We start from the raw sequence: 115343 nt of genomic DNA, 5'->3' as shown, positions 1-115343 counted from the left end.
GCCCCGGACCTGCGGCCCGGAGGCTGGTTCGACACCGGCGACCTGGGGGAGCTGGACGACACGGGACGGCTCGCCGTCGCGGGCCGCGTCAACGACACGATCATCGTCTCCGGCTTCAATGTCGACCCCCGCGAGGTCGAGGCCGTGCTGCGGGAGCACTCCCGGGTCGCCGACGCCGCCGTGGTCGGGGTGCACGACCCGCGCTCGGGCCAGCGGCTCCTGGCCTGCGTGATCCCGACGGGCGACCCGCCCCGGAGTGCGGACCTGGCCGCGCACGTCCGGGCCCGGCTCACGCCGTACAAGGTGCCGGGCGACTACGTCGTGCTCGACGAGCTGCCGCGGACCCGCACCGGCAAGCTGTCCCGCGCCGCCCTGCGCCAGATGGTCGAGGAGAGGCCGGTGGGCACCACGTGCGGCTGACCCGCCCTGACGAGGAGATCCAAATGAGTCCCACCACCCGCCGTACCGCCCTGGTCACCGGAGCGAGCCGGGGGATCGGCCGGCAGACCGCGCTGGCCCTGGCCCGGGCCGGCTTCGACGTCGCATTCACGGCGCGCACGGTCCACGAGGGCGAGGGCACGGTCCCGCCGCGCACCCAGCGCGAGGGCGACCGGGCGATCCCGGTCCCCGGCAGCCTGGACCGCACCGCCGCCGAGGTCCGGGAGTACGGCGTGCGCGCGCTGCCCGTCCCGATGGACCTGACCGACCTCGCGAGCGTCCGCGCCGCCGCCCGCACCGTGCTCGAGGACTGGGGCCGGGTCGACGTGCTCGTCAACAACGCGGTGCTGCACCTGCCGCACGCCCGGGTCCTGGAGCTCGAGCTCGACACCTTCGCCCGCAGCCTGGAGGCCAATGTCCTGCACCAGCTCGCGCTGGTTCAGGAGGTGCTGCCGCACATGGTCGAGAACGGCGGCGGCACCATCGTCGACCTGTGGTCCGGCTCGATCGTCAACGACCCGCCGGCGCCTCCGGGCGAGGGCGGCTGGGGCCTGAACTACTCCGCCGCCAAGGCGGCGTTCGGCCGGATCGCCGGGTCGGTGAACGCCGAGTACGCCGCAGCCGGCGTACGCGCGTTCAACGTCGACCCCGGCTTCGTGGTCACCGAGGCCGCCGCCGCTCGCGGTGGCACCGAGCAGATCGCCGCGCACGGTGTCCCGACCGTGGCCGACGACGCCGCCGGCCGGGCGATCGTGTGGCTCGCCACCGATCCCGACGCGCACCGTCACCTCGGGACGGTGGTCCGGGCCGGGCGACTGGTGAGCGAGCTGGGACTCGCCTGACCCGCGGGTCCGGTCCCGCAGGGTGGGAACGCAGGTGACCCGGGTCACAGGTCCGGCCAGGGTGTCGCCATGGTCCTCCACATCGCAGATCTCGTCGAGCACGCCGTGGACGTGGTCCCCGACCGCACCGCCGTCGTCCTGGGTGACACGCGGCTGACGTACGCCGACCTCGAGGCCCGGGCCAACGCCTTCGCCCACCACCTGCAGGACACCGGGGTCGGTGCCGGCGACCGGGTCGGTCTGCTGGCGCGCAACGTGCCCGAGCACGTCGTGGCCATGCTGGCCGTCTTCAAGGTGCGCGGGACGCCGATCAACCTCAACTACCGCTACGTGGAGGCCGAGCTCGACCACGTGCTGGGCGACGCCGGCGTCACCGCGCTGGTCCACGAGCGCCAGTTCTCCGGCGCGCTCGGCGATCTCGTCGGGCGGCACGGGATCGAGGCGGTGACGGTCATCGAGGACGGATCCACGGTGCAGCCGGCCCACCCGGCCGTCACCTGGGAGGACGCCGTCGCCGGCCGCTCCGTCGAGCGCGACTTCGCCCAGCGCAGCGCCGACGACCTCTTCATCGTCTACACCGGCGGCACCACCGGCTACCCGAAGGGCGTGATGTGGCGCCACGAGGACATCTGGCGCACGCTCGGCGGGGGCATCGACTTCGTCACCTACCTGCCCATCGAGGAGTACGACCAGTCGCGGGCGGCCCGGACGTCCGAGCCGATCGTCGCGGTCCAGCTCGGCCCGATCATGCACGCGAACGGGCAGTGGGGGATGCTGCTGCGCCTGTTCGGCGGCAACACCCTGGTGATGTTCCCGAGCTTCGATCCGGTGCAGATCTGGCAGGCGGTCGAGGCCGAGCGCGCGACCGGGATCTCCGTGATCGGCGACGCGATGGCCCGGCCGCTGATCGAGGAGTTCGAGCGGGCCCTCGCCGCCGGGACGCCGTACGACGCGAGCTCGCTGCGGACCGTCAACAGTGCGGCGGCGATCTTCTCGGCCGAGGTCAAGGGGCGCTGGCTCGACGCTTTCCCCGACGTGATGCTCACCGACATCATCGGCGCCTCGGAGACGGGGTTCACGGGCAACGGGCGGATCGATCGCGACAACCTCGCCGACAAGGGCAGCGTCGTGCGGATCGGCCCCGAGACCGTGGTCCTCGACGAGGACCACCGGCTGATGGATGTCGACGGCGAGGTCGGCAGCGTGGGCCTGATGGCGCGCCGCGGCAGCATCCCGCTCGGGTACCTCAACGACCCGGAGAAGACCGCGCGGACCTTCGTGACCGTCGACGGGGTGCGGTACGCCGTTCCCGGCGACTGGGTGCAGATCGAGCCGGACCGCCGGCTCACGCTGCTCGGCCGCGGCTCCAGCTGCATCAACACCGGGGGCGAGAAGGTCTACCCCGAGGAGGTCGAGGTCGCGCTCAAGTCCCACCCCGCCGTCTTCGACGCGTTGGTCCTCGGGCTGCCCGACCCGCGCTACGGGCAGCAGGTCGCCGCCCTCCTCGAGCCGCGCCCCGGCGTCGAGCTCGACGTCGACGACGTCCTGGCCCACCTGAGGACCCGGATCTCGGGCTACAAGGTGCCCCGGACCGTCCGGGTGGTGGGCCAGATGCCCCGCCACGTCACCGGCAAGGCCGACTACCGGAGCGCGCGGGAGCTGATCGACCCGAGCGAGGACCTGGCGGCGGCGGCGGGCGGGAGCTCTCGATGACCGACTTCGTGCTGGTCGAACGTCCGGTCCCGGAGGTCGCCGTGGTCACCCTGAACCGGCCGGAGCGGATGAACGCCATGGCGTTCGACGTGATGGTCCCGTTCCGGGACACCCTGGTCGAGCTGGGTCACGACAACACGATCCGGGCGATCGTGCTGACCGGTGCCGGGCGCGGCTTCTGCTCCGGCGCGGACCAGGAGTCGGCCGGCCGACCGCCGCACGTCGATGGACTCACGCGGCCGACGTACGCGCTGCGCTCGCTGGAGCTGCTGGAGGACGTCGTCCTCACCATCCGGCGGTTGCACCAGCCGGTGATCGCCGCCGTCAACGGCGCCGCGATCGGCGGCGGGCTCTGCCTGGCGCTGGCCTGCGACCTCCGGGTGGCCTCGCAGGACGCCTACTTCCGCGCCGCCGGCATCAACAACGGGCTCACCGCGAGCGAGCTCGGGCTGAGCTACCTGCTGCCCCGGGCGGTGGGGGCCACGCACGCCGCCGACATCATGCTGACCGGCCGCGACGTCGGCGCCGACGAGGCGCACCGGATCGGCCTGGTCTCCCGGCTCGCCGACCCGGTGGTGGACGCCGCGGTGGAGATCGGGCGCGGCATCGGCCGGTTCTCCCAGCCCGGCGTCGAGCTGACGAAGCGCTCCCTGCAGGCCGGGATCGCCGCCTCCTCGCTGCCCGACCACATGACCTCGGAGGGGATCGGCCAGCTGTACCTGAGGCTGCTCACCGACAACTTCGAGGAGGCCACCCGGGCCCGCCGCGAGGGCCGCCCCGCCGTCTTCCGCGACACCCGCGACTGACCCCCGCCGACCCGTCACTTTCTCGGCACTTTTCGCGGCGTGTCGTCGGGTCGTGCCGCGACCGGGCATCGGCGACCGGCACGCACCGACCGGGTGCCGGGACTCCAGGGCCGTGCCCGGACGTCCGCGCTCGCCTGAAGCGGCCCGGAAGAACCCTCCATCGGCATTGGACGAATCGACGCCGCCGGTACATGTACTCGGCGTACGGTCCACCGAGCAAAGGGTAAGAACATGACCTCCTTCGATGACCAGCTCGCCGTCTCGGCGCCGCCGGCTCCCGTCCAGACACCGGCCCTCGAGCGCGAGCTCGCGTCCGTCGTCGCCGAAGCCGAGCGGCAGGCCCGGCACCAGAAGCCGCACCGCCGGGCCAGCCTGATCGTCGGGGGCCTGGCCGCCGCCGGCCTGCTCGGCATCGGCTCGGCGGCCGCAGCGGGGATCCTGCCGTGGTTCGAGGACGCGCCGGCCCGAGACGCGGTCTCCACGTCGACGGGCTCGGAGTGCGAGCTGACCTTCGACGTCAAGGGCATCGAGGATCCCGGCAACCCGGTCGACAGCACCACCCGGGCCCAGGCCCTCGCGGCCGCGGAGGAGTTCCTCAGCAACCTCGACCTGTCGAGCATCGACATCGTCGCCGCCACCGAGGGACTGCCGCCGCGCGCCCTCGTCGACTCCGAGGCCGGCCCGGCCCAGAGCATCGAGGAGTACGAGACCTACGCGGTGATGAGCGTGGTCGAGCAGCGTGTCGAGGCAGACCTTCGGCGCCAGGGTCTTCCCACGGCGGCCGTCAGCGTCATGATGGCGAGCTCGTGCGGCGGCGAGTAGTGGGTGCCCAGCACACCGCCGCGGCCCGAACTGCCCTGCGCGAGGCCTCCAACGACCTTCTGGCCTACTTCGTGCGTCGGGTGCCGTCGCGAGAGGACGCCGCGGACCTGTACGGCGAGACGATGCTGACGGCGTGGAAGCGGATCGACAAGCTTCCCGACGAGCCCGAGCGCCAGCGGATGTGGCTGTTCGTGATCGCGTCCCACACCCTGAGCAACCACCGGCGCACGGCACACCGGCGCCTCGACCTCACCGCCCGTCTTCGCGACCTGATCGCCACCGCCCCGAGCGCTCCGGACCCCGAAGGCGCCTACGCGGTGCGCGACGCGGTGCTGCGCCTGCCCCAGCCGCAACGCGAGCTGGTGATGCTCGTGCACTGGGACGGCTTCACCATCACCGAGGCGGCCGAGCTGGCCGGCGTCAATCCCTCCACCGCCCGCAGCCGGTACGCCGCCGCCCGGGTGGCCCTCCGCGATGCGCTCGTCGACGCGGAGAGCTGAGCCCCGCCGGGCTCGCGTCGGAGCAGTCAGGCGTGGTGGCAGGCCACCAGCACGCCGGCACGCGGCTGCGGCTCCGGGGCGCTGTCGAGGCACAGCGACGTCGCGGCCGGGCACCGGGGCGCGAAGGTGCAGCCCGGCAGGTCGGCCCAGGGGGTCACCGGCTCGCCCGTGACGGGGACCCTGGGGCGGCGCTCGCCGGGGGAGAAGGCCGGGACCGCGCTGATCAGCATCTGGGTGTAGGGGTGTCGCGGACGGGTGACGATCTCCTCCGCCGGTCCCTCCTCGACGATCCGGCCGAGGTACATCACGCCGATCCGGTCCGCGACGCTGCTGACGACGGCCAGGTCGTGGGCGATCAGCAGGGCACCGAAGCCACGCTCGGCCTGCAGGTCGGAGAGCAGGTTGAGCACCTGCGCCTGCACCGACACGTCGAGGGACGCCACCGGCTCGTCGAGCACGAGGAGCTGCGGCTCGAGCGCCAGGGCGCGGGCGATCACCACCCGCTGGCGCTGGCCACCACTGAGCTCGCGCGGCAACCGGTCCGCCATCGAGCGGTCGAGTCCGACCGCGTCGAGCAGCTCGTCGGCGGCCCGGTCGCGATCCCGGCCCTGGATGCGCAACGGCTCCGTCAGGATCTCGCCGATCCGCATCCGCGGTGAGAGTGCGGCGGCCGGATCCTGGAAGACCAGCTGCGTGTGCGGGCGACGGGTGCGGAGCTGCCGTCGAGGCAGGCCCGAGACGAGCTCGCCCGACCAGCGCACCTCGCCCTCGTCCAGCGGCGCGAGCATCGCCGCGGCGCGGGCCAGCGTCGACTTCCCGCAGCCGCTCTCGCCCACGAGCGCGACGATCTCGCCGCCGTTGACGCTCAAGGTGACGTCGTCGACCGCGACCAGTCGACTGCGTCGGCGGCCGTGCGTCGCGTCGTACGTCTTGCGGGCGTTGCGGACCTCGAGCACGGTGCCGGTCATCGAGCCTCCTCCAGTGCTGCGTCGGTGCCGGGCAGCCAGCAGCGGCTCCAGCCGTCCTGGGTCCGATGCACCGGCGGCTCCACGCCGCACTGGGCCGTGGCGTGCGGGCAGCGCGCGGTGAACGAGCAGCCCTCGGGCCATCGACCCGGCTCCGGCGGGCGACCGGGCATCGCCGTCAGTCGGCGTCGTCCGGCGGCGAGGGTCGGCCGGCTGGCCAGCAGGCCCCTCGTGTAGGGGTGTCGCGGGTCCGTGAAGATCTGGTCGACGGGCCCCTCCTCGACGATCTGGCCCGCGTACATCACCGCCACCCGGTCGGCGATCTCCGCGACGAGGCCGAAGTCGTGGGTGACGATCAGGGCGGACCGCCCCTGCGCACGGGTCGCGGCTCGGATCACCTCGAGCACCTGGGCCTGCACCGTCACGTCGAGCGCGGTGGTGGGTTCGTCCGCCACCAGGAGCGCCGGCTCGTTGGCGAGCGCGATGGCGATCGCGACCCGCTGCCGCAACCCGCCGGAGAGCTGGTGCGGGTAGGCACGCATGCGCTGCTCGGGTCCCGGTACGCCGACCGACGCCAGCAGCTCGAGCACCCGCGACCGGTGCTGGGACGCGCGGCCGCCTCGGTGCAGCGTGAGGGTCTCCGCGATCTGGGTGCCGATCCGTTGCAGCGGGTTGAGCGAGCTGAGCGGATCCTGGAAGACGGTGCCGACCACCCCACCACGCACCTGGGCGAGCGTGGCGGCGTCCGCGCCCACGAGCTCGGTGTCGAGCATCCGGACCGACCCGCGGGTGATCCGCACCCCGGATCCGGCCAGTCCGAGCGCGGACATGCAGGTGACGGTCTTGCCCGAACCCGACTCGCCGACCAGGCCGACCACACTGCCGCGGGGAGCGGTCAGGGAGGCGCCGCGGACGAGCACCTGGGGACGCTCGGGGCTGCCGGCCTCGATCCAGAGGTCTTCGATGACGAGGGTGTGGCTCACTTCAGCACCTCCGGGTCGAGGCCGACGCCGCTGAGGCGGAGGCGCAGGGCGGTGCCGAGGGTGTTGGCACAGAGCACGGTCAGCGCGATCATGAGCGACGGCCAGGTGAGGATCCACCAGGCGGTCTCGAGATAGACGGTGCCGTCGGAGATGAGGTTCCCCCACGACGGCGTGGGTGGTCGTACCCCGAGACCCAGGAACGAGAGCGAGCTCTCGATCACCACCAGCGTGCCCACCGTGAAGGACCAGACGACCAGGGTGACCGGCAGCACCTGCGGCAGCAGGTGCTTGAAGACGACATAGCCGTCGGACGCGCCGGCGCCGGTCGCCGCGACGACGAAGTCCTCGCCGCGCAGCCGCTGCACGATCGTGCGGGTGACCCGGGTGGGGAGCACCCAGCCGCCCAGGGTGAGCAGCGCGATCAGCACCGGGATGTCCGAGCCGACGACGGCGACCGCAGCGAGCGCGAGCACCAGGAACGGGAAGGCGAGCCAGACGTCGGCCAGGGTCATGATCGCCCGGTCGACGCGACCGCCGCGGTAGCCGGCGAGCAGGCCGAGCAGGACACCGAGCACGACGGCCCCGGTGGCGGCGCCGAAGCCGACCGCGAGGGACACCCGACCTCCGGCCAGGGTGCGGGCGAGCAGGTCCCGGCCGAACGGGTCGGTGCCGAGCAGCCCGCCGCTGCCCCCCAGCCAGTCGGGTGCCTCGAGCCGGTTGCCCAGGTCCTGGGCGATCGGGTCGGCGTCCACGATGAGCGGCCCGAGCAGACAGCCGAGCACGACGAGCGTCAGGACAGCCAGTGGCGTCCAGAGCCTCAGATCCGGCGTTCTCATGCCGCGGCCCTTCCCGTGCGAGGATCGAGGATGCGGAGCAGGACGTCACCGAGCACGTTGACCACGACCACCACCAGGCCGATCACGAAGACGGCTGCCTGCACGACGGGGTAGTCGCGGGCGAAGATCGCATCGACCAGGCGCTTGCCGATGCCGTCGTAGGCGAAGAGGACCTCGACGACCACGGCCCCGCTGAGCAGGTAGGAGAGCTCGACGACCAACGCCGCGGCGACGGCCGGGAAGGCGTTGGGCAGGGCGTGACGCCACACCACACGTCGGCTCGACGCGCCCTTGGCGGCAGCGGTGCGCAGGAAGTCCTGGTGGTCGACGAGGTCGAGCTCGGCGTCGACCATCCGGGCGGTACGCGCTATCGCGAAGAGCGACAGCGTGATCGTCGGCATCACCAACGTGTCGAGGGTGCCGCTGCCGAACGACGGCAGCAGACCCAGGCGTACGGCGAGCAGCGCGATCAGCCCGACGCCGATGACGAAGGTCGGCACGGCCTGGGCCAGGGTCAGCAGACCGCCCAGCAGGGCCCGGACGGGTCGCGGACCGTGGTGCAGGGCGATTCCGGCCGGCACTCCGACCACCACCGAGAGGACCATGGTCGCCACGATCAGGAGCAGGGTCGCGGGCAGGGCCCCCAGCACGGTGCCGAGTGCGGGCTGTCCGCTGAAGACCGACGAGCCGAAGTCCAGGCGGGCGGCGTCGCCGACGAACTCCAGGTACTGGACGACCAGCGGTCGATCCAGGCCGTACGCCGAGCGGATCGCGTCGAGCTGCTCGGGCGTGGCCGACGGGCCGGCCAACACCCCGGCCGGGTCGCCCTTGAGTCGGACCAGGAAGAAGAGCAGGGTCAGCAGGCCGAGCAGCGTGAGCACCGTCCGGACCAGCAGTCCGAGCACCAGCCGGACCGGCACGGGCAGCCGGGTCGGGCGAGAGGATGAGGCGGCCCCCCGCCGCGGGGCGGCGGGGGAGCGCGCTTCGTCGACGGTGCTCACTCGGTGAGGACCATCTCCTCGATCCGGATCAGGCTGTCGCCGGTCAGCGGCAGCTCCTCGACCCGGGACGCGGCGGTGTAGAGGTTGTCCGGCCAGGCCAGCAGGAGTACGCCGGCCTCCTCGTTCATGATCTGGGCCATCTCCTGGATGAGCGTGGCGCGGGCGTCCTCGTCCAGCTCCTGGGACTGCTGCTTGAACAGCGCCTGGTACTCGGTGCTGTCGAAGTGCACCTGCTGTCCGGGTGCGGGGGGACCGAAGCGGGTCACCGCGGCGATGTCGCGCAGGTCGTAGTAGTCGGTCTGCCAGTACAGCAGCGGCGTGGTGCTCTTCTGCAGCAGCGAGCCGATGAACGCGGAGAGGTCCTCGATGACGACCTCGCTCTTGAAGCCGACGGCGTTCAGGAACCCGGTCACCGACTCGGCCTGGGTCTTGAACAGGGCGGTGGTCGCGATCGGCAGCTCCAGACCCTCCGCCCCGGCGTCCTTGATCAGCTGCTTGGCCTTCTCGGGGTCGTACTCGTAGCTGGGCAGGTCCGCGTCGTACCCCAGGAAGCCCTCCTGGAGGAACTGGCTGCCGTTCGGCGTGCCGAAGCCGCCCAGGGTGCCTTCGACGAAGGCCTCCCGGTCGATCGCGTAGTTGATGGCCTGGCGCACCCGGACGTCGGCCAGCTTGGGCTCGACGTCGGCGATCAGGCTGGTGATGGCCGCGGAGCCGGCCGACTTGTTGACCGAGGTGAAGCCCTTGGCCTCCAGCTGCAGCGAGACGTCGGCCGGCAGCCCGAACGCCACGTCGACCTCTCCGGTCTGCAGTGCGCTGGCCATCGTGGTGGCGCTCGGGATCGCCTGGAAGGTCACCTCGGCGACGTTGTCCGTCGCCCGCCACGAGTCGTCGAAGCGCTCGAGCTCGATGCTCGTGCCCTCCTGGTACTCGGTGACCTGGAACGGGCCGGTGCCCGCCGGGCGCTCGGTCTCGAAGGTGGCCGGGTCGACGATGTCGAGCAGCGTCAGCCGGTTGAGCAGGATCGGGTCCGGGCCGGTGGTGACCACCTGGACCTCGGTGGGGGAGACGGCGACAGCCTTCTCGATCGTGCCGACCTTCGCGGCGACCGTCGAGTAGGCGGGGTTGCCGGAGAGCACGCGCTCGACGTTCGCGACCACGGCGTCGGCGTCGAACGCCGCGCCGGAGGAGAAGGTCACGCCCGCGCGCAGGGTGAACGTCATGGTGGTGTCGTCGACCCGCGTCCAGCTGTCGGCGAGCGCCGGGCTGAGCGCACCGTCCTCGTCGAAGCTGACCAGCTGGTCGAAGACCTGCTTGGTGTAGCTGCGACCGACGGAGGAGAGGGCAGCGGCCGGGTCGAGGCTGCTGGTGATCGCGGTGCTGGCGATCGTCACGTGGGCATCGGTGACGGACTTGCCCCCGTCGCCGCTGTCGCCGTCACCGCTGGTGCCACCGCAGGCAGTCAGGGCAGCGGTCAGCGCGAGGGCCGTCGTACCTGTGAGGACGCGCCGCAGGCTGCGACTCGGGCTGGGGAGTGGGTGGAGCGACATGGACACCGCCAATTCGTCTAGGGCCGCGGAAGCAAGAATCCGCTTCAATATACGATATAGGTCGGCGACGAGATGGGTAGGTGCGAATCCAGAAACCCATCGACGTCCCCGTCCCGCTGACCGCCGAGGACGGATACCGGTGGCTCACCGATGTCCGGGCGGTTCGCGGCGAAGGCACCGGACGCCCTGATAGCCGGGCCGCGGCGGCGGACGGGCGTTTCGCGACCTCCGGTCACGGGCATCCTGATTGCGTGGGGGGGCGAAGTGGTGTGCTCGTGGCTGGCGCCGTGGCTACTGCCTTGGTCATCGGGATCCTCGTCGCGTTGGACGACCGGAGCCCGACCGCCACCCCGCCTTCGGCGCAGCACAGCAGCGAGCGTGCGCCCGTGCGCTCGCCGCACATCAGTGAGCGTGCGCCCGCGCGGTTGCCGGCGCTCGGAGTGCAGTTCCACGCGACCTGGTCGCACTACACGAGACGCGAGCGCAACGCGGTCCTGGACCGCATCGAGGCCTCCGGCGCGCGATGGGTCCGCGTCGACGTCGGCTGGGCGATGCTGCAGCCCGAGCCCGGTCGGTTCGACCACCAGTGGGCGGTGCCCAAGGTCGACGGGGTGATCAGGGACCTGCGCCGCCGGGGCCTGAAGGTCGTCGTGATGTTCTGGCTCACGCCGGCGTGGGCGACGGCGGAGACCGACCCGGTGCTGGCGCCGTACACCTCGCCCGACGACCCGCAGGACTACGCCGACGCGCTCGGCTGGGCGGTACGACGGTGGGGGCACGTCGTCGACGCGTGGGAGATCTGGAACGAGCCCAACCTCGAGGAGTTCTACGTCGGCACCGACCCGCGGACCTACGCGAGGCTCCTGTGCCGCTCCGCCGAGGCGGTCCGGCGACGGGACCGGGACGCCCGCGTGGTCCTCGGCGGGCTGATGTACAACGACGACCGGTGGCTCGAACGCGCCTATCGGGCCGGGATCGGCGGGTGCTTCGACGTGATGGCCGTGCACGCCTACCAGGCTCCCGCCGACGCGCCGCCCAGCGCGTCCGACGACGGGGAGGTGTGGAACCTGACCCACCTCGACGCCGTCCGGGAGACCATGCTGGCCAACGGCGACCGGCTGCCGGTCTGGGTGACCGAGTTCGGGTGGAGCGTGCACGAGAACGACGACGACACCGAGTCCTGGCGCCGCGGGGTCGACGAGCGGCAGCAGGCGGCGTACGCCCGTCGGGCCCTGGTCCTGATGGGGCGGGAGTACCGCTACGTCAGGGCCGCGTTCTGGTACAAGGACGCGGTCGACGACACGAGCACCGACGAGCATCAGGAGGGCTACGCCATGCTCGACGAGGACCTCCGTCCGCGACGGGTGTTCCGCACCTTCGCCAAGATGTACGGCCGACCGTGACCGCCACCCCGCACCTGGCCCCGACCGTCGCCCTCCGGGTCCTGGGCCGCGCCCTGAGGTTCCGCTGGCCGGTCATCGTGGCGGTGCTGCTGCCCGCCGTCGTCCTCGGAGTGGGAGCGGTGGAGATCCGGTCGAGCCCGGCCGTCGCGGTGAGCGTCGTCGGCGTGGGCCCGGAGGACCCCGAGCTGACGAACGCCGACACGGTCCGGCTCGCGCTCGGTCGCTACTCCGTGCTGATCGGCTCGGCCGAGACGCTCTCCGGAGTGGCGTCGGCGACGGGCGTCCCGGTCCGCACCCTCGAGACGGCTGTCGAGATCGTGGTGTCGCAGGATGCCGGCAACCTGGCCGTCCGGGTCACGCTGCCGACCGAGGAGAAGGCCCGCGAGGTGGCGCAGGAGGTCGCCGAGCGTGCCGTCGCGATCAGTGCCGAGGACAACCTGGCCGACGCCGCGGTGCTGTCGGCCGCGCGGGTCGAACGGCCCGGACTGCTGGGCTCGAAGCGTGCGCTGCAGGCCGTCCTCCTGCTCGTCGCCCTGGTCGTGGCGGTGGGGGCGGCCTACGTGCTGGAGCTGACCCGGGGTCGGATCCGCACCGGGGGCGACGCCGCTGAGGCGGCGGGCGGTCCGTTGCTGGGCAACCTGCCGGGGCTGACCCGCTCCCGGTTCGGGCGCGGGGAGATCGCCTCCGACGACGCGATCCTCGACTCAGCTCGGTCGCTGCGCAGCGGTTGGGCCGCGGCTGACAGGTCGGCGCCGCCGGGTCCGGTCCTCGTCGTCGGCACGGAGCCGGAGGCGGGCGCGACCACGGTGGCCTATCTGCTGGCCCGCACGCTCTCGGACCGGGGAGCGTCCGCCATCGTGCTGGACCTCGACCTCGACCGGGCCGGCCTCAGCCGCCGCGTCGGCGAGAGCGACGCGCTCCGGCTGACCGACGTGCTGTCCGGACACTGCACGCTCGCCGAGGCGGTGCACCACGAGGGCGGGGTCGCCGTCCTGCGGACCGAGCCGCTGTCCGACGCCGGCGACCTCCTCGACCGCCGGCTGCCGGACGTCCTGGCCGAGGCCGCCCAGGGCTGGGACGTCGTCCTCTGCGACACGACCCCGCTCGGCGCGGGGGAGATCTCGGAGATCGTCGCGCCTCATGCCGCCTCCGCGGTCGTCGTCGTACGACTCGGCTCGACGCGCGCGGACGCGGAGCGTACGGCGGCGCGCCTCACGCGGCTGGGCCTGCCGATCCGAGGCGTCGTGCTCAACGGCGCCACCCGCGCGGCGGCCGAGACCCCGGGCCTGGTCGGGGCGGGGGACGCGCGTGGCTGAGAGACCTCCCGCGACGGGGCCCCGGATGCCGGTCCTCCCGCGGGAGCCGGTCGTGCTGATGTACCACGGCTTCTGTCGCGGCCGGCTCCCGAACGACCCCGAGAACCTCTTCGTCGACGTGGACCGGTTCGAGCAGCAGCTCCGATGGCTGCTGGACCAGGGCTGGCGGGCGCTGGACCTCGACGAGTACCTCGCCCGGCGCCGCGGCGGTCGGCGGCTGGGCCCGCGCTCGTTCCTGGTGACGATCGACGACGGCTACACCTCGGTCCTCGACCTCGCGGTGCCGGTGCTGGAGCGGCTGGGCGTCCCCGCCCTGCTCTACGTGCCCTCCGACCTCGTGGGCCGGACCGCGCGCTGGCTGTCGAGCCCCGCGGACGAGCCGCTCCTCGACGCCGACGCGCTGCGTCACCTGCACGGACTGCCCCTCGTGGAGCTCGGGGTGCACGGGGCCGACCACAGCGACCTGCGGCGCCGTCCGCCCGGGGAGCTCGCCCACCAGGTCCGGCAGGCCCACGACGTCCTCGCCGACCTCGTCGGTGCCGGCGTCCGCTCGTTCGCCTACCCCTACGGCACTCACGACCCGGCGGCCCGGGCCGCCGTCGCGGCGGCCGGCTTCGACGTCGCCTTCTCGGTCTTCGACGACGCCGGGCCGTACGCCGTCAGCCGGATCGACGTCAACGCGACCGACACCCTCGCGTCGTTCCGGCTGAAGGTGCAGCTGCCGCACTACCGGCTCTGGTGGTCGGCTCTGGACCGCGCCCCCGTGATCCGCCGGCAGGTGCGGGCCCTGGCCACCCGGGGCGCCGGGCGGCCCCGGTGACCGTCCTCGCGCGGCCGGTCGAGTTCGACGGCCCGCGCGGCGTCCGACCGTCCCGCCGCGTGCTGACGCTCGGTGCGGGCACCCTCTTCGGTGCGCTGGCCGGGCTGGTCCTGGCCGCGGCGGGTCTCGTTCTCGGCCCGTGGGGGCCGGTGGCGCTGGTGGCGCTGCCGGCGGTCGCGGTCGCGGCCTGGCGGGCACCGCACCTGGTCGTCGTGGGCGTGATCCTCCTGCTGCCGCTCGGGAACGTCGTCGTGGGGCCGCTCGAGCTGGTGCAGCTGGGCACGGCGGTCGCTGCGGTGGCCGTGCTGGCCCCCGCCGCGGCCCGTCTCGACTGGCGGCTGCCCCCGTGGCCCGTCGCTGTCCCGCTGGGTGCCTTCGCGATCGTCGCCGCTCTGGCGAGCGCCGGTGCCGCCAGTGCCGCCGCGGCCCTCCGGCTGGACGTCCAGCTGCTGCTCGTGCTGCTCCTGACCGTGGCCGTCACGACGGCGCTGCGGACCCCGGCCCAGGTGCGCCTGGCTGTGGTCGCGCTGGTCGTCGCCGGGGGCCTGGCCTCCCTGCCGGCGGTCCTCGGTTCGGGACCCACGGAGAGCCACTACGGGGGCGGGGTCGTCACCGGGCGGGCCGAGGGTGTCTTCGCCCAGCCCAACGAGCTGGGCCTGTTCAGTGCCCTGCTCCTGGTGGCCGCCGTGGGCGTGGGCCTGACCGCGACGACGACGCGGCTGCGCGTGACGTGCCTCGCGAGCGGGGGTCTGCTGCTGACGACCCTGGCGCTCTCGCTGTCGCGCGGGGCGTGGCTCGGGGCGGTCGCCGGCCTGGTCGCGCTCGCGGTGCTGGTGCCGGAGTCACGACGGGCCCTGGCGGTCCTCGGGAGTGCCCTGCTGGCCGTCGGGGCGGTCCTCGCGGCCTTCGGGGTCGGCCCGATCGCCGCGGTCGTCACCCGAGCCACGTCGGTCGCCGAGAGCGGGGCGAACCCGTACGACCAGCGGCCGTTGATCTGGGAGGAGGCCCTGCGGCTGTACGCCGAGGCGCCGATCCTCGGCCACGGGCCCGGTGCCTTCTCGCAGGAGGCGAGCAGCGACGCGCTGCGACTCGGCGCGTTCTTGGACGTCGACCACGCCCACCACCTGCTGCTGAACGTGGCGGTGGAGTTCGGGGCCGCGGGCCTGTTGGCCCTCCTCGGGCTGATGGTCGGGCTCCTCGTGCTCGTCCGACGCGGGCGGGCCGCGGGCTCCTCGCTGCCCGCCGTCCTGGCGGCCGCGTCGGTCGTGGTGGTCGCCCACGGCATGGTCGACTACCCGCTGCGCAACCCGCTCGTCCTGACGACGGTGTGGGTGGTGCTCGGCCTGCTGGTGGCCGCGGCCGCGGCCGCGACGGCGACCTCGGCCGACGGGTCAGGGGAGTCGCGGTGACTCCTCCGCTGGCTGCGCTCCGCCTGCTCGTGGTGACGCCGAGCGGCGTACTCGGCGGCTCCGAGCGGTGGCTCCTGGACCTGCTCGACGCGGCCGGCCACCGGCTCCGGCCGGAGGTCTGGCTGCTCGAGGACGGTCCGTTGAGGGCGGAGCTCGAGGCCCGCGGGACACCGGTCACGGTGCTGCCCACCGGACGCCGGGCCGCGTCCCTCGCGGCCCGCGGCCTCGACCTGCGGCGCCGGCTGCGCGCGAGTGACGCGGAGGTCGTCCTGGCCAACGGCGTCAAGGCCGCCGCGGCGGTGGTCCCGGCGGCCCGGGTGGTGGGGGTGCCGGTCTGCTGGGCCAAGCACGACTTCTCCTGGGACCGCGAGCTGGCCCGGCCGCTCGGGCGGCTCGCCGACGAGGTGCTGGCGATGTCGGCCTCGGTCGCCGAGCCCACAGGCCGGACGGACGCCGTGGTGGTGCCGCCCCCCAGGTCCGGGGACGCACCCGCGGACCGCGGTGTCGCGGAGTCCTTCTGGACCGGGCACGGCCTGCCGCCGGCGACCGGTCCGACGGTCGCGATGATCGGCCGGCTGGTCGGCTACAAGGGCGTCGACACCGCGGTCCGGGCGCTCGCCGAGCCCGCGGCCGGCGAGTGGCGCCTGGTGGTGGTGGGCGCCGAGGACCCGACCGAGCCCGACGAGGCCCGGCGGCTGTCGGCTCTCGCGGAAGAGCTCGGCGTCGCCGACCGGGTGCACCTGCTGAAGTCCGTCGAGGGTGCCGGCCACTACCTGGCGGCGTTCGACGCGGTCGCGGTGCTGACCCGGCGCGCGGGACGCCGCTTCGGTCGCGAGGGCTACTCGCTCGTCGCCCTCGAGGCGCTGGCGGCGGGGGTGCCGCTCGTGGGTGCCGCCGGCAACCCGGAGGTCGAGCGGATGGCGCGGACCGCGGGCCGGGTGGTGCCGCCCGAGGACCCCGGCGCGGTGGCCGCGGCACTCGGTGAGCTCCGCGGCCCGGAGGTCGCCGGGCGCTGCGGCACGGCCGGGCGGGCGGTCGTCGCCACGCACCCGGACCGGCGCTCCTGGGCCGAGCGCGTCGTCGCCGTGCTGGCGCGGGCCGCCCGGCGACCCGGTGCCGGTCTCGCCGGTCCGCCGATGACGGTGCTGACCTGCTTCAAGGACGAGCAGGGGAACGTCGACGACGTGGCGTCGCGGGTGCTGGCCCAGCTCGGACCCGACGACGAGTACCTCGCGATCGACGACGGATCGACCGACGGCACGGGCGCCGAGCTCGCCCGGTGGTCGGCTCGCGACTCCCGGATCCGGGTGCTGGCCGGGCCCGCGGTCAACCTCTCCTCGGCCCGCAACGCCGGGTTCGCCGTCGCTCGCCACGACCACGTCGCCTGCACCGACGCCGGGTGTGTGCCGGGGGAGGACTGGCTGGCCGGTCTGCGAGCGCCGTTCGCGGAGCCCGACCCGGTCGACCTCGTGGTGGGGGTGTACGACGTCGACGGCGGCGATCCCGTCCGCGACGCCGCCCGGGTCGCGCTGTTCCCCTCGCTCCGCGAGGCCCGGCGTCCGAGCGCCGCCTCGCAGGTGCTCGGACGGGTGACGGGCCGCCGCTTCTCGGCCCGCCGGCTCGACGGGCGGTCGATGGCCTGCACCGTCGACGCGTGGCGCCGGGCCGGCGGGTTCGACCCGGCACTCGACAGCTCCGAGGACGCGGTGTTCGGGGAGGCGGTGCTGGCGACCGGCGGCAGGAGCGCGCTGGCCCTGGACGCCCGGGTGACCTGGGCGCAGGCCGGACGCCTGCGCGACATGGCGCGGATGTACGCCCGGTACGGCGAGTGGGGCGGCCGGTCGGGCTCGTGGCCGTTGGTCAGCCGGGATCTGGTGCGCGGGGCGGCGTACCTCGTCGGCCCGGTCGGGTACGCCGTGGGCGGGCCGCGCACCCGCGCGCTGGTCGCGACCGCGGCGACGGGCTACCTGGCCGCGACCGTCGCCCGCGCGCAGGACGAGCCGGTCGCCCCCGGGACCTGGCCGCTGGTGCCGGTGCTGGTCGCGCTCAAGGACGTCGCCAAGGCGGCCGGGTGCCTGCGCGGGCTGCTCGGACGGCGTACCCCCGAGCGTGCGAACCCGGCGGCGTCGGGTGACTGAGGAGACGACGGTCGGAGAGGTCACCCATCGCGCGGCCCGGAACGCCGCCGTGCGGGCCGTCGCCGAGGTGCTCGGGAAGGTGGCCACCCTCGCGTGGACGGTCGCGGCCGCCCGGATGCTCAGCACCGAGGACTTCGGGATGGTGTCCTACGCGCTGACGATCATGCTGGTGCTCAGCTCGCTGGCCGCCTGGGGCTTCGACCCGGCGATCACCCGTCGGGGCAGCGCCGACCCGGACGCGCTGCCGCGCCTCTACCTGGCCACCCAGGTGTGGAAGACGCTGATCGCGGCGCCCGTGTTCCTGGTCCCGTGGTTCCTGCTGGTCGGCTCGCCGTCGCTGGGGTCGGGCCTGGTGCTGGGCTGCCTGCTGCTGGCCGGCTTCCCCGAGCTGTGGAGCCACACGGCCCGCTCCGCGGCCGCCGCCCGCCAGGTGTCGGCCGGGGTGTCCACCGCCCTCGTCGTCCAGCGGCTCGTCACCGCGCTCGCCGTCCTGCTCGCGCTCGAGGCCGACCTGGGCGTCGAGGGTGTGGCCCTCGGCTTCCTGCTCGGCACCGTCGTCGGCTGGGGCGCCCACGTGATGGCGGTCCGCCGCCTCGAGCTGCGCCTGCCCCTGCGTGACCTGCGCGGCGCCGACCTGGGCGCCGGCATCCGCGGCACCTTCCTCATCGGGTTGAGCAGCCTGGTGCTGATGCTGCTCTTCCGGTTGGACGTGCTGATCCTCGGCCACCTCCAGGGTCCCGACGAGGTCGCTGTCTACTCGGTCGCCTACCGCTTGCTGGAGACCGTGCTCTTCGTGACGTACGCGGTCAACTACGCCGTGCTGCCGGTGCTGAGCGCGACGGCGGACCGGGGTCGGCGCCGGCTGGGCTACGAGCGGGCCCTGGCGGTCGCCGGCTTCGTCTACCTGCCCTTCGCCGTGGTGTGCGTCGTCGACGGGGGCTCGGTGCTGAGCCTGCTGTTCGGCGCGTCGTACGCCGACGCGGCGGCGCCGGTGCTCGCCTGGCTGGCGCCGGCGCCGCTGTTCGTCGCCGCCGCGACCTTCGCGAGCTCGGTGCTGCTGGCGCTCGGGCGCTCCCGGGAGCTGCTCCTCGGGTCGACCTGCTCGCTCCTCGTCAACCTGGTCCTCAACCTGGTGCTCATCCCGCCGTACGGCGCGAGCGGCGCGGCGGCCGCCACCGCGGTGGCCTACGTCGTGCAGGCGGCCGTGGTGCTCGGCGGACTGCGCCGCCTCGGCGAGCGGCTCTCGCTGCTGCGCCCGCTGGCGTGCGCCGCGGCGGCCTCGCTGGTCCTGCTCGTGGTGCTCGTGGTCACTCCGCTGCCCCTGCTCGTGGAGCTGGTGGTCGGCGGCGCGGCGTACCTCGGTGCCTGGCTGGTGCTCATCCGCCGCTTCGAGCCCGAGCAGCAGCAGGTCGTGCTCGGGCTGCTGACGAGGCAGCGCGCCCCCGACCACCGATAACGCGGGGCCGTCAGCTCGCCGGCACGACGTCCGGACGACTGCGCCGGCGCGCCGCCATGGCCACCGCGACTCGGCCGCGGACCCCCAGCGGGACCGCGACCGTGGCGATCCCCGCGTCGTGCGTGGCGAAGCGGTGCTTGTAGTCCTCGTCGCCGCGCAGGAAGCGGAACTCGGCGGCACCCGATTCGATGGCGTCGCGCACGACGTGGGTCAGCAGCACGAAGCCGACCGACTCCCGCTCCAGGGCGGGGTCGCGCCCGAACTGGTAGCAGTAGAAGTCCGGCCCGAAGCGGAAGCCCAGCAGCGCGGCGACGCAGCGCCCGTCCAGGCTCATCGTCCACAGCCGCAGCCAGTCCTGCTCGAGCGCGGCGGCCGCGAACGCCGAGGTGAACCGGCGCTGCCGGGGCTCGGTCAGCGGGCTCTCGCCCTGCCACCGAGCGTCGTGGAGGGTGAACAGGGCGGCGAGATCGTCGTCGAAGGTCTCGGCCGTGGCCAGCCGGAAGGACACCTCGTGGCCCCGCTCCAGGACGGCGCGCTTCTTGGTGACCTGGTAGCGGAAGTTCTTGCTCTTCTCGGCGAGCCACTGCGGCCAGTCCTGACCCGGGGTGAACCGGACCACCGGGCACCCCTCGGTGCTGACCGGACGGGTCTCCAGCTCCTGCCACCAGGGCGCCGCGACCGGGCCGTCCTGGAGCAGGACGACATCGGTGCGCAGGTCACCTGCTGCCAACGCCTTCCGGAGCAGCGGCGCCGCCAGGCCGAGGTCCTCCGGGGCGCACACCGGTCCCAGCAGGTCCGCCGGGCCGTGGCCGATCCAGCGGACCTGGCGCAGCAGCCGGCCGGTCGCCTGGAGGGGGAGCACGATGCGCGGTCGCACGGGGTCGTCGTACAGGACGTGCGGTACGGCGCCGGCGCCGTACTCGTCCCACCACGTGCTCGCCCAGGTGTGGGTGGCGAAGACGTTGCGGGCCTGCAGGGCCAGGGCGTTCCAGGTTGCCGGAGGTGGGCCGGGAAGTGCCGTCACCCTGCTACGACACGTACTTCACGGTGAAGGAGCGCCGCGGCTTCCCGTCGCGGTCGCGACAGGTGAAGCGGAACCCGTCCCCGGCGCGCAGGGTGCACCGGAATCCCTGGAAGCGGAACGTCCGCAGGCCGAGCTCCTTCGTGTGGGCGGCCGTCTCCACGGCGCTCGGGTAGATGCCCCGTGCCCGCTTGCAGCTCAGCTTCCCCCTGACGACCAGGGACTTCTTCGGTGTCGCGTCAGGCAGGCACTGGCGGGCGGACTTCGCCGCGGCCCGGGGCGACTCCTGGCTCTGGGCCTGGGCGGGGGCGGGTCCCGCGAAGGCGAGGGTGGCGACGAGCAGCACGCCGAGGATGCGGGCCGGGACCGCGCAGCGGCGAGGGGAGGGGAGCATGCGCGGGAGGGTACCCGCGGTGGTGGGGTGCGAACCCTGACTCGCCGGCAGCCGGGGTGCTGTGCTCCGCAGCCTGCCAGTACCGCGGGCGCGACGACCGCCCGATCCTGGCGTAGGGCACGCTCAGCGCGAGCCGCCTCTTCTTGACCTGCTTGTCGATCGTGCACACCTGGCTCCTCCTGTCCTTCGCCTCGGGGGTCCTGATGGAGAGGTGGTGGTCGGTGTGGTCAGCGTTCGAGACCATCGTGATCGTGAACCTGTCGGCGGCCAGTTGGGCGGTGGATGCTCTCCCGCTCGCGTCGTTGACGGAGAGGACGTCGTACGCCCCGTGCGCGTTGCCATGGGTGACTTGGTCGGCTCGCGGGTTATGGTCCGAACGTAGGCAACCTCGGGACCGCTCGCCTGGACGACCAGCCGGATGATCGTGGTGCCTCAATCGAAGGCAACTCCATGAGCCGTAGCGCCCGCCTCGCCCGTCAGAGCTCCACCAGATCCGGGATGGCGGGGGTGGGAGTCGCGGTCTGTGGGCTGCTGCTCGCCGGCCAGCTCGCGGCTCCGCCCGCAGTCGCGGCGGACCCGCCGACGGGCGCGTTCGTGAGCCTGGGCTCCGCCGCCGCCTACTCGGTCCTGGCCGGCGCCGGCGTCTCGAACACCGGCACCGCCACGGTCCTCGACGGCCACCTCGGCCTCAGCCCCACCGGAGTGATCGCCGGCTTCCCACCCGGGACGACGAAGGGCGTCATCCACGACAAGGACGCCGCTGCGGAACAGGCGCAGGCCGACCGTCAGGACGCGTACGACGCCGCAGCCGCCCAGACGAGCACGGACACGTTCGCCGGCGACCAGGCTGGGAAGACCATCAAGCCGGGCGTCCACAGCACGGCTGCGGCGTTCACGAACACGGGCACCATGACCCTCGACGCGGACGGCGACTCGAGCGCGGTCTTCGTCTTCCAGATCGGTGCGGCGTTCAGCTCCGCTGCCGCGACCAAGGTCGTCCTGACCGACGGCGCCCTGGCGAACAACGTCTACTGGCAGGTCCTCGGCGCCGTGTCCTTCGGTGCCGGCGCGAAGCTCGTCGGGACGTTCCTCGGTGCCGGTGTGATCTCGTTCGGCGAGGGGGCCTCCCTGAAGGGCCGCGCCCTCACCTCGAGCACGGTTGCCCTGGCCAACAGTCCGGTCACCGAGCCCATCGACGACCTGACTGCCCCGGTGGTGACCATCGCCGGGGGATCGGGACGCTCCACGAGCGACACCACCCCTGCGATCGCCGGTACGACGGACGAGGCGCCCGGCCGACGCGTCACGGTCTCGGTCGCGGGCCAGACTCTCGCCGCCACCGTCGGCGCCGGCGGGGCGTGGAGTGTGTCCGCGAACGCACTGAGCGAGGGGACGCACACCGTCGTCGCGTCCAGCACCGACGGGTCGCAGAACACGGGCAGCGCGGAGCAGGCCCTGACCGTCGACGTGTCTGCGCCGAGCTTGAACATCGACGGTGGCGACGCCGGCGCGACGAAGGACACGACGCCGACGATCACCGGATCGACGACGGAGCCGGCGGGGTCCGAGGTCCGGGTCACCGTCGGGGGACAGACGTTGGCGGCGGTGGTCGGGGCCGGTGGCCTGTGGGCCGTCATCGCGTCGCCGCTGACCGAGGATGCTCATGCGGTGGTGGCGTCCGGCGACGACGCGGCCGGGAACCAGGGGTCCGCGGTCCAGGTCCTCACGGTGGACCTGACCGTCCCGGTGGTGAGCATCGACGGTGGCGCCGCGACGTCGACCGTCGACACGTCGCCGTGGATCGCGGGCTCCAGCGCCGAGCGGGCCGGGACGACGGTGCGGGTGACGGTCGCTGGTCAGGACCTCACCGCGGTCGTCCAGCCCGGCGGCCGTTGGAGCGTCAGCGCGACCACGCTCCCCGTCGGGGCCCATCCGGTGGTCGCCGCCGTGACCGACGCGGCGCAGAACACCGGCACCGCCACCCAGACCCTGACCGTGACCCCGGTCGGCGGACCCGGTCCTGGCCCGGCCCCCGGCCCCGGCCCCGCACCCGGCCCGGGTCCCGGCCCGGTGCCGCCCGTGACGCAGGGTCGGCCCGACGCGGCCGTGCGAACTCCGGGCGGGAGGTTCGTGGGCGACGGTCGTTACGCGCTCTCGAGCCAGCGAGTGATCGAGAAGCTGACCGGCCGGGACCGGCGTGCCACGTTCGAGGTCCGGATCACGAACCGGGGCAACGTCGCGGATCGGCTGGTCCTGCGGGGCATGCCGAAGAACCGCAAGTTCAAGGTGACCTACCTGGTCGGCGGCCGGAACGTCACCAAGGCGGTCGTCGCCGGCCGCTACCGCACCGGCGCCCTGCGGCCGGGCGCTTCGACGCTCCTGACCGTCAAGGTCACGAGGACGGCCTTGGCCAGGGCGGGCAGCAGCCGGACGTTCGAGGTCCGGGTGGCGTCGTCGGTCTCCGCGTCCGAGCGAGACGCGGTGGCGGGCGTCGTACGCGTGCGTCGCTGAGGGACGAGCCGGCCAGGCACTCACGCTGCACCGCCGGTGGGTCGGAACCTGGCGCTTTCGACTACGACCGGAGGTAGCCCAGCCACAGTCCGTCTCGGGCCCGCGTCATGCCGACGTACAGCTCCCGCCGGAGTCGCTCGCAGCGCTCGGCGTACGAGTCGCTCGTCTCCCCGGGAGACATCTCGGGCGGCCCGGTGCGGAGTCCGGGCATCAGGACGTACTTGAAGTCGAGTCCCTTCGCCCGCTTGAAGGTGCCGAGCTTGACCTCGTCCGTCGTCCGGCCGTCGTACTCCCTGAGGTCGACGTGGGGGATGCCGGCGTTGCGGAGCGTCCGCTCGTAGCGGCGGACGTCCCACCGGCGTTCGACCAGGACGGCGAGGTCACCCCAGGGCACGCCCATCGCGTGAGTGCGCGTCAGCTGCAGGCGCAGGGCCGAGTCGAGTCCCGCCTGGCGTTCGGCCATCCACCGGACCGGCTGGTAGCCACGGCGCGGGACCTCGGCGTCGCGACGTCCCGGCTCGGGCAGCCCGTCGAGGTCCTCGAAGGTGTCGGTCGAGACGAGTCGCGCGGCCTCCTCGAGGATCTCGCGGGTGTTGCGGTAGTTGACGCGCAGCACCGTGCCGCGACCGGCGACGCTGATGCCTGCCTCGCTCAGGGTGAACCCGCCTGGATAGACCGACTGCTGGCCGTCGCCGATGATCAGGAGGCGGTCCGGGCCGTCCCCGGCGAGGGCCGCGAGGAACCGGAACGCCGCCAGGTTGAGGTCCTGGACCTCGTCGACGATGACCGCGCTGTAGGTGAAGAGGTCGGGATAGGTGTCGACGGCCGCCTTGGCCCGAATCAGCAGGTCGTTGAAGTCCTGGATGCCCTGCTCGGCGAGCTCGGCCTCGTACGCGGAGTAGAGGTCCCAGACGTGCGCTCGGTCAGCGGCCTGCAGGGGAGTCTTGCGGCCGACGCGACGCAGCTCGCGATAGTCGCCGAACTCGGTGAGGCCCCGCCCCTTGATGACGCAGTCGATCTCCTCCTTCCAGTACGACGCTCGTTCGTCGACGGCACCAAGCTTGGTGGCCGCGTCCGTGCGTCGCCAGGCCTCCTGGAAGGCTCGGTCGGCGCCCTTCTGGTCGAGCCGGATCTTCTGTCCCGTCCGCTCAAGAGCGCGGAACGCCAGGGCATGCACGCCGACGAACTCGATCCTCTCGGCGGCGTTGGGGGACAGCCGTGTGGCCAACGACGAGAGCACGACGGGGAGGGTCTTCACGAAGGACGTGACCAGCACGGGACGGTCGGTCCGCTCGGCGAGATAGACGGCACGGTGGAGACCCACGACCGTCTTGCCGGTACCCGCCGGTCCTCGGATCCGTGCCGGCCCGTTCCAGTGGGAACGGACCAGCTTGTTCTGGTCGGGGTGCAGGAACGTCATCCAGTCCTCGATCGGCCCCGCCAGTGCGCTCTCCAGCAACGACTGGGTGATCGCCTCGACATCGATCAGTGCGGGGGATGGCTCCGCGAGTCGCCGGGGCTGGACCTTCACCGGGGCGGGCGTCGGACGTAACGGATCGCCGTCGATCTCCGGGCACGCCCGGGCGATGGCAGCGGCCACGACGGTGACCTGGTCCCCGGTGAAGCGCTGACGCAACCCCGCCAGCCAGGCGACCACCTGCCCCGCCCCAACGACCGTGACCGGCCCGACCGCGGTGGCCCGCACGGCGTGACTGGTGAACACCATCGCCGCGCTGACGGCGGCTGCGGCCAGGCCGGTGTCCGCGATGGACTCCACGATGCTGCCGACGAGCCGAGCCAGCTTCGCGACCTCGTCATCCTCGCGAGCGTCACCCCGAAAGACGACCCCGTTGCGGATCTCCAGCTCGGCCCAGTGCTTTGCGTCGAGTACGACGACCCCGCCGGGCCCGACGAGGAGGAAGTCGACGTTCGCCCGCTTCGATCCGGGCCACCGCCGGTCCTCCAGGACAGTCCAGCCCAGCACCGAGAGCGGGCGCACGATCTCGGCCAACTCCTGCTCCGAATGACAAGCCGCCGCGAAGTTGTGCGCGAGCTGGCGCTTCTGCTGGACCAGGTCGAAGAGAGCGTCCGCCTCTCCGTTCAGCTCCGTGCTTCGACGCAGCGCAGACTCGCCTGCCCCCATCTCGACCTCCAGCTCAGGTGACTCCACGCGGGTGACACCCGTGCGTTGGTCTCAGAGGTTTCGGCATCGCGACCATCCGGGTTGAGGCCTGGAGCAGTGTCCTGAGACGCCAGGGGGAGAAGGCTCGGTCAGCGTGTCGTCGCGGCCGAGCTGAACTTCGGCGTCCTCGTCGCCAAGACCACTGACGTGCGAGCGGAGCGACTGAGGCGTCTGGGCCTTCTGCAGCAGCGCTTCGACGCGCTGCCGGTCGATGAGTCGGTGTCGGCCAGCTACGGCCGTCTCGCCGCTGCGACGGTTGGCGAACGCTCGGCTACCGCCGGTCCGGAGTGGGACAACGACCCGACGTGGACGCGGAACCACTGGCTACATATTGGCCACCGACCAGGAATGAAGAAGGCCCCGAACCCGCATTTCGCAGGTCAGGGGCCGATAGTGCTGGTGGGCGATACTGGGTTTGAACCAGTGACCTCTTCCGTGTCAAGGAAGCGCGCTACCACTGCGCCAATCGCCCGAGGTGGAGACGGGATTTGAACCCGTGTAGACGGATTTGCAGTCCGTTGCCTCGCCTCTCGGCCACTCCACCAATAGGAGGTCAAACCAAGAGAGAGACCTCTCCGAGCGGACAACGAGACTCGAACTCGCGACCTCAACCTTGGCAAGGTTGCGCTCTACCAACTGAGCTATGTCCGCCTGCTCCCTGGGCCGTGGCCCTGAGTGCGTGAGAACATTAACCCACGGCCTGGGGCGTGCCAAATCCGGGTGTCGGCGTGTTGCCCGCCCGATGAACCCAGGTTTGTGGGGCCCACGACTCCTAGGGTGACGGTGTGAAAGCGCAGGTCGCAGCGGGCGACGGGGTCTTCGAGGCGGTCAAGGTCGTCGAGGGGCGGCCGTTCGCGCTCGACCTCCACCTCGCGCGGCTCGCGCACGGAGCGGCGGCGGTCGGGCTGCCGCCGCTCGACGAGGACGGCGTACGACGCCAGGTGGCCGACGCACTTGCTGGTGAGCACCTGCCGCTGGGCCGGCTCCGGATCACCTGCACCGGTCCCGGGGTCGTCACGGTGACGGCCTCGGCGATGGCCGCGCACCCGGAGACGACAACGGTCGCAACCGCGCCCTGGCCGCGCAACGAGCGAGCGGCGCTGGCCGGGCTGAAGGCGACGGCGTACGCCGAGAACGTCCTCGCGCTCGCCCACGCCCGCGGCGCGGGGGAGGCGGTCTTCGCCAACCTGGCCGGCGACCTCTGCGAGGGCACCACCACCAACGTCTTCTACGTCGTCGACGGCGAGCTGCGCACCCCGACCCTGGCGAGTGGCTGCCTGCCGGGCGTCACCCGCGCGCTCGTCCTGGAGTGGTACGGCGGCCGCGAGGTCGACGAGCCGATCGCGACGGTGCGGGAGCGGGCCGACGAGGTGTTCCTGGTCAGCACCACCCGCGACGTCCAGGGGGTCATTCGCTGGGACGAGCGTGAGCTCCCGGCGCCCGGCCCGGTGACCCGCGAGGTGGCCGCGACCTGGCGGCGCCGCGAGGCGGAGCTACTCGGTCCCTGAGGCGAGCAGCGCGACCAGCAGCTCGTCGGCATCGACCCGCTCACCGCCCAGCGCAAGCACGTCGAGGGTCGCGGCCAGAAAGGCCCCGAGCTCGGTCCGGGGGAGCGCGGTGACCAGGCAGCCGGTGGGGGAGCGGAACCGGATCTCGATCGCCTCCCAGGAACGCCGGGGCCGGACCAGTATGTCGCCCTCGCCCACGGCCACCTCCAGTCCGGCGATCAGCAGCTCCCGGTCGACCAGCCACGCGACGTCGTCCCGCGGACCGTGGAAGACCACGCGAACGGCGTACGGATCCAGGTCGGCGTACGCCAGCGTCGCCGAGAGCGTCGTACGACGCCCGGACGGGGTCCGGCAGCGCAGCAGGACGGCGTGGCTGACGGTGCCGGAGATGCCCATGCTCGTACGACGCAGACGGCCGCCGATCGGTTCGGATCAAGCGGGGTTTCTCCCCATTTGGGCGCCCCCGCGGGCCATGGGCTAGAGTTTCGGCCGCACCACAGGGGCGATTGGCGCAGTGGTAGCGCGCTTCGTTCACACCGAAGAGGTCACTGGTTCGAACCCAGTATCGCCCACCCCGTTTCCGCAGGTCAGAGGCATGTTTTTCAGGTCGCGCCGCTGACGGGGAACATCCAGGGAATAGTAGGAGCCGTTCTGTCGGGCTTCCCCAGGTGTTCCCTAGGCCGCAAGGCGGCCGCCCGTGACCATCTGTCGGCGACGGTTGAACTGTTCGCCTGACCGCTCGGCGCCGGGGTCACTAGGCTGCCCGGACACGCTGATGAAGGGTCGAGAGGACGCCGCTCGGGTTCGAGAACAAGGTTGCCTTCGTGTGGAAGGGTCGCTTACAAGCTGCCGGCTGAGCGCTGGTCACGTCAGATCAGAGGAGCATTGGATATATCGAGGCCGATAACAATTTCGCTATCATGGTCCGGTGAACATTCGCGAAGCGCGACGGGCGGCCGGCCTAACCCAGTCACAGCTCGCCTGTGCCGCGCGAGTGTCGCAGCCCAACCTGTCGGCGTACGAGAACGGTCGTCGGACGCCGTCACTAGAGGTGCTTGAGCGGATCGGCCGTGCGCTTGCTGGGCGGCCGTCGGTGCGAGTTGCGGCGCACCGAGAGTCCATCCGTGACCTCGTCGCCAAGTTCCACGCCTCTGACCCTCGGGTGTTCGGATCAGTGGCCCGCGGAGACGACGAGCCCGGGTCTGACGTCGACATCGTCGTCGACTTCACTGCCGACGCGTCGCTGCTCGACGAGGTCGGGCTGCGTCTGGCGCTGCGTGACCTGCTGCAGGTCGAGGTCGACGTTGTCGCCTCCGACGGCCTGCGTGGCGCGTTCCGCGAACGCGTTCTCAGCGAAGCCGTCCCGGTGTGACTGCCGACAAGGCGCGCGACGCGGCGGAGCGCGTGGTGGCCGTGTGTGACGTCCTTGCGGAGATCATTGGCGACGACCCCGCGGCGTTCGAGTCCGACGTCCGCACGCAGTGGGCGGTGGAGATGGGGTTGATCCGGATCGGCGAGGGCGTCAACCGAATCCCGGATGAGGTGTTGGCGCGCTTTCCCGACCAGCCCTGGCGGCAGATCGTCGCGATGCGCAACTTCGCGGCCCACCAGTACGACGACCTCGTCCCGCGCCGCGTCTGGCGCACTGTCACCCAGGCCGTACCTGTCTTGCGGCGCTACCTGTCGGACACTGTCATTCCGGGACTTGAAGACCGATAGTCAGCCGACGCAGACCAGCTGTCACCAATCCGTGCAACAGGTCCCTCGAGGAGCCATGGCTGGCCTACGGTCAATACCGTTCACGCACCAGAGAGGTCCCGTTGGCTACCTGCAAGACCGTCCCGCCGGACATCCGCCTGACGCCTGAACCCCTCCCATACGCGGCGAGGCGAGCCCTCGTGCTCCTCGGCCTAGCACTTGTTCTCGTAGCCCTCACGAGTTGCTCCTACCTCTCCGCCACCCCGTCGTCCGAGACGAGGCCCCAAGAGTCCGTGGCGATGCACACTGCCGAAGAGCCGGGTAAGTCGGGGTCGCTCGAGCCGCTGGCCGGAGAGCAGGTCAGGTCGACGCTGGCAGAGGCCGTCGAGGCGCTGCCCGGCGCACCGGAGGTACGGGAAGGTTACGAACGCGACCTGTTCAGCCACTGGTCTGATGTCGACGGCAACGGGTGCGACACCCGCGCGGAAGTGTTGATCAGCCAGAACAGGTCGGCAAGCGCCGGCCTCACCCGCTCGTGCGACGTCCTCGACGGCGAGTGGCTCTCCTACTACGACCAGGTGACCACCCACCACGCCTCCGACGTCGAGATCGATCATCTCGTGCCGCTCGCCGAGGCCTGGGACTCCGGAGCGTCAACCTGGTCATCGCATCGTCGCGAGGCCTTTGCCAACGACCTGGGCGACCGGCGCTCCCTCGTCGCGGTCTCGAGCGCCTCCAACCAGTCCAAGTCCGACGGTGACCCGGCAGACTGGATGCCTGCCTTCAAGACGTGCGTCTACATCTCCTCGTGGGTCGCGGTGAAGACCCGCTGGCAGCTCAGCGTCGACGACCGAGAACGAGACGCGCTACGCGAGTACGCCAGCGCCTGCGGTGACCGCCGTACGACCGTCGTCATCGCCCAGCCCACCGGCGACGGCAGCACCCGAGACGCTCGCCCGTCCGACGCCGCCTCCCTGCCCGCGGCTGACGAGGCACCTCCCCCCGGTTCCCCGGCGCCTGCGGAGAACACAGTGGCAGGGGAGAGCGAGGGTCCGGCCGACAGCGCGGGCATTGATCCGCGATTCGACTACTGCACCGGCGTGCTGGACGCCGGGCTCGGGCCGTACGAACGAGGAACCGACCGGGAGTACGCCTGGTACACAGACGGAGACGGCGACGGAATCGTCTGCGAAAGTTGACGGTGCAGGTCCCCGACTCGACCCGACGACTCAGCTCAGATGCGATGTCGTAGTCCGATTCGTCACCCTGACGCGCCCAGGTTTGATGCCGCTCCTCTTGAGTCCAAAAGGGACACGCCACTAGCGAACCTCAGAATCTTGTCGCCGGGATGACGACTGTCGGAGACAGCTCAGAGCTCTCGGTGATCGACCTAACCACGAGGCAACTATGGGCTTCTAACGTCCACAGCATGATGCCGAGCGAGGCGCTCATCGAGACTGAGAGGGCAGGATGAGGCAACGCTTCTGCCTGTTCAGGCTCCGCCTGGTCCGGAATCCTGGGCGGATCGGGCTACACGGGGTCCCGAATCTAGCTGCGACGATTGTTGGCGCAATCATATGACTGCCATTCCGATCATGGCTTAGTCTGAGACGCATGCACTTCAACCAGCCCTTCGGTGGGGTCATGCCGGGTGCTCGTGGCGCGGTACTCGCGGTCTTGCTGCGCAATGGTGAGCCGCTGACGGGCCGGCAGATTCACCGCATCGTCAGTGACGAGCACAGCCTGTGGTCAGTTCAGGAGTCGTTGAAGGCACTCACCGACCTCGGGCTGGTCACGTCCCGCACGGTGGGTAGGGCCGGCATCCACGAGATCAACGAGGCGCACGCGTCGGTGGCGCCATTGCGGGCCCTCCTTGATCCGATGACATCGCTACGTGCGGCTGTCTCCGATGCGGTTGGCTCGGACGTGGACGCAGTGCTGCTTTTCGGTTCCATCGCCCGCGGGGAAGCCACGGAGGCGAGTGACGTCGACCTTGCGGTTATCGCCGCTGCCGGCTGGGGCGGACGGGTCGAGCTCGAGGACATCGTGCGAGCGCGGCTGGGCAATGAGTGCGACGTCCTCGTGTTTACCCCGGCCGAGTTCGTAGAGAGGGCGCAGGAGGCGGAGCCCGTGGTAGTCGACATCGTCCGCGAGGGCGTTGCCTTGGTGTCGGAAGCCGGTCCTCAGCCGAGGCGCCGCCTGATGGCGACCGCTGAGCAGCGCAACCACGCCAGGAACTACCTGAAGAAGGCGGAGGAGTACGTCGCGTCCGCGGCGGCCAATCTCGCGGCCGGGCGGAACACGCCAACTGCGGGTGACTCGATCCACGCTGGCATCTGCGCGAAGGATGCCATCGTCACGGTGCTGACCGGCTCCACTCGCAAGGGCGCCGACCACGCCACCTGCAGCCAAGGAGCTACGACGAGCGCTGGGTGCCCGACCCGCCGCAACGACTGCTAAGCGCGCCGTACGCGAGATGCTCGCGGTCAAGGGTGACGTCGAGTACGGCACCAACCTCATCACCGGCGCCAAGGCCGAGCCGCTGGTACGGAGACCGACTCGTTGGTCGAGCTGGCGACCGAGGTCGTCCGGCTCGGCGGATAGAAGAACCACGTCATCGCAAGCTCGCGGACGACGAGTTCTCCGTTCATCCGGACTCTGGGCAGCGCGAGTAGTTCCGGTGAGTCGGCGGGCCGCCCGCGTGCAGTCGCGGATTGCCCTCGTCCATCACGGTCACCGCCGAGCTGAGGGGATTCGGCGCAGTGCGGATTCGAGTTCGTCGAGTCGTAGCCGGATGGAGCGGCGCCCGCATTGGTAGGCGGGGATGGTGCCGTCGCTGATGCGACGGCGGATGGTCCGGGTGGACAGGGACATGATCTCGGCGGCTTCGTCGAGGCTGACGTAGACGGGGAGTTCTCGCTTTCTAGCCACGGGGCTTCTCCTGGCCGGGCGTGTGGATCGAGCGGCTGCTCGTGGTGGCGGAGCTGAGGAGCCGGCGGGTTTCGGCGACGGTGATGTAGAGGCGGCCGCAGCCGTTGAAGCGGGCCCAGCGGGGACCGACGCCGCGTCGGCGCCAGTCGCGGACGGTGCGTTGGGGGGTGCGGATGAGGTCGCAGAACTCTTCGACGGTGATGAGTCCTCCGTCGTCCCAGTCGTCGGGGACCTGGATGGGGACGGCGCGCGGGCCGTAACCGGGGCGGAGAACGCGCCATGTCAGCAGGGTCGCTTTCGGCACGCCGAGATGGCCGCAGGCGTCGTCAGTGTTCAGGAACGGGTCTCGGACCATCGAGACGACGGTGTCTGACGTGCTCATGTCGGTGGACATTTGCTCTCCCTCGGTCGGCATCACTGCCTAGGTACACGGGCCCCGCCGGCGCGAGCCGGTGGTCCGCGGTCAGATGTTCGGGACTTCGACAGCCCGTCCTTTGGTCGGGCGATGGATCAGCGCGGAGTGCAGGTCGACTCGCGTCGGTCCCGGGGTGGCCTCGGGCGGGTCGTCCTTGGGGCGCAGTCGCTCGCGCACGGTCTTCACCACTGCGAGATCGGTCGCCGACGTGATCGGGACGAAGCGTTCACGAACCGGGTGGACCAGTTGCCCGCCCCCGCCCACAATTCGCGGAAGAGTCACGCGCTTGAAGAAGGCACCACGCTCGACCCCGTCCTCGATGACGTCGGCGATGCGGTCGTCGAGGCGGTGGAACAGCAATTGGAACCCCGAGAGGACACGTGGCTCAAGGATGGTGTCCTTGGGGAGGGCTTTCAGTCGCGTGACGGCATTCGCACCTTCGGCCACGGCCAGTCCGCCCCTTCCGAGAAGGCCACCGACCTCGCGTAGCTGCTTCTGCATGACCGAGTAGGTCTCGGCGCGCGCGGTCCATCGCTCGGCGAGACGTTCGTCGATGCGGGCGGCGTACGGCGCGAGGTGCGCAGAGACGAGGCGCTGGGAATCGACGACCAGTCGAAGGTTGGTCGCGTTGGGCACTGACCTCATCCGGACCACGAGGTTGTGCTGTGCCTGCAGTACGCCGAGGACCCCGGGACGGGCTGTGCCGGTGATGACCTTCGTCTTCGGTCGCCAGCCGAGGTGATCGACGGCGTAGTCAGGTTGGCCGAGATTCACGTCCAGCGCTGCGGCCAGCGAAGCCCAGCCGAGGCGGGCACTCTGGGAGAGCGGCTCCCAACCGGGTGTGTTCTTGTATCGCTGGTCAAGGACGACCAGTGCCTGGGTCAGCGCGGCGGCGTCGCCGACCAGAGCCTGGGCCTGGGGTGTGGTCATCTGCGCGGACACGCGCTCGCTGGTGTCGTGTTCCGCCAGAGCCGCGGCACGGGCAGCGAGACGCCAGTGGTCCACCATCGGGTTGGCGTTCGGCGTGGCCAGCGCATCCGTTGACGCGGGGCTCGCGGTCGACTGCTGCTTTGCGAGGTCGATCGCCCGCGCCAGCTCGCCGGCCGCGGTCAGATGCGAACCCGGTGCGCCGACCGACCGGAACGGATTCCGCTGTGGCGGCGGCATGTTGGAGAACGCCAGCGGGCTGGCGGCGCGCATCGCCTGACCCAGCCAGACGAGCACGGTCTGCCGGTACGCCCGGATCAGTCCGCCGAGGACCTCCCGATCCTCGGACGTCGGCCCAACCAGCCGCTGCTGAACTCTGTGTTGCCGGAGAAGCGCTGCGAACTCTTCCCGCATCACCGCGCCGGTCTCCCCGTACATCAGGTGCCGTCCAACGCGTGTGCGTCATCGAGCATGGCGATGATGAGTTCGACGGTGAGCGGGTCGACGCCGTACTGCTCCAGCTCCTCCAGCGCTGACGTCGCGACAGCCAGCAGAATGGCGCGGTCTTCAGCGGTGTCGGCCGATGGGCATTCGTCCCCGTGGAGGCGATCGAGCTCGATGAGGACGTGCTCATACGCAGAGGAGGCGTCGATGGTCGATGCCTGATCCGCGAGCGCAGCGAGGCACGAGCGCGCTTGCGCCAAGGTCAGTGCGTGGGGGAGTAGCACGATCAACTCCTTTCCTGGTGGAGTGCCACCGTCGCCAGTGCATCGAGTCGCGTCGATGGAGTCGCGAAGCCTGTGGGATCCAGGTGCGGGGCCGTGCCCATGGGGCGGATCCGGCTCAGCCGGGCAAGGACCGCCGGGCAACGGCCTCGGCGGACTTCCGCCTGAGTACGTCGGCGCGAACGACCTGATCGAAGTCGTGGCGGCGGTCGGCGATGGAGATCTCGCCGCCGAGCTCCACGCCCTTCTCGCCGGGCCAGACGGTCTGGCGGGTCGGGCGGTCCCGGTCGAGGCGGGTGCCGCAGATCGCGACCCAGTCGCGTAGCCGGTTGCGTGCGTCCGCGAAGTCACGCATCCACGCGATCGGCGCCGACGGACTCGCTGTCTCGTGGTAGCAACTGAGCCAGTGTGTGTGGAGGGCGGAGAGTTCCCAGACGAGCTCGTCGTGGCGGTGCCAGTACGGCGGAACGATCGACGGTGGGAGCCCGAAGGTCACCTTCAGCCAGGTCACCCAGGCGTCCAGGTCGTGCCACTCGCGGTCAGCGTCCTCGGGGTGGAGGAGGTTCCAGTTGATCGCCTCCGGCGGACGCTCGAGGAGTTCGGTCACTCCGCGGTAGTCGTCGTCGGGGTCGTCGTATATGCCCATGGTCGACAGTGGCTCAGATCGCTATGGGCGGCGGCTCGGGCACCGGCGTCGGCGAGTTCTCCGGTGCCGTACGGCGGCCGCGCTGCACGAGGTAGTCGGTCTTGTTGACGTTGTGGCCGATCTTCCTGGCGACGAACTCCTCCTTGATCACGCTCGCGCCTTCGTGGTTCTCGACCTCGTACTCGTATTCGTGGACATAGCCGCTCGCGACGAACGAGTCGCCCTTGCGGAACCGCGCGTACGTCTCCCGGGCCGTGCCCTCGAACGCGACCATGTCGTGGAAGGTCGGGTCGAGCTTGGCAAAGCTCCCGTCGACCTCCTTGCGCCACTGCTCAACACCGACGCGCAGCCGGCAGCACTCGGCGCCGTGCTTGGTGAAATGGAGGTCGGGCGCTGACGCGACGAAACCGACCAGGCTCATCTGGGTGGGGATGGACATTTCAACTCCTGAGTGGGGCAGATCATGCGAGCCGCGTTCAGGAGTTAGGTGCGAGCGGGAGGACAAGGCCGTTGGGCAGGGCACATTCGCGGGGCAGTGACGCGGGACGTCGGCGCAGAAGAAGGCTTGTCCCAACTGTCGCCTAGCCTCGACATGTGACCACTCAGCACATCGGCGCGGCTGGCGAGCTGCTCGTGCAGTATCGCTTGCTGAAGGGCGGCATCGACAGCGCCCGTCTGACCACGGACGCGGGCATCGATCTTGTCGTCTACGCGCCAGGAAGCGCCAAAGCCACGACCGTCCAGGTAAAGACCAACCTCGCTGCCAAGCCTGCTGGCGGAAAGGGGCAACTGAGTAGAGGCTGGGACTTCCCCGACGCATGTCCCGCCCAACTCTTGGCGCTGGTCGCCCTCGATTCGGATCGCGTGTGGCTGTTGACGATCACCGAAGCGCGTGAGCTCGCGCAGCAGCATTCGCCCAAGGGGATCCGCAAGCTCTACTGGTTCGTCGAGCCGCCGTGCGGACGTGCCACCGGAGCCCGACACGAGGGACAGATGGCTCAGTACCTGCTCGAAAGCCGAGCTCCGCAGCTCTTCCCGCACTGACCGCCCCTGACGCGGGGGAAAGAGGCACTTCTCGCGGCATGGGAGCGCTAACCCGCCAAGCTCTCAACTGTGCGACGGCTCGGCTCCATTCCATCTTTGAGGGTGCCTCCGGAGTTGCAACCGACGCTGTAACACTGAGCCTCAAGTGCATCGCGTGCCATGCCGATAAGGGGGCGTGGCCTCGCAAAACGACAGCTTGCTCCAGCTCCGCTCTGGGAGTCTGGCCTGCCCCCTCTGCCGCGGTGACGTGGTGACGACGTCCTCGGGGTGCCTGCCGTGCCACCTGCCGATGCGCGACGTTCTGCGCCACCAGCCGCGCCGATCGCGTTCGCACGCCGTGCGGGTCCGGCTGACCGGACTCGTCCTCTACAGCGCCGTCGTCGCCTGGTGCGCCTACCAACTGCCCGATTCGCTGCTGTTCGTCGTCCCCGGCGCAGTGCTTGGAGGCGGGGGGCTGCACGTCTGGCGCGGCCGACCCTGGCTGGGCCTGGTGGTGTTCGCCATCATCGTGGTCGCGGTTCCCATGCTGTTGTGGCCATCGATGCTTACGGGCACCTATGCCGACCTGCGAGACGGGTTCTGAGGGATCTATCAAGTGATGGTCGAGCCCGTGCGCCGACGTCGACGCGCACGGGCTGGGCCCACCTATCACATGGCACTGCTGTCTCCCACGGTCCGATGGCCGCGACCGAGGCGGCGTCAGACTCGCTGGCGGAGTCTGACCCCGACAAAGCGCCTGTCATCCATACGAGAGTGCGCTTCGGGGCACGCCGACAAGCGGGGGAATGGGTCACCACGCGATGACCGCCTGCAAGAACGGCTGATCGGTCAGTGCCCCGTCACTCGGCTAGCCAGCAAGTTCAGTGTCGAACGACCCGCCACGTCTTCTACGCGCCTTGTCGGGGGTATTTGAGATGATGGCGTCCACGGCGCAACGTCACAGAAAATAGTTTCGGGAAAGTTGGGGGGTAGGGCCTATGTCGGCACTTAAGAGGGGACATCTGCGAGCTTGCTCGTAGACGTCGCCGACAGATTGAGGAGACGTTATGGCCTCCGAGCCAGAGCGCGAGCCGGGAGCTCCCGGCGCCTCAGTCGAGCCCGTACAACGTGATTCAGATGCCAACGCTGTGCCTCTGGACTGGCTCCGGGAGCCCGAGCACATTGCCCTGGCCGAGACGATCGACCGCATGGCCGGCGATGTCGACCTGGTAACGGTGCTGGCGCTGCAGAACTACGAGGGTCCGGACTACGACTATTTCGCGACCGAGATGGCCAAGTATGGGATGGCTGTCTTCGGCGCCTGGATTTTCCACAAGACGGTTTTCGAGAAGTGTCGCGCCCGGGGCTACGGCCTCCCGGCACTCGACCGGCCCTTCACGTCTGACGAGATTGACGAGCTGAAGGGCGAGACTGTCGCCAAGGCCCTCCACCACTTCAGGGTGGACGTGCTGATGAAGAGGAAGTGGGACAGCACCAAGGGTGCGACCCTCCGTACCTACTTCATCGGTCAGTGCATCATCCGCTTCGCCAACATCTACCGGCAGTGGTACGGCAACGAGGCCCGCTTCAAGAACGGGAGCAGGGTCGACGACGACCAGTTCCTGATCGATGTTTTGGGTGCCGGGACCGCCAACACGGCGAAGGCGGCGATCGACCGGTCCGTCATCGAACAGGCCCTGGCCCAGGTCAAGGACCCGCGAGTCAAGCGCGCCATGTTGCTGACGGCGAACGGCCGGAGTCAGGCCGAGATCGCTGCCGAGCTGAACATCACGGTCAAGGCCGTCGAGCGAATGCTGGCCAACGAGAGGATGCGACAGAGGGGAAGGTGGGCAGGTTGAGCAAGAACATCAGGGCATCTGTCGAGCGGAGCTCGCTCGGCACGAAGAAGGCTGCCGCTGCACGGCGGACGGTCACGACGAACGCTGCATCGCAGGTGGTGGCTCGCGCTGCCGCCCAGGGGAGATTCACTCAAACTTCTCGGAAGAAAGCTGGGGGATAGGTCGGCTGGCGCCACCTATACATAGATGTCCGAAGCTCCAACGGAGCAACGGATGGAGCCCCACAAACAGTGCGGCTCCCCAACCCGCAGAAGCGAATCGAAGAGCCGTCACGCCTAGAGAACGCGAAGACTACTCGATGAAGCTGATGCACGAGGACCGGAGGGTCCGAAAAATGGCACGAGGCAGCAGCAAGGGAAGCGCCCGCAGCGCGATCAGCGGTCGCTACGTCACCAAGGTTGCGGCGGCGCGGCACCCCCGCACCACCGTGGTCAACAGCGGGAGCAACAAGGGTTCGGGTACGGCGTACCGCTCCGCGATCAGCGGCAAGTTCGTCACCAAGGGCACCGCCCAGCGACACCCGAACACGACCGTCACCGAGAACGGCTGACGATCACTCTGACTGTGGGCGGCAATCTTCGGGTTGCCGCCCACAGTCGTTTCCTAGATCAACCCCCTGGGGTCCGTTGCTCCCATCATCCAGAGGTTCGGCTTAGGCGACATGCCGCGTTATCCGGTCGATCATGCGCTTTGATCGACCGAATCAACGACTGGAGCGCGGAGAGGATGCCGGTGTCGGTGTTCTCGCGGCTGCGTTCGTTCTAGCAATATGCGCTAGTCGCCTTGCGGGGAATAGACGCACCTGGGTTGCCTACGAGTCGTGGGCGACTCGAGGCGGCTCCGGCGAGGGGTGAGAGCATTTCCGTCATGTCAGAGTCTTGGTCGAAGATCGCGCGCCTCTATGACGGCCTCGGGCAGTGGGAGGTTCGTTGGAGGTCGGTCACGGACGGCTTCGGTTCAAGGCGTATGCCTTTGACAGCGCGTTGAAGGGTCGCGAGGTCGATTTCTCGTGAACGGGGCCAAAGGTGTGCTTCAAGCGCTTGCTCGCGATGCGCGCGACGCCCGTCTTGGTGACGACAAGCGCTGCTGCCAAACTGCGCCCATGATGGGAACCTGCGATGACCAGCTAGGTATGTTTTTGCTACGACCCCACCCAGGGTCAAGCATCGCCGATGCGAGAAGAGCTCAAGGAGCTGAGGGACTTCTACAGCTGCCCTTCCATTGCGACGCTTCGGCGGCTCTACCCAACTAAGTACGTCGACCCGGACGTCGAAGCGTTCCTTGCGGTGGTCCAACACGACGAGTTCGTTCACTCGCTAACCATCGAGACGGAGCAGGTGTACCGGATGCGCGACGAGACCAGAGCAGCGCGAGCAAAGAAGGCGAAGGCGCACCAGGACTTCACGAGCGCTGACCTCCTTCGCGTCATCGTTGATTGCAGCACGACCAGCGGTTAGCGGCCAAAGCAGGCGCATTGAGGACTAGGGCAACTGCTGCCATTCGTCGCTGATGCGGCCCTCGTAGTATCGGCGGCCATCAGATTTTCTGGCGACAGGGAGGTTCGTTACCGAGGACAGAGGTGCATCGGGCCCGCCGTCGAAGGCCACCGTGTTGACGGGACTGGGATCCCCTCGCCCTCCACACCCAGCGCCTCGAACGCGTGGAGGACAAGCTGGCGGTCGCCGTTGAGCGGTCCGTCTGCGCGAGAAGTCACCACGGTCACAAGTCGCCCCCTCGGTCTCCAATCCGGACGAACCAAAGCACGCTGTGGGCGTCCGGCCGAGCCTCGATCACATCGGCGGCGGCGACTCCGCGTACGAACCAGGGTGTGTCGTCGAGTCTGTAGAACCCGCCTTCGGCTGGTTCCGCCCACAGCCCTCGGACTCGGCGGGTGGCCATCCGACCTGATCCCGCTCACTGGCGAATCGAACCTTCACCGGTGTGCTCACGGAAACATCCTCCCCGATGAACAAGGAGCGACTGCTCATGTACGCGACCCGCATCTCGGCGTAGATCCGGGCGAGCGTAGCCGCGTTCAACGCGGCTGAGCAGGCGTTGCACAGAGCTAGTCGGCGGCGGCTCACCGCGCGATACGTAGCAATCGCTCGTAGTACGGACGGGCTTCCACCGGGAACGCATCGAGCGACCGGGTGATTCAGGTCGGCGCCGATGGGCGCGGGATTGACGCTCAGTTCGGGACAACTCGCGGGCGCGACGCCCTCTGGTTCTTGATAGGCGGTCCATCTTCCACTCGGATGCCCGTCGCGCGATGGTCTACGCGGGTCTCAACTTTCTGTCCCAGTAGAGCACTCACGGGCTCTTTTGCCGCCATCATGGCTCGGACACAGGCTCCAGGGCCCGACCCGTTGCAATCACTACCCAAACCACGCGCCCCGAGAGACGGAGACGAAGTGCGTTCATCAGAGTTCAAAATCTTGGTGATCGATGACGATGAAAAAATGCTCAGCGACCTCAGCGAGCGCCTGATTGGCCTGCGCGTGGAAGCAGGGCGGCGTCGCGCCTTGCCAATCGTGGACGGCCTGTTGGTGCAGGTCGATGAAAACGACTCCGAACGTCAATTCAGCGAAATCACCTTGAACGAAGTGCTTGCCTTGTCATCTCGTCGGTACGACTACATCATACTCGACTATTCCTATGCATCGCGCACGAAGCAGGCGACTCAATGGAACGAGTCTGGGAAACCTCCAGAAACGTCGCCCAGCAATGCACACCTGTTGACGATTGCCGATCTCACGGCTCAAGCCAGGTCTCACGCTGCTCGCCGTGACGACCGAAGTGCGAGAAGTGTTGGTCGCTTCTTCTCCCAGCACTCCCGGATCTTGCTTCGGAGTTTTCAGCATGATCGGGCAAACGACACACTCGGAACATATGAGAATCGCCTCCAAGTGACTCGTGGAGTTTTTCGCGGTTGCGACGTTATTGACCCATTGAACGGTTTCGCAATGGTTTACAATTCTGACCCGGATCTACGCGAGACGATGTATCACACCCAGACCCGAGGGCGAGAACTATATCGTGTGGTCGCGATGACAATGACGACTCAGTTGGTACTAACCGCAATGATGCAGAAACTTGCAAATCAAGCTGGTCGATTGAGGTTGTTTCGAAGTTCTCGGTCGATTGCACTTCTAGTCACCTTTGTGGCGGCGCTCGCCACCTTTGTAGAATCAATGGCTGGGCCGCTCGGGACCGCCGTCCGGGACGGAGAATGGTCGGCGGTATCTGTGCTTACGTTTCTCACTCTGGCGGGAGTGGTCATTGGGTCGCTACTTCTCTCATTCGCGCTTGAGCGCGGCCTCAACCGAATAGTGGAAGATGAGTAACTCCAGCGAACGCATTTGGAAGTTTGGCCGGTCACACATGACGGTCCTTGACCGTATCGCCATTGATGGCAACGTGATCATGGTGGATGATTTGGCCGATATGGATCCCTCTCAGTTGACCGGCCAGACCAGTGCTGTGGTTTACGTCAGCAAGGGGTGGGCGACGCACGTGGAAATCATATGCCGGACCCGAGGGGTCCATCTGCTTCACGTTTCGGAACTAGGAGACGGTGGATCGATCTCGCTGCAACGCGCCATTGGGCGTTGTGATATCGGGGCGTTCCGAAATCTTCAATCAGGGTTTCAGGTCAGCATCGCTGGCTCGGACGACCTTGAGGGCTTGGACTTAACCCGAGTGCGAAGCGTCTTCATTCGCATGGAACATCTAATGTATCGAGCTATCCAGCTTAGTGGCATGATCCCACGATCACCAGAAGTGCTGGCTGTCCAGGTGCGGGACGAGATAGCCATCTTGGACGAAGCGCTCCCAGGTCGAATCCGTCTCCTTGTGCGGGGGCTTGACCTTCGTAGTGACGACGTTTCGCTCGCCCCCCTATTTCGGCGTTCGCCGGAGCCGAATCCCGAACTTGGCGTCCACGGGCTCCGCTACTTGCTCGAAAACCCTGAATGGGTCAGTCTCGAGAGGGAGATTCTCGCGACGATGAGTGACCGGACGTCATATGCAGTCCCGTTCGTCACCAGCGAGCGTGAATATCGTGACTTCGAACGGTCCTACGCTCCAGGCTTGCCTTCACTGAGCCCGTTCATAGAGTCACCGGGAGCGCTTCGACAGATCGTCTCATTGTCTCGAAGTGCAACAACTTGCTCCGTCGGGCTTAAAGACGTGGCGCAACTCTATTTCGGAGCCGATCGAGGGAATTCGCAAACAGTTATGAACCTGGATCTGAATAGCCGTGAATTTGTTCGATTCGTTGCAGATTCCGTCAGTCCAATGCTGGCTGGCGACTGCCACGTTGCGATCTATCAGAGCCTCGACATGCTGGACGTCTACGCGCGTGCACTCGGCACGCTTGGGTGGAAGCCCTCGATCGCTGCTGCGGAGTTCAAACTGATGACCGAAGCCTGCAACATGGAGTCGGCGGCATGACTCGTCCGCCGACTGTAGTGGCGATAGAAGGCTTCGATGGGTCCGGCAAGAGCACCTTGGTTCGGAATCTGAATCGGTGTCTGGGCGATTTGGGCTACTCGAGCAGAATCATTTCTCGCAATGCGCAAGTGAGCGCAGAGGTCGCGGAAATTACCGATCAGATTAAGAGATGGGATGCGAAAATAGAATCTGTCGACCCGAATCGGAACGCTGATGCGAGGCTGGAGCGGATTCGCGCACGTTCCGTGGTGGCAACTAGTCTCCCCGTTGATTTCGTGTTACTCGACCGCTGGATCCCATCTGACCTTTCTCGACTTCCGAGCGTTACGCAAGAGGCGCGCCTGCCTGAGTTTGTTGCTGCGCACCGAGCCGTCCCGGTTATATCGACGCTCTACCTGGGCGCGCAGTTCGATTTTCTGTGGGAACGCATATCGTCTCGATCGATTGAGGAGTGGAGTCCGTCCGAAATGCTTGGGGTTGACCATATGTCGGCCCTGTTCGCGCAATACCACAAAGTGTGGGAGCAGGTTTGGAACGAGCCGTTCTTCTCTATCGACGCTGCCAGGTCAGAAAGTTGCGTCTGCGATACGGCTCTGTCGGAATTGCTACTCGCGCGGCGAGGCAATTGTTAGTGAATATTGATGGACCGAGAGTTGCTGTTGCTCTTTCGCGTGTTGGTCGTCAGTCCTCACGCACGAAGACGGCGCTGTTACGCGGGGGGAAGGACGCAGCCCTCAGGTGTCGTGTTCGTGCAGGACGTCGAGGACGACCTGGCCGGTCTTACTGACGGTGTAGCCCGAAGACGGGTCGCTGACCGCAAACCCGGACATTGGCTGACTCCTCACGAACCCTGCTGCTTCCAGACCAAGTATGCATTGCCACGCCACGTCATTAGCTAGGAGTACTTCGTCGGCTAGAGCCTCAGGGTTCCAGGCTGTGGCTTCAACGGTCTCGGATGGCCTTACCGATCGGTCGAGAAGTTCCTTAGGTAGCTTCCGCCACTTCGGTGTCCGGCTCATCGCCTTCAGGACCCGGATGTGCTCCCCGCGGAGCGACGCGATGCCACTCAGGAGCAGTTCGACCTCGGAGGCACGATCTGGGTTCGCGGCAGCTGTGCCGAGAGCTGCACCCAGCAGAGTTAGCATCTCGTCCTGGCCCTTCATCCCGGCGAGGTGCAGGACGCGCACGGTGATCGGCACAAGTTCTGGGCGTACTTCGATCCTCTCGGCGAGAGCTTCACGCGATAGGCCCGAGACGCGCTCCGCCGCCCGCAGGGCCTTCGACCGTAGCCGAGCTTGCTCTTCGCGGACCTTTCCAACCAGACGAGATGCCGGACCTTCCAAGAAGGGGCCCGCGATTGGGATGAGGCCCGCGCCGGCAGCCAAGGCCTCATCGAACCAGTTTCCGCGCCCATCTCCCATGACCTGAGGCTAGTCCGGGGCGCCGGTCCGAACACAGAAGCTGCGGTAAGACGCAACCGCCTCGCGCGCGGGTCGCGGCAGATCACGGGCGAGCGTAGCCACTCTCAACGTGGCAGAGCTGATGACTGGAATGCCGCCGCTGACTTAGTCCTGTCGCGCTGCGTTGTAGGCCTCGAGCAGACCAGCGGGTAGTCGACCCCGCTGTCCGATCTCCCAGCCGTTGTCGCGTCCCCAGGCACGTACCGCGGCCGGGGGTACCGCGGCGTTGAGGGTGTCGGACGGCGCCGGGGTAGCGACCGTGGCCGGTGCGGTCGGGGGGTCGGTGGGAAGGGCTGCGATTGTGGGCGCTAAGACTCCGACCTGCGGTCGACGGGTCTCCTGGCTAGGTGGGGTTGCCGCGGGCTGCAGATGCTGGAGCAGGAGGCGGTAGGTGGAGGGGTCGATGGTCCGGATCCCGAGGCTGGTGGCCTTCTGGTGCTTCCCTCCGAGCATCGTGCCGTCGGTGACGAGCATCGCGGTCTTAGAGGACACGGTTCCGATGACTCGCACACCGAGCACGGTTGACCGTTGCTCGAGCTCGTCGCGGCCGGCGCCCTCGCATCCGGTGAAGACGACGCGGTCTCCGACGCGGAGTGGTTCGCCGTGTGCCCAGTCGTCCGGCAGTGGTCCGAGGTTGGCGGACAGGCGGGTCTGTCGGGTGGTCTCGGCCTCTGTGACCAGGGTGCGGACGACGGTGGGGTCGACGTCGAGTAGTGCGGCGACGACGCGGAGTTCGTCGGTCTCTGCGCGAGTGACCTTGCCGTCTGCGAGTGCGGCGTGGGCGAGTGCGAGGACGAAGGCGCGGTGGGTGAGGGTGATCGAGGGCTGGTCGAGGTCGTGCATTGATGCGACCTCGTCGAGGTCAGCGGCCTCGTCGGGGGTGAGGATTCCGTCCTCGAGGACCTCGGCGAGCTTCTCCAGGTAGGCGAGCGCGCCGGTCGGCGCGCCCTCGTCGAGGGCGTCAGCGAGGGTGAATCGTTCGACCAGCTGCACCAGCGGCTGAGTCGGGCGTGCCGTGGTGAGGTTCAGCGCTTCGACGTTGCGCCGCGCTCGGTCCGACAGATCGCGTCGCCGTGTGAGGCTCGCGGATCTGCGGCCGGTGGCGACGGGCACGGGTGCCGCTTCTGGACCTGACGGCCAGGTGATGGCCAGCGCATCGTGCGGCATCCGTACGTGTTCGGGTTGCGCTGGGACGCCGTAGTGGGGGTGGAGGTAGTGCGCGAGGAGGGCTGCGGTGCCTCGGGCGTCGCTGAGAGCGGAGTGGGCGTGAATGAGTGGGTGGCCGATTGCGTGGCAGCAGTCGGTTAGGCGGCGGCGTGGAAGGTGGGGCAGGTGGTGGGATGAGGCGTCGAGGGTGCAGAGCGCTGGGAGGTAGGGCAGGCGCCACTGTGCGCGGGCGTACTCGGCGCGTAGGAAGGCTAGGTCGAAGCGGGCGTTGTGCGCGACGAGGGCGGCGCCGGTGAGGCGTTGGTTGAGTTCGTCGAGGACGTCGGTGAACACGGGGGCGTGACGGACGTCGGCGTCGGTGATGCCGTGGATGTGGGTGGCGCCGACCGGGCCCTGGGGGTTCAGCCTGGTGGTCCATTCGTCGAGCACGCGTCCCGATGGGTCGGTCGTGACCAGCGCGATCTCGAGCACGCGATGGGTGGTGGCCGACAGGCCGGTGGTCTCGACGTCGAGCACGACGAATCGTGGGTGGGGACCAGGACGCGGGACTGACGAGGGCGCGGCCTGCGAAGCCGGTGCCGGAGTTGTCGTTCGTCTTGGCTTGGTCGCTCCTGTAGGGCGCGGAACTCGGGTTGAGCGGCGGAAACGATCGAACCAAGCCATGACGGGGACCCCCGGACGGTAGCGGCGTGACCTTCGCAGGGTGTCACCGTGATCCTCCTGGCGGGCCGAAATCGCTAACAAGAGCGTGACCGGCAGCAGGTCTCAGGCGTAGCCGCCCTCACGCGGTGGTATGACGCTCGCCCGGAAGTCGTCGCCCGGGCATCACGGCTAGGCCACCAAGGAGCAGCGGCCTCACTGAGCTAGTCGCCGACGGTGGGCTGAAGCATGACGTGAGGCCCGTCCGGCACGACGGGCGACCCTGCCTCAAGCCAACAATTCCAGTCGAGCACGCGGCAACCCTTCGACTATCGCGAATGAGAACAGTTTGAGCCGCCTGTGCTCTAGGCTCGCCTGTACGACGTGATGGCGTTGCGCACACGAGTTCGGACTGGTGGAGACAGTTGCAATACGACCTAGAGAACCTTGGCCCGGATCAGTTTGAGCACATGAGTCAGGCGCTCATGTTTAAGGTCTTAGGGCATGCCGTAAAGACCTACGGCGCAGGCAAGGACGGGGGTCGCGATTTTACCCTCCAGGGTCAGGTCACATGGAATGGCGTTGACGGAACAAGTGCCGCGTGGGATGGCTACGTCGTAGGTCAAGTCAAGTTCAGGCAAGACCGACTCGGGACGACCCACGACCAAAACTGGTTCATTGACCAGGTCGAGCGGGAGTTGCTCGTCTGGGCCAATCCTAAGAGTGAACGACGCGTAAAGGGACAACTGCCCGAGTACTTGATATTCGTGACCAATGTGGCGCTTTCGCCCGCGGCTGGCGGTGGTAGGGACCGCTTCGACTCGCTGATGCACGAGCAAGCGGAGAACTTGGGCATCCGTGGGTGGCGCGTGTTTCCGAGAGACGCAGTTGAGCGCCTCCTCGACGCCGACGTGTCGGTGCGGAAGAGGTTCGCAGCCTTTATCGCGCCCGCAGACGTCTTCGCAGACGCGAGCAGTTTGGTTTCCCTCCCTCGCAACCTTGACGTAGTGCTCTCTAAGCACGCGTTGAAGATGTTAGGTAGGGAGCGCATTATCCGGCTCAGCGAGCAGGGGTTTCGCTCGAACGACAAACTGTTCCTTGAGCAAGTTTGCACCGATCTCAACGCCACGTTGGTAGATCAACATCAGCATTCGCGTTTAGTGCAGACTGTCAAGCACATCCTGGAGCATGGGGATTCGATCCTTGCGCCCCGGGCAAAGGGGCGCCCCCCGGGGCCAACTCACTTCCTCCTAGTCGGAGACCCGGGCCAGGGAAAGACAACTCTTTCGCAGATGCTCACACAGTTTTATCGAGTGGCGCTGGTGCGGAATCTCGATCTAGCTACGATCCCTGCCGCTACCGCCGAAGTGGTTCGGGCGACGCGCAATGTAATGGCAGACTTGCGGATCGCAGAGCCGCGAAACAGACGTTGGCCCATTCGCGTAGATCTAGCTGCGTACGGTGACGCTATTGCCGGGGGCGAAGATGTCACGCTGATTAGGTGGGTCACGAGACAACTGCGCGAATTGGTAGAGGAAGACGGTCTGTCGAACGCGTCGATCCTTAAATGGCTAGAGAAGTGGCCGTGGCTAGTAGTCCTTGATGGCCTAGATGAAGTCGCCCATCCATCCGTACGCGAGCATTTGCGGGCGCAGGTAGAAGACTTCATGCTCGAGGCGGCCGACGCAGACGCCGATTTGTTGGTGGTCATTACCACTCGTCCTCAGGGCTATGACCACTATGTGTCAGAGGACGATTTTCAAAGACTGCGCCTAGCGCCACTCTCAAGACGCGACGCGCTCAACTACGCGAACCGACTCTCAACGGTCCGCAACGCAGAGGACGAGGAACTACACGCGGCTTCGCTGCGGCGGTTGGACGAAGCGTTCAATGAGCCGTCGACTGCCCGCCTCATGCAGAGTCCGCTGCAGGTAACCATCATGCTATTGCTGGCCGAGATTGCGGCTAAAGTGCCTACTGGTCGATATGAGCTCTTCTCGTCATACTACGAAACGATCTATGCCCGCGAGGTTGGAAAGAAAGGCGCGATCGCCCGATTACTAGAGGTGCGTAGGTCCGACATAAACGCACTGCACCAAGAAGTCGGACTTCGTCTCCAAGTCGCGAGCGAGCGGGACGACAACGCCGAAGCAGTCTTGCCGCTGTCAGAGTTCAGAGAAATTGCTGTGGCGCGGCTAATTGCAGAAGGGGTCAAGGAAGCCGAGATCGAGGGACTTGTGGACCAGCTCGAGAGCGCCGCGCTGACGCGCCTGGTCCTAGTCGTGCCAAAGGGTGATGGGGTCGGGTTCGAGGTTCGAAGCCTTCAGGAGTTCATGGCAGCGTCAGCTCTGACTACTGGTGCAGATGAACGCATTGTTAGGCAACTTGCGGCCATCGGCCCAGCTGTGCACTGGCGCAATACGTGGCTGTTGGCTTTTGGTAGAGTCTTCGCAGAGCACGAACATCTTCGTGGGTCCGCGGTGAACAGCCTGCGGGAAGTCGACGCCGGTGACGCGTTAGACCGCATCGCTTCATTAGGTCCTGACTTGTCTATGGCTCTTCTCGCGGAGGGGATTGCGGACCGCGCGCCCGCTTACCTCCGTCTGCTACTGATGCACGGTCTAGAGACCTTAGATGTGTCGCCGGCTCTCACGACGTCATCAGACTATCCGGCCGTCTTGGCGCGAATCGGCGATATGGACGAGGACTACTTAGCGGCGATAACCCGGGCCCTCACGAAGTCACTCGACGGTTCCTTCCGGCAACGGGCGTCGGCGATGATTCTCGCGTTTGGATTGCAGCGGCCAGAATTTCGGTCTACGGCCCTTGGCAAGTTCGTTAAGGGATCGATCTCAGGATGGCAAGCTGCGCTCATCGACGATGAGCATGAAATCATCGAAGTCTGGCACGCCGGGGGTGGAGTGATGCGCGAGTCTGTGGTCGCCAATTACCCGAGCGGCTCTACGCGGACGCTGAACGTGGCCAAGCTAGCATTACGCGCCCTGGGGGGTGCCGAGTTTGATGGCCGTGAGCGCATCCTCGAGGCCCTACGAAGCATCCGAATCCGGGTTCTGACACCTGATCTGGCGTTTGCTCTGCCACCATCCGAGCCCTTCGGTGACCAGGACTTGGCAACGGTCCTTGAAAGAGCGCAGGCGCGAACAGCATTCGCGAGGTTCGCGAGTGAACTGCGGCCGAGCTTGTGGACGATCCTGTCCCATTTCGTGGGCTTCTATTCGGGCGTCCGCAGCCGTCGGCAGGTTGGGGTTGACCTGCTGCTGAGTCGGAGTACGGGTTCCCCTCTGGTGTCTCGTACGGACATTTGACCTTTAGATAAGCACTTTGCACCCACCAAGTTGCTCATCCGCTCGACCGTGCGACCCCCGGATGGCAACTTAGGCGTCTTAGTGGGCTACTAGAGACTCCCGGCAGGATCGATGTCTGGCCAGACTCGGTCCAGGTGCCCGGTGGGTTCGCTCTCTATTGGGCTGCCCACCCGGCTACCGGGTGTGGCTCGCTATCGGTCTGCAGCCCGCCGGGCACCGCTGACGAGGCGTGGCTCAAGAGCGCCTCTGTGTGTCAAGCGGCCTGAAGTTCGAGGCGTTGCTGGTCGCTCAGGATGCGGCGGTAGATGGCGTTCGAGATGCGTCGTTTCAGGCTGCGGCGGGCTTCTTTGACGGACTTGTGCTCGGCGATCTTGCGCCGGTAGTGGTCGCGGCCGGGGCCGGGGTCACGTGCCTGGGTGACGGCGGCGACGTGGATGGCTGCGTTGAGTTGGCGGTTGCCACGCCTCGATAGTCGGTGGGTCTCCTGCTCACCGCTGGAAACGTCGATGGGCGCGGTGCCGGCGTAGCTGGCGTAGTGCTCCTGGTTGGGGAAGCGCCGGATGTCTGCGGTCAGCGCGAGGATCTTCGCGGCGGTCAGGAACCCGATGCCCTGGATCTCGGTGAGGCTGGTGCCGCTCGCGGTGACTGCTGCTCGCAGCTGCTTATCGAGTTCCTTGATCGATGCCTCGTGGCGCTTGAGGTCGCGCACCACGTCGCGGGCGATGTGCTTGCGCTGATGATCGGCGGCGGTGACCGGGCGGATCTTGGTCAGCAGCGTGGAGGCGTCGACGGTGCCGAGCCGGACCTCGGCGCCACCGGGGTGCAGATCGCGCAGCAGGACGTGCAGCCGGTTGATCCACCGGGTGTGCTCGGCAACCAGGTCATCGCGACGCTCAGTGAGCAGTCGCATGATCGTGTGGTGGTTCTCGAGCTGCACGCGATTCAGGCGCCGGTTGTGCAGGGCGACCGTGGCAACCGAGATGGCGTCGGCAACATCGGTCTTGCGGGCACTGCTCGACCCCAGGAGCCGTGCTCGCGCCGCGAGCTTGGCCGGCACCTCGAGCACGAGCTCACCGGCGGTGACGAGCTGCTGGGCAATGCCGCGGCCCAGTCCGGTGGCTCCTTCGACTGCCCACTGGCGCTCAGGCCACTGAGAGGCCCACGCGAGGATCGCGGCCTGGGTGTTCTTGTCCACCACGAGTCGAATCGGTGGATTGGTATGGCCGTCAGGATGGACCGCTACCGCGGTCAGGGAGCTCTTGTGCGGGTCGATGCCAATCGTGATCATCCGTCGCCTTCCTCGCTGTGCCGGTGGGAGAGACCGCGGTGGGCAACCTGACTTCTGGATCGATCACGCCTCTGCTGAGCCACGCCGCGGCGGGTGCCGGCCGGGTACGCACGCTCTTGATGAGCCAGCCCGAAGGCGGCAAGGGGACTTGCGAGCCACCCCGAACCGACACCCTCGACACCGTAGGGCTGCAGACCCGTGATGTCTGGGGCCAGTAGACAAGTCAAGGGACTGCCCTGCTCGTAGTAGCAATGCCCACCTCGCCGTCCACCACGGAACGAGCAACAGGCGGGAGCAGCACATGGGACAGCAAGCAGAGCACGTGATCATCGGGGTCGACCCCCACAAGTTGTCGGCCACGATCGAGGTCGCCGACCAGCACGAGAAGCTTCTCGGCTCAGGCCGCTTCACCACCGACCAGGCCGGCTACACCGCGATGCGGGCGTACGCGAAGAGCTGGCCCGACCGGATCTGGGCAGTTGAAGGCGCCAATGGTGTCGGGCGCCCGCTGGCGCAACGGCTCCTGGAAGCCGGTGAGCAGGTCGTTGACGTGCCGGCCAAGCTCGCTGCCAGGGTCCGGCTCTTCGACACCGGCCACAACCGCAAGACCGACGCCCGCGATGCCCACTCGATCGCGATCGTCGCGGTCCGCACCAAGACCCTGCGAGCCCTCCACGTCGACGGTGAGCTCGAAGCGCTGCGGATGCTCACCGACCGCCGCGAAGCACTGACCCGGCGACGGGTCCAGACCGTCGACCGCCTCCAGGCCCTGCTCGCCGAACTCCTGCCCGGCCAGGCCAAACGCGACGTCACCACCGGACAGGCCAAAGCCATGCTCGCCTCTGTCCGCCCCCGGGACATCGCCGGGAAGACCCGCCGCCGGATCGCCGCCGACGAACTCGCGGAGCTGATCGCGGTCGAGGCCAAGATCAAGAAGGCCACCGCCGAGCTGAAGACCATCGTCCTCGCCCGCGAGTCACGGCTGATGGACATCCACGGCGTCGGCCCAGTGGTCGCGGCCCGCGTGCTCGCCGACGTCGGCGACGTGACCCGGTTCGCCGACCGCAACCGGTTCGCGTCCTGGACCGGCACCGCACCACTCGACGCGTCCTCCGGCGAGCAGAACCGCCACCGGCTCTCGCGTGCCGGGAACCGACGGATGAACCACATGATCCACATCGCCGCCGTCACCCAGCCCCGTCTCGACACCGGGGGCCGCACCTACTACCGCCGAAAGCGAGCCGAGGGCAAGAAGCCCCTCGAAGCCCTGCGATGTCTCAAGCGCAGGATCTCCGATGCGATCTACCGACAGCTACTCGCGGACGCCGACCTCGCAGCAGTCACCGAAACTGGCACGGGTCCGGGAGGGCACTGCGGGGCGACTCAAGAATCCAGCGCGGTCGACCTGCCCCCGCACATCGACACTTCGGATCAGCCACTTCCCGGACCCGCGAAACCGACGCTACAACCGACCCCGACCGCCCGGAAGACCCCTCAGCGCAGGACGCCCCAGACCACCGGTTGACAACAGAAGGGAGCCGATGTGCAGCACCTTGTGGGAGTGCCCCTCACGGCGCGGATCGCCTCGAGAAGGGTGTCTCACGCGCAGTCCAGCGACGGAGGTTGGTCACGATGGGCGGTGCGCTGCGGAGCAGTACGAGTCCGGTGCCGAACGGGAGCATGCGGATCCGCTCGGGCGGCATGATGTGGCGTTGCCGTGTGGATCGCTGGGTCGACCGTGCGCCGTATTCGCTGATGGTGACGGTGTCGGTGGGTTCGTCTCGTTCGCCGATGAGGACGGAGAGTTCTTGGAGGTCCTTGGAGGCGGAGGCGCCGCCGAGGATGACCTTGACGATGGAGGCGTCCCAGATGGTGCTGGCGGCGTGCTCGCCCCATTTGTTGCGTGCCTGGGCGAGCGACTGAAGGACCGGCATGGTGGTGATCCCGGTGCCACCACCCTCGGCCATGAGAGTCGGCAGTGAGGGCATTGGAGCGAGGTTGCCGATCTCGTCGAGCGCGAGGAGGAGCGGTGGGTCGAGACGTGTTCCGGGGGCTGAGGCTGCGAGGTGGCGTGCGGTTTCGGTGAGGTCTTCGAGGAAGGCGGCGACGAGGGGCCAAGCGGCGCCGGCACCGGCGCCGGTGGCGAGCAGGTAGAGGGTGCCGTTGTCGGTGAGGAACCGGGTCGGGTCGAACTCCTGACCGGGCTCGGGGCTGACGGCGTCGAGGACTTGGGGGTCGGCGAGGCAGGCCATGGCTTGGGAGACGGCCATCCAGATCGAGTCCCGGGTGCGGGGGTCGGAGTCGATCATGGCCTGGAGGGAGTCGGCCCAGCCGGGTGCGGCGCCGGTGTGGCTGGCGAGGATGCCGACGGCGTCCACGGCCGCGTTGGCCGACAGCGACCACTCGAACAGCACTCGGGTCGGCAGGTGGTCGAGGGCGGCGGCGTGCAGGAGGGCTTGGAGTGCGGCGCGGGCGCGTCCTTCCCAGAAGCCGCCGGAGTCGGTGCCGCCCGTCGACAGTCCGGTGGAGGAGGCGAGCCCGGTGGCGCGGATCATCGCAGTGAGCGGGTTCTGGCAGCCGCGGATGGGTGACCAGCGCACCCCGGCGCCGCGCACGTCGTCGATGCCTACGGTGAGTCGTTGGGGGTCGAAGACCGCGACCGGCCCGAACTTCTGCCGGCTCCGGACGGTGGCGGCGATGTTGTCGGGTCGGGTCGAGGTGGTCACGACGGCGCCGGGTGCGTCGAGGATCGCGTTGATGACGAGATGGAGTCCCTTGCCGGATCGCGGTGGGCCGATGACGAGGATCGAGTCCTCGACCGAGGCCCAGATCCCGCGTCCGTGGCTGGTGCCGAGGAGGTAGCCGACGTCGGCGGCTCGGGGGCGAGTCAGGGAGGGACGCAGGTTCGTCGCCCGGCGTAGGAGTGCCTTCTCGGAGGCAACGGGGGCGATGTCTCGTCTGCTCGCTGTGCCCCGGATCCGGTGGGGATCGTGCGCGGCGCGATGGCGAGCACGGGCGACGACCAGCCATCCGACCCAGACCGCTGTTGCGAGCGCTAGGACGAGGAGCAGCACGACGCCCCAGTAGGCAACGGAGGAGAGATCGCGAGCGCCAAGCGCCGGCCCGGGTGAGCTGGGTTGTGCGAGTACCCGCAGGCCGGAGGTCGGGCTCCCGGTGGGCTGGTGCGTTCCGGTGACGAGGGCCGCGATGGAGCCGGCCGCGCGCAGCAGGAGCGCCATCGCGAACGCCGTACCGATCGCGACGAGGGCCGCGTTGGTCAGGGCATGGTCGACGGGCTGGGTGCGGGGGCTCACGACGGCTGTTCCATCGCGGCCGCGACCCGGCTTGTGACGCCCACCAGGACGAGTCGATGCCGGTGGGCTGAGGCGAGTGCCGGCGGAAGCTGTAGGTCGGCACGGCCGCTGGCGTCGGCGGTCTGTCGGGCCACGACGTAGGCGATCTCGACCTCCTCGCCGGGCTGGAATCCCGTCCCGCTGAGTCCGGACATCGGGGACCCCTGGGCCGGCTCCGGGACCGCGACGACGGGTTCGGCATCGGGCGGGGTGGCGATGTCGGCGTACACGGTGCCGTCGCTCTCGCGGACCTCGACCCGTACAGCGGTGCCGAGGGTGGTGGTGATCTCGTCGAGAACGGCCGACAGGTCGCTGCGGTCCAGCAGTCGGTCGCCGGCGAAGGGTTCCCCGTCGACGTCGACGAGCAGTCCTCCGTCCGTGCCGACCTCGACGTGGGCGGTGGCCAGGACGACGGGGATCTTCATGACCCGAGCACCGTGTCGTCGCGCCGTACGCCCGACGAACGAGACACGGCGCCGGTCTGGCGGGTGAGGGCGTCGCGGTCGAGGCCGGGTGGGGTGCCGTCGCCGACCTTCGCTGTGTCGAGTTGGTCGAGGATCCCGATCGCGGTGTGGAGTACCCGTTCGGCGGTGGCCTGGACGACCTCGGCGGGGGTCTTGTTGGGGACGCTGGTGGCCCAGGTCGAGACGTAGGGGACGGTGTAGGAGGTGGTGTCGAGGCCGTGGGCGGCGCCGACCATGAGGGCGACGGATTCGGCTTCGACCTCGGCGATCCCACGGTGCAGGGTGGCGTCCGCTGCCGCTTCGGCGCCCCGGGCTGCGTCTCGGGGTGCGTGGAGCAGGACGTGGCCGAGCTCGTGGGCGAGAGTCTTGGCCTGGGCGGCGTCGTCGATGTCCACCCGGATCGAGACCTCGCGGGTGAGGAAGTCGGTCAGGCCGTTGGCGCCGCCGATCGCCGTCGCGGAGGAGACCAGACGGAGTTCGTAGCCGCGGGCGGTGATCTGGTCGGCGAGTCCGTCCCATAGCCCGGCCGGTGCCTGCCCCTGGAGCAGGGCGGGGCGGGGGAGCTGCGGGACGGGGTCGCCGGCGGTCTGGGAGACATCCCAGACGTGGGTGGGTTTCAGGCCGATGAGCTTCGACTTCACAGTCTCCCCGCCTGCGGGTTTCTCGCCTCGGCCGAGGCGGTGCCAGGACCCGGCGTCGGCGGGGGTGGCTGAGGCGAATCTGGCGGTGACGGGGGCGAGGATGCTGTACCCGTGCTGGCCCTTTACGACGTGGCGGCCCAGGGAGAGCCACTGGTGGAAGCCGGCGACGTACGTCGGGGTCGGGTCGGGCACCCGGCCTTCGGTGTAGGCGGCGAGGTGCTGGGCGTGGATGAGCATCGTGTTGTTGAAGCTGCGCGAGCGGAACTGTGCTGCGAACGTCAGGGCGCGCTTCCAGTCCTCTCCGGTCACGAGCGCCGTGACCGCGTGGGTGAGCTGGTCGTGGAGTGCGGCGAGCTTCTCCTCGCGCGCGGCGCGGCTGCGCAGTTGGGTGGTCATTGGGGGTCGCCAATCTCTAGGAACTCAGGTTCGTTCGGACGTCCGCGCGCCCCGATCTGTATTTGCGCAGGTGGCTCTGGTTCAGCCATCACGTGACGTTGAACTGACTGTGCGTCACTGTGGCTGACCGTTTCGATGTAGCAACGACGCATGATCGCCTCACTTGAAGACGGTGACTGATGGGCTTGGTGGCGCTGCCGGGTGGCAGCGCTGCTGATCCGGCACTGATAGGTGTGCAGGCGGTCCAAGACTTCGAGCAGGAGCTGGTCGACCAGTACGCGCTGGCGATGTCCGCGGCAGGTCTGACTGACCGCCACATCGGCGGGACTCGGGCGATCGTCATCGAGTTCACTCGCTCGCTGTCGACTCCGCTGTGGGAGGCCACCTGCGCGGACGCGGACGCGTTCTTGGCCCAGCAGCGGCGGATGGGGCTCAGCGTGACGACCCGGGCGGGCAAGGCCGGCGCGCTGGCGGGCTTCTACGAGTTCGTGATCGCCCGCTACGAGGGCACGATCCGCCGCGCGACCGGCGTCTTGGTCGAGCAACCGATCGATGAGTTCAATCGCCAGCCCGGGGCATCGTTGGGCAAGGTCCGGGTGCCGCCACCCGATGAGGAGATCGACTCGCTGTTCACCGCCTGGCGCGGGTCGGTCACGCAGGCACGCAAGTACCTGCCGGCGGCCCGCGACGATTTCGCCGCATCGCTGTGGCGCCGACTCGGGCTGCGCATCAACGAGACCGTCATGCTCGACATCCGCGACTGGTGCCCCGATCTGGGTGAGTTCGGCAAGGTCCACGTCCGCCACGGCAAAGGCTCGCGCGGCCGCGGACCCAAGCCCCGGCTGGTACCAGCGATCAACGGCGCGAACCAGTTGATCGACTGGTGGCTGGCCGAGGTCCGCCCCCAGTACGGTCACGACTGGGCCGACCCGGACGCCCCGCTGCTTCCGTCTGAGCGGTTCGACCGCGATCTGGACCGGTGCGGACGCGTCGGCGCGAACGCGCTGCGCCGCGCCCTGGGACTCCAAGTCGACGAGTGGTTGCCGGCGTGGTCGCGGCGCATGACCCCACACGTGCTGCGGCACTACTGCGCACCGTCGCTGTACGCGGCCGGGAGTGACATCAAGGCGCTCCAAGAGCTCCTCGGCCACCAGTGGCTGGCAACGACCTCGGGCTACCTCCACGTCCGCAGCGACCACATCGAACGCGCGTGGAACAGCGCGAGCGACCGCATCGAAGCCCGCCTGGGCATCCGCAACTACTAACCCCGACGAACCGAAGGAGAGGATCCAGATGCAGTGGAGCCTGCGGCTCCGGGCCGCCGAACGAGGGATCTGGAAGTCCGCGCAACTGCGCCGGATGCTGGCAGATGCCGGGCTCGAGATCTCCGCCGGCAAGATGTCGTCGTGGTGGGCCGGGAACCCGCCGACGATGCGCCTCGAAGAGCTCGACGTCCTGTGCGCCGTGCTCGGATGCACTCCGAACGACCTGTTGACACCCGAGCCGGACAAGGTCGCCGCGCGCCGTCCCCGCAACACCGACGCAGCCAACGGCAATAGCGGTAACGGGACTGGCGATCCGACCGGCAGCGGCGGAACGCCACCGGCGGTCACACCGCGGCTCGGCAAGCCCCGCCCGACCCCGCCGCTGTAGCCCGCATCCCCATCGCCCACGGACACGACGAGCAGCCCATGCCTGCGCCCGGCCCAACGCGGCGTTGCGGCCGCCGCCCAAGTGCAATCGGTGCCAGAGCAACCGCGTCGTGTGGACCAGCCCCAGGGTCGACTTCTGTTATCAGTGCCTGCCCGGCGGCCCGTTCGCGGCTCCACCGTGCAACCGCTGCCGCGCCCGCACCGACTACTTCAGTCAGGGTTTGTGCGGCCGGTGCCATCCCCGCAGCCCCGAGCACGTCGGATCCTGCAAGGGGTGCCTGGCCTGGGGCGTCTACCCCCGCCACAACTGGACCTGCTGGTCCTGCCGCTGGTGGCAGACGCATTACCCCCTGGGCACATGCGCCTACTGCGGCCGCACCAGCCACGTCAGCGACCGACGAGCCTGTCGCCTTTGCCTCGAGAATGCTTGCCTCGAGCAGGGGCCCGCCCGTGCCCCGGACCTGGCTAGCACCAACAACGACAGCCAGCAGCTGTTCTTCGCCAACATGGTCTTCAAGCGTCGCGTGACCCCGCTGCCCGACTACGTCAGCTGGGATGGCCGGTGGTCGAAGAAGAACAAGAACTGGCTGCCCTACCAACCTGGCACCAGCTTCGACGACCACGCGCTCGAACAGCTGACCCTGTTCGACATGGACCCCGACCCCGAGGTGCTGCGCCAACGCCTCCTGGTCGAGGACAGCGAACTGACCCGGTACTGCGCGGCCGTCGTCGCCGACCACGCCCGGCGCTATGGCTGGAGTGTCAAGCAGCGCAATGCCGTAATCCAGTCCCTGCGGCTGCTGCAGATCCTGCGCCCTACTCCCACCGCGAAGGTCCGCGCCAGTGACGTCGTGGCGTTGCGCCGATACGACGGCACCGTCACATCCACCCTCGATGTCCTCGCGGAAGCCGGGCTCCTGATTGAGGACGTCCCGACCCGGGTCGAGCGGTACTTCGACACCAAGTTCATCGAGTCCGGAGCCCTCCCGGATACCATGCGCGAGCACCTCCGGCTGTGGCTTCAGATCATGCTCGGCGGGTCCCGGCAAGCCCCTCGCCAGTTGCCCCGCGAACCCGAGACAGTCGAGCTCCACGTCCAAGGTCTGGCGCCCGTCGTGCAGACATGGGTCGAAGCCGGGCGCCAGTCGTTCGCTGAGATCAGCAAGGAGGACATCCTTGCCGCCCTTGCATCCCTCCCCACCGGCACCAGCCACCGCCACTTCGCGGAGAACGGTCTGAAGTCGCTGTTCAAGATCTTCAAGGGACGCCGACTCGTCTTCGCTAACCCCATGCGCGACATCGACCTGACCCGCGTCGCCACAACCATTCCACTGCCGCTGGACCCCGCCCTGATCCGAGCGGAACTGGACTCGCCCAACCCGGCCGTCGCGCTCGCCGTCGCTCTGGTGGCCTTCCACGGCCTGACCGGCAAGCAGGTCCGCGAACTGCAGATGACCGACATCGTCGACGGTCGCCTCCACCTCGACGGCCGTGAGATCCCGCTCGCAGCTCCCGTCAGGACCCGGCTCGCTGCCTGGCTCGACCACCGCAACCGGACCTGGCCGGCCACGGCGAACCCGCACCTCCTCATCAACCGGCGAACCGCGCCGCGACTCGTCCCCGGCGGCCACTCCTTCCCGTGGAAGGACAGCCGGATCCGCCCGCGTGCCCTGCGCGAAGACCGCATCCTGCACGAGATCCACGCCGCTGGCGGCGACGTGCGCCGCATCTACGACCTCTTCGGACTCAGCGTCAAAGGCACCCGCTACATGAAGACCGTCCAGCACCCCGACCTGAGGAACGAGGACCAGCCTGGCACCCGGCCATGACCGTGTCTTTGCGTACCGCGGCGCGGGTCGAGGGTGGTCGCAACATCTTCACGCCACGGATAAGCAACCGCGGCGCGCACGATTCGGACACTCTGGCGCTGCTGACTTTGGTCACGGGCCGCAGCGTGGCGGCTCAGCGTCCCCGCATCCGTCCCCCAAACCGTCGAATGGCGGGGGGACGTGGCGCCCCGCGCCGCGTTTACGCAGGTCAGGCAGCGTCCCTCCGAAACTTCAAGGAGATTCCAGAGCCGGTGGCTCGAGTGGTGGAGGAGAAGTCCCGCAAGCGGATCCCGTTGCGGCGACAACGACGACTTCAGCCCTGCGGCCGACATCCCTCACCGCGGGCGCTTCGGCTTGTGGGGACCTCCAGACATGCAACATGCGCACGTGGGCCTGACCGACCGGGAGTGGGAGGGAGGCCGATCGCCGCAATGCCGGGACGGGTGAAAGACTCCGAGCATGGACGATCGAACGGTTGACGAGCCTCCGCTCATTAGAGGTCGCGGGGTGATGTTGATCGATGAGTTCTCGCGGGTGACCGGCCTTGACCGTCTGACGGTTGACGCCCTGGTTGCGGGTCGCAAGATTGAGGGCGCGAGCCACCTCGACGGACGAGTGTTTGGCATCTTCGACGATGTGCTTCCTACAAGGGAGGAGTTGCGTTCTTGGGGGTTGAGCGTCAGAGACGACTACGACCCTGAGCGTCACCGTTCCTACGTCGGCGTCGATGAAGATTCGGATGCCTTCGGTAGCGAGGAGGGGGCGGCCGGTTCGTCCGCAAGCTGGACGATGTCTTGGGATGACGATAAGTACACCCTGCATGAGCAGCGTTGAGGAACATGCCCTCGCGGCGTGCAGCAGGTTGGCCGACGAATGCGCGGCGATCCTGCAACGGTGCTTGGTATCGGCAATTCTCCACGGCTCTCTAACGCAGGACGACTTCCGGCCCGGACTGAGTGACATTGACTTGCTCCTCATCGTGGATCGCGCCCTGACCTCAGGTCAGGTCGATGGGTTAGTGAGCGCCGTTGACCGTGCCGACCTTGGCCCGGCAGGTGGCGTCGATCTGCTGGTCGTCACTCGGCAGGCTGCGGCCACCCCGGGGGAACACCCCGACCGGGAACTGATGGTCGGCCGCTGGCCGGGTTCCGATGACCAACTGGAGGTCGCAGGGCGCGAAAAACAGGTATCCGACCTCTGGCCAGAGCTGTCCGAGATTCGAGCAAACGGACGCGCACTCATGGGGCCCGGGCCGGGTGAGGTGATCGGTGAAGTTCCGGGCCACCGCGTGCGGGCAAATAGCGTCGGCTGGCTCCGCACCTGGCTTAAACTGACCGACGACGACAAGAACGCGGTTCACATGGTCCTCACCGCGTGCCGCATGTGGCGTTTCGAGTTGACCGGTGAGCACACATCCAAGACCGCGGCGGCCCGCTGGGCGCTCGGACGAGAACCGTCTCTCACCGCTGTCGACCTGGCCCTTTTGGCGCGCGCCACGTCTCACCCACGGCCGATCGCGCCCCACGACGTCGAGGACGTGCTGCGGCGTGTGCTGCGCGACCTCGACGGCGACGCCCCGGACTGAGGACCGGTCTTCGGCTACTCCAGGCGGTGCCCGTAAGAGGAACCCGCTGCGGTGACGGATCCGGTATGCCGAAGGTTATGACTCAGGTCGCGCGCATCACCGCAACGGGATCGGCTCCCGGACGCTCTGAGGGCGTTGCAGCAGTGCACGCTCATCAGCGTGAGGCGTCCCGCGCTCGGGGCTCGAGCTAGTCCAGCTCCGCATCGCGCGCGAGCAAGGCGATCTGCACACGGTTCTCCACGTCGAGCTTGACGAAGAGCCGGCCGACGTACGCCTTGACGGTAGGAATGCTCAGGTGCAGCGTGGCCGCGATCTGGGCGTTGTCCTGCCCACGGCCGACGGCGCGTGCGACGTCGCGCTCGCGCTCGGTCAGGCGGGCGATCAGCTCCTTGGCCGATCGGCCGCGGTCGAGGTTCCTGCCCAGGCTGTTCACCTGCTCGATCAGGGTGGTAGTGACCGTGGGCGAGAGCGTGGGCTCACCCGCGGCGACCCTGCGGACCGCCTCGACGATATCTTCGGGGTCGGTGTCCTTGAGGAGGAACCCGGAGGCCCCCGCGGCGAGCGCGCGCAGTACGGACTCATCGTCGTCGAACGTGGTCAGCACCAGGACCGATGGCGACGCGACCGGCGAACACAGCTGACGCGTCGCCTCGATCCCGTCCATCACTGGCATGTGCAGGTCCATCAGGACGACATCGGGATGGTGCTCCGCACAGGCTGCCACCGCCTCTGCGCCGTTCGCGGCGTCGGCGACCACGCGCAGGTCTCGGGCTCCGCCGAGCATCAGCGCGAGTCCGCTGCGCACCAGCGGGTCGTCGTCGACGATCACGACTGCAATCAAGTTGCCCATGGCAGCGAAGCCCTCAAGGTGAACACGTCGTCGGTCTCGACGATGTCGAGCGTCCCGCCGGCGATCTCGACCCGCTCTCGCAACCCGGCCAGCCCACGACCGGCGCCCGGCACCAGCGACCGGTCGAGGCGACCCCGGGGGTTGCGGACGCTCACGTCGAGTCCGGTGTCGGACGAGCCGGTCACCGTGACGGAGACCGGTCTGCCAGGGGCGTGCTTGCGAGCGTTGGTGAGTCCCTCCTGCACGATCCTGTAGACCGTTCTGCCTGTCCCGGCGGCAGGAGAGCCCGTCACGTCGCGGCTCAGCGTGACGTCCATGCCGGCCTCCCGGGTCTCGACGAGTAACGCGTCGAGATCGGCGAGCGTCGGCTGAGGTCGCCGCGGCCCTTCGTCGTCGTCTCGCAGCACGTCCAGTACCTGGCGCAGGTCGTTGAGCGCCTCGTGCGCCGTGGTCTTGATGACCTGGGCCGTCTCCTTCTGTTGTTCCGCGGTGAGGTCGTCGCGGTAGGTCAGCGCGCCGGCATGGATGGTGACGAGCGAGATCCGGTGCGCGAGGGCGTCGTGCATCTCCCGCGCGATCCGGGCGCGCTCGGCCGTGCGCGCCTGCTCGGCCCGTTGCTCCTGCTCAACCCGTGCGCGTGCTGCCTGGTCGCGCAGGTTCGCCTCGAGCTCGCGGCGCGACCCGACGTACATGCCAAGCACCACGACGGCCAGCGTGACGGAGGCGCCGAAGGAAAGCAGCGCCCACGTTGGGCCTGCGACCGGGCTGTACCTCACCACCCACGTCTCTTCGGAGGTGACGAGCCACCCGTAGAGGAGCAGCACGGTCACGTTGAGCGCTGCTAGAGGAAGGATCTCGGGCAGCCGTCGCCGGGTCGCCAACGACGCGAGCGCCAGGACGGCGGGCCCCATCGCCGACATCGAGAAGAGCCCAAACAGGGTCAGCACGACGGCGGTCACGACCGGTCGGCGCCGCCGGAACTGCACGAGCACGAACGCGGCGACGCCCGCAGCGAGGTCCAGCCAGAACCACCCTGGGTAGCGCGCAGCCTGCACTCCGGCGATCTCGGCCCACGCGGCCGCCGAGATCGCCAGGCAGGCGACGAACCGCCACGCGCGGCCGCGCGTGGTCAGTGGCGGTTGGACCTCGGGCACCGGTCAAGGCTACGAGTTCCCGCGCCCACCACTCGATCGACCTCGGTCTCGCCGCTACGACCGGATGCCGATACCCAGGTATCGCCCAAGTCGATGCCCGGGCCCACTGCCGTGAACCGGTCTGCCCGGCACGGTGGAGGGCATGATCGAGCTCGAACACGTCACCAAGCACTACGGCAACTTCGCCGCCCTGGACGATGTCTCCTTCTGCGCCCACCCCGGCCGGATCACCGGCTTCCTCGGGCCCAACGGAGCCGGCAAATCCACCGCGATGCGGATCCTCGTCGGGCTCACCTCCCCCGACCACGGGACCGCCACCGTCGGACAGTACCCGTACATCGACATCCCGAGCCCGGCCCGACACGTCGGGGTGCTGCTCGACGCATCCGCCCAGCACGCGGGCCGGACCGGCCGGGAAGTCCTCACCCTGTCGACCATCGCCCTGGGCCTCCCGACCGCCAGAGCAGAGGAAATGCTGACCCTGGTCGGCCTCAAGGGGGCCGCGGACCGTCGGGTCGGCGCCTACTCGCTCGGCATGCGCCAACGGCTGGGCATCGCCAACGCCCTGATCGGCGACCCCTCGGTGCTCGTGCTCGACGAGCCCGCCAACGGGCTCGACCCGTCCGGCATCCGGTGGATGCGCTCCCTGCTCCGCGACTACGCAACCGAAGGCGGCACGGTGCTGCTCTCGTCCCACCTGCTGAACGAGGTCGAGCTGATCGCCGACGACATCATCCTCATCCACCACGGTCAGATCGCGGCACGCGGAAGCAAGGCCGAGCTCCTCGCCACCACAGGCACGTTCGTCCGGGCCGAGTCGCCCGGGGAACTCTCCGCCGTACTGGACCGGACCGGGATCCGCGCCACCGCCGCTCCTGACGGTGGGGTCCACACTGACGTCGACCCGCTGCACGTCGGCCGCGTCACCGCTGCCGCCGGCGTCGTGCTCACCGAGCTCCGCCCCCGGCAGGGCACCGGCCTCGAGGAGATCTTCATGCAGATGACGGCCGAGGACGATCCGGCAAGCCCCCGAGCAGAAGGAGCCGCCCGATGACCCAACTCACCCCGCCGCCGGCCCCGCGACTCGACATCGCGGCCCACCCCCGCACCCCGCTCGGCCGACTGGTCAGGCTGGAGCTGCGCAAGATGGTCGACACCCGCGCGGGCCGCGCGCTGCCGCTGGCCATCGCGCTGATCAGCACGCTCTCCGTGATCATCCTCGGGGTGGCCGGCGACGAGAGCGACCAGCGGTTCGACACCTTCGCGGCCTTCACGCTGGTGCCCCAAGGCTTCCTGCTGCCAGTGCTCGGTATCCTGCTCGTGACCCAGGAGTGGAGCCAGCGCACCGCGATCGTGACGTTCAGCCAGGAGCCGCACCGCCGTCGGGTCGTCGAGGCAAAGGTCCTGGCCGCCTTGGTCCTCGGGGCCGCCGCCCTCCTCTTCGCGCTGGCCCTGGCCGTCACCGCCACTCTCCTCTTCGCACCCGAGGGAGGCTTCGCCGAGGTGACGGCAGCGGACTTCGCGGAGCTCGCCTTCATCCACGTCTCGTCGCTCCTCCAGGGGATCGCGTTCGGGATGGTGTTCCTCGCCAGTGCGCCCGCGATCGTGACCTTCTTCGTGATCCCACTAATGTCCGGTGTCGTGCAGAGCGTCTGGGCGGTCCCGCAGGACCGGATAGCCTGGTTCGAGCTCGCGACCGCGCAGGCCGCCGCGTTCGAACCGGGCGCCCTCGAAGGCACACAATGGGCGCAGCTGCTGCTCACCACGTGCCTGTGGGTCGGGCTCCCGTTCCTGATCGGCCTCACCCGGTTGCTGCGCGCCGAGATCAAGTAGCTCGTCACGGGCGTTCCGTACCAGGAACTCGCAACGGTGAAGACGCAAGTCGGCACACATGCCGCTACTCATGCGTCCCGGATGCCCCGCCCGGAGAGGTTCTCGGTGACGGCTGCCTATTCGGCACGCGACTCGCTTCCCCACGCACTCTCCGAACCTGAGTGTGCTCCTCGGGTCGAGGCCGTTGCGTATGCTCAGGTTCGTCGCAGAACCGTCAAAACTCGCGCGAACTTCTAAAGAGTCCTCTCATGCGGGCGGTGGTGTCGAAGAGGTCGTTCTCGGCGGGGTGCATCTGGTGCTGGACGACGAAGGAGCGGTGCTTGATCCGCCACAGCCCTTGGCCGGTGCCGAGGGTGGGGATGAGGGACTGCTCGGTGCCGGTGAGCCCGAGTGCCGCGGAGGTGGGTCCGAGTTGGTCGGACTCTTGGCGGTAGACGATCCGGGTCTCGGCGTTCGCGAGCAGTGACGAGGCGAGCGCTCGCATTGCGGAGCCTTGGTCGCCGACGTTGTCGAGGTCGGAGAGCTTGTGGAAGATCAGCATGTTCGCGATCCCGTAGTGCCGGGCCAGGCGCCATTGCGCGTCCATGCGTCGCAACAGTGCGGGGTGCGACATCAGCCGCCAGGCCTCGTCGTACACGACCCACCGCTGGCCACCGGCGGGGTCGAGGAGCGCGGACTCCATCCACGCCGACGCACACGTCATCAGCACCGAGACCAAGGTCGCGTTCTCGGTGACGCGGGACAGATCGAGCGAGATCATCGGCAGCGTCGCATCGAAGGTCACCGTGGACGGCCCGTCGAACAGCCCGGCCAGGTCGCCCGCGACGAGACGGCGCAGGGCGTGGCCGACCAGGCGTCCGTCCTCGGTCAGACGGCCGTCCGGGTCGTCTACGGTCTCGGGGGCGAGGAGGCGGTCGACGACCATCGGTAGGACGGGTACGTCGGTGCCGCGGACGGTGCGGTCGATGGCAAGGTCGACCGCGGTGTGCTCCACGGGGGTGAGCCTGCGGTCGAGGACGGTCTCGGCCAGGGCGCCGACGAGATCCCGGCGCCGGGCGGCGACCTGGGCGGCCCACTGCACGTCGTCCAGCCCGGAGGGACGGTGGCCCTCGTCGAGCGGGTTGAGCCGGGTCGCCATCCCGTGACCGAGGGCGATCGCGCGGCCGCCGACCGCCTGGGCGACGGCGGTGTGCTCGCCCTTCGGGTCGCCGGGCACGTAGACGCGGCGCCCGAACGGGATCGAGCGCGCGTAAAGGCTCTTGGCCAGACAGGACTTGCCGGAGCCGACGATGCCGGCCAGGACGAGGTTCGGGGCGGTGATCAGACCACGGGCGTACAGCACCCAGGGGTCGTAGACGAACGAGCTGCCGGAGTAGAGGTCCTGGCCGACGAAGACACCTTCGCTGCCCAGCCCGCCCTCGGCCAGGAACGGATACGCCCCCGCCAGCGTGGCCGAGGTGTCCTGGTGGCGGGGGAGGCGGAACCGGCCCGGTGTCCGCAACGCCGCGGGACCGGGTTCACCCGCACGGGGCAACCTGGTGGTCGCGCGGCGCTCGGCCGTGAGGTCGTCGGCCCGCCCTCTCGCTTCGGTACGGCGCGCGTCGCGGTCCTCAGACACCAACGAGCGTGCGGCGGCCCTGCGCAGCTTGCGGTCCTTGCGGCCCTCCCGGCCCGGGGCGACCAGGACGGCGGAGTGGAGGCGCCCGTCCTGCCACCTGGTCATAGCGACAACCCGTCGTCACGAACCGGCCGAGGAGCCGGAACCGGAGCTGGGGCGGGTGCGACGGGGGAGTCGTGGACGTCGTAGGCGATCGTCGCCTCGACCTCGTGCGCCCGGTCGACCACCTCAGCGACCTGATGGACCATCTCGGCCGCACGGTGGAGTTCCCAGGAGACGCGGTACGACGCCGCTCGGCCGGCGTGCGGATCCCCGGCGACCCGCGCGGTGCTCGTGACAGGCGCGTCGTGGAAGCCACCGAGTTGGTGAAGCGCCTGGGTCAGCGACGCGAGGGCGGAGCTGATCGCGCCGAGGACGGCGTAGACGGCCGTCGGGTCTTCGATCCGGCGCGTCGCGTGGGCCAGTCCTCGGAGCGCTTCGCGGACCTCGTCGGCATCGAGAACCGGGTCGTCGAAGGTGGGCATGTTGTCCTCCTCGGTCGATGTGCGTGCTCATCGATGAGGTGCGTGCGGTGCTCCGTCGTGTCGACCGGGCTCCACGCGCCGGTCGGCCTACGCTGAGGTCGTGGCTGATCTGACGGAGCCGTGTCCGAACTGCGACACGATGATGCGCTGGGAGACCTCGCACGAGCGCTGCGACGGGTGCGGCTACATCCGTCCCTGCTGCGAGGGCGCTCCCTGCTACTGAACGGGGCTACCGGGCGACCCAGGTCAACGCGGACGGATGCTGCGGGCGGGAGTCGTCAGCGACGGTCCAGCGATCAGATGCCCCGGGCGAGCGGAAGCGCCCCTGCGCAGAACCCCTGCGCCTGCTGTCCCCAGAGCCGTCGGGTCTCGCAGGAGGCCTGGATCGCGGCCTGCTCGATCGCCGCGACCGCTCGTTCGAGCTCGTCGGGGTCGGTCGCGCTGACGGCGACCAGGCCGGTGCAGCGCAGTACGCCGTGGCCGGCGGTGAGGTCGGCTTCCTGCTGGAGGACGTCGTGGTACTCAGCTGTCTGCTGGGCGTCCTCGATCTGCCCGATCTTCTGCCGCTGGGCGGCGTCCGAGATGTACTCGGTCTTCTTCTTGCGGATGTCGCGGGCCGCGCGGTCGGTGCGCATCGGCGTGTAGAGCAGCGAGAACGTGCGGCGGATCCCGGAGGACAGCAGCACGGGGGCGAGGAAGCCGGGGAAGACCAGCGAGCGGGGCCACTCGCTGACCCACAGCACGCAGTGGTGCGCGGAGTCGCTGCGCAGGCTGGCCCACGACTCGGAGACGGCCACCGGGCCGGCGGTGGCCAGGTCGCGGCCCACGCCGCCGTGGCGTTCGAGCGCGCCGGCGACGGCCGGGTCGTAGGCCGAGCGCAGGATCAGCGCCAGGTCGCCGGGTGTCAGCCACTCGGTGGGGGAGAGGTCGGCGGAGCGGAGCGCGGCGAGCACCGTGGCCATCTCCTGACGCAGTACGGCGGCGGCCCCGCGGTTGCCACCGCCGGCTGCTCGGATGGCGCGGGCGGCGGTCTTGAGGTCAAGCGAGATCGAGATGGTGCTGGCGTGACGTTCGCCGGCCGGTCCGGCGCGCTCGACGAGCTCGGCGTACGTCGTCGAGGCCCACGAGCCCGTCCGGGTGCCGTGGGCCTCCCACCAGTCGGCCAGGCCCTTGCCAGACTCGGGCAGCGTCCGCTCCATCACCTGCAGTGATGCGAGGCGTCCGGATCGGCAGGTTGTGGCGAGGACGCGGCCCCAGGACACCACGCGTCGTTCCTGCTCGGCGGGATCGAGGAGCACGAACGCCGGATGAGCGACGCCGATGATCGCGGTCAGCGTCGCGGCGTGGGGGTCGTGCACCATCACGGCGTCGGTTTCGGGGTCGACCCACTGACGCAGCCGGGCGGCATCGCCGGGTAGGGCGAGGGTTCCCGCGGGGCGCGGCTTCACGATGCGTCGCCGGTACAGCAGCTGTCCGCCGGACGAGCGCCACAGCCACCGGGCACCGATCGGCGCCCACTCGATCAGCTTTCGTCCGCCGGCACCGACGAACGCCAGGGCGACGAACACCCCGATGAGAGGGAACGTCAGCAGGACGGCGCCCACGTACAGGCCGAGGATCAGCGTGCCCGAGGCGAGGGCTGCCATCAGGAGCTGTGGACCCGAGAGGCCGAGGAGCACCCCGCGTCGGGTGAGGCGGGAGAACTTGATCGGCGTCAACGACGGTTCGGAGCTGGTCGAGGCGGACACGGGCGGGTCAATTCCGTTCGGCGGGTGCGGCAAGCGTGGACTCGGCGACCGCCGTCGGGACCGACGTAGCAGGGGACGCTGAGTCGGATGCCTGCGCCTGATCCGTGGCCTGCGCAGCGACGAACCCGCCGAGCCGTGGCCCGGCCGCAGCGGCCTCCTTGGCCACCACCGCGCTCGCGGCGACCGCGCCACCCGCGGCGGCCCCGCCGCCAGCTGCGCCTCCAGATCCGACACCCCCGCCGGTCGTCGCACCTGGGTTGCCACTCGACGGTGCACCGGCAGGGGATCCGCCGGTCGCCGTACCACCGCCGCCGAGCGTCGAGGCACCTGGCGGACCGGCAGTGGAACCGCCGGGTGCCGTACCGCCACCGCCGTCTCCAAGGATCTTGGTCGGCTCGCTCCCGGTCCTCCGCGACAGCGGGATCGGCAGTGGCCGGTTGAGCGCACCCTTGGCTTCCTGCTCGGCCGACATCGCGTGGTGCATGTCGAAGCCCATGAAGGCGATCGCCTTGTAGGTCAGGTACGGCGCGAACCCGGCCATGAGCATGAGCACGACCCCGGCCATCGGCTGACTGACCGACTCCAGATCAGCATCGATCGGCGCCGACACCTGCGCCGTGGCGAGGAGGAAGATCACCACCAGCACGACCTTGGACAAGATCATCGCGATGACGAACGTCGCCCACCGGCTCACCCAGCCCCGCGTGTGATCCCAACTCGACCCCGCCAGCGCGATCGGCGCGAACACGATCGCAATCAGCAGCAGAGCTTTACGGATCAGCAGGCTGATCCACACCACCATCGCTCCGGCGATGGCGAGGCCGGCGAGGAAGATCGTCAGGATCGAACCCGCACCCGGTGCGGCGAGGTGGATGGTGCCGAGTCCCTTCGCAAGGACGCCGACCCGCTCGCCCATCTCGTCCATGTTGGTGCCGGCGGCGTTGACGATCCCGACGCACAGCTGGTCAGTGATCTCCAACGCCGTGCCCACGAGCGCGAGTACGACGAACGACCCGAGGATCGACTTCGCCAAACCCAGTGCGGCTCGGGTGAGCCCGGCTGGTTCCCGTCGGATCATGGCGCCGATGACCTGGAGCATGAAGAAGCCGAGCATCACGAAGACACCGACGCCGAACATGATGCCGTAGACGTCCGTGTACTCGCCGCTGGTCACATCGACGTACGTCGTGGAGTCGATGACCTGCCACACGGAGGTGAACATCCACTCCGCCGCGCCACTCATGCCCTGGGCGAGCCAGTCGAACGGCGCCGTAACGACCGCACCCGCAGCGTCCCCGGCGGCGTTGCAGACCGGATGGATCACCGGAACATCGCACACACCCATAACGTGCCTCCGTTCAGACCTGCTGCCCGACGTTCCAAAAGAAGTTCACGAGCGTCACCGACGCCCCACACACGATCGCGGCACCCAGCGCGACCAGGACGCCGACTTTCCCGCGACCCGCGAGATGCGGGTTCGACGAATTCGCACCCAACGCCCACACGATGGCCGAGAGAATCAGGGCGAGTACGGCGAGGATCAACCCGATCGTCATCGCCGCGCCGACCACGTCGCGCAGCTGCTGGATGCCGGGCAACCCATCGGAGTTCGGGCTGATGCTGATATCGAGCGGGAACAGGGCGGCGGCCGTGGAAAGGTTCATCGAAGCTCCTGAGGACGAGGGCGGACGCCTCATAGGTGAGCGCCGAGATCCAGCAGCCAGTTCGCCCACGCGAGCGCGCCCCCGGTCAGGACGGCCCCGCCGATGGCGACGAAGCAGCCGACCTTGGCCCGCTGTGCGGTGTGCGAGCTCCCCGAGCTGGATGCGATCGCCCAGGTCGCAACGGACACCACAAGCATCAGTACCGCGATGACCAGGCTGTAGGTCAGCAGGGCTCCGACGATGGCGCGGAGATCCCCCGAGCCGCCGATGGCGCCGAAGTTTGGGCCGAATGCGATCAGGCCGACAGGAAGCTTGTCCATGCACCAAGGTGCACAGACGGGACATTCGCGGCCGGTCGACTTCGCGCGCAGAGCCAGGCGACCGCCGAGCTGATGTCGATCGTGCTCGCTCGGGGCTTACGACTGATGGACATCCACGGCGTCGGTCCCATGGTCGCGGGCCGGGTTCTGGCCGACGTGGACGACTTAGTTCGGTTCGCCGACCGCAACCGGCTCGCGTCCTGGACCGGCACCCCTTGACGCCTCCTCAGGTGAGCAGAACCGGCCCAGGCTGTCCCGGGCCGGGAACCGACGGATGAACCATAAGCTGGCATAGCCAACTGCTCGGCGACTAGCCGAACTGGGACGATCGAAGTCCGCGGTATCCATAGGGTGTCGGTCGCGAAGCAGAGGCTAGGAGCTCCTGCGGCGTAGGTGACCATGGCGGACGCGTAGGCGTCGACGAGGACGCCTGTGCACGGTGCGCCCGCCGTGATCGTTACAGCAGGTATTGACCGAGCAGTATCAGCCCGAATCCCACGAGGATGCTGACCAGCGGGTCGGCGTGAAAGCGCCCCTCACCCTTGGTCGCCACGATTGCGGTGGCGCGCAGCATGAGGATGACGCCGACTGCCATAGCGACGACTGGCACCCATGCAGGCACGTCCACATCTGATCCTCACCAGTGCGATGCGCGACCGGTCGCTGCCCTACGCCAGCACTCAACGGCACCGCCAGGAAGCCTACATTCTCTCGGGTCGGATGCGGTTGGGCCGTCCACCTCTCCACTCGGCCAGCCGCGCCGCTACGTTGTCATGGTTTGGCCGACCAGGCCATATAGCAGGAGGCAAGCGTGAGAAGCATCTGGAGCGGGATGGCACACCCAGCCCGGATCGTGCCGCTCGCGTTCCTTGCTGCTGTCATCGTCGGCACGGTGCTGCTCTCGTTGCCGTACGCGACACCCGGCCCGACGCGACCTCCGGTCCTAACGGCCGCTTTCACCACCGTCTCGGCCGTGTGCGTCACCGGGCTCACCACCGTGGACACCGCTACCTACTGGTCACCGTTCGGCCAAGTCGTCATCATGGGCCTCATCCAAGTCGGCGGGTTCGGAATCATGACGCTCGCGACCCTGCTCGGGATGCTGGTCGGCGGGAAACTGCGGCTCAAGTCGTCCCTGATCGCCCAGGCCGAGACCCATACCCTCAACATCGGCGACGTACGACATGTGGTGCGTCGGGTCGCGATCACAATGCTGGCGTTCGAGGCGGCCTTCGCGGCCTTGCTGACCGCCCGCTTCCGGGTCCGCTACGACGAGTCGTGGGCGGACGCGGTCTGGCATGGGGTGTTCCACTCCATCTCGGCGTTCAACAACGCCGGATTCGCGCTCTACTCCGACAACCTCATCGGGTTCGTCGACGACGCTTGGATCATGTTCCCCATCTGTGTCGCGATAGTCGCCGGAGGCATAGGGTTCCCGGTCCTGTTCGAACTACGCCGCCGCTGGCGAAACCCGCGCGAGTGGACCGTGCACACACGACTGACCGTCTACGGCACGCTCATCCTGCTTGTGACGGGCATCGGGGCGTTCCTGGCTCTGGAATGGGCCAACCCAGACACCCTCGGCGGACTCAGCCCATTGGGAAAGGTCGTCGGCGGCATCACCGGCGGCGTCGTGCCCCGCACAGCGGGCTTCAACAGCATCGACTACGGGCAGATCACCCCCGAGACCATGGCCATCAACTACGTCCTCATGTTCATCGGCGGCGGCTCGGGCGGTACCGCCGGAGGCATCAAGGTCACTACGTTCTTCCTCCTCGCCTTCGTCATCTGGTCCGAAGTGCGCGGCGAACGCGACACCAACATCGCCCACCGCATGATCGGCGCCCAGACCCTGCGACAGGCCCTCACCGTGGTACTGCTCGCCCTGGCCGCCATTGCCGTCGGCACCATGACGATCCTGCTGGTCACCGACTACGCACTTGACGTGGTCCTCTTCGAGACCATCTCCGCATTCGCCACCGTTGGCCTCTCCACCGGCATCACCCCCAATCTGCCACCGGCTGCCGAGATCACCCTCATGGTCCTCATGTTCGTCGGACGCGTCGGCACCATCACCGTCGCCTCAGCGCTTGCGCTGAAGTCCCGCCACCGCCACTACCACCTCCCCGAGGAGCGACCCGTCATTGGCTAAGTTCAGGAACCCCGCCCCCACCTCCGTGCTCATCATCGGCCTTGGCCGGTTCGGATCCGCCGTCGCCGAATCCTTGGTCCGAATGGGACAGGAGGTCCTTGCCATTGACGAGAACCAGGCCCTGGTCGACCGATGGGCGGATGAGCTGACCCACGTTGCACAAGCCGACACCACCGACGACGAGGCGCTGCGCCAACTCGGCGTAGCCGACTTCGACCGCGCTGTGGTCGCCATCGGCACCGACATCGAAGCCAGCGTCCTGACGGTCCTGGCGCTGGCCGAAGCCGGTATCCCCGACATCTGGGCCAAGGCCATCACCCGCAAACACGGCGCCATCCTCGAACGAGTCGGCGCCCACCACGTCATCTACCCCGAGTTCTCCATGGGCGAACGCGTCGCCCACATGCTCACCGGTCGAATGATGGACTACATCGAGTTCGACGACGAGTTCTCCATTGCCCGCACCCTCGCCCCACCCTTCACGTGGGACAAGACCCTTGCCGAGTCAGCACCGCGAAGCAAGTACTGCGTCACCATCGTCGGCGTCAAACGCACCGGAGAAGACTTCACCTACGCGCGCCCCGAAACCACCGTCAGCCGCCACGACCACCTCATCGTTTCCGGCCCCACTCGCAAGGTCGAAGAGTTCTGCAACATCCGCTGAGCAACTCTTACTGGCGACTCGACCCAAAGCAGGCTCCGTGAGCTGTGGACGTGACAGCGCCGCTCTCGTCACCACGCGTAGGCCCTTTTGAAGCCGGCGGATGCCTCCGGCATGACGGTTCGGCGCAGGTACGCCGTCATCTTCCGGCGCCCGTAGAAGCCCTCGGGAGCCAGCTTGCGCACCACGACGCCGTTGGCTTCGAGCTTGGTCGTCCAGGCGATGTCGCGTAGTGCGTCGACGACGTGGACATCGGTGACGGTCCGGGCTGCGACGGTGCGTCCGGCGTGCTTCCAGGCCCGGTAGGTCCGTGCGGCGATCTGGCAGCCCTGCTCACGCAGGACGCGACAGATCGACTCGACCGCTTGGTCCTGGCTTCTCATAGTGTCGATGAAGCCCAGACCGGCCGGTTGACAACAGAAGGGAGCCGGGATGCCCGCCGATGACTTGGCGGTCAGGTTTGCGTACGGTCACGCCAGTCGTCGGACCGTCATTATTTCGCCCGCGAACTCCGAGATCGTCCCGTAGCGGACGTGGTCGCCAGTGCGTGGTGCGTGGAGGATCTTGTCGCCGCCGACGTAGATGGTCACGTGGTGTGGGCGGCGGGCGCCGGGGTAGCTGAAGAAGATCAGGTCGCCGGGTTGTTTGTCGGCTGAGGCGATGCCTTGGCCGAGGCGGATTTGGTCGCCGGTGTAGTGGGGAAGTCGGATGCGTCCGCGGGAGGCTTGGTAGGCGGCGTAGAGCACGAGGCCGGAGCAGTCGAAGCCGCCGCCGGTGGGGCCGTTGAAGTCGCCGCCGCCCCAGACGTAAGGCTTGCCGATCTGCTCCGAGGCCGCCGCGATCAGTGCTCCGGGGAAGCCCGGTGGCAGGCCAGCCGGGTGGTCACCGCCGGCCTGTGCGCAGTCCAGGCCGTTGCTCAGCGTGACACCGCTGAGCGTGGTCAGGACCTTCTCGGCGACGGGTTGGTTGACGGCGTAGCGGTCTGGATAGGCGGAAACCTGGACGGCTTGGGCAGCGGCGCCGGGGTCCATGGTCTGCCAGTCGTCGATGTCGAGGAGGCCACGTGGTGTGCCGTGGTTCGGGCCGTTGGGTCCGCCGTAGAAGGCGCGGGAGGACCAGATGGGGTTCATGAGGTTCTCGACGGTGCCCCATCCTGCTGCGGGTCGTTGTTGGAAGAGGCCGACGGAGTCGTGGTCGCTGCCGTTGCCGTCGTTGGGGATTGATGCGGATGCGGGGTAGGCGCTCGTGTTGGACAGGACCCGGAGCGAGGACTCGGTGAGGGCGGTCATGATCGCGATGAGCTGGCCGCGGACCGGGATGGCCTCTGCTTTGCCGACCGCGATGATCGTCGCGGCGCGGGTGAGTTGCTGCTGGTCGAGGGTGACGGTCTCGCCGTAGGTGTTGACCGCGGCCATGGTCGCGGGCACCGGGCCGGTGACGCCGAGGCTCCCGCTCGCGGCGGGGTCCCACAGGCAGGACCCCGAGCCCGCCGCGGCCGGGCTGATCAGGGTCGCGACTCCAACCACGGCGGCACCCGGTGCGAGGAGCACAGTCGCGGCCACGCCGGCGACGAGGATCTTGATGCCCATGGGTCGTTCACCTGAGGGGTTTGTCGAGTTGGGACAGGCGGAGCAGGTGGCAGCGCTCGAAGGCGGGCGGGCAGGCGACGAAGACCGTGAAGGACACGGGGTACGAGGACTTGGTCGGTTCGCCGTTCCAGACGCCGGTGCGGTGTCGGGTTCCCGTGATGTTGATGGCGGTGGTGCCAGGTCGGAGTTGGCCGTTGGCCTGGGTGAGGGCTGCGGCCCAGGAGTCGGGAATGACAGCGTTGCCGATCGCGATGGACTGGGCGACTTCCATCGCGGCGAGGTCGAGCCACTGGTCCACGGTGGGCAGGTAGCTGGCGACGTCGTCGATCAGTCCCGGGGTCTCCTGTCCGGACGGGTCTGCGTCGGCCAGGACGGGAGCCGTGTAGTCGGTGGGCAGGAAGCCTGTGCTGGTGTCCCAGTCGAAAAGCAAGGTGGCGACCGCGCGGGCGTAGGCGACGGCATCCGTGGTCCGAGGGAGCGAGCGATCCGCGAGCGTTGCGGCTGGACCCGGTAGGGCAGCGATGAGCGGCGCTGCGGATGTGGCGCTCGTTCGCGTGGGGTGATCGTTCCCGCCGCCTGGTCCGCTGACCAGTCCGTAGATGCCCACGGTGAGTGTGGCGAGGAACAGAGCGCAGCCGGCGATGAGCATGAGCTGGCGGGGCGTGGGGTGGGCCATGGCGACTCCCAGGACGGTGACGGGGACGTCGGGTAGGTGCTCGGGCTACCCCGAGGGGGTGGCGTGCCGGCGTGCGGTGATGAGCTGATCGCGGAAGGCGATGGTCGCGGTGACGACGCGGTCGAACCGTTCCCAGTCCTCGTCGTTGAGGGAGGCGGCGAGCTCGTCGACGTCGTACATCTCGGTCCAGCCGTCGAGCTCGGTCCAGGTCAGGACGAACGAGCGGACGCTGCGGTAGTGAGTGGTCGTAGCGGGGCGGCGCGTGAGGTTCTTCCGGCCCTTCTCGGCCGCCTCGCGCTCGGCCCGGGCGTGGGCCTCCTGCGCTTGTCGGGTGAGGTCGTCGGTTCCCGTCGGCACGGGCAGTTGGGTCTTCTCGTAGGCGGCCTTGACCTCGGCGTAGAGAGGCTTGACCGGTTCGCCTTGCTCGATGCGGCGCAGGGCGTCGTTGGCCAGCGCCCGGATCTCCGGCGGGGTTGCCTTGCGTGAGGCCCAGTCCATCAGGGCGCAGACCCGCTCGTGGGTGTTGTAGGTCGCCTGACCGGTGACGGCCATGGCTGCTTGGCGCCGTGCATCGCCGGTGTCTCCCGGTCCCGCACCGGGTGCGGGACCGGAGGTTCCCCCGGTGGCGGGGGCGCCGAACTGGGTTGCCTGCTTGCGAAGTTCCGCCTCGTCGGTTCGGATCGCTTTCAGCTCCCGGTAGAGCGAGGCCTTCTCGAGTTCGGTGAGGGGCTTGTGGAGCTGGTTCTCGTCCTGTTGGGCGAGCAGGTGCTGCAGCTGGTCGGAGATGCCGGAGCGGACCCAGACCTTCACCGTCCGCCAGCCCAGGCGGCGTACCGCTTCCAGGCGGCGCCAGCCGCAGACGAGCACGCCCTCGGGGGTGATGGTGATCGGCTGGAGCAGGCCGAGTCGTTCGATGGACTCGATCAGCTGTGCGAGGTCGCCGGGGTCCTTGCGGTGACGTACGCCGATGAAGATCGAGTCGAGGGTCCGGTCGAGCTCGATGTGGCCGCGGTGCTCAGACATGAACGCCTCCTCGCGGGTCCGGCGCGGTGTCGGCGATCTCCAGGACGAGCAGGTCGTCGTCGAGCACCTCGGTGACCGGATGGCCGATCAGCAGCCGGAGCAGCAGGCCGTGGCCATCAGCGGTCCAGGCCTCGTCCGGGTTCGGGTTGCCGAGGACGACGCGGAGCAGGGTCGCCCACGCGTCCCGGTCGAGGTCGAGGAGCGCGCGGGCGGTGTGGTCGCGGCGCAATGCCGCGTGGGTCGTGGTCCGGTTGCCGGATTCGATCAGGCGCGCGGCGATGTAGTCCAGTGCGCAGGTGGCGGTGTCGCGGGGCCACCCGAGTGCGGTGAAGAGGTCGATGACGGTCTCGACCGCCTCGAAGGCGCCCGTCGGGGGAGTCTCCTCAGTGTCGATGGGCGCGACGGCGAGGGAGGGCAGGAGGTTCACCAGGTCGGCCTCGGTGTCGCTGAAGCGGCGTACGTCGTGGTGGCGCGAGACCTCGGGACGTCGGGCCCGGTCGGGGGAGCACAGGAGGCCCTCGGCGCGTTCCTCGGCGATGAGGCTGACCTTGACCGCCTGAGTCACCACCGCCCACGGGTCGTCGGCCGTGCGCACGGCGTAGGTGCGCATCGCCTCGAACGCGGCGGCTGCACCGATCGCGGGGTCGCAGTGGTGCTTGATCGACAGCGCCTGGTACTTGCGGGTGGCGAACAGCATGAGTTCGCGCGCCTCGGCGTCGTGTTCCCAGGCGTGTGGCCCGGTCGCGCGGAGCCGGACGAGGAGACGTCGAAGCCCCTGGGCCGTGGTGAACGAGTGCGTCATAGCTGGAGTCCTTCCTCGCGCGCCACGGGGGCGCCTGTTCGGGGTGAGGGAACGTGGCGGGACCGTTGGACCGCGCGGGTGGCCGTGACCGGGGTACGGCGGGCACGCCGGATCAGTTCGGCTTGGAGGTCGATGCCGCGGCCGATCAACGGCGCGACGTAGGGGGTGAGTTCGGTCGGTCGCACCCAGGCCATGCGCGTCGACGCCGCCGCCGGGGAACCGGCGGGGGTGGCGAGGGAGGGGTCGCTGTGACGAGCCAGCTCGCTGGCCGTGTCATCCGTCCGCCGCGCATGAGTGGGTTGGGTTGGCGGTAGTTGGCTGTGGCGGCGGCATTCGGTGTGGGTGTTCACAACTGGATCGCCTCACTCGCTGGGGTAGGGCCCGGGCGGCTCGCGGCGCCAAGGCGGGAGGTGCTGCGGAAGGCGGAGTCGATCGTGGACTTGATCTCGCGGTCGGGAAGCCCTGCGTGCTGTGCGGCGGGCGTCAGGTAACCGGCGACCGTGGTGCGGTCGAGACCGTTCTCGACCATGCGGCACGATGCCCAGAACAGGGATCGGTTGCGTCCACCCTCCGGGGCAGCGGCCACGGTCGCGGCGAGTGCATCCGGGCGACAACCAGTCGCTGCAGCGGACGGAGCAGCCGGAGATGGATTGCGGCGCGGCGGCTCGAGGAAAGCGCGGAGCTTGGTCGCGTCGACCGGTCGGGCCGGCTTGGTCGAGACGGCGATGACGTCGTAGGTCCGGACCATCCCGTTGACCTCGAGCTGGGAGGGGGGAGCGATCACGTAGCCGCCGTCGCCGCGGAAGTCGACGTGTGCCGACGGGACCTGCCAGCAACGCTGCTCCTGGCCGGGGACGGTGGGGTAGTAGGCGTGGATGCCGCCGGACGGGGTCCGCACCGCCCAGCCCCAGCCCTCGGCCAGTCCTTCGGCCCGGGCTCGCTCGAAGGCGCCGAACCCGCTGGCCCCCGAGTGGACGTCGATGTCGACGACGAGGATGCCGGTCCTGGCCCCGGTGGGGAGGCCGATGTTGGCCTCGGGAGTGCGCTGCCACCACTGATGGACGACCCGCGCTGACGACGTTGCGTCGTGGAAGCCGCTCGGGGTCAGCGGCTGCTTGCCGCCCGGCACGCATGGAAAGACCGGGATCCCCAGGTTCGCGTACCGGACCGCAGCACCGGCCAAGGTGCCTTCAGTGGCGACGTGCCGCATCGTCGCAACGGTCCAGTGCGGGACGGGATCTGTCGAGTCGTACATGCCGCGAGCGTGCACCGCCAGGTTCCCCGGAATCGGGGGAACTCAGGCGGGGAACACGAGGGGGTACCTGCGTTTTCGCAGGTCAACAGGTACCCCTAAGAACTCGTGGGGCAAGGCCGAGACGGCTTGCTCTCGGGCTGAAGAAGCGGCACAGACGAATGCGCCGAGTGGTCTTGGTTCCTCGACGGCTGTGACGCTCTTCCCGCTGGCGACCCCCGCGCCTCCGACGAATGCCGCGGGGGCTGCATGTCGCGGCTCGCCATGCTGGTTTCACCACACTGAGCCCCGTTCGCGGTCGGGACTTGCCGCGGTCCTCAAGCGAAATCTGCCGCGTCCTCGAACTCATGCGGGGCTCGATGCAAAGCCTCTTCCTGCATCGGAGGAGTGAGCGCGCCATCCTGGGGGAGTTCGTGATGAAGCACAACAAAACCCGGCGCCCGGAGCGCGACGTCAACTCCAGGCGCCGGTCGCGCCTTGGTCCGAGAGCAAGCGAATCACACGGTCACAGCTGAACGCCGGGGGTCGTCATGGCCCCGTCTCGATGGTGAGGTTCCAGCTGCTGTCGAGGATCTTGTGGATTCCGACGGAGAACACGTACGAGTAGCACGGCTCCGGCTGGCGCATCGTCGCGCTGCACGTCGCCTGGGCCCCGATCGCCCGGGCGATGATCCCCCTGGCGGTGGCCTTCCCACCGGTGCGTCGGATGTAAATCGGCCCGCCGCTGTCACCATTGGCAACCTTGTGCCCCGATCCATGGGCGATGAAGCCGGTGCATTCCGAACCCATGTTATCGGCACACGGGAGGGTCTGGTTGGTCAACAGAATATCCATGCCGCAGCGCTCTCCCGAGTTCGCCCCCGAGGTACAGACAGGGTCGCCCTCAGAGGGTGCGCCTGCACCACTGACCCACCTGAAGGTGTCGGAATTCCATGGGCCCGTGAACACCTTGCCGATGGTGGCGGGCGATGCCGCTGGATCGATCAGTACAGCATCGTGGGTCAGTCGTTCATTCGTGACGGAACCGATCACCTGGTTCGCGCCGTCGTGTGCGACGTTACCGACGTCGTAGCAATGCGCCGCGGAGAGTAGACGCCCTTGCCCTGTCGACCCCGTGACGGCGAATCCGGTGCTGCAGCCGTGCACGCCGCCTATGTTGGTTGCGCCACCCCCCTGCCATGGCGCCGAGTCGTTGTGCCTCGCGAGGTTCTCTCCCCCACTCAGCAGGTCGTCCACGACGAACTCAATCGGGATGGGCTCGTCCATCGCCTTGAGCAGGGCCTGCTGGTCGGCGTCGCTGACCCGTGTTCCAGGTGCCATCCGCGCGACGAGGCCTGAGCGGTCGTCGTTCGGGCCCACCATGAGAAGGCGTCGCTCGGCGTCGGCGTCCTTGGCGATCGTCGCTTCCCGGTCGGCTGCCATCAGAAGACGGGAGTTGTGGACGAGGACATCCTCGTCGTACTTCGCTGCGACGACCTCGACGGTTACGCCGTCCTTCTCACCTGCCATCTTGGCGATGTCTGCGGGAATCTCGCCCGCCCAACGGATCGTGACGGCGTGCTTGTCCGGATCGACCACGGTGCCGGCGAAACCGGCGCGCTCGTACCCACCTGCCAGCTTCTCGGCCGTGTCGATCGTCCGCTCGTACAGTTCGGGATTCGGCCCGACGTCAACGACGTCGGGGTCGAGGGTCTCCGACTCCCCGAACGCGGCACCCACCGCACTCGCGGCGATGAGACCCACCGCCGTCAGGATCGCGAGAGATCTGCGTGTTTTCATTGAAGGTTCCTGCCTTCCGAGGGATCGGACTCTTGTCCACCCCCGGGAACCTAGGGGCGAATATGCGGCCGTAACTAGGGCACGCTCAATCGGAACTCGTCTACATCGGATCTTTGTGAGGTGCCTGACAAGTCAGGAGCGACTTGACGAGGTTCTTCTAGTTGGCCTGGTCAGGTCGCAACTCCAGTCGGTTGGGCAGGACGAGTGGCCGTGCGCGACCTGCCCCGCCGGGTTTTGACCAGTTTCCGTGGGTGAATGCGTTGCGTTCTCGTAGCCCACATGGCCCAACTCGTGGCCGGAGACGTAGGCCATGTCGGCACCGGGATGCGTGGCGGGCCAGCGGTGCCCGGCCTCGGTGGGCCCTGCACTGCAGGGCGATGGCTTGCCCGGCGTTGTGACGCCCGGCACTGCTGCTCGCCGCTCGTTATCGCCACACCTTGTGTCGAAGATGCGTTCTAGCCGAGGTCAAGATCGGAGTGCGCCGCCGTTACGTTTAGAAGGGGCAACGGAGCTCGTGACATGAGCGATGCGTCCTACCCCGTCCGGCGTACACGTGAACGCGCCCATTCCTTGTCCCGGACGATGGCCCCGGTCCGTTCCGGCAGATCGATCGGGCCGAGTTCGTCGTCGCTCCGGTTAAGCACGTCGTCCCGCAGCCGGGCTTCGGCGTCTGCATCGTGGCCGGTCGCACGCTCTACCGCCACCATGTCGAGTTGCGCGACCTCGTCGTACGGCGCAGCGGCGACGCCGACGTGTGCGGCGAAGACTGCGAGGTCGCGGTCTCCTGCGCTGAGCGCATGGGTGGTGACGATGTGGGCGACATCGACGATAGCGCTCGACATGATGTGGTCGAGGCGCTCGCCTTCTAGAAGCCAGTTCCAACCACCGTTTCGGAGATCGGTGAACGGCTCGCCGCTGATCAACCGCAGGGCTGCCACGAGGTCCGTGATTCCTCCTGCACCTCGGCTTTGGCCGCGGGCGCGGAGTCGTCGGAACAGGTCGAGGTCGGACAGCACACCGTGGAGTTGGTACGCCGCGGGCGCCCCGGTTGCGTGAGTCTGCCGTGCCCGTGGCAGGTAGGGCTCGCCGGTGTGGTCGACTCCGAGCCAGAGGCGGAGTGCGCTCATGTCGGTGCGGGCGCGTTTGGGACGGATTCCGATGGCGGCGGCGAGGTCGTCTGCCGTTACGCCGGCGGGGTGCAGCACCAGGTACGCGAGCAGTTCGATGTAGTACGGGCGACGGTTGGCCGTTGCCTTGAAGTCGCCCATCGTCCGGGCTGACACGGGTCCGAGGAGGGTGAGCTTGGGGGCGACGGGGATGGGTGACTCCCAGCGCGCGAGGTCCTCGTCGAGGTCGGGATCGGCCATGTCCACGGCTGACCCTGCGTCGCGACGAGCGAGGGGAGCGAGCTGGTCCACGTCGGCGGCCGTTGTGGCCGCGATGTCGGCGTAGGCCTGCGCGTTTTGGGGCAGGAGTGATCTGTCGCCGGCTGGGCCGTGGGGGCGTGGTTCGGTTAGGTGCGCGACGAGGGCGCCGGAGGGGTCCGCGACGGCCGTCTCGTCGGTGGGCCGTGGAACGGGAGTGATCTCGGTTTCGCGGGTGATGTCGACGAGGGTGGCGCAGGCTTTCGCCTCGTCTGAGGTCAGGCCCGCGGTAGCCAGGTCGAGGCCCAGCGGTGGACTCGTCAAGTGGCCGTCGCTGGAAAGGTGCAGGTCGGTGCCAGTCGCCGTCGGGGCAGGGCCGAGGTTGACGAGCGCGGCAGCTGGCCGCGTGGGGTAGCCGGTGATGGCGTTGGCGAGGTCGGCAACGTCGGCGTCGGGGGGATCGGTGTTGGCGATGATCACTGCGCGGAACTGATCTGGTTCCTGTGCGGGCTCGTCGGCGGAGAGTTCACGGACGAGCCGGCTGATGAACGCCCTGTCACCCGTAGCATGGATGCGGAGGCGGCCTGGATGGAGGTCGGTGAGTTCTGCTCCGACGCCCAGGGTGTCGACCTCGACGAGCATCGACCAGGGGTTGAGCGCGAGCTCCGCGGTGAGGTGTCGGGCAAGTGCCTCGCCGCGCTCGTGGTTCCCGGTCACCGACACCGTGCGGACCTCCTCGAGGTTCAGCAGGATCAACGCACCGTCGGCGGCCTGGCCGACGCTCACCAGCAGCGGGTACGGCGCGCTGGCGTCAGCGGAGACCACCGGGACGTCGGCCAGTTCGAGGTGCCAGGTCGTAGCGGAGCCGGTCCACGGCCGCGGCAGGTCAGCGGTCTCCGCGAGTGTCAGGGTGATCCGATGTTCGGACAGGGACGCGGACAGCAGTCTCGGAGAGGGCGAGAGGGACCGTAGTGCTCGGTCGAGGTCCTCGATGCGAGGCGCGATGACGGATCCGGTGACGTGTGCACTCTTCTCCACGTCCCGGAGCTCCTCGGGTGGCGGGGCGAGGATCGTGCCGGGTCGTCGGTGCCGCAGTTGAGTCCGTCGGTGTTGGCGCAGGACGAGCCAGAGCGAGCCGGCGAGTACGGCGCCTGTGCCGGTCAGGCCGGAGAGGAGCCAGGACCGCTCGGCGTCGTCGTCGGCGTTGTCCTCCGTGTCGTCGACGTTGTCCGTTGGCGGGGGGACGGCTTCGTCGGGGGCTGGAGGGGTGGCCGGCACGGGAGGAGGGACGGCTTCGGGAGGCGTCTCGGGCGGCGTTGGAGGTAGCTCGACGGGGGGCTTCTGCGGAGCCGACGATGGGTGCTGCCCGGGGATGGTCAGTCGCCAGCCTGGGTGGATCAGGTCGGGGTCGGTGAGGTGGACTCCGTTGGCCTGCGCCGTGTTCTGGGATGCTTCGAAGATCGCCTGGTACGCGGCGGCGTCGTCGAGTTGCTCTGCGGCGATCTCGGAGAGGGTGTCGCCGGGCTGGACGACGTACTCGTCCTCCACCACCTCGGCCGCTGCCGGGGTTGCCGGCACGCGCAGCACGGTGCCGGGCAGTAGGAATCCGGGTCGGCCGTCGAGCATGGCGTGGTTGAGGTCGACGAGCTCGACGTACCGGGTGCCGTCCCCGAGCCGCTCATCCGCGATCTTCCAGAGGCTGTCGCCGCGCTTGACGGTGTAGCGCTCAGTGCCGTGTGGCTCGGCCTTCTTCGGTGCGACGACGACGGCGGGGGCCGGCGCGGCCGGCGCCACCGGCTGCGCTTCGGCGACGTGGTAGTCCGGTAGTGGTGCGGCTGCCGGGGTCGCTTGGGCTCGCGGTGGGGACAGGAGCGCCGTGGTCGCAGGGATGGCGACGAAGAGGAGGGCTGCCGCGGCGACGAGTCGGTCCGCAGCGAGCTGGGGCATCGCGAGGCCCGGCAGGCGTGGGGCCCGGATGCCCCGGGCGTGGGACACGATGGCGGCGATGACTGAGTAGGCGAACACGGCCCAGGCGATCCACGCGACCACGGTGATCACTTCGAGCGCGAGCGTCCCGTCGTCTGGTGCGCTCAGTCGGGACCAGGAGAAGGCAGAGAGGTCTGGGACTGCGTCGATTGCGAGGAGCAGGGGTGGTGTGCCGCCGACGAAGGCCAGCAGGGCCAGGGTTGCTGTCAGGCCCCGCAGCCGGGAGTGGACGTTGCTCATCGCGGATTCCCTCCGAGGGTGCGGGTCAGGCGTGCGGTGGCGGTGCCGGTGACGTCGAGCCGGTTGATGCCGAGCAGGCCGAGGAACCGGGGGTCGTAGGAGTCGTGGACGGTCACGGTGAGGGTGGTGGCGTTGGTGATCTCGGCGTTGCCGGTGACGCCGGCAGTCTCGAGGTAGTGCTGGGCGGCGGCGCGGGCGAGGGTCGGGTTGATGGTCAGGACGCGTCCTTCGATCGCCGCTCCGCCGTCGACCTCGCCGCCGCCGGCGCGGGCGGCCTGGGCAGCGAGGTCGTGGGCGCGTTCGTGGGCGTGGACCTGGCCGCCGAGATCGACGGCCAGCCCGACCAGGAAGATCATCGCGAGGCTGGACAGCGCCAGCCAGACGGTGATGGATCCGCCCTCGTCGCGTGGGCGGCTCATCGTTCCCGCCAGGTGTCGATCGGGCTGGACATCGTCGCGCGCAGCACCCGGGAGCCGGGGACGCCCGGTACGGCGAGGTCGGAGAGGTCCAGGCGACACGAGACGGTCACGTCGACCGCCCCGGGGACGCCGGGTCGTTTGTCGAAGTCGGCGGTGTCGACGCTGACCTTGACGTGATCGCATCCGATCTGCTGGTTGGTGATGCTGGTGGTCGCCGCCTCGCGAGCGTCAGCGGCGGCGGTGTCGGGGCTGCGGGCGAGCGAGGCCGACCGGGCGCCATCGGCGGCCGCGGATTGCAGTGCTTGGTGGGTGCTCGCGGTGCGTCCGCCGAAGATGATGAGCCCGACGAGCAGGGCGAAGGCCGGTACGCCGATTGCTGCCTCGATCGCTGCTGATCCCCGTTCGTCGCGGCGCCGGGTCATGGTGTGGTCAGCCTCTCGACCGGGACCGTCGCGCTCTGGGTAATCCGGACCTTCCAGCCCGGGATCACGCTCATGCTGAATCCGCTCACCGTGACGGTGGCGATGGCTGTCGTCCGATTAACGGTCACCTGGGCTCTGGTCAGCACGTCGTCCCCGCCTGCTTCGGTGATGAAGTCGTCCGCCGCACCGAGACCGTCGGACTCGCGTCCGTGCTCGGCACCGGCTGCCCGGGCGCCCTCCTGCGCGGCCGCGATGGCCACCGTTCGGGCCTGGTAGAACAGCGCGGCCTGCATGCCCAGGAACATCAACGCGAAGAGGGCAGGCAGGAGGATCACGAGCTCGATCGAGACCGAGCCCCGCTCACCGCGCCGCCGCCGTGGGTGGCGACTAGTTGATGTTGCCGGCTTGGGACTTGACATAGGACGTCACCGCCGCGACCACGACTCCGACGATGGCGATCACCGCCACCGCCCAGAGCACGTGCTCGATGGTCACGGAGCCGCGCTCCCCGGCCCGCTCTTCTGCCCGGTGGCCGGGCCGATGGGTGGGCCGATGCGTGCGCAGGTCGTCGTAGTGGAGTGCGGCGATCTGGAGCAGGACAAGGACTTTCAACATCGGGTTCCTCCTGGGGCGGTGGCGGTTGTTGTCATGAGGTGGTGAACATGCGCAGTAATGAGGGGGCGACGAGCAGCGCCATGAAGGTGACGCCGAGCAGGGAGCCGGGGATGGTCATCCGTTCGCCGACGGCGTTGGCCTGGGCGATCTCGTCGTTGAGCATCGCGGTGCGCATGGCTGCGGATCTGGCGCGCAGGGTGGCGTACACGCTTGCTCCTTGTTCTCCCGAGAGCCGCATGATGTCGGCGAAGTCGTCGAGCTCGGGCAGGCCGAGCTCTGCTGCCAAGGTGTGCAGGGCGTCCCAGGGCGGCAGGCCGGACCAGCGCGAGCGGGTGAGCTCCTCGGCGAGGCGGGTGAAGACCCACGAGTCACCGACCTGGGCGGCGGCCTCCATCGCTTGACGTACGCCGATCCCGTTGTGGCGCTCCAGGGCGACCAGATCGATGTAGGCGCCCAGGGCGCGGGCGAACTCGAGCCTCGCCTTGCGGGCCTCGTCGAGGGCGTTGTAGTTCGGGATGAAGAACATGACCACGGCGAGCCCGATCGACGCCGCGGCCGGGATCGTGAGCGGGATCGCGAGCCCGAGTGCGTTGAACAGGGCAGTGAGCAGCGGCGGGATCACCAGCCCGAGGCCGGCGAAGGTGAGCTTCTCGCCGTAGAACCGGGCCACCGGGATCCGCAGCAACGCCAGCTCCCGCACTGGGGTGCGCGCCCACAGGCCGGGAGGCAGGACGCGGAGGCCCCACAGCCCGATCCGCTCCGTGCCGCTGTTCGCCGGCGCCGGTGTGGTCGTCGTACCTGTGCGGGTCGCCGAGACCCGGGCGAGGGCGTCGGCGAGATCCGGCTCGGCGGGCAGGAGCCGGGCGAGCAGGAGCATCAGCCCGAGTCCGATGAGTCCGCCGGCCAGGAGCGCCAGCTGCAGTCCGGTGGTCATCGGGCCGCCACGTCGGAGTGGGGGCCGAGGAACCGGGGCGGTGGTTGGCCGTTGGCCATGCGCCGCATCCAGATGAGCGTGGCGACGTAGGCGGTGAGCAGGACGACGAGGATGACCTGGCCGATCGGGGTCCGGTACGGCTCGACGTAGGTTCCGGACAGGGCGAGGACGACCAGGACGCTGGCGCTGATCAGGGTCACCCACCGCGCGGTCGAGCGCGGTTTGGCCCGGTCGGCCTCGACCTGGCGACGAGCGCGGACATCGGCGGCCACGGACTCGGCCAGGCCCTCCAGGACGCTGGCCAGGCCAGCTCCGCGGCGGCGGGTGCCGAGGATGAGGTTGGCGGCGATCAGGTCGCCGGTGGAGTCGTCGAGCTCGTCGGCGAAGGCCCGCAACGCGGTCTCGGTGTCCCACCGGGCCCGCAGCCGGGCCACCAGGCGGGTGACCTCCCCGCCGATCGGTGCGGGCGCGGAGCGCAGGGTCGCGACCAGTGCCTGCTCCAACCCGACACCGACGGTGAGGACCCCTGAGAGCGACCGGGTCCATTCCTCCATCGCCTCCAACCGGGTGATCTGATCGACCGCAGGGGGAGCCGACAACAACACCGGCAGCCCGACGACCGCGACCGGCGCGATCACCAGCGCCAGCACCCACCCGGTGAGCAGCCACCCGACGAGCCCGAGCCCCAACCCGCCCAGGACAAGGACCCGGGCCCGGGGGCTCAGCCTCAGGACCCGACGGCGAGGCCGCGGCCGGGGCGGCACGGCGGTCGGCCGGAGCCCGACGATCACGGCGAGGAGGCCGGCGGCGATCAGTCCGCCGGCCAGGCCGGGAACGAGCGCGTTCACGGCCGCGCTCCGGATGGGTGGGCGGGAATCGGGTGGGTCGAGAGGTACGCCGCGAGGTCGAAGCCGTGGTGGGCCAGGGTGCGGTACTCATCGGGGAGCACGTCAGGCACCGCGACCCCGGTGGCATCGGTGCGGAAGACGTGGGTGGTGGCGTAGCCGACCTCCTTCTCGCCCGGGGTCACGGCGACGACCTCGGCGATGCGGCGGGTGCGTTGGGTCCGTCCCTCGACGGTTCTGGTGTCGAGGTTGAGGTGGACGATGAGGTCGACGGTGGCGGCGAGCTTGCTGGTCGCCAGAGCCTGGGTGACGTGGGGGCCGGCTTCCATCGCGCAGGTCACGAGCTTGCGGACGGCGGCGATGGCGTCGGCGGCGTGGGTGGTCGAGATGGAGCCGGTGCCGGACTCCATCGCCTTGATCATCGCCCAGATCTCCTTGCCGCGGACCTCGCCGACGATCTGGCGCGACAGGTTGAACCGGAAGGAGTCGATGAGGGCCTCATCCAGGGTGAACTCGCCCGCCTGGCGCCCGTCGGTGCTGCGTTCGCCGGAGCCGGGGCGGGCCTCCCAGGCGTGCACGATCTTGTGTCGGCCGAGCTCGTGGAGGTGTAGCTCGTACTCGGTCTCGAAGGTCCCGATCGCCTCCATCTGGTCGATCTCGGCGCACAGCGCTCGGACCAGCGTCGTCTTCCCCGCCCCCTGGGCGCCGGTGACGACGATCGAACGACGGGCCTGCACCGCCGCGCGGAGGAACGACGCCGCGACCGGACTCATCATGTCCCGGGCGACGAGGTCGTCGAGGGTGACCTGCATCAGCCGGTGCCGGCGGATGACCACCGAGGGCCGGGGGGTCACCCAGGCCGCTGCGGCGAGACGCGAACCGCCGTCGAGACGCAGATGGAGGCGGGGCTGGGCCTCGGAGAAGGACCGGGCGTTGACCTCGCTGCGGGAGGCGAGGAAGACCAGGAAGTCGATCAGCTCGGCGTCGGAGTCGGCCACTGGCGGCCCATCGATGAGGGTGCCGTCGACCAGCTCCAGCAGGACGTTGTCGTGGCCGACGATGATGATGTTCTCCACCGCGTCGTCATCGACCAGGGGCTGGAGGCGCCCGAGCCGGAACAGCGAGTCGAATACCGCCTGGGCGGTGGCCTGCTGACGCGCCGGCGACCACGCCCCCTGACCGGCGTCGACCGCCTCCGCCATCGCCGACTCGATCAGGTCCAACACGATGGACCGGCCGAGCTCCTCCTGGGCGGCCCTGTCGAACCGGGTCCGGGCCGCGGCGACCGCCTGGCTCAGCTGCTCCGAGGCCCGCGCCCGCAGCACCGCCACGACCGACCAGTCGACGTCGGTATTCGCGGACGGTGCCACGCTCACCGTCGCCGTGGCGGCCGGCGCCGTCATCGAGGTGCCGTTGACGGGTTGGGTGAACAGCGGCAGCCGCGCCAGGTCGCCGTACTCGTGGAGATGACGGAACGTCTCGCTCACGGTGTGATCTCCTCGCTCAATGCGGCGTCGCTCAGGGCGACCCGGCTGCGGGCGACGTGGGACTGGACCGCCTGGGCTGCGGCTCGCAGGCCACGCAGGTAGGGGCCGGTCTCGAAGTGGCGCGGGGCGGACGCGCCCCGGTGGTAGACCGCCGCCGCGGCCGGATCGTCGGGCAGGTCGGTCACCACCGGCATCCCGAGTACCTTCGAGACCTCGGTGGCCCGGTAGGGCCGGCCCTCGCCGATGAGCAGCAGCCCAGGGTGCCGCCACCCGGTCCCCGGCTGGCGGACAGTCTCGGCCCAGGACCGGGCCGCCGAGATCGCCGGCAGCGTGGCCCGCGTGAGCAGGAGCGTGAGGTCGGCGGCCTCCAACAACGGCTGCGGTGACCCGGCCAACCCCAACCGGCCGGCGTCGATGATCACGTCCTGGCCATTGGCCTCCAGCTCACCCAATGCCACCGACAGCGGCTCCCACACCTCGCGCAGCGCCGCGGCCTGCGCATGGGACCGGGTGCCGGCCACCAGCGAGACGCTCGGGCTCAGCGGACGGACCACGTCGCGTAGCGCCTCGGCCACCCCGAGCGGGGACAGGGCCAACTCGATCAGTCCGACCTCGTACGGCGTCGTACCGCGAAGGAACCCGGCCAGGACGCCGGAACCACCGGTGGGGTCGGCCTCGAGGAGCAGCACCGGGCGCGGCCAGCAGAACGCGAGCCCGACCGCGGTCGTCGTGACGCCCGGGGAGCCGGAGGCCGAGGTCAGACAGATGACGGCCATTACGGGGTCCCGGAGTCGAGGACCAGTGCGACATCACCGGTCGCCGCCCTGGCGGCGAGGAGACCTGCATCCCCGTGGGGGACCAGGACGTTGACGACCGTGTTGCCGGTGGTCTCGTCCAGGCCGGTGTCGACCACCTCCGCGTTCGTGAACTCCGGGCCGTTGGCCGGGACCGTCCCGGTCTCACCCGGGGTCACGATGATCCGGACATTGTCCCCACCGTGGAGGGGCAGTGCGGGGACCTGGGCGGGGGTGAGGGAGATCCCGACGACCGACCGGCCCGGGGGAGGCATCGGGTCGTCGGTGGTCGACTCGCTCGTCAGCAGGCCCCCGGCGGTGATGTCGAGCGCAGCGCGCTGGCCGACGATGTCGTCGTACGCCGAGGCAGGCACCGGAGACAGTGCCGGGTCACCGCTGATCCGGAGGCGCTGGGGTCCTCGGCCTCGATCAGCTCCCCGCGGTGGATTGTGCTGCGCGCGGCGAGGACCTCCTCGGTGTCGGTGGTGGCGCTCCAGGCCCAGGCCCCGAGCAGACAGCCGACCGCGGTCACCGCGACCCCGGCGGCGAGCAGGGCCGGGCGTCTGCGGAGCTTGGGCGGGGGAGTGATGACCGGGCCGGCGTCCGGCACGGCGGAACGGGGGCCGGGGTGCCGGTCCTCGCGTGCAGATGTGGTCATCGTCGTCCCTCCGCCTCTTCGCTCGTCAGTTCACGAGCACCTGCGCTTCGCCGATCTGGATCTGGGTCGAGCGGTTAAGGCCGTTGAGGCGGATCGTTCCGGTCTGGCCGGCGCCGGACCAGGTGATGACCCAGCTCGACGTCGCCGTGACGGTGTAAGCCTCGTCGGGCTCGCGCGCGCTCGACTTCTCATAGGTGTGGCCGCAGTCGGGAGAGTCCTTCCTCCCGTACGACGGCAGGTACGGCGTACTCGCCGTCTCGCAGACAACCTCGGTGCCGTCACCCATGTCCCACGTCACGCGCAGCACCTTCGCGGTCGCGGTGATCGTCATCCCGCCAGCCGAGGCGCTGGCCGTGATCGGACCGAAGGTCTGTTCGTCAGGAGACTGGACCCACATCCAAACCGGCATCCCGACGAGACCGACACTGTCCGGACCGGGCTTCGGGACGATCCCGATGTTGATCGCCGACAGGCTCATCCGGTCGATCGCCAACTGTGCGACCTCGCGCGGGGTCGGTCCACTTCCCGAGGCGGCAGGTGGCTCCTGCGCCCAGATTGTGATGACGAGCCCTGCTTGCGGCTGCGTGCAGTTGTAGACGGCCCCATCACCAGGTTCGTGGCCCTGCCAGGCAGGATCCCCGGCGAGCGGCTGCGGATCCATGGGGCTGAGGTAGCAGTGGTAGGCGTTCGACCAGAAGCCGTCCGCCGATGAACACGGCACCGGACCCGGCGGCGGATCCACAATGCCTTGGCTCGTCCCGTCCCAGAAGCAGGCCGCACCCGCACCGGTGTCCTTCGGACCGTCATCAGTCGGCATGGCCGGAGTCCCTGGTGTACCCGGGACCTCGATCCAGAGCAGGCATTCCGCGGTCGACGGATCCATCTGGGCACATTCGGAGTCGGCGTACGAGGGCGACCAGGCAAGCACCGCGGCACTCGCGGTCGCGACGGCCCCAAGGAGGAGGCGGATCAGGAGGCCGCGCATGGCGTTCGCTTGAGATCTTGGCCCGTCGCCACGCGCCAGCCACCGGACGGATCGGCGGCGTAGTCGTAGTTCGCGACGGTGTAGCGAGTCCACCCGGTGTCCGGGCGGTCGGGGCCGACGATCGACTTGCCCCTCTCATCGAGCACGTCGACCTCGCTGACGTCCCAACAGACATCAATGACGACCGCGGGAGCTCTGCCTGCATCCGGAGCAGAGTTGTCGAGATTCACCGACTGCACGGTCAGATCGTTGATCGCCGTGGTGCCGACCTGGCGTTGTCCCGCGTCGCGCTGTCGGCGGAGTAACGCGTTGACCGCACTTAGCTGAGTACTGATCGCCACGGCCTTCAAGCGCGTGAGGTCACTGGCCAGGTCAGATCGAGTCTCGTCAACCACCGCGAAGTAGTTCCGCATCGCTGCGGTCGCACTTGCCGTGGCCGCCTCCGACGGCGTTGTCGGCGAAGCACTCGTCGGTGCGCTCGACATCGGCGTGCTTGGTGACGTCGAGGGAACATCAGGCGGAGGCGGTGGATCCGCATCGCTGTTCCCGCATGCGGCGACCGCGGCCAACACCAGTGCGCCGGTCGCCCAAGACTTCAGCCCGAGTCGTTCAGTCATGTGCGGTCTCCTGCTTCCTCTAACCGGTCGGGTTCGAGGCGCAGACGGCGCCCGCGGGCGGGTGTTGATGCCGTCTGGCCAACATCGTAAAGCCCGGCCTGACGATGGGGAACCCGGCATTTTCACCGAGCTCTTCCCTCCTCAGGTGCTCCTCCCGCACCAGGCCCTCCTCACGTCCTCACTCCAGCTCGACGCCGCCCCACGCGCCTGGCCCTGCCAGGTCCCCCCGTTCGCGACCCAACCCCTTCTCGTCTTCACACGGTTTGCACCTCGAGGGGGCCTGTGGAGGAAGCCGCCCACCTGGAGTCTGTGGAACGGATACGGCGGTGACGGTCTCGATCCGCAGGATCTCCGCGGGCGCGGGCTACCGGTACCTGCTGCGCAGCGTGGCCGCGGGTGACGGCAACCGGGCCATGTCGACGCCGCTGACTCGCTACTACACGGAAGTCGGTACGCCGCCGGGCCGGTGGATGGGCTCCGGGTTGGCGGCGCTCGGCGGTGGCCGGCTCCGGGCGGGCATGCCGGTCAGCGAAGAGCAGTTGGCGCTGCTGATCGGTCTGGGACGCGACCCAGTCACGGGCGATCAGCTCGGCCTCGCCTACCCGACCTACACCAAGCTGACGACCCGGATCGCGGAGCGTATCGCCGCCCTCGACCCGGCGATGACTGCGGACGACCGCGCGGGGGAGACGGCCAGGATCGAAGCCGAGGAGACCGCCGCCGGTGCACGCCAGGCGGTGGCCGGCTATGACCTGACGTTCAGCGTCACGAAGTCGGTCTCGGTGCTGTGGGGGCTCGCCGATGCACCGACGCAGGAGCGGATCGTGGCCGCGCACCACGCCGCGGTCGCCGACGTGTTGTCGTTCTTTGAGCGGGAGGTGGCGGCCACTCGGACGGGCCGCGCGGACCGCGACGGGGCGGTGGCCCAGGTCGGGGTGGCCGGGGTCGCCGCGGTGGCGTTCGACCACTACGACTCGCGGGCCGGCGACCCGCAGCTCCACACGCACCTCGTGATCTCGAACAAGGTCCTCACGCTGCGGGACGGACGTTGGCGCAGCCTCGACGGGCGCCCCGTGTTCGCCTCGGTCACCGGACTCTCCGCGTTGTACGACTCCCTGCTCGCGGACCGGATGACCCGTGACCTCGGGGTGGAGTGGGAGCTACGGCAGCGGGGTCCGGATCGGAACCCGAGGTGGGAGATCGCCAGCGTCAGCGACGAGTTGATCGGCGAGTTCTCCAGCCGGACTCGGGAGATCGAACTTGCGAAGGATGACCTGATCGCCGAGTACGTGGCCCGGCACGGTCGGCAGCCGTCGGCGAAGACCATCGTCGAGCTCCGCGCCCAGGCCACCCTCGCCACCCGGCCCCCGAAGCAGACCCGGTCCCTGGCCGAACTCACCACCGGATGGCGACACCGGGCAGCGGCCAGGACCAGTCCCGACCCGGTGTCCTGGGCGACGACCCTGAGGGGCGGTACCGGGCCGGTGCTCACGGTCGACGACGTCCCGCTCGCGGCGATCGAAGCGATCGGCGCCGACGTCGTGGCCGCGGTGAGCGTCAAGCGGTCGGTCTGGTCCCATTGGAACCTGCTCGCCGAGGCGGCGAAGCAGACCATGGACCTCCGTTTCTCCACCACCACCGACCGGGAGACGGTGCTGGCGATGGTTGTCGACGCGGCCCAACTCCAGTCCATATCGCTCACGCCGCCGGAGCTGGCGCCCAGCCCGGTCCGGTTCCTGCGCGATGACGGCACCAGCATCTTCCGTCCCCGGCACGCGGTGAAGTACTCCTCCACCGGAGTCCTCGACGCCGAGGCCCGCCTCCTCGACCGCGCCGAAGCCACCACAGCACCGACGGTGCAACCCTCCGTGGTCACCCGGGTCCTGGCCCGGACACCGGTTCCGCTCAGCGGAGAGCAGCACCGGGCGCTGGCGAGCATCACCGGCTCGGGACGCCAGGTCGATCTCCTCGTCGGCCCAGCCGGTGCCGGCAAGACCACCGCCATGCGCGCCCTGCGCGCCGCCTGGACCACCGGTCACGGTCCGGGGAGTGTGGTCGGGCTGGCCCCGTCGGCCGCGGCTGCCCAGGCGTTGGCCGACGACCTCGGCATCGCCTGCGACAACACCGCCAAGTGGTTGCACGAGTTCGACCACGGCCGGACTAGGTTCCGGGCCGGGCAGCTGGTGATCGTCGACGAGGCGACCCTGGCCGGGACGACCACGTTGGACCGGATCACCGGGATCGCCGCGACCGCGGGAGCGAAGGTGCTGCTCGTCGGGGACCCGCACCAGCTCCAATCGGTCGATGCCGGGGGAGCATTCGCCCTGCTGGTCGACCGCCGCACCGACACGCCCGAACTGACCGAGATCCACCGGTTCACCCACGAATGGGAGAAACAGGCCTCCCTCGCGCTGCGCCGCGGCGAGGTCGAGGTCATCTCCACCTACGCCCACCAGGACCGGATCCGCGACGGGCTGACCGACGAGATGCTCGACGCCGCCTACCAGGCCTGGCGCACCGACACCATCGCGGGGAGGGCAAGTGTCCTGGTCACCGAGTCCGCGCACGCCGTCCGGGCCCTCAACGAACGCGCCCGCGCCGAACGACTGACACTTGAAGGTGCCGTAGACGGTCGCGAGGTTCACCTCGCCGACGACACCCGCGCCTCGGTCGGTGATGTCGTCATCACCCGGCGCAACGACCGCACCATCCGGACCATGACCGGCAGCTGGGCCAAGAACGGCGACCGCTGGTCCATCACCGACATCCGCCGTGACGGGACCGTCGTGGTCGACCGGCTCGATCAGCGACGCCGAGGGCGGGTGATCCTGCCGGCGGGGTACGTCGCGGAGCATGTCGATCTCGGCTACGCGGTGACTGCCCACCGGGCTCAGGGCATCACCGTCGACACCGCTCATGTCGTCGTCACCGCGGCCACGACCCGGGAGAACTTGTACGTGGCGATGAGCCGTGGCCGGGAGTCGAACATCGCCTACGTCGCCCTGGACCAACCCGACGACACCCACACCACCCCCGAACCGGACGAGGTCACCGCCCGCACCGTGCTCTACGGGGCGCTGCAGCACAGCGGCGCGGCCCTGTCCGCGCACCAAACCCTCGAAGCCGAGTACGAGGTCCACGGCAACATCGGACGCCTCACTGCCGAGCTGGAGACCATCGCCGCCGACGCCCAGCACGACCGGTTCCTCGACCTACTGAGACGGTCCGGGCTCACGACCGAGCAGCACGCCGAGGTCATCGGCTCGGCTGCCTTCGGGTCCCTCGCCACGGCCCTGCGCCGGGCCGAGGCCTACCACCACAACCTCGAATGGCTTGTCCCGCGCGTCGTCGACCGGGGTGGTCTTGACGACGCCGACGACATTGCCGCGGTCCTGCGCTACCGGGTCGAGAAGATGGCGGCGACCACCCCGCGCGGCTGTCGGCACAGGCCCCGGTTGATCGCGGGGATCATCCCCGAACCACTGGGGGCGATGAGCGACGAGGACCGCCACGCCATTGCCGAACGGGAGCGGCTCATCGAGGCTCGGGCGCGGGCCCTCGCCGAGCGGGCTGTTGCTGACGGTGCTCCCTGGACCCGCCGGCTCGGCACCCCTCCACCCGACCCGGCCCACCGCGCCCGGTGGGTCGACGCAGTGCGCACCGTCGCCGCCTACCGCGACCGGTACGGCATCGCCTCGGATCTTCCCGTTGGCGGGGGAGTCGCCCACGATGCCCAACGAGCCGACCGCCGGCGCGCCCTCGCCGCCGCACGTGCCGCCGCCGCGGCGACAGAAGTGCAGCCGGATCGCGCCGCCTCGGTCCAAGCTCGATCCCCTTCGTTGCCATAGGAACCGTTCGGGGGTGTCTGTCCACAGGCGGCAGATGTTGCGTCAACGGGCGGCCCGAAGTGGTGTTACCGAGGTAGGACCGGCAAAGAAAGGAACGTCCGATGCTCGCCCTCCTCATCCTCCCCGTGTTCTATGGGGTGGCGCTCGCGCACCGCTTCCTTCAGATCCATGCGCCGTCGAACCGGCTCTGCCGAAGAGTGCGCTCATCGTCGCCGCGGTGGCGCACGGCCATGGCACTGATCGCGCTCGCAGCGGTGCTACTCATCGCGATGCACGCCGTGGCCGAGACCATCGCAAGGGGAGCACCCGGCTGGCTCAACCTCGTCGTCCTCGTACTCGCCTGGGACAGCATCAAGATCTTCCTGGCCGGGCTCCTTGTCGCGGCCCGATGCGTCGGTGGCCTATGCACGACAGCGATGGGATCACTCAGAGCGCAGCTTCGACCTGCCGAGACCGGCACCCCGACCGGTTCCACCACACAGATGTCGACTCAGGGAGTCAGCGCTCCTCGCTGACGGCGCGGCTGGCTACGGATCTCGTCACGCAAAGGAGGCGCATCGAAACGAATCACCACCGGCAACGTCCTTAGGAAGAGACGGCCCCAGCTGGAGGTAACGACTCCAGCCAGGGCCTCGGCATCAGTGACAGGAGCACCGAAACCGTGACCACATCATCCAACGAACCTTCATCCTGCGACCAGCCATCCACGACTACAGCACGCGATGGTGGCTCCGCGTCCTGTCCTCCGTGGTGCAGGTACGACCACGAGGGGTCATTCTTCGCCGAGCCAGGCGAGCACGCGCGGTATCTCACCACCGCGCACCTGAGGAACTTCGTCAGCCTCCACACCCCCGACGACGGCAAGTCGATCGAGGTGACCGTCTGGCTCCTCGGCAACGGCGTCGTCGAAATCCCACTCGACGCGAACAGTGGCACCCAACTGCGCGCCTGGGCGGACATGTTCGCCGAGGCCGCCGCCGAACTGGACCGTTTGGTGGTTGGCCACCTGCTGCCGGAACGAGAAGCTGGCAGATGACGAGCTGAGGGGGAGCCAGAACACCGTACGAGCTGTCGGGTAGCTCGACCCCGCCACACGAGGTTCTCGACGTCACTGTTCGGAGTGCGGGAGTGCATTCGTCGCCGACTCGGCGACTGGCTGGGGCGGACACGGCCTGCCGTCGCTGGAGGATCCACAGCCGCGAACTGCGAATTTCGGGCGGGCAGCCCGGCTGGGGTCGTCAGTAGCATGCTTCCGTGGCACTGGGTGGTGGCGAATGGTCCGGACGTCTCGGAACCGCCGATGACGCACTCGTGATCGTTGCGTGGAACGACGTCCTTCACGGTCCGGACGTCGCCAGTTCACTCGTGACCTTCGACGACGCGTCGCGCGAAGACGGGCAGGCAACGATCCATGTCACGGAGCGTCTGGAGGAGGTCGGGGTCGTCACCCGGTGTCTCGCGTCCACGATGGCTGGTCTAAGCATCGGGGCGGCCATTCCACCCGGGCGCGAGATCCAAGACCGCACCGGACTCTCGCTACGACGAGTCCTCCGCACCCTCAAGCCCCTGCGCTCGGCCACCATCGCGATCAACGGCATCACCACGACCTTCCCACCCGAGCTCAGCCCCGACGAGAAGACACTCCTCGACGCACTCCAACGGCCACGCGCAAGGCACTAAGCCGAATGACCCAACTCAGGCCGAATGTCCTGATTCGCCGAGTCCGGGTGTCGCGGCCCAGGCTCAGCACCGCCGCCGCAGTGCTCGCTCTGGCTGCGGGGCTGCTCGTCGCGATGAAGATGGTCTCGGACGCGGTGGCGGCGGGAGCGCCGGGTTGGTTGAACGTCGTCGTCCTCGTACTCGCGTGGGACGCCATCAAGATTGCGCTACTTGCGGTCCTGCAGATGGGGCGATTCTTCGTGTCCCTCGCCTCGCGTCGACCTGATTCCCCTCGGACTTGGTCGCCGCTGTCTTCATCCCTCCGCTAGTTCGCGGAGGATCGCGGACGACCCGCGCGAGTTGACCTGGATGATGGGCAACCCGCCGCGATGATCCTTGATGAAGTTCGTCGCTGCATGCTTTGCCGATGCCGCGACCATGACGAAGACGTCGGCGTTCGAACTGAACGCGGCCAGTTGCTGACTTCCGTCATGGTCAGACGTCGTTCGTACATCGATTCCTGGAACGAGCCGCCGGAGGACTTGGGCGGCGCGAACTATCGCGGACTCGGTGAGCGAGTAGAGCACGACGACCGAGCCTTCAAGATGGCGGTACGGCGCGGCCGGGTCTGCACCCGAAGTCTCGATCTCGAAGTCGTCGGGCAGGTTAGTTGCCAACTCGTCGGCGACCAGTCGAAGGCCCTCGATATCAGCGAGGCTGAGGCCGGATCTCACAGGCCTCAGCACCTCCAGAGCCCTGTAAAACAATCGTGTCTTGGCGTCGAGGGCGAGTGCCTGTGGGCTTGCGGTTGCGGCTTGGAGAACGTCGACGGTCCAACTCGCCGTGACGGCCGAGGTGCCCGCCCGCACGATGTCCTCTGTCCACAGCAGCGAGGAAGCCAGAGTCGCTGGCCCGGGGTTGGCAGTGGACAGATACTCCAGGAGCGCGACCGTCTGGAGGCGGATGCCCGCGGTGTTCTTCTCGCTGACGGCGAAGCCCGCGAGAACACGCTCACAGAGTTCGGGGCCGTTTGAACCCGTAAACAGCCACGAATGCGCAGCCATGAACGCGCCGCCGTGGTCTCCGAGCCGAGCCAGCGACTCTTCATCCAGCGAGGCCAGGCAGTTGGCGAGGGTAGCGTGGTCGAGCGACGCCCACTCAGCGCTGATGCTGAAGTCGGCTCCCATTCCCACGGGATCGTTCGATTGCAGGGCGTCGAACCAGCCGAGCCACCCTAGATTTCGCTGCGGATTGAGGAACCCAGCGAGCCACTCGAGATCGGACCGGACGACGAAGTCGTCGTCGCGCGACTCTGCCTTAAGCCCGGAAGCCTCGACGAAGGCCGCGACTTCGGCGGCCAGATGCGGATCTTCGAATTCACGGATGCATCCGAGTAGTAGAGCGGCTGTGCTCGACGACGGTGTCTCGGCCAGACCGACGGCGATCGCAGCAGCGAACTCGCCTTCCTCGATGAGTCGGTGGAGGTCGTCGACTGGTGTGACGTCTGGTTCCGCCGGTGGGTCTGTGGCGAGCGGCTCAACACGTTCGGCTTCGGGCGTGATCAGCAGGCGGAGGGAGTCCGCCAACGTCGGCGAGATTGCCTGAGCTTCATCGGCCAGTCGCTCAAGCGTCGCGGTCGGGGCGCCTCGCAGTTTGGCGAGCACGAACTCGACCACGAGCGCCTGCCGAGTCCGTGTAGCGACTCCTGTTGCGAGCGTTCGGAGGCCAGTTGGGATCCGTTCGGCGGATTCGATCAGCGAGGCTCCGTCGCCGGATCTGTCGGCGGCCTCTAGGTAACGCCCGTAGACCGCGTGCTGCAGCAGTCGAGTGATCCCGAGCGGGCGACGCAGTTGGAGGATATGTTCCAGGTCCTGGTCGGCGAAGATGGCGGCTGTCTCGCCAAGCCCCGCGTATACGCGCAAGCGGAGGAACGCGAGGTTCGAGTGATCGAGATCGGCGAAGGCTTCAAGTTCACGGAGGCACGCGATGGCGATGCGCCGATCTTGAGCGCCGATTGCGTGGCCCAGGTCGTCGAGCACCTCGACCGTGGTTCGAGGTGCGTCGAACTCAGAGCGCGGACGCTTCCACACGAGCTTGGAAAGAACGAGGAGTGCTTGGCGCACCTCGTCGCGAGCCGTTCTGTTGCCGCGAGGCAGCACCTCAAAACGGAGCGGGGATACGCCTGTCGCAGCCAGTGGGGTGTCAAACGGATCCTGTGGGTATAGCCGCCCTCGACTTCTCGGCAGGTCACTGAACGTCGGCCCCACCCAGGCGTCTAGGAGCGTGAGCAGTTCCTTCTTCTCCCGTTGTGTGGGAGCGAACCCGTACCAGTACAGGTTTCCGTTGGTCGCCCGTGGAAGAAACGCGATCTGACCACGACTGATGGCATCTCGCCAGGTCTCGATCGATGCCTCGTGTTCGGGCTGCAGGCGAGCGGGCTTGATGTCGTTGCCCGTGCCGAAGAACTCGTCATCCTGCATGTCCGGCGCCTTCGTAGAGAGCGTTGTACGCGATCCGCGTCCCGGCGATGGTGTGGGGGTCGCGCGTCAACGTCACGCCCTCTGCGTTGACCGCCTGTCCGAAGTAGGTGAAGTTCATTGATCCCTGGAGGTGGAACCGGTCACCCAGGATGCCCTTGTCGTGGAGTTTGGGATGGATTCGTACTGCCGGTCTAGCGCCCAGGCCGCCGACATTCTCGAGACGTTGGCGCGCAACGGTGTTGCTCTCGACGTCGCGAGTCAGGACGCGGACGTCGCTCCCACGACGCGCCAGTTCGATCAAGACCTCGGTCAGGCGAATCCTTCTTGAAGGTAGGCCTGGCAGGACCGTCCTGAACTGCCCCGCCGTGTTGTCGATGACATCGATGTCGGAGATCCAAGGCGACAGCACCCACAATTGACCCGACGGGACTAGCAACTCTGTGACCAGCAGGTTTTGCATGAGGTCGTTGAGAATCCGCGTCTGTCCGCGGCCCGCAGTCGTGATCCGTCTCATGCCGACACCTCGGCCAGTTCGAGGGCGACCACCACGTCGCCGTTCGCCCGGTGGTCGATCTCCACAACCCGCGGATACACGTTGAGATATTCAGTCACAACCGGCTCGACGCTGACGTCCACTAGCAGGTCCGCCAACTCTCCGGCCTGATCGGGGGTGGCCAGAACCTGCGCGGACCCTGTGTTTGCCAGGGCATGCCTGACGCGCTCTCGGAAGTCGCCGGTCAGGGGAAGCGGGGGATTGCCCGCGGCAGCGAGCGAGCGCAGAACTTCGGGCGCCGCAGGCAAGTTCTCGGCAAAGGGATTCCAGGCGTGCAGTTGTTCAGCACGGAGTTGCCAGCCGCGAGGCCAGAGCATGCTCTGTACCGCATCCATTCGCTGGCGCTCGTCGCCTCCGCCCGAGAGGACCAAACCAGGATCCAGGTCGTCGCGCGTGCGCATCAGATACGCCCAGGTGCGGGGTGGGATCTCGACACCGAGACGCCGTTCTTCCGACTTCCACTCGGTCGTTACGGTCGCCAGGGCCGTGTCGGTAGCAGGGGTCGAACCCGGCCGCAGAACGCGACTCGCAAGTGAGGACACGACGGACTGTTCGGCGCCGTAGATGCCCGATTGGCGAAGGCCATCCCGGATCCGCCCGAGTGTCTCCACCCGCGTGGCCTGGTCGGGCGCCGATCGAAAGTCGTTGACGAAGCCAGACCAGGTTGGGTCCGTCGTTGTCAGGTCGATCACCCGCTGGAGGTGGCTGTCAACCAGTTCGTGCGTACTGGGCTGCGTGGCTCGAAGGATGAGCCGAAGCAGTCGGCGGGGATCAGGGCGAACACGAACTGCGAGTGCCTCGATGAATCCTCCGCCACCGATCGAGGACTCGGACAACCAGATCTCGCCGGCCCGTGGCCTGCCGTCCGCGTCATATCCGGGTTCGATGTCAACGATGACGCTCTCGGGATCATGTTCTGGGCAGATCTGTCGAGCCGCAGCGAGCGTCGCGTGTCCAAGAGTCGAAAGGGTGCGCTTCCTGAGCCAGCGATCGAATGCTGTTGGGTCGGGAGCCCAGTATTGCGATGCCAAGGCGTCCAGGCGGGCCGCGATCGCGGGGTTCTTGAGCGCCTCCTTGAGTCGAGCGCCCATTCGTGACAACACTGCGGATTCCGACTCGATCACGCTGGAGGCCCTGAACATCGCGTCGAGGGTTTCGTCGAGCCTGTCGTCGAACGAATCGTGGACCGCGGCGTAGGCCTCTTGGAGTGTGCTCTGGTCACGTACTGCTGTGGTGAGCAGCATTGCCTCCAAGCATTGGTGTAGCCAATCGATCCGGAAACTATTCAGGAAGCCGAGCAACTCGTCGTCGGTGAGCAGGACGTGCCTGAACCAGGCACTACGCAGCCCGGGTAGGAGATCGTCCGGGACAGTGAGGTCTGCTGGCAGATCGACGCGGATTCGCAATCCGTCCACGTCGAAGGTGGAGCCCATTGCTGCCGGTTGGCCATGAAGTGCGAACCGACTCCGCACGCGCTGCTCACTGCCGTCCTCGAGATTCAGGGTGGCATCGGCGCTCACAGCGGCGCGATGGACGTTCACGTGAGCGTTCTGAGCGTGCAAGAAAAAGCGGGCGTCCTTGATCAGGCGCCCTACTGGGTCGGCCGTCGGCACGCGGATGATCAGGCCGGTCCCCGTTTCGATGAACTGCGATCGCCATTGCATCGTTGCGTTTGACGAGTCCTTCACGGCATCGGGAGGCAGTTCGACTCGAACCTGATCGGGGCGAACCACTGTGGTCGTTGTCGGGGTTCCGTCGATGTCGATGGTGCATGGGTCCTCGACCCCGAACAGAGGCAGGACCGTGGTGAGTTCAAGCACCGGGTCAGCGACGCCGATCGGAACGGGAATCCAATGGCGGTGCTCGAGATTCCGAGTTGCGAATCGGCGTGAAACGCGACCCGGTGCATACTCCCGGAGCATCTGACCAAGACCCATCGCCTGGAGTTCAGGTTCGGTCTCCCGATCCGACTGGGGCGGAATGCTGACGAAGGTCTCCGGCAGCGCCAGTTCGCTGAAGAGGTTCATCGGGAAGAAGTCGGGCAGCGGATTGCCGCCCATGAGATCGCGAAGTTCGTGAACCTCATCGGAATCTGCCACGCCCCAGTTGTGGAGGAGGCGGCGACGCAACGTCGGGACCGCTTGGAGTAGCAGCGGCCTCGGCGGATGCCACAGGACCTCGTTGGCTTCCGAATCGGACAGGCCGAGAGCGTTTTGGACCCAGGTGCGCAGGCTTCGCTGCCGGTCCGGATCGCGGAGTGCGTCGTTCAAGATCTCAACGGCGTTGAGTTGCGTCTCGCGGCCCCGCTTAGCGAAGCTGTCGGCCGGCTTCTGGCCAAGGGCCGTCCACCCGATTGTCGTTCGTGGGATGTTCTGCTGCCTAAGTTGGCCTGTGAGCCAATCGATCATCGCGATGGTGGCTTGCATGCGTAGGACGGCTCGGTTGCGGATTGGCAGCACTAGGTCGGGCAGCACCGGGTCGAACAGACTGTCCCAGGCCTCGTATGTCGCGCGGTCGCGGCCGTAGTCGGACAGTACAACTGCTGTGTACGGCCGCATGTTGCGTTTGCGTCCCGCTCGACCCTTACGCTGCAGGAAGGCAGCCACTCCGCGAGGTGCCTTGTGCTGGATGACTACCCCGACGTCAGGGTCGTCGAAGCCGACCTCCAGCGAGGCTGTCGCAACAATCAACTGACTGTCGGCAGCAACGCCTGAGTCCTGCGAGGTGGTTCGGCTCACGCGTAGGCCCTCGCCGATCGTCGCGAACTTGTGGCCGATCGCGGTCGGTAAATCCCAGAGTTGGCCGGCGCGACGCTGTTGTGTGACATCGCCGCCGTTGGCGTTGGCGCGCAACGACGCTAGAGGAGGCTTGAACGACTTGGATTTTCCGAAGGTGTACCGCTGCCCCTCGGCGTCGAGAAGGTATGAGAACAACCGGTTAGTGACGTCGAGGTCATCGGTGAAGACGAAGGCCTTCGTTCCGTAGACACCGGACGAGATCCGACTCGCCGGCTCATCCTGTGCTCGTGGAAGCAGCATTGAAGTTTGGATGGTGGTGGACAGCACAGACGCGCCACTGGTGGGGTCGCTGCGGAGTGCGAGCAAGTACTCCGCGCCTTCGTACTCCAACTCTTCGGGTTCGGGCGTGATGCTGGTGACCAGTTCGTCTTCGACTCCAGTCAGGTCGGCCATGTGACGAATCGGGTTGGACAACGTCGCGGACAGTCCGACGAACGTGATCGGAGCTTGAATGCTGTGGTGCCACCGGCGGAGCACCATCGCGGCTTGTGCGCCGTTGGTTCCGTCGTAGGTGTGGATTTCGTCGAGGAGCATCATCCGAGGCTTCTTGCCTACCGGTGCATCGATGCCCAATAGCCGTGTGAGGTTCAGATCGGAGAGACCGCGATTGAGCATCTCCGTCGTCACGAACAGCAGATCGGGAGGGGAACTCTGCATGGTTTGGCGGGTTAGAACGACCTGGTCCTGTTCGAATGAGCGCCGGCAGGTCGCGCACACCAGGCGTTCGACTCCGGCATCGATATCTTCGTTCGGCCAGACGAGTTCGCCTCCGCACTGGACGAAGCCATCACCGGGGCAACGCATCTGGGGGGAAGCCATGCCGTGTGGGCGCTTTCCCCAACCCCGATAGGGAAGCCTTACGTTTCTCGCATTGGTGGGCGTGCTGCCATAGAGGGCGCCGATCGTCATCGATCGTCCATTGGATCGCTTCCACAGATCGTCGAGTCGGCAGGCATGGGCGAATGCCGTGTCCAGTTGGTCCTTCAGTAGTTCGGTCCGGGGATAGACGGCCAGTGCGCGAGTCCACGCGGAGGGGTCGTTGACACCAGCCAGATAGCTGAACGCGGGGAGATAGAACGCGTTCGTCTTTCCGCTTCCAGTACCCGCACCCACTACCGTGGCCGTTGTGGTCTGACTCTGTAACGCAGTCAAGATGTGCCTCGTGGCGCGGACTTGGAATCCACCCAGGCGGTCGTGCTTGCCGTCGCGTTGGGTCATGACATCAAGGACCCCGCGATAGGCGTCGACGGGGCCGGCGACCCCATCGAGAGCAGAGGCCCAAGCGTGATCGCGCTTGGGGTAGAAACGGGGACGCCGCGCGTACCGGAAGTCGGAGATCAGGGTGGTTCCGGACTGCCACGTTTGGCCGGGGAAGCTCTGTCGAAGCCGTGCCACCAGGCGGATGGTTTCGCCGTTGCGAGTACGCCAGCTGGCAGGCGACGCGCTGGAGTCGTGCACTAGCAGCGCGCGCGTGGTCATCGCCTCGATGACGTCGTCGGCGCTCAGGTCCCACTCCTGGCTGCTGACGACTTCGGCGTCGATGATTTGGCGAAGTTCATCCGTGCTGAAGCCACCGTCGACGACGCCCCAGCACAGGAGCGGATCCTCGAGGGACTCCAGTCGGTCGAGAATCCTCGTCAGGAGAGCTGGGTTCATCGCAGCCGCACCTGGAACCTGTCAATGATGCCTAGCGCAGCTAGCTTCTCCATACGCTCGGATGTGAACCATGCCAAAGGCATGCCGGACAACTCTTGGGCTCCAACGATTCCCTCGGCAACGTCCGCGTCTACAACCTCGCCGAGTTGCTGGCCGCAGCGGTGGATGGCCTCCCTTGCGTCACGGAACCTCTCGACGGCCCCTTGGTCCGGGATCAGTCTGCTGCCAATTGCCAGCAGGCGACCTCGCGCGGTCTCGAGCGCGTCTCGAATTTCCTCGACGTCAACGCCACCTTCCGCCAGGGCGTCCACGAGGTCAGAGTTGATGGCCGGCGGGGGTTGGCTCACGTGAGCCTGCCACGCGCCTATGACGAGACCGCGTAACTCGCCGACGTACTTCTCGGCGGAGCGGACGCGTGCCTTGGCGAGGTCGAGCGACTGCTCGACCCCCACCGTGGGAAGATCGCTCGCCAGTGCGCGGAGGCTATCGACCACCTGAGACGCGTCCTGGTCGCGGCCAGGCGGCATCTCCACATCGAGCTTCTCAACCTCCGCGAGACCGATGTATAGCGCCGGCAACTCCGCCAAGGGCGGACCCAAGCGAGCGCTCAAGTCCGCGAACTGTCCGGTGCGGACCTTGACCTGATGCTCGTCGTTGGCGACGTCGGCGCGTGCGCGCAGGTCCTGGATGGTGCTGCGCAGAGTCATGCGGTTTCCTCAGGTTCGGACTCGGGTGCGGCGGCGCCCGCGATCGTGTCGGCCATGGCTGTGAGTTCGTCGATCAGTTGATCACGAGCCTCAGCGTATTCACGTTGCACGTCCGACGCGGCGCCGTTCCCAAGGCTGTTCTCGAGAAATCGGACTGCCTGCGTTGCCAGTTTCAGCCATACGTTCACGCGGCGAGCAGGCTCGTCCCAGTCGCCGTTGAGAACCTGGTATCGCTCTTCCGTGGACAGTTGATCCCACCGGTTCAGTTCTGCGAACACTGTCTCAACCTTGCGCTGGTCGCCGGGCTTCACTGCCCTGGCTGCTGCCTGCAGATCAGCGGGGTTGATTCCGCCCGGAAGCCCCCCGGCGGCGCCACGCTCGTTGACCAGTGCGAGCAGTTCCGCGGCTACGACGGGGAGGTCGCCGCCGAGGTCGGACAGATCAGGAACTAGGTTCACCGCTTCCTGGTGCAACGCGTCGAACGACGCTAGACGGGCTTCGACAGTCGACACAGAGGCCTTGATGAGTTCGGGCGTAGATTTTGGCCAGGAAACCCCAGTCGGGCTGCTCCGGACAGCCTTGGTTACCTTGCTGAGGTCGAGCGCAAGAGGCTTACCGGCGCCTTGGCTGTAGGAGGCGTGTCGCAGCAAACGTTGCTGCAGTTGACCGCGGCCGACTCTGGTCATGTTGCTCCCAGCGCCAGCGCCGTTCATGAGGAGGTTGTGCAGGGCTCGCAGGGCGGTTCTCGGATCGGGCTCGGGCCGAGGGGGGACCGCGGCGAAGAGGGCTCGGACTTTGCTGGCGGCGTCCGACTTGAAGGCGTCGGCGATTCCGAGCGCTTGTGAGATGGCCAGAAGGGTCTCTACCAGTCGAATCAGTTCGAAATCTTCGTCCGGGCGCTCGGGCGGGAGCAGCGCCGCGCCGACCATGCTCACCCAGTGCTCGACCCTGGTCTCCGTGAGTCGCTGCAACATCTCGCCGTCCGGAACGTCTGCCCAGGAACCCTTGTGGTGTGCCCAAGCTAGGGCTCGAAGCGCTCGCATGTCGACAGCGTTCGACCGGTCCATTGGCAGTACAGCCGTGGCGAGTTTCGCTTGGTTGAACTCCACTGAGGTGGCCTCAAATCCAGGAGCGAGCGCCTTGTCGTTGCCCCAGAGGCTGTCACCGCCGAAGCCGTCCTCGAAGCCCAGTCGCGCGCGGACGGCGTTGAAGATGATGTTGCGGAGGTCGTTGCGATCCCTCTGCAGGATCTCCTGGGTGGCGAGCCAGCGATCTACGGCCTTCACGAGCGTCGGCTCAACGGCGGTGGGCTGCGGTGTAGGTGTAGGTGCAGCGCCTGGTGCAGGAGTAGGGCCAGGTGTCGGTACCCGCGGATCGGGCGTCACCTCGGTGAGGCCGTCAACCGGCGGAACGCTGAAGGCTGCATGGATTGTCGGAGCGAGATTCTCTGCTCCAGAGCCCGTACCCCAGAACCTCACCATTCGGACGCGTCGCTGGGTTAGTTCGTCGTCCCCAGGCGCCTGCAGTTTGACCTGGTCCTCGATGTTGGCCAGGCGGTCATCGGCGCCGGTTCTGAACTCGCTCGCGAACCCGTCACTCGGGAACCGCCCGTTGTTGATCTCTTCCTGATCGCGATGTAGGACCGGGCGAAGGACGCGGGTCAGCACATTACGAGCTACGAAGCTGCCGTCGGAGGACTGGCTCTGGATGGCCCGGTCGAGAGAGGCCGTGTTGAACGGGAAGAGTCCATAGCCGTCGGCCTCACCGAAGGAGGCATGGCAGGCGGCGCTGACTGGGCACTGTTCGCAGGCGTTGGGCAGTTCGCCATCGCTCGCGTGTGCGGCATCCAGATCCGCCGCTCCAACACGGACCGCATTGAGGTAGCGACTGACGAACCTAGCCGGCGTGAACGAGGCAGCGATCCCGTCGGGGAGATCGAGGTCAAAGACTCGGTATGTGCGGGTGTAGACCGTTTCCGGCATCTGATTGACGAAGTAGCCGGTCGTCACCGCCATGACGACGCGCATCGGACAGAGTTTCTGTGTCTCGGTCGAGATGAGGGTGATGGCGTCAATCAAGCCCCCTTGGATGCCTTGAAAGATCGAGAAGTCTTCGATGAGCACCAGCAGTTCGAGTCCCTGCTTATCCATCTCAACTCGGACGTCGGTCAGGATCTGCTTGAGGTCGTCGCCGCCAATGCCGAAAACCTCGCTCACCGACGGACCGAGTTGCTCGTTGATCATCCTCGCAGCGAGTTCGCGGAAGATGGGTTCACTTGTTAGGGCGCCGGCGACCTCACGGGCGGCCTGCCCGGCTCGGTTCACGTCGTCAACCGAGAGGTTCAGATCGTCGGCACTGAAGCCGAACGCGTCCTCCTTGTCCTCGTCGGCCTTGCCGGACACCTTCTCTCGCACGAGACGGGCGATTGGACCGTTCTGGTCGAGGAGTCGGCTTCGGAAGACATCGTCGCCAAACAGTGCAGGAAGGCCCCCCGCTGAAGCTAGGTAGGTGCGGAGTTCGATCTCCTCCGCAGAACCGTCGGATCGGTTCCCGCGGGTCTCGATGTTCACCGCTAGCGCGTTGCGCAGTTTCAACTGCGCCGTCTTCTCGTCGGCGGCGGCGTCTACGGCGGTTGCGACCTTGGCTCGGAGTTCGTCGGCCCGATCTCCGGTCGCGTGCTCAAGGATCAGTTCGAGGATGCCGCGCAGGGACATCCGGTGCTTTGGGACGAAGATCAGGCGAGTCGAGTCCTTCGTCTCAAGGTGAGCGCGCAGCCAGCGCACGAGATGGGACTTGCCCGTACCGGACTTGCCGAGGATGGGGATGATGGGCTGATCGGCGGGCTGATCCTGGACCGCGCGGAGCAACGCGTGTTCGTCGACGACGGCGCCCCCTCGGGCGCTGTCGACCTGATCACGCTGTGTGATCGGGATCGTGCTGTGGGTGGCCAGGAACACGCCGTCGGAGGTGCTCTCCGCTTCGACGGGAATGATGGACGAAGCCTCACTTGCGTTCCAGCAAGCAGCTGGAAGCGCGCCGCGCCAACTCATTTCTTACCTCCGGCCTTCACGATGGCGTGCGTTCGGCGCGTGGCATCGAACCGAGACAGGCGGATGCCGTGTGCATCCGGCAGTGTTTCGAACTTCACTCGTCCCCGTTCCTCGAGAATGCGCAATGCCTGTCCGATGGAACTGTCCGCGCACTCAGCGGCGATGCCAGGGTCTGGATCGATCCCCAGTACAGACACAAGTCCAGCGCGCATAGTGCCACCGTGTAGGACCGGCACGGCTTGTCCGATCCGCGTCAACAGGTCGTGGATGGCGATGCGCTCGTCCGGGAGACTCGCCAAGGCGTCGTCCACGGCAGTGACAGGGAGTGGCACCAGGCCGGACTGATCCCTTATGACTGATTGCGTGGCAAGACCGAGAGTTGGCAGCCACCGGGAGGCAGCGTTCCACCGGGTGTCGTTCGTGATGGCCCAAGCCTGCTGATCGTTGGTTTGGAACTGCTCGGCCTGCATCTTCTGCAGGTTGTCCGTCCAGGACAGTGGCTGTCCCAAGGCGTCCTGAGCCATCACCCAAGCCAAAGCGCGATTCAGATCGCGGGCGCCACTTGTGTGGGCGTCGCCGGGTTGGGTGACCCAAACGTCACCGTCGCGGCTCAGATCGAATACTCGTCCCTGAAGCACTCGGCGAAATTGATCCCTGGTGAACGGCGTCTTTGGAGCGGGGACATTCTCGCCGAGACCGAGCGTGCCGTCGCTGTTCGTCACCAGTACATCGATTGCGCGCATCGACGAGATCGTGTTCTTGACACCGTCGGCGGCAGTCGAGTCTGCGTTCAGGCCATCCGGTTTGAACGCGGCAACAAGGTCTTCCTCGGTGGCGGAGCGGCGAGCGTCAAGCAGATGGTTCACGATCGCCCGGCCGAGGCCCGGCAGAGTCCGCGGCGGATTCAGTACTGCCATCACAAGCTCCTGAGAAAGTACGAAAGCGACCAATGCGGGACGCGGATGCTCTTGACGCTCTGGTCCGGATACTGCGGATCCGAGGCGCCCTCGGGTAGGACGACGATCCTGAGGGCTCCGACCTCACCAGCGAGCCACGTCAGCCGGGGTGGATCGGTTGGGTCCAGAAGAACCAACGTAGGGACCGCGAACTGTCCGGGGGGACCTGTCACGATCGGATCGATGGCGACAAGCCCCTCAGATGCCGAGCGGCCACCATTGGCAACGGCGGGTAGGCCAGCCATGCTGGCAGACGCGAGGATGCCCCGGATCCCGTGCGTTACGGCTTTGGTGACGAGCTCGGACAGATGGATTCGGAGATCTCCCTCGGGGTAGGTCACCACCAAGGTCCGACCGCCATTCGCCATCCCCTCCAGGGTTGGACTCACCGCTCGATGTAGGTGGGGAAGGGACGCCTCGGACACAACAGGTCGCACAGCTCGATATGACGGTTCATGAATGTGCCCGGCGGCGGGGCACCCCGAGCAGGCGGGTGCGACCACCTGGTGAGCATGCATCGGGCCGACGTCTTGATAGGCGTACTCCTCGCTCAGGATCGAGCCCCAGCATTCCTCCAGTTTGAACATACGATCGATGCGGTTTCGGGAAGCAGACTCCGAATCCCGGATCGCCCTGCGTACCTTGTCAATGGCCTTGAGGACTGTGGCTTCGTCGACATTCGCAACTCCGGAGCGAATCCGCACGGTGGCATGCTGCACATATTCGGACCACGCGACGTCCATGCGCGTCGTCCAGGCGGCCTCGGTCTCGTCAGCAGCGCGCTCCAGCGCCGGCGGGGGAGTGTCGACGATGTCGAGGACTCCGGCACGCTGCAACAGGACCAACGTGTTGCGATTCCAGAGTTGATTGCTGTCCGACGGGTAGTCGAGCCACGGCGGGACGGTACTCGTGTTCAGGACAAGCTCGCGACGGGACGGATCGTCAGTGACCCGGGCGGTACGCATGGCCTCCCAGCGCCCCCAGCTCTTTGTGTCGCCGAGGACGGTCGAGTTCTCAATGTTGCGGCCCTCTTGGGCATCGGTCGTGCTCGGCATCCATACCGATAGGGCGGCGTGGCCGTCTCGGCCCCCGCGCCCGACTTCCTGGTAGAAGCGGTCGACCGAGGCGGGCACACAGACATGAACGACTGTGCGGACATCGCTCTGGTCGACGCCCAGTCCGAACGCGCTGGTCCCAACGACGACATCGACAGAGGTCGGGCCGCTGTCGCCAGACCAGGCGCGAAGGATAGTCAGCCGGTCGTCCGCTCGGACATCACCATGAAAGACCGCCGTTCTGCCGAAGCCGGCTTGCTTGAGCCGGGCCGCGAGCGCCTCGGCTGACTCCTTCTTCGTCGTGTAGACGATGGCCGGCCGCGGGAGGTGGTGCAACGCCTCAACGACTCGGTCGAGGCGTTCGTCGTTGGCGACCGGTGGCGCCAACAAATATCGGAGCTCAGTGCGCAGAAACGTCGAGCCAACGAACAGCGATGTGCCGGATCCGGCGAACAACTCGTCGTTGAGCAACAGACCCTGCTGCGACAGCGTCGCAGTCAGCAGAGCGACACGGGGTGGGGTGACCTCTTGTGCTCGGGCGACCTCTCGCAGTTCGGAGATCAGGGACGCAACTACCTGGAACTCCGGGCGGAAGCTCAATCCCCACGTGCGAACGAGGTGCGCCTCGTCGATTACGACATGGCTCAATTCTCCACGGGCGGCCAGGTGCCGAAGGGGCTGGGCGAGGCTGGTGACGAGCGCCTCGGGCGATGCGAAGAGAACCTTCTGGGTGCCGCCGCGGAGACGCTCCTTGATCGCGTCCTTCTCGACAGTTGGCCGGTCCCCGAAGTAGGCCAGTTCGTTCGGGAGTCCTTGGTGGGGAAAGCGATTGTGGAGTTGTCGCTCCTGGTCGAGGGCGAGCGCAACTGTCGGGACTACGACGACTGTCACGCCCCTGCGGGCTAGGAGTCCGGGAGCGATGCCTACGAGGGACTTGCCTGTCCCGGTCGGCAGCACCACGTGGAGCGTGCCACCCGGCTCTGAGAGAGCGGCTGCACGGACGGCGCTGGCCTGACTGCGTGAACGGTACGCATCAATGCCTGCAATGTTGGCCACAGCGGGGTCGACGGGCACCGCCATGTCGTGGCGTGCCGATGTGGGCACGACCCCCGCCGGACCCGCGAAATTGTCCGGACTCGTGCTGGCCAAGTCGATCCAGCGCGCGTCGCCAAGGAGCCAGGTGGGTGCCCAGTCTGGGCCGAGTTTGACCCTGTGCTCGTGCAAGCCGAACTTGGTGACCTCTAGGTTTGCCCTGCGTAGAGCCTCAACCGGAACGTCCCGCTGGTCTAGTCGAAGGACCACGAAATGGTTCGAATGACCGGAAGTCCCACGGCGGTGACGGAGAATTTGCCCCAGGAGCGCGGAGAGATCGCCGGCGATATCGGCTCCGGGCAGATCCGAGAGCCATGCGTCCACTAGCCGCCGATAGGGCCCACGAAGGCGCTCGCGGTTGTCTGCGACGCCGGCCAAGTTTGCCGTCACCAAGTTCCACTGATCGGTCATGTCAGCTTGTCAGTGCTCGGCCCGAGAGAACGACCATGCCGGTGCTGTCCAGTCGTAGAGTTGGGGTAGCCACTGCCGTCAACATCGCACGGGCGATGACTGCCTCACCATGGAGTTCTTCCTCCAAGCGGGCGAGTTCTGACCCCGTCGTACGTGCAGCCCGAAGTCGCAACTGCAACAGCCTCGTTGCAGTGTCTTGAGTGGCGATGGCAGTAGCCCGTTCGACGGCGGCACGCACGTCCTCCCGTCCGCGGACGAGCCGCTGAGCTGCATCTTCTGCGGAGCGCCATGACGATCCCCAGGTGTGTGCAGGAATGAGGTCGTAGGCTTCCTTGATCCTGACACGGTTCAGCGAATAGTCCCCGCCTGTACGCATCGGGCTCGGCTTTGTGTAAGGGGCAGCAAGGGCATCGAGGTGTGCCTCGGTCGTCAACTCCCGTGCACCGACCGTCATCCAGACGCTCACGATGATCGGGGGGAAGATTCCGTCGGCGCGCCGGGCGAGCGCGAGTTGGTCAGTACCCGAACTGACCGTCACGAGTTCGCTGCGTGGGTCGTTCGAGGTCGGCACATCGAGCGGGTCGGCCTCGACGGCGTAGTCGAACCGGTACAGAGGCGTGTCGTCGCGGGGCCAGTCGGGCAGCCAGCGCCACATGCCGAAAGCCCGGCCGCGATCGTCGTGCCAGAGGAAGTCACTGACGGCGTCGATGAACTGGTCGCCGTAGCGGTAGAGGTGAACATCTTCGCGCTCGAGGGCAACCTCTCGCACGAAAGTTCCGCTGTGACCCTTCAGAGGAAGGAAGTCCCGAACGAGGCGCGATGCCGGGATCAGTGGGATCTGCGCTTGCTTCCCTGGCAGTCGGTCGAGCGACTCGTAGCCGCCCAAACCGGCGACAGGATTGCCGACCCGTTCGAATCGAAGGTTGCCGGCGGCGCTACTGGCCGCGAGAAGATCGTCACTCACCTTGGCGAAGGCCGAGGCGTCGGACTCGATGTCAGTGATCCGCGCATAGACGGAGCGGTCATCGGTGCTCGTTTCCAGACTGTCGAGCGCGTCCTGTTCGCGGACACGCTCGATCTCTGCATCGAGCATCTCCCGCACGCGGGCCACTGCGACATCGACCCCGTCGAGCCCCATCTCAAGGAGAATGCGCCACGCCTCATCGGTCGCGTCATCGACGGCCTGCTGAAGACTGGCGACCGAGCTTTCGAAGATGCCGAACCCATCACTAAGGATGCGTGCCCAGGCCTTCGCGTACGAGCGGTCCCCGGGGCCGACCGCGACGTATGACCGCCACTCTCCTGACCCTGCCGGCGACCATCGATCACAACGCCCGATGCGCTGCTCAAGGCGGTTCGCCGATCCCGGCAGGCCGAGGTGGGCTAGGACATCGGCGAACTGTAGGTTGCGGCCTTCCTCAGCCGATGAATCTGCGACCAGGACCGCAACATTGCGGATCGCCTCGAAAGACCGCACTGCGCGCTCGTTCTGCTCGCTACTCTCAGTCCTCAAATGGCGGAAGACTGACCCGGCGCCGAACAGATCGTCGAGTTCCTCGGCCAATTCTGTTGCCAACTCCGGTGTGGGGCAGAAGACGACCGCGCGTTCCTTGGACGTCATTAGTTCGCTCAGGGCCTCGGCGAAGGGCCGGCTCACGGTTGCCCGGCGATCGGCATAGCCCATGTCCTGCTCAATGCGCTTCAGAGCTGCGAGTTCGTCGTTCCCACCCGCTTCGGCGGCGCGGCTGTCCGCCCACGCCTGAAGCGCGCGAGGGTCGAGAGCGACGGCTGCAGCCTCGGCGAAGGCGCGCCCGGTTGCTGTCATCGCTAATGGGTTGCCTTCTGCCCGGGCCAAGGCCTGCTCTCGCCACCGATCGAGGGCCTCGGTGACTTCGTCGTGCGGCGTCGTTCCCAGGGGAACCGCCTGCGGGGTTCGGCGCCCCGACACCCGGTAGGCCCTCTCGAGAGCCGTCGTCCGCCGCGTGCGAAGCATCCGCCGGTGGACGCGGTACACCTCGGCGACGTGCGTGCGCAGCGCCTGAATCAGCCGTGACGTCTCGTCCTGGTCCTGCACGGCCACAGCCTCTCGGGCGCGTTCAACGAGGGTGCCGACCTCGTCGTCTGCGGGGAACGCCGTTTCGATCTCCGCTAGGCGCCCCTTCAGCAGTACACCTGGGAGGCCGGGGCGCAGGCCCAGAAACACACGGCCTAGGCCGGCGCGAGCCTCAAGGCGCGAGCGCAGTTGCCTGGCGGTGGTGCCTGCGTACACCGCAGGGTCAAGCAGTTTGAGCATCGCGAGGAAGGCGTCCTCGTTGTGGAGTGCCGGTGTTGCCGAGAGCATCAGCAAGCGCGGACTTGCCAGGGCGACCTCGCGGAGGCGTTCGAAGCGAGTGGCGAGTTCAGGGTCAGGGCTGACTGACATCCGTGCAAGGTTGTGTGCCTCGTCAACCACGACGAGGTCTGCTGCGTCCCACGACGCCGGGTCATCGTCGCGATTGAACCGGACCTGCGAACGAGGAAAGTCGTGAACCCGGAACTTCTGGGCCAATTCACGCTTCCACTGGTCAAGGAGGAAGGGCGGGAGGATCAACTGGACGCGAAGGTCGGGCTTGTCCAGCAGCATCTGGCGGATGATGATCCCGGCCTCGATCGTCTTTCCTAGGCCGACCTCATCGGCGAGCAGGTAGCGCTGGACCGGGTCCTGCAGGACGCGCCAAGCGGTCTCGACCTGGTGAGCGTGGAGTTCGATGCAGCTCGATAGGACGGCACGCATGCCGTGGGCCGCCGATCGCTGCCGAAGAATGCTGCGCAGGAAGGGGAGACGTAGTTCAGCAAGCATCGGCGACTCGAGCATGCCTGCTTCCCCGAAGCCGACCGGATCCACCAATGGCTTGTTCCAGCGAACGTGGAGTCGCTCCTCAGGAACGAATCCCTCCCATTCATGGCTGCGGACGTAGATGTCGTTGTGCTCGTTCGCCTCGATGATGCGACCGGAGCGCCAGCGATCCTCCTTGTCCTGCCAGAACACGCGAAGTTCGGGGGAGAGTGCCAGTCGGGTCAGGCTGGCGCGCGGCACCGCCTCGCGGTAGCGATCTGATGCGGCCGGGCCGGGCGCGTCGAAGTACTCGAGCACCAGGTTGTCGCCCTCTCGCGCAACGAGTTTGCCTGGCCCGAAGGTGTTCGCTGAGGAGACGAGCAGATCGCCGCGGCTGAGAGACCTGGCTCGCCGTCCTGGCGCAGTCGTCGGCGGCGCTGCTGGCTTCTTCCGCGGCTGACGGGGCTTGGGCGCGTTGCCTTCAGCGTCGCGTGATCCGCGGCAACGCGGAAACGTCGAGCAGCCCCAGAAGGATTGCCCGGCGTTGCGGCCGCGAGAGGCAAACTGCATCACCATCGGGGAACCACACAGGGGACACATCACCCCAGCAGTCATGCCTGTCCCCGCTTTGCCCTCACTCCACAGAGGTTAGTAAAGACGTCCGACAGTTTGTGGCGGTTGGCACAAACCAGCCGCCGAAAGCGTCAGCGAAGTGCGCGTAGCAAGTGGCCGGTCAGCAACCGAACGTCGTTCGGGGTGTTCTGGATTCCGTTCCAGCGCCGCGCCTGCTCGGGGCCAAAGTCCCAGGTACCCGACGTCCACGCGCAACTCGACCTTAGGCCAGCGATCGTCGCCTCAAGTCCGAGCCCTGGGAGCTCAGTTGCCGGCACTCCGTCGGTCAACTGGTCCATCACATAGCCCATGGCTTGGATTCCAGCCCCGTGTGTGAGTCGAGACTTCTTGGGTGGCAGGTTCCAAGCCTCCGGGAATGTCACAGCGACCACAGTCCAGAAATAGTTCAGGTGAAGCAGCATCTGGTCGACATTGCCGGTACCATCGACGGGGTCGCGGTACTGGTAGAGCGCGCCGTCGTAGAGGCTGTTCTCGATCATCTTCAGGACACTGTTGTCCTTGATGTAACCGTTCGCCATCGTGGGCGTTGCGATGCGAGTTGCGAACGGCTGACCGTCAGTCCGGTTTCCGAAGTTCAGTGCCGAGAGCACGCGTGCCGGCAGTTGCTTCTTGGCGTACGCCGTCGGAAGGTGTCCTTCGGTGTTAGGCAGGAGTTCGTGGATGAGCCCCTTGGGCAACGGCCTCGTGTTGTTGACGAGGATGAACTGTGAGCGCTGCTCCGCTTCCCCGTGCGCGATGAACCCGACAGCAGCTACGGCGAACTCTGCAAGGTCGGCGTCACGGATTGCTGCGCTGCGCTGCTGGCCATCGACCAACCAGGCGGGCTTCTGATCGTCGGGAAGCGATTCGTCAACAGGGATTACGAGCTCGCCTGACGTCACGTAGTCCAAGGCGCTGCGATCGGTGGATGCCTCGAAGCTGACCCGCTCATCGAAGGCAAGTACGACGGCGTTCGGAAGCATCGCGCCGTCTGACTCGAGGTACCTCCTGATCGCTCGGATGTGGCTCAGGACCTCGGGACGCTGGTAGCCCTGAAGCTCCGTGTCGTCACGGTGGACGCGACTCACAGTCGTGAACTCGTGGATCCGCTTACCGTCTACACCGAACGCGAAGATGGCCTGCTCGCCCTGACGGATCTTGAGGGCGGGGAGTCGGATTTCGTAACGGTCGGCCATGGACGAAAGCCTAGGTGTTGGCGTCTGCCAAGCTGGTACCCGCTGCGCGGCTGTGGACAAGTTGCCCCATCTGTTGCCTGAGGACCGAAAGGTTGTGGAATCCCCGTCGCTTGTTCCGCTCGGTACCGCGGAAGATGGCGACCTCCACGCCGTGCTCCTGGCAGATAGAGCAGGGACAGACACGCCAGGGCGCGGCTTCCAGAGTCTCCGCGTACGCGTCGAGGTACGACTTCTTGCCCTGGCACACGACCTCGTAGGCGCCCAGCGCGTCCAGGCACCCTTGGCGCCCCGCCGGTGTGCCGTCGAACGCACGAAGAGCCTTGAGCGCCTCACGCTCGGCAGTGAGGGCATCCCTCT

General features: G+C 68.1%; 100 protein-coding genes, 4 tRNA genes and 1 pseudogene (2 of these 105 cut by a window edge). 42 read left to right on the top strand and 63 right to left on the bottom strand.

All coding sequences use genetic code 11. The annotated features are described in order from the left end of the window. The 6 genes from MUB56_RS19050 to MUB56_RS19025 all read left to right on the top strand — a co-directional run. Window positions 1-420, top strand: the 3' end of a protein-coding gene (locus MUB56_RS19050; protein ID WP_244928583.1) for a class I adenylate-forming enzyme family protein. It extends 1065 nt beyond the left edge of the window; 420 of the gene's 1485 nt are visible here — the last part of the coding sequence; the start codon falls outside the window, past its left edge; it ends in the stop codon at window positions 418-420. Between the two features lie 23 nt (window positions 421-443). After that, entirely contained in the window at window positions 444-1280 is an 837-nt protein-coding gene (locus MUB56_RS19045; protein WP_244928582.1) for an SDR family oxidoreductase, read from the top strand. Window positions 1281-1349: 69 nt separating this feature from the next. Beyond that, window positions 1350-2993, top strand: a complete 1644-nt coding sequence (locus tag MUB56_RS19040) for an acyl-CoA synthetase (protein WP_244928581.1) — start codon at window positions 1350-1352, stop codon at window positions 2991-2993. Next, window positions 2990-3799, top strand: a complete 810-nt coding sequence (locus MUB56_RS19035; RefSeq protein WP_244928580.1) for an enoyl-CoA hydratase — start codon at window positions 2990-2992, stop codon at window positions 3797-3799. The genes MUB56_RS19040 and MUB56_RS19035 overlap by 4 nt, the downstream gene beginning before the upstream one ends. A 231-nt stretch (window positions 3800-4030) precedes the next feature. After that, a complete protein-coding gene (locus MUB56_RS19030) occupies window positions 4031-4621 on the top strand; it encodes a hypothetical protein (protein WP_244928579.1) in 591 nt (196 codons plus the stop codon). Beyond that, window positions 4621-5121 (top strand): sigma-70 family RNA polymerase sigma factor, encoded by a 501-nt coding sequence (locus tag MUB56_RS19025; RefSeq protein ID WP_244928578.1) that lies wholly within the window; start codon window positions 4621-4623, stop codon window positions 5119-5121. Before MUB56_RS19030 ends, MUB56_RS19025 begins: the two co-directional genes overlap by 1 nt. A 26-nt stretch (window positions 5122-5147) precedes the next feature. Here the strand turns inward: MUB56_RS19025 and MUB56_RS19020 are convergent, their stop codons facing one another. Genes MUB56_RS19020 through MUB56_RS19000 form a run of 5 tightly spaced genes read right to left on the bottom strand, consistent with a single transcriptional unit; the run spans window position 5148 to window position 10453 of the window. Then, the gene (locus MUB56_RS19020; RefSeq protein WP_244928577.1) at window positions 5148-6089 is read right to left on the bottom strand and encodes an ABC transporter ATP-binding protein; all 942 of its coding nucleotides are present in this window, start codon (window positions 6087-6089) and stop codon (window positions 5148-5150) included. Beyond that, window positions 6086-7069: an ABC transporter ATP-binding protein gene (locus MUB56_RS19015; RefSeq protein WP_244928576.1), complete on the bottom strand. Its 984-nt coding sequence runs from the start codon at window positions 7067-7069 to the stop codon at window positions 6086-6088. The genes MUB56_RS19020 and MUB56_RS19015 overlap by 4 nt, the downstream gene beginning before the upstream one ends. Next, window positions 7066-7905 carry an ABC transporter permease gene (locus tag MUB56_RS19010; protein WP_244928575.1) on the bottom strand — a complete coding sequence of 280 codons (840 nt, stop codon included), beginning with the start codon at window positions 7903-7905 and terminating at the stop codon, window positions 7066-7068. The genes MUB56_RS19015 and MUB56_RS19010 overlap by 4 nt, the downstream gene beginning before the upstream one ends. Continuing rightward, entirely contained in the window at window positions 7902-8906 is a 1005-nt protein-coding gene (locus MUB56_RS19005) for an ABC transporter permease (protein ID WP_244928574.1), read from the bottom strand. The genes MUB56_RS19010 and MUB56_RS19005 overlap by 4 nt, the downstream gene beginning before the upstream one ends. Then, window positions 8903-10453 (bottom strand): ABC transporter substrate-binding protein, encoded by a 1551-nt coding sequence (locus MUB56_RS19000; protein ID WP_244928573.1) that lies wholly within the window; start codon window positions 10451-10453, stop codon window positions 8903-8905. Before MUB56_RS19000 ends, MUB56_RS19005 begins: the two co-directional genes overlap by 4 nt. Before the next feature lie 287 nt (window positions 10454-10740). On the opposite strand from MUB56_RS19000, the gene MUB56_RS18995 reads away from it, so the two are divergent. The 6 genes from MUB56_RS18995 to MUB56_RS18970 are packed head-to-tail and all read left to right on the top strand — an operon-like array spanning window position 10741 to window position 18995. Further along, window positions 10741-11856 (top strand): cellulase family glycosylhydrolase, encoded by a 1116-nt coding sequence (locus MUB56_RS18995; RefSeq protein WP_244928572.1) that lies wholly within the window; start codon window positions 10741-10743, stop codon window positions 11854-11856. After that, window positions 11853-13172, top strand: a complete 1320-nt coding sequence (locus MUB56_RS18990; protein WP_244928571.1) for a hypothetical protein — start codon at window positions 11853-11855, stop codon at window positions 13170-13172. The genes MUB56_RS18995 and MUB56_RS18990 overlap by 4 nt, the downstream gene beginning before the upstream one ends. Before the next feature lie 25 nt (window positions 13173-13197). Then, complete coding sequence (locus MUB56_RS18985; RefSeq protein WP_244928570.1) at window positions 13198-13992, top strand: polysaccharide deacetylase family protein; 795 nt, start codon at window positions 13198-13200, stop codon at window positions 13990-13992. Continuing rightward, window positions 13989-15401, top strand: a complete 1413-nt coding sequence (locus MUB56_RS18980; RefSeq protein ID WP_244928569.1) for an O-antigen ligase family protein — start codon at window positions 13989-13991, stop codon at window positions 15399-15401. The genes MUB56_RS18985 and MUB56_RS18980 overlap by 4 nt, the downstream gene beginning before the upstream one ends. Next, on the top strand, window positions 15398-17539 hold the full coding sequence (locus MUB56_RS18975; RefSeq protein WP_244928568.1) for a glycosyltransferase: 2142 nt from the start codon (window positions 15398-15400) through the stop codon (window positions 17537-17539). Before MUB56_RS18980 ends, MUB56_RS18975 begins: the two co-directional genes overlap by 4 nt. Next, complete coding sequence (locus MUB56_RS18970) at window positions 17532-18995, top strand: polysaccharide biosynthesis C-terminal domain-containing protein (protein WP_244928567.1); 1464 nt, start codon at window positions 17532-17534, stop codon at window positions 18993-18995. The genes MUB56_RS18975 and MUB56_RS18970 overlap by 8 nt, the downstream gene beginning before the upstream one ends. A 10-nt stretch (window positions 18996-19005) precedes the next feature. Here the strand turns inward: MUB56_RS18970 and MUB56_RS18965 are convergent, their stop codons facing one another. Then, a complete protein-coding gene (locus tag MUB56_RS18965) occupies window positions 19006-20019 on the bottom strand; it encodes a GNAT family N-acetyltransferase (protein WP_244928566.1) in 1014 nt (337 codons plus the stop codon). 4 nt (window positions 20020-20023) lie between these two features. Next, window positions 20024-20410 carry a hypothetical protein gene (locus MUB56_RS18960; RefSeq protein ID WP_244928565.1) on the bottom strand — a complete coding sequence of 129 codons (387 nt, stop codon included), beginning with the start codon at window positions 20408-20410 and terminating at the stop codon, window positions 20024-20026. A gap of 450 nt (window positions 20411-20860) precedes the next feature. Here MUB56_RS18960 and MUB56_RS18955 point away from each other — a divergent pair, with 450 nt between their 5' ends. Then, window positions 20861-22921 (top strand): ice-binding family protein, encoded by a 2061-nt coding sequence (locus MUB56_RS18955; RefSeq protein ID WP_244928564.1) that lies wholly within the window; start codon window positions 20861-20863, stop codon window positions 22919-22921. A gap of 61 nt (window positions 22922-22982) precedes the next feature. On the opposite strand, the gene MUB56_RS18950 is transcribed toward MUB56_RS18955, so the two are convergent. The 4 genes from MUB56_RS18950 to MUB56_RS18935 form a co-directional block, all read right to left on the bottom strand. Further along, window positions 22983-25091 carry a UvrD-helicase domain-containing protein gene (locus tag MUB56_RS18950; RefSeq protein WP_244928563.1) on the bottom strand — a complete coding sequence of 703 codons (2109 nt, stop codon included), beginning with the start codon at window positions 25089-25091 and terminating at the stop codon, window positions 22983-22985. A 409-nt stretch (window positions 25092-25500) separates the two neighbouring features. Further along, window positions 25501-25575 (bottom strand) — tRNA-Val (locus MUB56_RS18945). Between the two features lies 1 nt (window position 25576). Continuing rightward, window positions 25577-25647, bottom strand: a tRNA-Cys gene (locus MUB56_RS18940). A gap of 34 nt (window positions 25648-25681) precedes the next feature. Beyond that, window positions 25682-25754, bottom strand: a tRNA-Gly gene (locus MUB56_RS18935). A 134-nt stretch (window positions 25755-25888) separates the two neighbouring features. On the opposite strand from MUB56_RS18935, the gene MUB56_RS18930 reads away from it, so the two are divergent. Next, window positions 25889-26611, top strand: coding sequence for an aminotransferase class IV (locus MUB56_RS18930; protein ID WP_244928562.1), 723 nt, complete (start codon window positions 25889-25891; stop codon window positions 26609-26611). Here the strand turns inward: MUB56_RS18930 and MUB56_RS18925 are convergent. Further along, a complete protein-coding gene (locus tag MUB56_RS18925) occupies window positions 26597-27007 on the bottom strand; it encodes an SsgA family sporulation/cell division regulator (protein WP_244928561.1) in 411 nt (136 codons plus the stop codon). The genes MUB56_RS18930 and MUB56_RS18925 overlap by 15 nt on opposite strands. A 104-nt stretch (window positions 27008-27111) precedes the next feature. Between MUB56_RS18925 and MUB56_RS18920 the strand changes: the two genes are divergently transcribed. From MUB56_RS18920 to MUB56_RS18900, 5 genes are all read left to right on the top strand, one after another. Next, window positions 27112-27183 (top strand) — tRNA-Val (locus tag MUB56_RS18920). Window positions 27184-27539: 356 nt separating this feature from the next. After that, the gene (locus MUB56_RS18915; RefSeq protein WP_244928560.1) at window positions 27540-27983 is read left to right on the top strand and encodes a helix-turn-helix domain-containing protein; all 444 of its coding nucleotides are present in this window, start codon (window positions 27540-27542) and stop codon (window positions 27981-27983) included. Further along, window positions 27980-28330, top strand: a complete 351-nt coding sequence (locus MUB56_RS18910) for a HepT-like ribonuclease domain-containing protein (protein ID WP_244928559.1) — start codon at window positions 27980-27982, stop codon at window positions 28328-28330. The genes MUB56_RS18915 and MUB56_RS18910 overlap by 4 nt, the downstream gene beginning before the upstream one ends. A gap of 179 nt (window positions 28331-28509) precedes the next feature. After that, window positions 28510-29508, top strand: a complete 999-nt coding sequence (locus MUB56_RS18905; protein WP_244928558.1) for a DUF1524 domain-containing protein — start codon at window positions 28510-28512, stop codon at window positions 29506-29508. 415 nt (window positions 29509-29923) lie between these two features. Then, on the top strand, window positions 29924-30769 hold the full coding sequence (locus MUB56_RS18900) for a nucleotidyltransferase domain-containing protein (RefSeq protein WP_244928557.1): 846 nt from the start codon (window positions 29924-29926) through the stop codon (window positions 30767-30769). A 273-nt stretch (window positions 30770-31042) separates the two neighbouring features. Here the strand turns inward: MUB56_RS18900 and MUB56_RS18895 are convergent, their stop codons facing one another. The 6 genes from MUB56_RS18895 to MUB56_RS18870 form a co-directional block, all read right to left on the bottom strand. Continuing rightward, window positions 31043-31240 carry a helix-turn-helix domain-containing protein gene (locus MUB56_RS18895; protein ID WP_257866261.1) on the bottom strand — a complete coding sequence of 66 codons (198 nt, stop codon included), beginning with the start codon at window positions 31238-31240 and terminating at the stop codon, window positions 31043-31045. Further along, window positions 31233-31622 (bottom strand): helix-turn-helix domain-containing protein, encoded by a 390-nt coding sequence (locus MUB56_RS18890; protein WP_244928556.1) that lies wholly within the window; start codon window positions 31620-31622, stop codon window positions 31233-31235. Before MUB56_RS18890 ends, MUB56_RS18895 begins: the two co-directional genes overlap by 8 nt. Before the next feature lie 81 nt (window positions 31623-31703). Then, entirely contained in the window at window positions 31704-33020 is a 1317-nt protein-coding gene (locus MUB56_RS18885; protein WP_244928555.1) for a hypothetical protein, read from the bottom strand. Beyond that, on the bottom strand, window positions 33020-33310 hold the full coding sequence (locus MUB56_RS18880) for a hypothetical protein (protein WP_244928554.1): 291 nt from the start codon (window positions 33308-33310) through the stop codon (window positions 33020-33022). The genes MUB56_RS18885 and MUB56_RS18880 overlap by 1 nt, the downstream gene beginning before the upstream one ends. Before the next feature lie 115 nt (window positions 33311-33425). After that, the gene (locus MUB56_RS18875; protein WP_244928553.1) at window positions 33426-33953 is read right to left on the bottom strand and encodes a hypothetical protein; all 528 of its coding nucleotides are present in this window, start codon (window positions 33951-33953) and stop codon (window positions 33426-33428) included. A gap of 13 nt (window positions 33954-33966) precedes the next feature. Further along, window positions 33967-34392 carry a single-stranded DNA-binding protein gene (locus MUB56_RS18870; protein WP_244928552.1) on the bottom strand — a complete coding sequence of 142 codons (426 nt, stop codon included), beginning with the start codon at window positions 34390-34392 and terminating at the stop codon, window positions 33967-33969. Window positions 34393-34547: 155 nt separating this feature from the next. On the opposite strand from MUB56_RS18870, the gene MUB56_RS18865 reads away from it, so the two are divergent. The 7 genes from MUB56_RS18865 (at window position 34548) to MUB56_RS18835 (ending at window position 41287) form a co-directional block, all read left to right on the top strand. Then, a complete protein-coding gene (locus MUB56_RS18865; protein WP_244928551.1) occupies window positions 34548-34997 on the top strand; it encodes a hypothetical protein in 450 nt (149 codons plus the stop codon). A 289-nt stretch (window positions 34998-35286) separates the two neighbouring features. Next, the gene (locus MUB56_RS18860) at window positions 35287-35580 is read left to right on the top strand and encodes a hypothetical protein (RefSeq protein ID WP_244928550.1); all 294 of its coding nucleotides are present in this window, start codon (window positions 35287-35289) and stop codon (window positions 35578-35580) included. A gap of 463 nt (window positions 35581-36043) precedes the next feature. Then, on the top strand, window positions 36044-36835 hold the full coding sequence (locus tag MUB56_RS18855; RefSeq protein WP_244928549.1) for a sigma factor-like helix-turn-helix DNA-binding protein: 792 nt from the start codon (window positions 36044-36046) through the stop codon (window positions 36833-36835). A 334-nt stretch (window positions 36836-37169) separates the two neighbouring features. Next, window positions 37170-37385: a hypothetical protein gene (locus tag MUB56_RS18850; RefSeq protein ID WP_244928548.1), complete on the top strand. Its 216-nt coding sequence runs from the start codon at window positions 37170-37172 to the stop codon at window positions 37383-37385. 622 nt (window positions 37386-38007) lie between these two features. Continuing rightward, the gene (locus tag MUB56_RS18845) at window positions 38008-38292 is read left to right on the top strand and encodes a hypothetical protein (RefSeq protein WP_244928547.1); all 285 of its coding nucleotides are present in this window, start codon (window positions 38008-38010) and stop codon (window positions 38290-38292) included. Window positions 38293-39270: 978 nt separating this feature from the next. Beyond that, window positions 39271-40179, top strand: coding sequence for a hypothetical protein (locus MUB56_RS18840; RefSeq protein WP_244928546.1), 909 nt, complete (start codon window positions 39271-39273; stop codon window positions 40177-40179). Then, window positions 40172-41287 (top strand): putative PEP-binding protein, encoded by a 1116-nt coding sequence (locus MUB56_RS18835; protein ID WP_244928545.1) that lies wholly within the window; start codon window positions 40172-40174, stop codon window positions 41285-41287. The genes MUB56_RS18840 and MUB56_RS18835 overlap by 8 nt, the downstream gene beginning before the upstream one ends. Before the next feature lie 734 nt (window positions 41288-42021). Here MUB56_RS18835 and MUB56_RS18830 read toward each other — a convergent pair. Both MUB56_RS18830 and MUB56_RS18825 read right to left on the bottom strand, forming a co-directional pair. Then, window positions 42022-42708, bottom strand: coding sequence for a hypothetical protein (locus MUB56_RS18830; protein ID WP_244928544.1), 687 nt, complete (start codon window positions 42706-42708; stop codon window positions 42022-42024). A gap of 144 nt (window positions 42709-42852) precedes the next feature. Beyond that, on the bottom strand, window positions 42853-44430 hold the full coding sequence (locus MUB56_RS18825; protein ID WP_244928543.1) for an exonuclease domain-containing protein: 1578 nt from the start codon (window positions 44428-44430) through the stop codon (window positions 42853-42855). A gap of 593 nt (window positions 44431-45023) precedes the next feature. On the opposite strand from MUB56_RS18825, the gene MUB56_RS18820 reads away from it, so the two are divergent. Continuing rightward, a complete protein-coding gene (locus MUB56_RS18820) occupies window positions 45024-47879 on the top strand; it encodes a hypothetical protein (RefSeq protein WP_244928542.1) in 2856 nt (951 codons plus the stop codon). A 253-nt stretch (window positions 47880-48132) separates the two neighbouring features. On the opposite strand, the gene MUB56_RS18815 is transcribed toward MUB56_RS18820, so the two are convergent. Continuing rightward, complete coding sequence (locus tag MUB56_RS18815; RefSeq protein ID WP_244928541.1) at window positions 48133-49167, bottom strand: IS110 family transposase; 1035 nt, start codon at window positions 49165-49167, stop codon at window positions 48133-48135. Between the two features lie 301 nt (window positions 49168-49468). On the opposite strand from MUB56_RS18815, the gene MUB56_RS18810 reads away from it, so the two are divergent. Next, window positions 49469-50692 (top strand): IS110 family transposase, encoded by a 1224-nt coding sequence (locus tag MUB56_RS18810; RefSeq protein ID WP_244928540.1) that lies wholly within the window; start codon window positions 49469-49471, stop codon window positions 50690-50692. A gap of 43 nt (window positions 50693-50735) precedes the next feature. Here the strand turns inward: MUB56_RS18810 and MUB56_RS18805 are convergent, their stop codons facing one another. Genes MUB56_RS18805 through MUB56_RS18795 form a run of 3 tightly spaced genes read right to left on the bottom strand, consistent with a single transcriptional unit; the run spans window position 50736 to window position 54021 of the window. Continuing rightward, window positions 50736-52481 carry a TraM recognition domain-containing protein gene (locus MUB56_RS18805; protein ID WP_244928539.1) on the bottom strand — a complete coding sequence of 582 codons (1746 nt, stop codon included), beginning with the start codon at window positions 52479-52481 and terminating at the stop codon, window positions 50736-50738. Next, entirely contained in the window at window positions 52478-52945 is a 468-nt protein-coding gene (locus MUB56_RS18800) for a hypothetical protein (protein WP_244928538.1), read from the bottom strand. Before MUB56_RS18800 ends, MUB56_RS18805 begins: the two co-directional genes overlap by 4 nt. Beyond that, complete coding sequence (locus tag MUB56_RS18795) at window positions 52942-54021, bottom strand: ArdC-like ssDNA-binding domain-containing protein (protein WP_244928537.1); 1080 nt, start codon at window positions 54019-54021, stop codon at window positions 52942-52944. The genes MUB56_RS18800 and MUB56_RS18795 overlap by 4 nt, the downstream gene beginning before the upstream one ends. A 179-nt stretch (window positions 54022-54200) precedes the next feature. Here MUB56_RS18795 and MUB56_RS18790 point away from each other — a divergent pair, with 179 nt between their 5' ends. The 5 genes from MUB56_RS18790 (at window position 54201) to MUB56_RS18770 (ending at window position 59087) form a co-directional block, all read left to right on the top strand. Beyond that, window positions 54201-55286 (top strand): tyrosine-type recombinase/integrase, encoded by a 1086-nt coding sequence (locus MUB56_RS18790; protein WP_244928536.1) that lies wholly within the window; start codon window positions 54201-54203, stop codon window positions 55284-55286. A gap of 28 nt (window positions 55287-55314) precedes the next feature. Beyond that, window positions 55315-55674, top strand: a complete 360-nt coding sequence (locus MUB56_RS18785) for a helix-turn-helix transcriptional regulator (protein WP_244928535.1) — start codon at window positions 55315-55317, stop codon at window positions 55672-55674. Between the two features lie 505 nt (window positions 55675-56179). After that, window positions 56180-57502: a hypothetical protein gene (locus MUB56_RS18780; protein WP_244928534.1), complete on the top strand. Its 1323-nt coding sequence runs from the start codon at window positions 56180-56182 to the stop codon at window positions 57500-57502. A gap of 459 nt (window positions 57503-57961) precedes the next feature. Continuing rightward, window positions 57962-58336, top strand: a complete 375-nt coding sequence (locus MUB56_RS18775; RefSeq protein WP_244928533.1) for a hypothetical protein — start codon at window positions 57962-57964, stop codon at window positions 58334-58336. Next, a complete protein-coding gene (locus tag MUB56_RS18770) occupies window positions 58323-59087 on the top strand; it encodes an aminoglycoside adenylyltransferase domain-containing protein (RefSeq protein ID WP_244928532.1) in 765 nt (254 codons plus the stop codon). Before MUB56_RS18775 ends, MUB56_RS18770 begins: the two co-directional genes overlap by 14 nt. Window positions 59088-59274: 187 nt before the next feature. Here the strand turns inward: MUB56_RS18770 and MUB56_RS18765 are convergent, their stop codons facing one another. Then, complete coding sequence (locus MUB56_RS18765; protein WP_348536694.1) at window positions 59275-59916, bottom strand: response regulator transcription factor; 642 nt, start codon at window positions 59914-59916, stop codon at window positions 59275-59277. 8 nt (window positions 59917-59924) lie between these two features. Further along, window positions 59925-60992 carry a histidine kinase gene (locus MUB56_RS18760; protein ID WP_244928530.1) on the bottom strand — a complete coding sequence of 356 codons (1068 nt, stop codon included), beginning with the start codon at window positions 60990-60992 and terminating at the stop codon, window positions 59925-59927. Window positions 60993-61233: 241 nt separating this feature from the next. On the opposite strand from MUB56_RS18760, the gene MUB56_RS18755 reads away from it, so the two are divergent. Both MUB56_RS18755 and MUB56_RS18750 read left to right on the top strand, forming a co-directional pair. After that, on the top strand, window positions 61234-62145 hold the full coding sequence (locus tag MUB56_RS18755; protein ID WP_244928529.1) for an ATP-binding cassette domain-containing protein: 912 nt from the start codon (window positions 61234-61236) through the stop codon (window positions 62143-62145). Beyond that, window positions 62142-62924: a hypothetical protein gene (locus MUB56_RS18750; RefSeq protein WP_244928528.1), complete on the top strand. Its 783-nt coding sequence runs from the start codon at window positions 62142-62144 to the stop codon at window positions 62922-62924. Before MUB56_RS18755 ends, MUB56_RS18750 begins: the two co-directional genes overlap by 4 nt. Before the next feature lie 214 nt (window positions 62925-63138). Here MUB56_RS18750 and MUB56_RS18745 read toward each other — a convergent pair whose 3' ends face one another. Then, window positions 63139-64647 carry an ATP-binding protein gene (locus MUB56_RS18745; protein WP_244928527.1) on the bottom strand — a complete coding sequence of 503 codons (1509 nt, stop codon included), beginning with the start codon at window positions 64645-64647 and terminating at the stop codon, window positions 63139-63141. After that, complete coding sequence (locus MUB56_RS18740) at window positions 64644-65066, bottom strand: hypothetical protein (RefSeq protein ID WP_244928526.1); 423 nt, start codon at window positions 65064-65066, stop codon at window positions 64644-64646. Before MUB56_RS18740 ends, MUB56_RS18745 begins: the two co-directional genes overlap by 4 nt. Window positions 65067-65166: 100 nt before the next feature. Here MUB56_RS18740 and MUB56_RS25935 point away from each other — a divergent pair, with 100 nt between their 5' ends. Further along, the gene (locus MUB56_RS25935; protein ID WP_280637314.1) at window positions 65167-65289 is read left to right on the top strand and encodes a hypothetical protein; all 123 of its coding nucleotides are present in this window, start codon (window positions 65167-65169) and stop codon (window positions 65287-65289) included. A 73-nt stretch (window positions 65290-65362) separates the two neighbouring features. Here MUB56_RS25935 and MUB56_RS18735 read toward each other — a convergent pair whose 3' ends face one another. The 5 genes from MUB56_RS18735 to MUB56_RS18715 all read right to left on the bottom strand — a co-directional run bounded on the left by MUB56_RS18735 (window position 65363) and on the right by MUB56_RS18715 (window position 69426). Next, window positions 65363-66814, bottom strand: a complete 1452-nt coding sequence (locus MUB56_RS18735) for an SCO6880 family protein (protein WP_244928525.1) — start codon at window positions 66812-66814, stop codon at window positions 65363-65365. 7 nt (window positions 66815-66821) lie between these two features. Continuing rightward, window positions 66822-68138 (bottom strand): type IV secretion system protein, encoded by a 1317-nt coding sequence (locus MUB56_RS18730; protein ID WP_244928524.1) that lies wholly within the window; start codon window positions 68136-68138, stop codon window positions 66822-66824. Between the two features lie 34 nt (window positions 68139-68172). Beyond that, the gene (locus MUB56_RS18725; protein WP_244928523.1) at window positions 68173-68478 is read right to left on the bottom strand and encodes a DUF6112 family protein; all 306 of its coding nucleotides are present in this window, start codon (window positions 68476-68478) and stop codon (window positions 68173-68175) included. A 29-nt stretch (window positions 68479-68507) separates the two neighbouring features. Continuing rightward, on the bottom strand, window positions 68508-68798 hold the full coding sequence (locus MUB56_RS18720; RefSeq protein WP_244928522.1) for a DUF6112 family protein: 291 nt from the start codon (window positions 68796-68798) through the stop codon (window positions 68508-68510). A 457-nt stretch (window positions 68799-69255) separates the two neighbouring features. After that, a complete protein-coding gene (locus MUB56_RS18715; protein ID WP_244928521.1) occupies window positions 69256-69426 on the bottom strand; it encodes a hypothetical protein in 171 nt (56 codons plus the stop codon). 183 nt (window positions 69427-69609) lie between these two features. Here MUB56_RS18715 and MUB56_RS18710 point away from each other — a divergent pair, with 183 nt between their 5' ends. After that, the gene (locus MUB56_RS18710) at window positions 69610-70950 is read left to right on the top strand and encodes a potassium transporter TrkG (RefSeq protein ID WP_244928520.1); all 1341 of its coding nucleotides are present in this window, start codon (window positions 69610-69612) and stop codon (window positions 70948-70950) included. Between the two features lie 25 nt (window positions 70951-70975). After that, entirely contained in the window at window positions 70976-71614 is a 639-nt protein-coding gene (locus MUB56_RS18705) for a TrkA family potassium uptake protein (protein ID WP_244928519.1), read from the top strand. 92 nt (window positions 71615-71706) lie between these two features. Here MUB56_RS18705 and MUB56_RS18700 read toward each other — a convergent pair. The 20 genes and pseudogenes from MUB56_RS18700 to MUB56_RS18605 form a co-directional block, all read right to left on the bottom strand. Then, window positions 71707-72024 (bottom strand): annotated as a pseudogene (locus MUB56_RS18700) (IS3 family transposase); the annotation flags it as partial. A 57-nt stretch (window positions 72025-72081) separates the two neighbouring features. After that, window positions 72082-73200, bottom strand: coding sequence for a C40 family peptidase (locus MUB56_RS18695; RefSeq protein WP_244928518.1), 1119 nt, complete (start codon window positions 73198-73200; stop codon window positions 72082-72084). A gap of 7 nt (window positions 73201-73207) precedes the next feature. Next, window positions 73208-73876, bottom strand: a complete 669-nt coding sequence (locus MUB56_RS18690) for a hypothetical protein (protein WP_244928517.1) — start codon at window positions 73874-73876, stop codon at window positions 73208-73210. A 45-nt stretch (window positions 73877-73921) separates the two neighbouring features. Next, complete coding sequence (locus MUB56_RS18685) at window positions 73922-74899, bottom strand: ParB N-terminal domain-containing protein (protein WP_244928516.1); 978 nt, start codon at window positions 74897-74899, stop codon at window positions 73922-73924. After that, complete coding sequence (locus MUB56_RS18680) at window positions 74892-75701, bottom strand: serine/arginine repetitive matrix protein 2 (RefSeq protein ID WP_244928515.1); 810 nt, start codon at window positions 75699-75701, stop codon at window positions 74892-74894. Before MUB56_RS18680 ends, MUB56_RS18685 begins: the two co-directional genes overlap by 8 nt. Before the next feature lie 346 nt (window positions 75702-76047). Then, complete coding sequence (locus MUB56_RS18675) at window positions 76048-76956, bottom strand: bifunctional DNA primase/polymerase (RefSeq protein WP_244928514.1); 909 nt, start codon at window positions 76954-76956, stop codon at window positions 76048-76050. Between the two features lie 525 nt (window positions 76957-77481). Continuing rightward, window positions 77482-78696, bottom strand: a complete 1215-nt coding sequence (locus MUB56_RS18670) for a S1 family peptidase (protein ID WP_244928513.1) — start codon at window positions 78694-78696, stop codon at window positions 77482-77484. Window positions 78697-79265: 569 nt separating this feature from the next. After that, entirely contained in the window at window positions 79266-82322 is a 3057-nt protein-coding gene (locus MUB56_RS18665) for a LysM peptidoglycan-binding domain-containing protein (RefSeq protein WP_244928512.1), read from the bottom strand. Then, window positions 82319-82741, bottom strand: a complete 423-nt coding sequence (locus MUB56_RS18660; RefSeq protein ID WP_244928511.1) for a pilus assembly protein TadG-related protein — start codon at window positions 82739-82741, stop codon at window positions 82319-82321. The genes MUB56_RS18665 and MUB56_RS18660 overlap by 4 nt, the downstream gene beginning before the upstream one ends. Continuing rightward, on the bottom strand, window positions 82738-83163 hold the full coding sequence (locus MUB56_RS18655) for a TadE family protein (RefSeq protein WP_244928510.1): 426 nt from the start codon (window positions 83161-83163) through the stop codon (window positions 82738-82740). The genes MUB56_RS18660 and MUB56_RS18655 overlap by 4 nt, the downstream gene beginning before the upstream one ends. Continuing rightward, window positions 83160-83582 (bottom strand): pilus assembly protein, encoded by a 423-nt coding sequence (locus tag MUB56_RS18650; protein ID WP_280637313.1) that lies wholly within the window; start codon window positions 83580-83582, stop codon window positions 83160-83162. The genes MUB56_RS18655 and MUB56_RS18650 overlap by 4 nt, the downstream gene beginning before the upstream one ends. After that, complete coding sequence (locus tag MUB56_RS18645; protein WP_244928508.1) at window positions 83551-83778, bottom strand: hypothetical protein; 228 nt, start codon at window positions 83776-83778, stop codon at window positions 83551-83553. The genes MUB56_RS18650 and MUB56_RS18645 overlap by 32 nt, the downstream gene beginning before the upstream one ends. Before the next feature lie 31 nt (window positions 83779-83809). Then, window positions 83810-84712, bottom strand: coding sequence for a type II secretion system F family protein (locus MUB56_RS18640; protein ID WP_244928507.1), 903 nt, complete (start codon window positions 84710-84712; stop codon window positions 83810-83812). Continuing rightward, window positions 84709-85560: a type II secretion system F family protein gene (locus MUB56_RS18635; protein WP_244928506.1), complete on the bottom strand. Its 852-nt coding sequence runs from the start codon at window positions 85558-85560 to the stop codon at window positions 84709-84711. Before MUB56_RS18635 ends, MUB56_RS18640 begins: the two co-directional genes overlap by 4 nt. Next, the gene (locus MUB56_RS18630) at window positions 85557-87044 is read right to left on the bottom strand and encodes an ATPase, T2SS/T4P/T4SS family (RefSeq protein WP_244928505.1); all 1488 of its coding nucleotides are present in this window, start codon (window positions 87042-87044) and stop codon (window positions 85557-85559) included. Before MUB56_RS18630 ends, MUB56_RS18635 begins: the two co-directional genes overlap by 4 nt. Further along, the gene (locus MUB56_RS18625) at window positions 87041-87820 is read right to left on the bottom strand and encodes a hypothetical protein (protein WP_244928504.1); all 780 of its coding nucleotides are present in this window, start codon (window positions 87818-87820) and stop codon (window positions 87041-87043) included. The genes MUB56_RS18630 and MUB56_RS18625 overlap by 4 nt, the downstream gene beginning before the upstream one ends. After that, complete coding sequence (locus MUB56_RS18620) at window positions 87820-88212, bottom strand: hypothetical protein (RefSeq protein ID WP_244928503.1); 393 nt, start codon at window positions 88210-88212, stop codon at window positions 87820-87822. The genes MUB56_RS18625 and MUB56_RS18620 overlap by 1 nt, the downstream gene beginning before the upstream one ends. Next, on the bottom strand, window positions 88140-88496 hold the full coding sequence (locus MUB56_RS18615) for a hypothetical protein (protein ID WP_244928502.1): 357 nt from the start codon (window positions 88494-88496) through the stop codon (window positions 88140-88142). The genes MUB56_RS18620 and MUB56_RS18615 overlap by 73 nt, the downstream gene beginning before the upstream one ends. A 25-nt stretch (window positions 88497-88521) precedes the next feature. After that, window positions 88522-89481 carry a hypothetical protein gene (locus MUB56_RS18610; RefSeq protein ID WP_244928501.1) on the bottom strand — a complete coding sequence of 320 codons (960 nt, stop codon included), beginning with the start codon at window positions 89479-89481 and terminating at the stop codon, window positions 88522-88524. Further along, entirely contained in the window at window positions 89466-90098 is a 633-nt protein-coding gene (locus MUB56_RS18605) for a hypothetical protein (RefSeq protein ID WP_244928500.1), read from the bottom strand. The genes MUB56_RS18610 and MUB56_RS18605 overlap by 16 nt, the downstream gene beginning before the upstream one ends. A 326-nt stretch (window positions 90099-90424) precedes the next feature. Here MUB56_RS18605 and mobF point away from each other — a divergent pair, with 326 nt between their 5' ends. The 4 genes from mobF to MUB56_RS18585 all read left to right on the top strand — a co-directional run bounded on the left by mobF (window position 90425) and on the right by MUB56_RS18585 (window position 95626). After that, the gene (mobF, locus tag MUB56_RS18600) at window positions 90425-93946 is read left to right on the top strand and encodes a MobF family relaxase (RefSeq protein ID WP_244928499.1); all 3522 of its coding nucleotides are present in this window, start codon (window positions 90425-90427) and stop codon (window positions 93944-93946) included. Window positions 93947-94047: 101 nt separating this feature from the next. Continuing rightward, window positions 94048-94461, top strand: a complete 414-nt coding sequence (locus tag MUB56_RS18595) for a hypothetical protein (protein ID WP_244928498.1) — start codon at window positions 94048-94050, stop codon at window positions 94459-94461. Between the two features lie 146 nt (window positions 94462-94607). Further along, window positions 94608-94982, top strand: coding sequence for a hypothetical protein (locus MUB56_RS18590; protein WP_244928497.1), 375 nt, complete (start codon window positions 94608-94610; stop codon window positions 94980-94982). A 218-nt stretch (window positions 94983-95200) separates the two neighbouring features. Then, on the top strand, window positions 95201-95626 hold the full coding sequence (locus tag MUB56_RS18585; protein ID WP_244928496.1) for a hypothetical protein: 426 nt from the start codon (window positions 95201-95203) through the stop codon (window positions 95624-95626). A gap of 293 nt (window positions 95627-95919) precedes the next feature. On the opposite strand, the gene dpdD is transcribed toward MUB56_RS18585, so the two are convergent. From dpdD to dpdA, 10 genes are all read right to left on the bottom strand, one after another. Continuing rightward, complete coding sequence (gene dpdD, locus MUB56_RS18580; protein WP_244928495.1) at window positions 95920-98085, bottom strand: protein DpdD; 2166 nt, start codon at window positions 98083-98085, stop codon at window positions 95920-95922. Continuing rightward, complete coding sequence (gene dpdK, locus MUB56_RS18575; protein ID WP_244928494.1) at window positions 98075-98599, bottom strand: phospholipase D-like domain-containing protein DpdK; 525 nt, start codon at window positions 98597-98599, stop codon at window positions 98075-98077. Before dpdK ends, dpdD begins: the two co-directional genes overlap by 11 nt. Next, window positions 98596-103092: a protein DpdJ gene (dpdJ, locus tag MUB56_RS18570; RefSeq protein ID WP_244928493.1), complete on the bottom strand. Its 4497-nt coding sequence runs from the start codon at window positions 103090-103092 to the stop codon at window positions 98596-98598. The genes dpdK and dpdJ overlap by 4 nt, the downstream gene beginning before the upstream one ends. Continuing rightward, entirely contained in the window at window positions 103089-103799 is a 711-nt protein-coding gene (locus MUB56_RS18565) for a hypothetical protein (RefSeq protein WP_244928492.1), read from the bottom strand. Before MUB56_RS18565 ends, dpdJ begins: the two co-directional genes overlap by 4 nt. After that, on the bottom strand, window positions 103796-106849 hold the full coding sequence (gene dpdH, locus MUB56_RS25930; RefSeq protein ID WP_280637310.1) for a protein DpdH: 3054 nt from the start codon (window positions 106847-106849) through the stop codon (window positions 103796-103798). Before dpdH ends, MUB56_RS18565 begins: the two co-directional genes overlap by 4 nt. Continuing rightward, on the bottom strand, window positions 106846-107766 hold the full coding sequence (gene dpdG / locus MUB56_RS18555) for a protein DpdG (RefSeq protein ID WP_244928491.1): 921 nt from the start codon (window positions 107764-107766) through the stop codon (window positions 106846-106848). The genes dpdH and dpdG overlap by 4 nt, the downstream gene beginning before the upstream one ends. Then, complete coding sequence (gene dpdF / locus MUB56_RS18550; protein ID WP_244928490.1) at window positions 107766-110363, bottom strand: protein DpdF; 2598 nt, start codon at window positions 110361-110363, stop codon at window positions 107766-107768. The genes dpdG and dpdF overlap by 1 nt, the downstream gene beginning before the upstream one ends. Window position 110364: 1 nt before the next feature. Beyond that, window positions 110365-113748: a protein DpdE gene (gene dpdE / locus MUB56_RS18545; protein ID WP_280637418.1), complete on the bottom strand. Its 3384-nt coding sequence runs from the start codon at window positions 113746-113748 to the stop codon at window positions 110365-110367. 134 nt (window positions 113749-113882) lie between these two features. After that, window positions 113883-114986, bottom strand: coding sequence for a DGQHR domain-containing protein DpdB (gene dbpB, locus MUB56_RS18540; RefSeq protein WP_244928488.1), 1104 nt, complete (start codon window positions 114984-114986; stop codon window positions 113883-113885). Window positions 114987-114996: 10 nt separating this feature from the next. Next, window positions 114997-115343, bottom strand: partial view of a tRNA-guanine transglycosylase DpdA gene (gene dpdA, locus MUB56_RS18535; protein ID WP_244928487.1) — the 3' portion only. 904 nt of this gene lie beyond the right edge of the window; the window shows 347 of its 1251 coding nt (coding positions 905-1251); its start codon lies beyond the right edge, outside the window; its stop codon occupies window positions 114997-114999.

Source organism: Nocardioides sp. W7 (assembly GCF_022919075.1).
Classification (GTDB): Bacteria; Actinomycetota; Actinomycetes; order Propionibacteriales; family Nocardioidaceae; genus Nocardioides.
The sequence above is the reverse complement of the archived record's forward strand: the minus strand, read 5'-3'. Positions and strand labels throughout refer to the sequence as shown.

Coding starts and splice junctions, on each gene's coding strand:
- MUB56_RS18795 (WP_244928537.1), bottom strand. CDS start 54,021: ATGACCACCCAACTGCGCAGCCGCGCCGCGCGCGAGGAGAAGCTCGCC.
- MUB56_RS18810 (WP_244928540.1), top strand. CDS start 49,469: ATGGGACAGCAAGCAGAGCACGTGATCATCGGGGTCGACCCCCACAAG.
- dpdJ (WP_244928493.1), bottom strand. CDS start 103,092: ATGAACCCAGCTCTCCTGACGAGGATTCTCGACCGACTGGAGTCCCTC.
- MUB56_RS18770 (WP_244928532.1), top strand. CDS start 58,323: ATGAGCAGCGTTGAGGAACATGCCCTCGCGGCGTGCAGCAGGTTGGCC.
- MUB56_RS18870 (WP_244928552.1), bottom strand. CDS start 34,392: ATGTCCATCCCCACCCAGATGAGCCTGGTCGGTTTCGTCGCGTCAGCG.
- MUB56_RS18960 (WP_244928565.1), bottom strand. CDS start 20,410: ATGCTCCCCTCCCCTCGCCGCTGCGCGGTCCCGGCCCGCATCCTCGGC.
- MUB56_RS18685 (WP_244928516.1), bottom strand. CDS start 74,899: ATGTCTGAGCACCGCGGCCACATCGAGCTCGACCGGACCCTCGACTCG.
- dbpB (WP_244928488.1), bottom strand. CDS start 114,986: ATGGCCGACCGTTACGAAATCCGACTCCCCGCCCTCAAGATCCGTCAG.
- MUB56_RS18675 (WP_244928514.1), bottom strand. CDS start 76,956: ATGTACGACTCGACAGATCCCGTCCCGCACTGGACCGTTGCGACGATG.
- MUB56_RS18835 (WP_244928545.1), top strand. CDS start 40,172: ATGAGTAACTCCAGCGAACGCATTTGGAAGTTTGGCCGGTCACACATG.
- MUB56_RS18875 (WP_244928553.1), bottom strand. CDS start 33,953: ATGGGCATATACGACGACCCCGACGACGACTACCGCGGAGTGACCGAA.
- MUB56_RS18720 (WP_244928522.1), bottom strand. CDS start 68,798: ATGGACAAGCTTCCTGTCGGCCTGATCGCATTCGGCCCAAACTTCGGC.
- MUB56_RS18660 (WP_244928511.1), bottom strand. CDS start 82,741: ATGAGCCGCCCACGCGACGAGGGCGGATCCATCACCGTCTGGCTGGCG.
- MUB56_RS18800 (WP_244928538.1), bottom strand. CDS start 52,945: ATGAAGATCCCCGTCGTCCTGGCCACCGCCCACGTCGAGGTCGGCACG.
- MUB56_RS18695 (WP_244928518.1), bottom strand. CDS start 73,200: ATGGGCATCAAGATCCTCGTCGCCGGCGTGGCCGCGACTGTGCTCCTC.
- MUB56_RS18780 (WP_244928534.1), top strand. CDS start 56,180: ATGGTCTTCAAGCGTCGCGTGACCCCGCTGCCCGACTACGTCAGCTGG.
- MUB56_RS18815 (WP_244928541.1), bottom strand. CDS start 49,167: ATGATCACGATTGGCATCGACCCGCACAAGAGCTCCCTGACCGCGGTA.
- MUB56_RS18740 (WP_244928526.1), bottom strand. CDS start 65,066: ATGCCCACCTTCGACGACCCGGTTCTCGATGCCGACGAGGTCCGCGAA.
- dpdH (WP_280637310.1), bottom strand. CDS start 106,849: ATGAGTTGGCGCGGCGCGCTTCCAGCTGCTTGCTGGAACGCAAGTGAG.
- MUB56_RS18690 (WP_244928517.1), bottom strand. CDS start 73,876: ATGGCCCACCCCACGCCCCGCCAGCTCATGCTCATCGCCGGCTGCGCT.
- MUB56_RS18830 (WP_244928544.1), bottom strand. CDS start 42,708: ATGGGAGATGGGCGCGGAAACTGGTTCGATGAGGCCTTGGCTGCCGGC.
- MUB56_RS19035 (WP_244928580.1), top strand. CDS start 2,990: ATGACCGACTTCGTGCTGGTCGAACGTCCGGTCCCGGAGGTCGCCGTG.
- MUB56_RS18885 (WP_244928555.1), bottom strand. CDS start 33,020: ATGTACGGGGAGACCGGCGCGGTGATGCGGGAAGAGTTCGCAGCGCTT.
- MUB56_RS18820 (WP_244928542.1), top strand. CDS start 45,024: ATGAGTCAGGCGCTCATGTTTAAGGTCTTAGGGCATGCCGTAAAGACC.
- MUB56_RS18785 (WP_244928535.1), top strand. CDS start 55,315: ATGCAGTGGAGCCTGCGGCTCCGGGCCGCCGAACGAGGGATCTGGAAG.
- MUB56_RS18665 (WP_244928512.1), bottom strand. CDS start 82,322: ATGAGCAACGTCCACTCCCGGCTGCGGGGCCTGACAGCAACCCTGGCC.
- MUB56_RS18890 (WP_244928556.1), bottom strand. CDS start 31,622: ATGAGCACGTCAGACACCGTCGTCTCGATGGTCCGAGACCCGTTCCTG.
- MUB56_RS18985 (WP_244928570.1), top strand. CDS start 13,198: ATGCCGGTCCTCCCGCGGGAGCCGGTCGTGCTGATGTACCACGGCTTC.
- MUB56_RS18955 (WP_244928564.1), top strand. CDS start 20,861: ATGAGCCGTAGCGCCCGCCTCGCCCGTCAGAGCTCCACCAGATCCGGG.
- MUB56_RS18625 (WP_244928504.1), bottom strand. CDS start 87,820: ATGGCCGTCATCTGTCTGACCTCGGCCTCCGGCTCCCCGGGCGTCACG.
- MUB56_RS18790 (WP_244928536.1), top strand. CDS start 54,201: ATGGGCTTGGTGGCGCTGCCGGGTGGCAGCGCTGCTGATCCGGCACTG.
- dpdD (WP_244928495.1), bottom strand. CDS start 98,085: ATGCAGGATGACGAGTTCTTCGGCACGGGCAACGACATCAAGCCCGCT.
- MUB56_RS19040 (WP_244928581.1), top strand. CDS start 1,350: ATGGTCCTCCACATCGCAGATCTCGTCGAGCACGCCGTGGACGTGGTC.
- MUB56_RS18645 (WP_244928508.1), bottom strand. CDS start 83,778: ATGTTGAAAGTCCTTGTCCTGCTCCAGATCGCCGCACTCCACTACGAC.
- MUB56_RS18655 (WP_244928510.1), bottom strand. CDS start 83,163: ATGACCCGGCGCCGCGACGAACGGGGATCAGCAGCGATCGAGGCAGCA.
- MUB56_RS18850 (WP_244928548.1), top strand. CDS start 37,170: ATGGCACGAGGCAGCAGCAAGGGAAGCGCCCGCAGCGCGATCAGCGGT.
- MUB56_RS19030 (WP_244928579.1), top strand. CDS start 4,031: ATGACCTCCTTCGATGACCAGCTCGCCGTCTCGGCGCCGCCGGCTCCC.
- MUB56_RS18680 (WP_244928515.1), bottom strand. CDS start 75,701: ATGACGCACTCGTTCACCACGGCCCAGGGGCTTCGACGTCTCCTCGTC.
- MUB56_RS19045 (WP_244928582.1), top strand. CDS start 444: ATGAGTCCCACCACCCGCCGTACCGCCCTGGTCACCGGAGCGAGCCGG.
- MUB56_RS18605 (WP_244928500.1), bottom strand. CDS start 90,098: ATGACTGAACGACTCGGGCTGAAGTCTTGGGCGACCGGCGCACTGGTG.
- MUB56_RS18565 (WP_244928492.1), bottom strand. CDS start 103,799: ATGACTCTGCGCAGCACCATCCAGGACCTGCGCGCACGCGCCGACGTC.
- MUB56_RS18650 (WP_280637313.1), bottom strand. CDS start 83,582: ATGTCAAGTCCCAAGCCGGCAACATCAACTAGTCGCCACCCACGGCGG.
- MUB56_RS18775 (WP_244928533.1), top strand. CDS start 57,962: ATGGACGATCGAACGGTTGACGAGCCTCCGCTCATTAGAGGTCGCGGG.
- MUB56_RS18595 (WP_244928498.1), top strand. CDS start 94,048: ATGCTCGCCCTCCTCATCCTCCCCGTGTTCTATGGGGTGGCGCTCGCG.
- MUB56_RS18615 (WP_244928502.1), bottom strand. CDS start 88,496: ATGACCACATCTGCACGCGAGGACCGGCACCCCGGCCCCCGTTCCGCC.
- MUB56_RS18925 (WP_244928561.1), bottom strand. CDS start 27,007: ATGGGCATCTCCGGCACCGTCAGCCACGCCGTCCTGCTGCGCTGCCGG.
- dpdK (WP_244928494.1), bottom strand. CDS start 98,599: ATGAGACGGATCACGACTGCGGGCCGCGGACAGACGCGGATTCTCAAC.
- dpdG (WP_244928491.1), bottom strand. CDS start 107,766: ATGGCAGTACTGAATCCGCCGCGGACTCTGCCGGGCCTCGGCCGGGCG.
- dpdE (WP_280637418.1), bottom strand. CDS start 113,748: ATGCAGTTTGCCTCTCGCGGCCGCAACGCCGGGCAATCCTTCTGGGGC.
- MUB56_RS18860 (WP_244928550.1), top strand. CDS start 35,287: ATGCGCGACGTTCTGCGCCACCAGCCGCGCCGATCGCGTTCGCACGCC.
- MUB56_RS18855 (WP_244928549.1), top strand. CDS start 36,044: ATGGCCTCCGAGCCAGAGCGCGAGCCGGGAGCTCCCGGCGCCTCAGTC.
- MUB56_RS19000 (WP_244928573.1), bottom strand. CDS start 10,453: ATGTCGCTCCACCCACTCCCCAGCCCGAGTCGCAGCCTGCGGCGCGTC.
- MUB56_RS18610 (WP_244928501.1), bottom strand. CDS start 89,481: ATGCGCGGCCTCCTGATCCGCCTCCTCCTTGGGGCCGTCGCGACCGCG.
- MUB56_RS18640 (WP_244928507.1), bottom strand. CDS start 84,712: ATGACCACCGGACTGCAGCTGGCGCTCCTGGCCGGCGGACTCATCGGA.
- MUB56_RS19010 (WP_244928575.1), bottom strand. CDS start 7,905: ATGAGAACGCCGGATCTGAGGCTCTGGACGCCACTGGCTGTCCTGACG.
- dpdF (WP_244928490.1), bottom strand. CDS start 110,363: ATGACCGATCAGTGGAACTTGGTGACGGCAAACTTGGCCGGCGTCGCA.
- MUB56_RS19020 (WP_244928577.1), bottom strand. CDS start 6,089: ATGACCGGCACCGTGCTCGAGGTCCGCAACGCCCGCAAGACGTACGAC.
- MUB56_RS18755 (WP_244928529.1), top strand. CDS start 61,234: ATGATCGAGCTCGAACACGTCACCAAGCACTACGGCAACTTCGCCGCC.
- MUB56_RS18745 (WP_244928527.1), bottom strand. CDS start 64,647: ATGACCAGGTGGCAGGACGGGCGCCTCCACTCCGCCGTCCTGGTCGCC.
- MUB56_RS18845 (WP_244928547.1), top strand. CDS start 38,008: ATGCGAGAAGAGCTCAAGGAGCTGAGGGACTTCTACAGCTGCCCTTCC.
- MUB56_RS18725 (WP_244928523.1), bottom strand. CDS start 68,478: ATGAACCTTTCCACGGCCGCCGCCCTGTTCCCGCTCGATATCAGCATC.
- MUB56_RS18750 (WP_244928528.1), top strand. CDS start 62,142: ATGACCCAACTCACCCCGCCGCCGGCCCCGCGACTCGACATCGCGGCC.
- MUB56_RS18900 (WP_244928557.1), top strand. CDS start 29,924: ATGCACTTCAACCAGCCCTTCGGTGGGGTCATGCCGGGTGCTCGTGGC.